The sequence below is a fragment of the Ralstonia mannitolilytica genome (assembly GCF_905397375.1).
Taxonomy (GTDB): Bacteria; Pseudomonadota; Gammaproteobacteria; order Burkholderiales; family Burkholderiaceae; genus Ralstonia; species Ralstonia mannitolilytica.
On sequence record NZ_CAJPVG010000007.1, the window covers coordinates 1 to 111,402 of the forward strand.

The 111,402-nt window shown below is 66.6% G+C and carries 106 protein-coding genes, 1 tRNA gene and 2 riboswitches; of the genes, 29 read left to right on the forward strand and 78 right to left on the reverse strand.

What is annotated here, in order from left to right:
- Window positions 1-141: 141 nt before the first annotated feature.
- The gene (locus tag KHN96_RS14050; protein ID WP_115044234.1) at window positions 142-1,098 is read left to right on the forward strand and encodes a hypothetical protein; all 957 of its coding nucleotides are present in this window, start codon (window positions 142-144) and stop codon (window positions 1,096-1,098) included.
- Window positions 1,099-1,368: 270 nt separating this feature from the next.
- Here the strand turns inward: KHN96_RS14050 and KHN96_RS14055 are convergent.
- The 14 genes from KHN96_RS14055 to KHN96_RS14120 form a co-directional block, all read right to left on the reverse strand.
- Window positions 1,369-1,444, reverse strand: a tRNA-Ala gene (locus tag KHN96_RS14055).
- A 47-nt stretch (window positions 1,445-1,491) separates the two neighbouring features.
- Window positions 1,492-3,207, reverse strand: a complete 1,716-nt coding sequence (gene soxB, locus KHN96_RS14060; RefSeq protein ID WP_045785223.1) for a thiosulfohydrolase SoxB — start codon at window positions 3,205-3,207, stop codon at window positions 1,492-1,494.
- Window positions 3,204-3,716, reverse strand: a complete 513-nt coding sequence (locus KHN96_RS14065; protein WP_045785224.1) for a TlpA family protein disulfide reductase — start codon at window positions 3,714-3,716, stop codon at window positions 3,204-3,206. The genes soxB and KHN96_RS14065 overlap by 4 nt, the downstream gene beginning before the upstream one ends.
- Before the next feature lie 12 nt (window positions 3,717-3,728).
- Complete coding sequence (gene soxX / locus KHN96_RS14070) at window positions 3,729-4,388, reverse strand: sulfur oxidation c-type cytochrome SoxX (protein WP_045785225.1); 660 nt, start codon at window positions 4,386-4,388, stop codon at window positions 3,729-3,731.
- 16 nt (window positions 4,389-4,404) lie between these two features.
- On the reverse strand, window positions 4,405-5,205 hold the full coding sequence (soxA, locus tag KHN96_RS14075) for a sulfur oxidation c-type cytochrome SoxA (protein ID WP_045785226.1): 801 nt from the start codon (window positions 5,203-5,205) through the stop codon (window positions 4,405-4,407).
- Window positions 5,206-5,245: 40 nt separating this feature from the next.
- Window positions 5,246-5,701, reverse strand: coding sequence for a DsrE family protein (locus KHN96_RS14080; RefSeq protein ID WP_045785227.1), 456 nt, complete (start codon window positions 5,699-5,701; stop codon window positions 5,246-5,248).
- Between the two features lie 23 nt (window positions 5,702-5,724).
- Entirely contained in the window at window positions 5,725-6,036 is a 312-nt protein-coding gene (gene soxZ / locus KHN96_RS14085) for a thiosulfate oxidation carrier complex protein SoxZ (protein WP_004628733.1), read from the reverse strand.
- An 18-nt stretch (window positions 6,037-6,054) separates the two neighbouring features.
- Window positions 6,055-6,525 carry a thiosulfate oxidation carrier protein SoxY gene (gene soxY, locus KHN96_RS14090; protein ID WP_045785228.1) on the reverse strand — a complete coding sequence of 157 codons (471 nt, stop codon included), beginning with the start codon at window positions 6,523-6,525 and terminating at the stop codon, window positions 6,055-6,057.
- 10 nt (window positions 6,526-6,535) lie between these two features.
- Complete coding sequence (locus KHN96_RS14095) at window positions 6,536-6,883, reverse strand: c-type cytochrome (RefSeq protein WP_045785229.1); 348 nt, start codon at window positions 6,881-6,883, stop codon at window positions 6,536-6,538.
- Between the two features lie 163 nt (window positions 6,884-7,046).
- Entirely contained in the window at window positions 7,047-7,934 is an 888-nt protein-coding gene (locus tag KHN96_RS14100) for an EamA family transporter (RefSeq protein ID WP_045785230.1), read from the reverse strand.
- Window positions 7,935-8,053: 119 nt separating this feature from the next.
- Complete coding sequence (locus KHN96_RS14105) at window positions 8,054-9,349, reverse strand: NAD(P)/FAD-dependent oxidoreductase (RefSeq protein WP_045785231.1); 1,296 nt, start codon at window positions 9,347-9,349, stop codon at window positions 8,054-8,056.
- On the reverse strand, window positions 9,346-9,684 hold the full coding sequence (locus KHN96_RS14110; RefSeq protein WP_045785232.1) for a c-type cytochrome: 339 nt from the start codon (window positions 9,682-9,684) through the stop codon (window positions 9,346-9,348). The genes KHN96_RS14105 and KHN96_RS14110 overlap by 4 nt, the downstream gene beginning before the upstream one ends.
- A gap of 142 nt (window positions 9,685-9,826) precedes the next feature.
- Window positions 9,827-10,645 carry a BON domain-containing protein gene (locus tag KHN96_RS14115; RefSeq protein ID WP_045785233.1) on the reverse strand — a complete coding sequence of 273 codons (819 nt, stop codon included), beginning with the start codon at window positions 10,643-10,645 and terminating at the stop codon, window positions 9,827-9,829.
- A 49-nt stretch (window positions 10,646-10,694) separates the two neighbouring features.
- Window positions 10,695-11,096, reverse strand: a complete 402-nt coding sequence (locus tag KHN96_RS14120) for a YraN family protein (protein ID WP_045785234.1) — start codon at window positions 11,094-11,096, stop codon at window positions 10,695-10,697.
- A gap of 35 nt (window positions 11,097-11,131) precedes the next feature.
- Between KHN96_RS14120 and rsmI the strand changes: the two genes are divergently transcribed.
- Window positions 11,132-12,034 carry a 16S rRNA (cytidine(1402)-2'-O)-methyltransferase gene (rsmI, locus tag KHN96_RS14125; RefSeq protein ID WP_045785235.1) on the forward strand — a complete coding sequence of 301 codons (903 nt, stop codon included), beginning with the start codon at window positions 11,132-11,134 and terminating at the stop codon, window positions 12,032-12,034.
- On the opposite strand, the gene KHN96_RS14130 is transcribed toward rsmI, so the two are convergent.
- Window positions 12,031-12,771, reverse strand: a complete 741-nt coding sequence (locus tag KHN96_RS14130; RefSeq protein WP_062737707.1) for a septal ring lytic transglycosylase RlpA family protein — start codon at window positions 12,769-12,771, stop codon at window positions 12,031-12,033. The two genes, rsmI and KHN96_RS14130, sit on opposite strands and share 4 nt — an antisense overlap.
- A gap of 201 nt (window positions 12,772-12,972) precedes the next feature.
- Here KHN96_RS14130 and KHN96_RS14135 point away from each other — a divergent pair, with 201 nt between their 5' ends.
- From KHN96_RS14135 to KHN96_RS14145, 3 genes are all read left to right on the forward strand, one after another.
- Window positions 12,973-13,629: an MBL fold metallo-hydrolase gene (locus KHN96_RS14135; protein WP_115044237.1), complete on the forward strand. Its 657-nt coding sequence runs from the start codon at window positions 12,973-12,975 to the stop codon at window positions 13,627-13,629.
- Entirely contained in the window at window positions 13,626-14,333 is a 708-nt protein-coding gene (locus KHN96_RS14140) for a PolC-type DNA polymerase III domain-containing protein (RefSeq protein WP_045785238.1), read from the forward strand. The genes KHN96_RS14135 and KHN96_RS14140 overlap by 4 nt, the downstream gene beginning before the upstream one ends.
- Before the next feature lie 297 nt (window positions 14,334-14,630).
- Window positions 14,631-14,894, forward strand: coding sequence for a hypothetical protein (locus KHN96_RS14145; RefSeq protein ID WP_045785239.1), 264 nt, complete (start codon window positions 14,631-14,633; stop codon window positions 14,892-14,894).
- 126 nt (window positions 14,895-15,020) lie between these two features.
- On the opposite strand, the gene KHN96_RS14150 is transcribed toward KHN96_RS14145, so the two are convergent.
- From KHN96_RS14150 to KHN96_RS14175, 6 genes are all read right to left on the reverse strand, one after another.
- Window positions 15,021-15,371, reverse strand: coding sequence for an arsenate reductase family protein (locus tag KHN96_RS14150; RefSeq protein WP_045785240.1), 351 nt, complete (start codon window positions 15,369-15,371; stop codon window positions 15,021-15,023).
- A 110-nt stretch (window positions 15,372-15,481) separates the two neighbouring features.
- Window positions 15,482-16,858: an L-serine ammonia-lyase gene (locus KHN96_RS14155; RefSeq protein ID WP_045785241.1), complete on the reverse strand. Its 1,377-nt coding sequence runs from the start codon at window positions 16,856-16,858 to the stop codon at window positions 15,482-15,484.
- A 149-nt stretch (window positions 16,859-17,007) separates the two neighbouring features.
- Window positions 17,008-19,947 (reverse strand): aminomethyl-transferring glycine dehydrogenase, encoded by a 2,940-nt coding sequence (gcvP, locus tag KHN96_RS14160; protein WP_045785242.1) that lies wholly within the window; start codon window positions 19,945-19,947, stop codon window positions 17,008-17,010.
- Window positions 19,948-20,012: 65 nt separating this feature from the next.
- Complete coding sequence (gcvH, locus tag KHN96_RS14165; protein ID WP_045785243.1) at window positions 20,013-20,393, reverse strand: glycine cleavage system protein GcvH; 381 nt, start codon at window positions 20,391-20,393, stop codon at window positions 20,013-20,015.
- Window positions 20,394-20,434: 41 nt separating this feature from the next.
- Complete coding sequence (gene gcvT, locus KHN96_RS14170; RefSeq protein ID WP_045785244.1) at window positions 20,435-21,562, reverse strand: glycine cleavage system aminomethyltransferase GcvT; 1,128 nt, start codon at window positions 21,560-21,562, stop codon at window positions 20,435-20,437.
- Window positions 21,563-21,694: 132 nt separating this feature from the next.
- Window positions 21,695-21,822, reverse strand: a riboswitch (glycine riboswitch).
- 12 nt (window positions 21,823-21,834) lie between these two features.
- Window positions 21,835-21,932, reverse strand: a riboswitch (glycine riboswitch).
- A 396-nt stretch (window positions 21,933-22,328) separates the two neighbouring features.
- Window positions 22,329-22,655 (reverse strand): hypothetical protein, encoded by a 327-nt coding sequence (locus KHN96_RS14175; protein WP_027678500.1) that lies wholly within the window; start codon window positions 22,653-22,655, stop codon window positions 22,329-22,331.
- 272 nt (window positions 22,656-22,927) lie between these two features.
- Between KHN96_RS14175 and KHN96_RS14180 the strand changes: the two genes are divergently transcribed.
- Both KHN96_RS14180 and hemN read left to right on the forward strand, forming a co-directional pair.
- Window positions 22,928-25,048 (forward strand): UvrD-helicase domain-containing protein, encoded by a 2,121-nt coding sequence (locus tag KHN96_RS14180; RefSeq protein ID WP_045785245.1) that lies wholly within the window; start codon window positions 22,928-22,930, stop codon window positions 25,046-25,048.
- Between the two features lie 719 nt (window positions 25,049-25,767).
- Entirely contained in the window at window positions 25,768-27,252 is a 1,485-nt protein-coding gene (hemN, locus tag KHN96_RS14185; RefSeq protein ID WP_045785246.1) for an oxygen-independent coproporphyrinogen III oxidase, read from the forward strand.
- A gap of 7 nt (window positions 27,253-27,259) precedes the next feature.
- Here hemN and pyk read toward each other — a convergent pair whose 3' ends face one another.
- From pyk to gcl, 5 genes are all read right to left on the reverse strand, one after another.
- Window positions 27,260-28,735: a pyruvate kinase gene (gene pyk, locus KHN96_RS14190; protein WP_045785247.1), complete on the reverse strand. Its 1,476-nt coding sequence runs from the start codon at window positions 28,733-28,735 to the stop codon at window positions 27,260-27,262.
- A gap of 614 nt (window positions 28,736-29,349) precedes the next feature.
- A complete protein-coding gene (locus tag KHN96_RS14195; protein WP_045785248.1) occupies window positions 29,350-30,669 on the reverse strand; it encodes a glycerate kinase type-2 family protein in 1,320 nt (439 codons plus the stop codon).
- A gap of 76 nt (window positions 30,670-30,745) precedes the next feature.
- Entirely contained in the window at window positions 30,746-31,657 is a 912-nt protein-coding gene (gene glxR / locus KHN96_RS14200) for a 2-hydroxy-3-oxopropionate reductase (RefSeq protein WP_045785249.1), read from the reverse strand.
- A gap of 628 nt (window positions 31,658-32,285) precedes the next feature.
- Window positions 32,286-33,068: a hydroxypyruvate isomerase gene (gene hyi, locus KHN96_RS14205; RefSeq protein WP_045785250.1), complete on the reverse strand. Its 783-nt coding sequence runs from the start codon at window positions 33,066-33,068 to the stop codon at window positions 32,286-32,288.
- A 43-nt stretch (window positions 33,069-33,111) separates the two neighbouring features.
- Window positions 33,112-34,887 carry a glyoxylate carboligase gene (gene gcl, locus KHN96_RS14210; protein ID WP_045785251.1) on the reverse strand — a complete coding sequence of 592 codons (1,776 nt, stop codon included), beginning with the start codon at window positions 34,885-34,887 and terminating at the stop codon, window positions 33,112-33,114.
- A 350-nt stretch (window positions 34,888-35,237) separates the two neighbouring features.
- Here gcl and KHN96_RS14215 point away from each other — a divergent pair, with 350 nt between their 5' ends.
- The gene (locus tag KHN96_RS14215) at window positions 35,238-36,149 is read left to right on the forward strand and encodes a LysR family transcriptional regulator (RefSeq protein WP_045785252.1); all 912 of its coding nucleotides are present in this window, start codon (window positions 35,238-35,240) and stop codon (window positions 36,147-36,149) included.
- 13 nt (window positions 36,150-36,162) lie between these two features.
- On the opposite strand, the gene KHN96_RS14220 is transcribed toward KHN96_RS14215, so the two are convergent.
- From KHN96_RS14220 to KHN96_RS14230, 3 genes are read right to left on the reverse strand one after another with little or no spacing between them, the layout of a single operon-like run.
- A complete protein-coding gene (locus tag KHN96_RS14220; protein ID WP_045785253.1) occupies window positions 36,163-36,750 on the reverse strand; it encodes an IMPACT family protein in 588 nt (195 codons plus the stop codon).
- A gap of 6 nt (window positions 36,751-36,756) precedes the next feature.
- Entirely contained in the window at window positions 36,757-37,452 is a 696-nt protein-coding gene (locus KHN96_RS14225) for a GntR family transcriptional regulator (protein WP_045787702.1), read from the reverse strand.
- A 37-nt stretch (window positions 37,453-37,489) separates the two neighbouring features.
- A complete protein-coding gene (locus KHN96_RS14230) occupies window positions 37,490-38,830 on the reverse strand; it encodes a C4-dicarboxylate transporter DctA (RefSeq protein WP_045785254.1) in 1,341 nt (446 codons plus the stop codon).
- A gap of 322 nt (window positions 38,831-39,152) precedes the next feature.
- Between KHN96_RS14230 and alc the strand changes: the two genes are divergently transcribed.
- The 5 genes from alc (at window position 39,153) to KHN96_RS14255 (ending at window position 44,815) form a co-directional block, all read left to right on the forward strand.
- The gene (gene alc, locus KHN96_RS14235) at window positions 39,153-40,163 is read left to right on the forward strand and encodes an allantoicase (RefSeq protein ID WP_045785255.1); all 1,011 of its coding nucleotides are present in this window, start codon (window positions 39,153-39,155) and stop codon (window positions 40,161-40,163) included.
- Window positions 40,160-40,687, forward strand: a complete 528-nt coding sequence (locus KHN96_RS14240; protein WP_045785256.1) for an ureidoglycolate lyase — start codon at window positions 40,160-40,162, stop codon at window positions 40,685-40,687. The genes alc and KHN96_RS14240 overlap by 4 nt, the downstream gene beginning before the upstream one ends.
- Before the next feature lie 93 nt (window positions 40,688-40,780).
- The gene (locus tag KHN96_RS14245) at window positions 40,781-42,055 is read left to right on the forward strand and encodes a M20/M25/M40 family metallo-hydrolase (protein WP_045785257.1); all 1,275 of its coding nucleotides are present in this window, start codon (window positions 40,781-40,783) and stop codon (window positions 42,053-42,055) included.
- 169 nt (window positions 42,056-42,224) lie between these two features.
- Window positions 42,225-44,279 carry an OPT family oligopeptide transporter gene (locus KHN96_RS14250; RefSeq protein ID WP_045785258.1) on the forward strand — a complete coding sequence of 685 codons (2,055 nt, stop codon included), beginning with the start codon at window positions 42,225-42,227 and terminating at the stop codon, window positions 44,277-44,279.
- 20 nt (window positions 44,280-44,299) lie between these two features.
- Entirely contained in the window at window positions 44,300-44,815 is a 516-nt protein-coding gene (locus tag KHN96_RS14255) for a GNAT family N-acetyltransferase (RefSeq protein WP_045787703.1), read from the forward strand.
- A 15-nt stretch (window positions 44,816-44,830) separates the two neighbouring features.
- Here KHN96_RS14255 and KHN96_RS14260 read toward each other — a convergent pair whose 3' ends face one another.
- From KHN96_RS14260 to hemE, 6 genes are all read right to left on the reverse strand, one after another.
- The gene (locus tag KHN96_RS14260) at window positions 44,831-45,964 is read right to left on the reverse strand and encodes a YbdK family carboxylate-amine ligase (RefSeq protein ID WP_045785259.1); all 1,134 of its coding nucleotides are present in this window, start codon (window positions 45,962-45,964) and stop codon (window positions 44,831-44,833) included.
- Between the two features lie 5 nt (window positions 45,965-45,969).
- On the reverse strand, window positions 45,970-47,193 hold the full coding sequence (locus tag KHN96_RS14265) for a cation:proton antiporter (protein ID WP_045785260.1): 1,224 nt from the start codon (window positions 47,191-47,193) through the stop codon (window positions 45,970-45,972).
- Window positions 47,194-47,390: 197 nt separating this feature from the next.
- A complete protein-coding gene (locus tag KHN96_RS14270) occupies window positions 47,391-48,524 on the reverse strand; it encodes a branched-chain amino acid ABC transporter substrate-binding protein (RefSeq protein WP_045785261.1) in 1,134 nt (377 codons plus the stop codon).
- 130 nt (window positions 48,525-48,654) lie between these two features.
- Complete coding sequence (gene putA / locus KHN96_RS14275) at window positions 48,655-52,626, reverse strand: trifunctional transcriptional regulator/proline dehydrogenase/L-glutamate gamma-semialdehyde dehydrogenase (RefSeq protein ID WP_045785262.1); 3,972 nt, start codon at window positions 52,624-52,626, stop codon at window positions 48,655-48,657.
- Window positions 52,627-52,934: 308 nt separating this feature from the next.
- The gene (locus KHN96_RS14280; protein ID WP_045787704.1) at window positions 52,935-55,232 is read right to left on the reverse strand and encodes a primosomal protein N'; all 2,298 of its coding nucleotides are present in this window, start codon (window positions 55,230-55,232) and stop codon (window positions 52,935-52,937) included.
- Window positions 55,233-55,815: 583 nt separating this feature from the next.
- The gene (gene hemE / locus KHN96_RS14285; protein ID WP_045785264.1) at window positions 55,816-56,910 is read right to left on the reverse strand and encodes a uroporphyrinogen decarboxylase; all 1,095 of its coding nucleotides are present in this window, start codon (window positions 56,908-56,910) and stop codon (window positions 55,816-55,818) included.
- Window positions 56,911-57,025: 115 nt separating this feature from the next.
- Between hemE and KHN96_RS14290 the strand changes: the two genes are divergently transcribed.
- On the forward strand, window positions 57,026-57,373 hold the full coding sequence (locus tag KHN96_RS14290) for a GFA family protein (protein ID WP_045785265.1): 348 nt from the start codon (window positions 57,026-57,028) through the stop codon (window positions 57,371-57,373).
- 11 nt (window positions 57,374-57,384) lie between these two features.
- On the opposite strand, the gene KHN96_RS14295 is transcribed toward KHN96_RS14290, so the two are convergent.
- Both KHN96_RS14295 and KHN96_RS14300 read right to left on the reverse strand, forming a co-directional pair.
- Window positions 57,385-59,187 (reverse strand): methyl-accepting chemotaxis protein, encoded by a 1,803-nt coding sequence (locus tag KHN96_RS14295; protein WP_045785266.1) that lies wholly within the window; start codon window positions 59,185-59,187, stop codon window positions 57,385-57,387.
- Window positions 59,188-59,384: 197 nt separating this feature from the next.
- The gene (locus KHN96_RS14300) at window positions 59,385-60,266 is read right to left on the reverse strand and encodes a LysR family transcriptional regulator (protein ID WP_045785267.1); all 882 of its coding nucleotides are present in this window, start codon (window positions 60,264-60,266) and stop codon (window positions 59,385-59,387) included.
- Window positions 60,267-60,380: 114 nt separating this feature from the next.
- On the opposite strand from KHN96_RS14300, the gene gstA reads away from it, so the two are divergent.
- A complete protein-coding gene (gene gstA, locus KHN96_RS14305) occupies window positions 60,381-60,986 on the forward strand; it encodes a glutathione transferase GstA (RefSeq protein ID WP_045785268.1) in 606 nt (201 codons plus the stop codon).
- Between the two features lie 11 nt (window positions 60,987-60,997).
- Here the strand turns inward: gstA and KHN96_RS14310 are convergent, their stop codons facing one another.
- From KHN96_RS14310 to KHN96_RS14320, 3 genes are read right to left on the reverse strand one after another with little or no spacing between them, the layout of a single operon-like run.
- Window positions 60,998-61,690, reverse strand: coding sequence for an aquaporin (locus tag KHN96_RS14310; protein ID WP_045785269.1), 693 nt, complete (start codon window positions 61,688-61,690; stop codon window positions 60,998-61,000).
- A gap of 5 nt (window positions 61,691-61,695) precedes the next feature.
- Window positions 61,696-62,190, reverse strand: a complete 495-nt coding sequence (locus KHN96_RS14315; protein ID WP_045785270.1) for an arsenate reductase ArsC — start codon at window positions 62,188-62,190, stop codon at window positions 61,696-61,698.
- 16 nt (window positions 62,191-62,206) lie between these two features.
- The gene (locus tag KHN96_RS14320; protein WP_045785271.1) at window positions 62,207-62,530 is read right to left on the reverse strand and encodes an ArsR/SmtB family transcription factor; all 324 of its coding nucleotides are present in this window, start codon (window positions 62,528-62,530) and stop codon (window positions 62,207-62,209) included.
- A 194-nt stretch (window positions 62,531-62,724) separates the two neighbouring features.
- Between KHN96_RS14320 and pstS the strand changes: the two genes are divergently transcribed.
- Together pstS and KHN96_RS14330 are read left to right on the forward strand one after the other, a co-directional pair.
- Complete coding sequence (pstS, locus tag KHN96_RS14325) at window positions 62,725-63,786, forward strand: phosphate ABC transporter substrate-binding protein PstS (RefSeq protein WP_045785272.1); 1,062 nt, start codon at window positions 62,725-62,727, stop codon at window positions 63,784-63,786.
- Window positions 63,787-63,936: 150 nt separating this feature from the next.
- The gene (locus KHN96_RS14330; RefSeq protein ID WP_045785273.1) at window positions 63,937-64,137 is read left to right on the forward strand and encodes a DUF3562 domain-containing protein; all 201 of its coding nucleotides are present in this window, start codon (window positions 63,937-63,939) and stop codon (window positions 64,135-64,137) included.
- Window positions 64,138-64,144: 7 nt separating this feature from the next.
- On the opposite strand, the gene KHN96_RS14335 is transcribed toward KHN96_RS14330, so the two are convergent.
- The 3 genes from KHN96_RS14335 to KHN96_RS14345 form a co-directional block, all read right to left on the reverse strand.
- Entirely contained in the window at window positions 64,145-65,104 is a 960-nt protein-coding gene (locus tag KHN96_RS14335; protein ID WP_045785274.1) for an alpha/beta hydrolase, read from the reverse strand.
- A gap of 161 nt (window positions 65,105-65,265) precedes the next feature.
- Entirely contained in the window at window positions 65,266-65,727 is a 462-nt protein-coding gene (locus KHN96_RS14340) for a CoA-binding protein (RefSeq protein WP_045787705.1), read from the reverse strand.
- Between the two features lie 14 nt (window positions 65,728-65,741).
- On the reverse strand, window positions 65,742-66,884 hold the full coding sequence (locus KHN96_RS14345; protein ID WP_045785275.1) for an RsiV family protein: 1,143 nt from the start codon (window positions 66,882-66,884) through the stop codon (window positions 65,742-65,744).
- 567 nt (window positions 66,885-67,451) lie between these two features.
- Here KHN96_RS14345 and KHN96_RS14350 point away from each other — a divergent pair.
- Complete coding sequence (locus KHN96_RS14350; protein WP_045785276.1) at window positions 67,452-69,773, forward strand: DUF6600 domain-containing protein; 2,322 nt, start codon at window positions 67,452-67,454, stop codon at window positions 69,771-69,773.
- A gap of 84 nt (window positions 69,774-69,857) precedes the next feature.
- Here KHN96_RS14350 and KHN96_RS14355 read toward each other — a convergent pair whose 3' ends face one another.
- The 14 genes from KHN96_RS14355 to KHN96_RS14420 form a co-directional block, all read right to left on the reverse strand.
- A complete protein-coding gene (locus tag KHN96_RS14355) occupies window positions 69,858-70,274 on the reverse strand; it encodes a F0F1 ATP synthase subunit epsilon (protein ID WP_045785277.1) in 417 nt (138 codons plus the stop codon).
- A 91-nt stretch (window positions 70,275-70,365) separates the two neighbouring features.
- Window positions 70,366-71,769 carry a F0F1 ATP synthase subunit beta gene (gene atpD / locus KHN96_RS14360; RefSeq protein WP_096745665.1) on the reverse strand — a complete coding sequence of 468 codons (1,404 nt, stop codon included), beginning with the start codon at window positions 71,767-71,769 and terminating at the stop codon, window positions 70,366-70,368.
- 42 nt (window positions 71,770-71,811) lie between these two features.
- Window positions 71,812-72,687 (reverse strand): F0F1 ATP synthase subunit gamma, encoded by an 876-nt coding sequence (gene atpG / locus KHN96_RS14365; RefSeq protein ID WP_045785279.1) that lies wholly within the window; start codon window positions 72,685-72,687, stop codon window positions 71,812-71,814.
- 60 nt (window positions 72,688-72,747) lie between these two features.
- Window positions 72,748-74,289, reverse strand: a complete 1,542-nt coding sequence (gene atpA, locus KHN96_RS14370; RefSeq protein ID WP_045785280.1) for a F0F1 ATP synthase subunit alpha — start codon at window positions 74,287-74,289, stop codon at window positions 72,748-72,750.
- 62 nt (window positions 74,290-74,351) lie between these two features.
- Window positions 74,352-74,888, reverse strand: a complete 537-nt coding sequence (locus tag KHN96_RS14375; RefSeq protein WP_045785281.1) for a F0F1 ATP synthase subunit delta — start codon at window positions 74,886-74,888, stop codon at window positions 74,352-74,354.
- A gap of 2 nt (window positions 74,889-74,890) precedes the next feature.
- Entirely contained in the window at window positions 74,891-75,361 is a 471-nt protein-coding gene (locus KHN96_RS14380) for a F0F1 ATP synthase subunit B (RefSeq protein ID WP_045785282.1), read from the reverse strand.
- Window positions 75,362-75,467: 106 nt separating this feature from the next.
- Window positions 75,468-75,734: a F0F1 ATP synthase subunit C gene (gene atpE / locus KHN96_RS14385; RefSeq protein WP_003262709.1), complete on the reverse strand. Its 267-nt coding sequence runs from the start codon at window positions 75,732-75,734 to the stop codon at window positions 75,468-75,470.
- Between the two features lie 80 nt (window positions 75,735-75,814).
- Window positions 75,815-76,696, reverse strand: a complete 882-nt coding sequence (gene atpB / locus KHN96_RS14390; protein WP_045785283.1) for a F0F1 ATP synthase subunit A — start codon at window positions 76,694-76,696, stop codon at window positions 75,815-75,817.
- Window positions 76,697-76,928: 232 nt separating this feature from the next.
- Window positions 76,929-77,357 (reverse strand): ATP synthase subunit I, encoded by a 429-nt coding sequence (locus KHN96_RS14395; protein ID WP_373271744.1) that lies wholly within the window; start codon window positions 77,355-77,357, stop codon window positions 76,929-76,931.
- 481 nt (window positions 77,358-77,838) lie between these two features.
- Window positions 77,839-78,753: a ParB/RepB/Spo0J family partition protein gene (locus tag KHN96_RS14400; RefSeq protein WP_045785285.1), complete on the reverse strand. Its 915-nt coding sequence runs from the start codon at window positions 78,751-78,753 to the stop codon at window positions 77,839-77,841.
- A 26-nt stretch (window positions 78,754-78,779) separates the two neighbouring features.
- Entirely contained in the window at window positions 78,780-79,565 is a 786-nt protein-coding gene (locus tag KHN96_RS14405) for a ParA family protein (RefSeq protein WP_045785286.1), read from the reverse strand.
- A gap of 39 nt (window positions 79,566-79,604) precedes the next feature.
- Window positions 79,605-80,273 (reverse strand): 16S rRNA (guanine(527)-N(7))-methyltransferase RsmG, encoded by a 669-nt coding sequence (rsmG, locus tag KHN96_RS14410; RefSeq protein WP_045785287.1) that lies wholly within the window; start codon window positions 80,271-80,273, stop codon window positions 79,605-79,607.
- Window positions 80,273-82,222 carry a tRNA uridine-5-carboxymethylaminomethyl(34) synthesis enzyme MnmG gene (gene mnmG / locus KHN96_RS14415; RefSeq protein ID WP_045785288.1) on the reverse strand — a complete coding sequence of 650 codons (1,950 nt, stop codon included), beginning with the start codon at window positions 82,220-82,222 and terminating at the stop codon, window positions 80,273-80,275. Before mnmG ends, rsmG begins: the two co-directional genes overlap by 1 nt.
- Window positions 82,223-82,379: 157 nt before the next feature.
- Window positions 82,380-83,330 (reverse strand): LysR family transcriptional regulator, encoded by a 951-nt coding sequence (locus KHN96_RS14420; protein WP_062737692.1) that lies wholly within the window; start codon window positions 83,328-83,330, stop codon window positions 82,380-82,382.
- Window positions 83,331-83,415: 85 nt separating this feature from the next.
- Between KHN96_RS14420 and KHN96_RS14425 the strand changes: the two genes are divergently transcribed.
- Window positions 83,416-84,429, forward strand: coding sequence for an aldo/keto reductase (locus tag KHN96_RS14425; protein WP_062737691.1), 1,014 nt, complete (start codon window positions 83,416-83,418; stop codon window positions 84,427-84,429).
- Window positions 84,430-84,496: 67 nt separating this feature from the next.
- Here the strand turns inward: KHN96_RS14425 and KHN96_RS14430 are convergent, their stop codons facing one another.
- On the reverse strand, window positions 84,497-85,645 hold the full coding sequence (locus KHN96_RS14430) for an ABC transporter substrate-binding protein (protein WP_062737690.1): 1,149 nt from the start codon (window positions 85,643-85,645) through the stop codon (window positions 84,497-84,499).
- Between the two features lie 155 nt (window positions 85,646-85,800).
- On the reverse strand, window positions 85,801-86,406 hold the full coding sequence (locus KHN96_RS14435) for a short chain dehydrogenase (protein ID WP_045785292.1): 606 nt from the start codon (window positions 86,404-86,406) through the stop codon (window positions 85,801-85,803).
- A 107-nt stretch (window positions 86,407-86,513) separates the two neighbouring features.
- Between KHN96_RS14435 and crgA the strand changes: the two genes are divergently transcribed.
- Together crgA and KHN96_RS14445 are read left to right on the forward strand one after the other, a co-directional pair.
- Window positions 86,514-87,422, forward strand: coding sequence for a LysR family transcriptional regulator CrgA (crgA, locus tag KHN96_RS14440; protein ID WP_062737689.1), 909 nt, complete (start codon window positions 86,514-86,516; stop codon window positions 87,420-87,422).
- A gap of 5 nt (window positions 87,423-87,427) precedes the next feature.
- Window positions 87,428-87,643 carry a DUF3820 family protein gene (locus tag KHN96_RS14445; RefSeq protein WP_027678837.1) on the forward strand — a complete coding sequence of 72 codons (216 nt, stop codon included), beginning with the start codon at window positions 87,428-87,430 and terminating at the stop codon, window positions 87,641-87,643.
- Window positions 87,644-87,655: 12 nt separating this feature from the next.
- On the opposite strand, the gene KHN96_RS14450 is transcribed toward KHN96_RS14445, so the two are convergent.
- Entirely contained in the window at window positions 87,656-88,552 is an 897-nt protein-coding gene (locus KHN96_RS14450; protein ID WP_062737688.1) for a LysR family transcriptional regulator, read from the reverse strand.
- Window positions 88,553-88,657: 105 nt separating this feature from the next.
- Between KHN96_RS14450 and KHN96_RS14455 the strand changes: the two genes are divergently transcribed.
- Window positions 88,658-89,626, forward strand: coding sequence for an SDR family oxidoreductase (locus tag KHN96_RS14455; protein ID WP_062737687.1), 969 nt, complete (start codon window positions 88,658-88,660; stop codon window positions 89,624-89,626).
- On the opposite strand, the gene KHN96_RS14460 is transcribed toward KHN96_RS14455, so the two are convergent.
- A complete protein-coding gene (locus KHN96_RS14460; protein ID WP_062737686.1) occupies window positions 89,612-90,163 on the reverse strand; it encodes a phosphonate degradation HD-domain oxygenase in 552 nt (183 codons plus the stop codon). The genes KHN96_RS14455 and KHN96_RS14460 overlap by 15 nt on opposite strands.
- A 169-nt stretch (window positions 90,164-90,332) precedes the next feature.
- Between KHN96_RS14460 and KHN96_RS14465 the strand changes: the two genes are divergently transcribed.
- Window positions 90,333-90,710 (forward strand): cupin domain-containing protein, encoded by a 378-nt coding sequence (locus KHN96_RS14465; protein ID WP_027678833.1) that lies wholly within the window; start codon window positions 90,333-90,335, stop codon window positions 90,708-90,710.
- Here KHN96_RS14465 and KHN96_RS14470 read toward each other — a convergent pair.
- Together KHN96_RS14470 and KHN96_RS14475 are read right to left on the reverse strand one after the other, a co-directional pair.
- The gene (locus KHN96_RS14470) at window positions 90,700-91,458 is read right to left on the reverse strand and encodes a sulfite exporter TauE/SafE family protein (RefSeq protein ID WP_062737706.1); all 759 of its coding nucleotides are present in this window, start codon (window positions 91,456-91,458) and stop codon (window positions 90,700-90,702) included. The two genes, KHN96_RS14465 and KHN96_RS14470, sit on opposite strands and share 11 nt — an antisense overlap.
- A 23-nt stretch (window positions 91,459-91,481) precedes the next feature.
- Window positions 91,482-91,919, reverse strand: a complete 438-nt coding sequence (locus tag KHN96_RS14475) for a hypothetical protein (RefSeq protein WP_062737685.1) — start codon at window positions 91,917-91,919, stop codon at window positions 91,482-91,484.
- Between the two features lie 121 nt (window positions 91,920-92,040).
- On the opposite strand from KHN96_RS14475, the gene KHN96_RS14480 reads away from it, so the two are divergent.
- Window positions 92,041-92,265: a hypothetical protein gene (locus KHN96_RS14480; protein WP_062737684.1), complete on the forward strand. Its 225-nt coding sequence runs from the start codon at window positions 92,041-92,043 to the stop codon at window positions 92,263-92,265.
- A gap of 235 nt (window positions 92,266-92,500) precedes the next feature.
- Here the strand turns inward: KHN96_RS14480 and KHN96_RS14485 are convergent, their stop codons facing one another.
- The 9 genes from KHN96_RS14485 to KHN96_RS14525 all read right to left on the reverse strand — a co-directional run bounded on the left by KHN96_RS14485 (window position 92,501) and on the right by KHN96_RS14525 (window position 102,900).
- Complete coding sequence (locus KHN96_RS14485; protein WP_045785301.1) at window positions 92,501-93,487, reverse strand: branched-chain amino acid ABC transporter permease; 987 nt, start codon at window positions 93,485-93,487, stop codon at window positions 92,501-92,503.
- 8 nt (window positions 93,488-93,495) lie between these two features.
- Window positions 93,496-94,380: a branched-chain amino acid ABC transporter permease gene (locus KHN96_RS14490; RefSeq protein WP_045785302.1), complete on the reverse strand. Its 885-nt coding sequence runs from the start codon at window positions 94,378-94,380 to the stop codon at window positions 93,496-93,498.
- A gap of 80 nt (window positions 94,381-94,460) precedes the next feature.
- Window positions 94,461-95,669 carry an ABC transporter substrate-binding protein gene (locus tag KHN96_RS14495; RefSeq protein ID WP_045785303.1) on the reverse strand — a complete coding sequence of 403 codons (1,209 nt, stop codon included), beginning with the start codon at window positions 95,667-95,669 and terminating at the stop codon, window positions 94,461-94,463.
- A gap of 74 nt (window positions 95,670-95,743) precedes the next feature.
- Window positions 95,744-96,484 (reverse strand): ABC transporter ATP-binding protein, encoded by a 741-nt coding sequence (locus tag KHN96_RS14500; protein WP_045785304.1) that lies wholly within the window; start codon window positions 96,482-96,484, stop codon window positions 95,744-95,746.
- 102 nt (window positions 96,485-96,586) lie between these two features.
- Complete coding sequence (locus KHN96_RS14505) at window positions 96,587-97,357, reverse strand: ABC transporter ATP-binding protein (protein WP_045785305.1); 771 nt, start codon at window positions 97,355-97,357, stop codon at window positions 96,587-96,589.
- A gap of 237 nt (window positions 97,358-97,594) precedes the next feature.
- The gene (locus KHN96_RS14510; RefSeq protein WP_045785306.1) at window positions 97,595-99,229 is read right to left on the reverse strand and encodes a GMC family oxidoreductase; all 1,635 of its coding nucleotides are present in this window, start codon (window positions 99,227-99,229) and stop codon (window positions 97,595-97,597) included.
- Window positions 99,230-99,296: 67 nt separating this feature from the next.
- Window positions 99,297-100,166, reverse strand: coding sequence for an alpha/beta hydrolase (locus KHN96_RS14515; RefSeq protein ID WP_062737683.1), 870 nt, complete (start codon window positions 100,164-100,166; stop codon window positions 99,297-99,299).
- Between the two features lie 65 nt (window positions 100,167-100,231).
- Window positions 100,232-100,693: a Cu(I)-responsive transcriptional regulator gene (cueR, locus tag KHN96_RS14520; protein ID WP_062737682.1), complete on the reverse strand. Its 462-nt coding sequence runs from the start codon at window positions 100,691-100,693 to the stop codon at window positions 100,232-100,234.
- Window positions 100,690-102,900, reverse strand: coding sequence for a heavy metal translocating P-type ATPase (locus tag KHN96_RS14525; protein ID WP_045785309.1), 2,211 nt, complete (start codon window positions 102,898-102,900; stop codon window positions 100,690-100,692). Before KHN96_RS14525 ends, cueR begins: the two co-directional genes overlap by 4 nt.
- A 146-nt stretch (window positions 102,901-103,046) precedes the next feature.
- Here KHN96_RS14525 and KHN96_RS14530 point away from each other — a divergent pair, with 146 nt between their 5' ends.
- Window positions 103,047-103,247: a heavy-metal-associated domain-containing protein gene (locus KHN96_RS14530; RefSeq protein ID WP_045785310.1), complete on the forward strand. Its 201-nt coding sequence runs from the start codon at window positions 103,047-103,049 to the stop codon at window positions 103,245-103,247.
- A 61-nt stretch (window positions 103,248-103,308) separates the two neighbouring features.
- Here KHN96_RS14530 and KHN96_RS14535 read toward each other — a convergent pair whose 3' ends face one another.
- The 4 genes from KHN96_RS14535 to KHN96_RS14550 form a co-directional block, all read right to left on the reverse strand.
- Complete coding sequence (locus KHN96_RS14535) at window positions 103,309-104,037, reverse strand: OmpW/AlkL family protein (RefSeq protein ID WP_062737680.1); 729 nt, start codon at window positions 104,035-104,037, stop codon at window positions 103,309-103,311.
- A 206-nt stretch (window positions 104,038-104,243) separates the two neighbouring features.
- Entirely contained in the window at window positions 104,244-105,245 is a 1,002-nt protein-coding gene (locus KHN96_RS14540; RefSeq protein WP_062737679.1) for a delta(1)-pyrroline-2-carboxylate reductase family protein, read from the reverse strand.
- 35 nt (window positions 105,246-105,280) lie between these two features.
- On the reverse strand, window positions 105,281-106,039 hold the full coding sequence (locus tag KHN96_RS14545) for a lysoplasmalogenase (protein ID WP_062737705.1): 759 nt from the start codon (window positions 106,037-106,039) through the stop codon (window positions 105,281-105,283).
- 93 nt (window positions 106,040-106,132) lie between these two features.
- Window positions 106,133-106,609 carry an Lrp/AsnC family transcriptional regulator gene (locus KHN96_RS14550; protein ID WP_045785313.1) on the reverse strand — a complete coding sequence of 159 codons (477 nt, stop codon included), beginning with the start codon at window positions 106,607-106,609 and terminating at the stop codon, window positions 106,133-106,135.
- A gap of 139 nt (window positions 106,610-106,748) precedes the next feature.
- Between KHN96_RS14550 and phhA the strand changes: the two genes are divergently transcribed.
- Window positions 106,749-107,693, forward strand: coding sequence for a phenylalanine 4-monooxygenase (phhA, locus tag KHN96_RS14555; RefSeq protein ID WP_062737678.1), 945 nt, complete (start codon window positions 106,749-106,751; stop codon window positions 107,691-107,693).
- Between the two features lie 107 nt (window positions 107,694-107,800).
- Window positions 107,801-108,106 (forward strand): 4a-hydroxytetrahydrobiopterin dehydratase, encoded by a 306-nt coding sequence (locus KHN96_RS14560; RefSeq protein WP_045785315.1) that lies wholly within the window; start codon window positions 107,801-107,803, stop codon window positions 108,104-108,106.
- Between the two features lie 18 nt (window positions 108,107-108,124).
- Here the strand turns inward: KHN96_RS14560 and KHN96_RS14565 are convergent, their stop codons facing one another.
- Window positions 108,125-108,352, reverse strand: coding sequence for a DUF3717 domain-containing protein (locus KHN96_RS14565; protein ID WP_045785316.1), 228 nt, complete (start codon window positions 108,350-108,352; stop codon window positions 108,125-108,127).
- A gap of 64 nt (window positions 108,353-108,416) precedes the next feature.
- On the opposite strand from KHN96_RS14565, the gene KHN96_RS14570 reads away from it, so the two are divergent.
- Both KHN96_RS14570 and KHN96_RS14575 read left to right on the forward strand, forming a co-directional pair.
- Window positions 108,417-109,127, forward strand: a complete 711-nt coding sequence (locus KHN96_RS14570) for a response regulator transcription factor (RefSeq protein ID WP_045785317.1) — start codon at window positions 108,417-108,419, stop codon at window positions 109,125-109,127.
- A gap of 9 nt (window positions 109,128-109,136) precedes the next feature.
- Entirely contained in the window at window positions 109,137-110,789 is a 1,653-nt protein-coding gene (locus KHN96_RS14575; protein WP_062737677.1) for a sensor histidine kinase, read from the forward strand.
- A gap of 7 nt (window positions 110,790-110,796) precedes the next feature.
- Here the strand turns inward: KHN96_RS14575 and KHN96_RS14580 are convergent, their stop codons facing one another.
- Window positions 110,797-111,339: an SET domain-containing protein gene (locus KHN96_RS14580; protein ID WP_082062829.1), complete on the reverse strand. Its 543-nt coding sequence runs from the start codon at window positions 111,337-111,339 to the stop codon at window positions 110,797-110,799.
- Window positions 111,340-111,402 lie beyond the last annotated feature (63 nt).

Consider the following 111,402-nt stretch of genomic DNA (forward strand, 5'->3'; position numbering starts at 1 on the left):
TTGCAGGCGCAGTTGGAGGGCTACCTGGTCTCGCTGGGCATCTTGCAGCCCGGCCAGACGCTGAACGTCCGGGAAGCGCCGCCGGAAGCGGACACGGCCAATCCTGAGCCGCATCCCTCCACGATTGGCGAGGACTAACCGGTGGCCACGCACGACGCCTGGGCCTTGGTGTGCCGCTTGTTCGCGGGCGGCACGCCCATCCTTCGAGCCGCGCTCTCTCCCCGCGAGAGCGCCGCCTTGCCGGCCCTCGGGCAGGCGGTGAAGCCCACGACCCTGGACCAGCGATTCGTGCTGTGTCCCTACTGCCACCAGCACCGGGCGCAGGTCTGGGGCGGCGGGCGCCGGGGGTGTAGTTGTCAGTGCCCCGAGTGCGGGCCGGTGGCCGTCGAGGCCGACGACATGGCCGCGTTGGCGCTGGACGAGGAGTGGCTGCGCCGAAAGCTGCGGCTGGCGCTTTCGATCGAGAGCCGCGACGGCATCGACGCCCTCGGCGATGGCGTGTGGCGCCTTGGCGATTCCCGGTGCTCGCCAGTCCTGCTGGCGCGCGATCTGATCCGGCTATGGCGCGAGCCGGCCCTGCTGGAGCGGGTGCGGGTCGCAGGCGGGCCGATCCGCGTCATCACGCCGAAGCCGCGCGAGACGCGCGGGGCGCCCTTCGGCCCGGCCGTGGAGTGGTTGGCTCTGGAGGATCGCTTCGCCTTCTACGGAGGCGGCATCTCGTTCATCGCCCCGACGGGAGAGCCGCCAGCACCGCAGGCCAGCGATCCAACGACGCCGGTGAAGGGGCCTTTCTCGGCGGATTTCCGCTGGGTCACGCTGCCCGACTGGCCGCACGGCCCGATCCGGCTGACCGAGGCTCAGGCAGCAGTGTTCGAGGCCCTGTGGTCGTTCAAGGGGGAGCCCCGCACCGCCGAACAGATCATGCGGCGCGCCGGGCTAGACAGTGACAAGCCCATCGACGTGTTCAAGGTCAAGGCGCGCGACAAGGGCAAGCCCGAGGCCGAAGGGCCGCTCTTTGCTTATCGAACGCTCGTGGTCACGCAGAAGCGCGCGGGCCTGTACGCCATGCCCTGTGCTGCAGCATCGACTCCCGCGTAGGCTTGATGCGTTGCCCATCCAAGCACGATGGACAACCGATCGCGGTGACGCACGCACAAGTCGTTGATGCGCAAGCCCGTCTGCGTGCGCTCCGGCGAAGAAGTTGGCGCGGGTTTTGAGAGAACTGAGAGCAGAAGAGAGTCGAACCGGGCGACTTCCGGCCACCCTGCCACTACCGCGTGGCACACGCGGAACGCCGCCAAACCCCGCATGGTGTCGCGGAACCCGCAAATGAAAACGCCCAACCGATGAGGGTTGGGCGTTAGGTATTGGTGGACCGAAGGAGGATCGAACTCCCGACCTCCGCATTGCGAACGCGGCGCTCTCCCAGCTGAGCTATCGGCCCGTAGCCGCAAAGTTTATCCCAAATTCCCGGGCGGCTTCAATGGCGGGTCAACCCGCCCCGGCCTCCATGCCGGGGTTGCCGTCCACGCCCACGATGCGCGGCGTATTCAGCGGCCGGGCGGTCACTTCACGCTGGTCGCGCAGCCAGTCGGCGAGGACGTCCCACACGGGGCGGCCGCCGGCCTTGCGCGCTTCGGGCGACACGGCGGCCCAGCCGGCCACCTTGTAGCGGCGGTCTGCGTCGAGCGGTTTGTCGCCCAGGCGCATGTCGGTGATGCGGCGGCCCATCGGCCGGGTCGGGTCGATGGTGTAGCGCAGGCCGCCGGTGCGCACCATGTCGCCGCCCTGCTGGTAGTACGGGTCTGGGTTGAACAGGTTGTCGGCCACGTCTTCCAGCACGGTCTTGATGGTGGCGCCCGTCATCTCGGTGAGCGTGGTGGCCGGGTAGGTGATGGCGGTCTGGGCCATCAGCGCTTCCATGGTCAGGGCTTCGCCGGGCAGCAGCGTGGTGCCCCAGCGGAAGCCGGGCGAGAAGGCAATCTCGGCGCCCTGCGCGTGCATCAGGCCGTCGACGATGAGCTGGTCGAACGTGCCGTTGAAGTTGCCGCGCCGGTACAGCAGGCCGCGGTTGGTGGCGAGCGTTTCGCCCAGCTTGTCTTTGTACGGCGCGCGCACGCGGTCAATCAGCGCCGTCATGGCGGGGTCGGCCGGCAGCAGATCGGCAAACACGGGCAGCAACGTGTAACGGATGTCGCGCACGGTGCCGCCGCGCACATCCAGATCGAGCACACCGACAAACTTGCCGTTGGCGCCCGCGTTGGTGACGAGCGTCACGCCGCCCGGGTTGCTGACCTTGACGGGCGCGGGCACGGCATCGTGCGTATGCCCGCCCAGGATGGCGTCCAACCCGCGCACGCGCGAGGCGAGCTTCAGGTCGACATCCATGCCGTTGTGCGACAGCAGCACGACCACCTTGGCGCCCTTGCCGCGCGCCTCGTCAATCATCTTCTGCAGGCGTTCTTCCCGGATGCCGAAGGTCCAGTCGGGCGTGAAATCCGCCGGGTGCGCGATCGGCGTGTACGGAAACGCCTGCCCAATGATGGCGACCGGCACGCCGTTCAGTTCGCGCAGCACATATGGGTCGAACACCGGGTCACCAAAGTCAGCGGTCTGGATGTTCTGCGCGACAAAGGCGACCTTGTTCTTGAAATCGTGATCGACCACGTGGCGCACGCGGTCGGCGCCGTAGGTCATCTCCCAGTGCGGGGTCATGACATCCACGCCCAGCGCGAGGGCCGCGTCGACCATGTCCTGGCCGTTCGTCCACAACGCGGTGGCGGAGCCCTGCCAGGTGTCGCCGCCATCCAGCAGCAGCGCATTCGGGCGCGTGGCGCGCAGCCGCTTGATGAGCGTGGCCAGGTGCGCGAAGCCGCCCATGCGGCCGTAGCGGCGGGCGGCCTCGGTAAAGTCGAGCGCGGTGAAGGCGTGCGCGGCGCGCGAGCCCGGCGCAATGCCGTAACGCTTGAGCAGCGCGTGCCCGACCAGATGCGGCGGCTGCCCGGCCCATTGCGCCACGCCCAGGTTGACGCTGGGCTCGCGGTATTCGATGGGCAGCAACTGCGCGTGGCAGTCGGTGAAGTGCAGCAGGTGGACGTTGCCGAAGCGCGGCACGTCATAGCTGAACGTATCGGCGTGCGCGTCGGTCAGGCGCAGGCCGGCGGCTGCGGCAATCGCCAGGGCTTGAACGAATTCGCGGCGGTTCATTGTTTGGGGCTGTGTGCGTAGCGTGCCAAGTCGGCCACGTCGTCTTCCAGCATCTCGCCGACTTCCTTGCGCACCACGCGGCCCTTGGCGTCGAGCACGAGCAGTTCGGGCAGGCCCTTGCGCGGGCCGGTGGCGGCGCACAGCGCGTCGGTTTCCATCGTCACCGGAAAGGTGAAGCCGCGCTTGGCGACGTAGTCCTTCGCGAGCTGCGGGTTGGCGTCGATGCTGATGGTGAGGATGCGCAGGTCAGTGCCGCGCGTGGCGTCGTAGAGCTTTTGCAGGCGCGGGTTCTGCAGCGCGCAGAACGGGCACCACGACGCCCACGTGGCGATGATGACGGGGTGCCCGCGCCATGCATCGCCCGGCAAGCGCGTGCCGTCGAGCAACTGCACGTCGGGCAGCGCCACCACATCGCCCACTTCGACGGCCTGCGCATGATTGGCAAACTGCGCGGCGGCAAACACCATCGCCGCTGCCGTCCACATCAGGAACCGTCGAAGCGTACGCATGGCGTTATCGGCTTACTGGTTCACGGGCGAGGCCGGGTCGAACAACAGCGCCATCACGTCGCGGATCTGCTGTTCGGTGAGGATGCCCTTGTGCCCGAAGCGCGGCATGTTGGAGCACGCCGCATACGCGTTGGAGTTGTAGATCTTGCCCCACGTGTAGCGCAGGATCGCTTCCGAATCCCCACGCAGCTTGCCGTACTGGTACAGCGAGGGGCCGATGGTGCCGTAGGACAGTTCGTCTTTCGACAAGCGGTGGCACGCATAGCAATTGGCGCCGTTCGCGCCGCCGGCCGGGTCGGAGAACTGCATGCCGCGGCCGCTCTGCGCGGTCTTCTCGCCTTCCTTCCAGTCGCCCAGCCAGGTGTTGTCCGCCGGGTAGCGGATGGTCTTGAATTGCGCGTCTTCCAGCTTCTTGGCAACCGCAGCGGGCACGGCATTGCGGTCGGCAAACTGGCTGCAGACCTTCTGCACGTCGTCGCGCTCGGTCACGCCTTCCACGGTGGCCGGGCCCTTGGAGACAAAGCTCTCCTGGATGACTTTGGCGAGCGCCGCGTCGGCCTTGGCTTCGGGCTTGGGCGGGGTGACGGCCTTGGGGGCGTCGGCTGCGTGCGCGGTGCCGGCAGCCAGGGCCAATGTGAGTGCCGTCAGAACGATGGGGGTCAGTCGGGTCATACGTGGCCTCATCGTGTCATCGTTTGATGGACGGCGCGTCCATCTTGCCGCCGTTGGCGTTGCGGGCGAGGAACATCTCCAGCGCGGTAATCACCTCGCTGCCGTAGAGCGGTTCCGGAAAGCGCTGCTGGCGCAGGCAGTCATACAGGCGGTGCTGCATCGTGCGTACCTCGCCCTGCGAGACGCGATAACCCGGCCAGGTGGAATACGCAAAGCGCGCGCCGTCGGCGGTCAGCAAGTCAGGCAGCTCCTGCAGGCGGATGCGCAAACCCGGCTGGGCATGGCACGTGGCGCAAGCAAAGTCGTACGCGCCGCCGCGGTAGAAGAACATGCGGCGGCCGAGTTCGTACACGCGCTTTTCTTCGGGGTGGGCGAGCGGAATGTCGATGGCCGCGCCGCGCGATTCGGACGTGATGTACGCCATCAGGCGTTCAATGTCCGACGGCTTGCCGGGCGACGAGAACGGGCGGGCCGATGCCTCTTCCTTGGTCAGCCCCTGCAGCGTCATGCGGCAATGCATGAGGCGCTGTTCGGCGTCCATCACGCGGCCGGTGTCTTTGAAGTAGCGCGGCAGCTTGGCGTAGGCGCCCTTCACCACGCCGGGGCCAAGGCCCAGGTCGCATGCTTCAAGCGAGGCCTGCCTGGGGCCGGCGGGCTTCTTCCAGAGTTCTTCGCCGGCGGCTTCCCAGAGTTCGGCCGGGTTGCCGTCGGCCAGCATCTCGCGGTACTGCGCGATGCCGGCGGCGGTGCTGTCCTTGGCGTCCTGCGCGGATGCCATGACGGCGCTGCCGGCAACCAACGCCGCAGCCAGCGCCATCGTCCATGTCTTGTGTTTCACGGTCCCCTCCGTGGGTCGCCTACGGTTTGATATAGGCGAAACCTTCTTCCTGCTGCAAGCGGGTGATTTCCACCACGCCGGCCGGCACTACCTTGGCTTCGAGCAGCAGCTTGTCTTCCGGCACCTTGAAGGCCATCAGCGAGTTGTGGCACACGCGAAACTCCACGCCCATGCTGGCCAGCGCCGCCACCGGTGCATCAAACGGGCGGCCCTGCGCATCCTTGGCGCCTTCAACGAGGAAGTCGATGCCGTGGCCCAACGCCACCACCACGATCTTCGTGCCGGGTGCGCCGTTCAGGTGGTTGCGCAGGTTGCCGATGGCGCGCACGGCCTGGTCGATGCCTTCGCTCAGCTGGTAGACCACCTTGTAGCGGGCACCGGCGCCGCCAGCGCGCGGGGCGTTCTGGGCAGCGGCCTTGCCGGCCACGCTCAAGGCCGCCAGCGCGGCGGTCACACGAAAGAAGCTGCGTCGCATGTGGGCCTCCGGGCCTTTGCTGTTTACTGAATGGACGTTTCGTCGGTGCGCTTGTCGCCGTGGTTGTCGACCCACGTGACCGTCACCTTGTCGCCCTTGGCGCCGCCCTTGAACTTGAAGTTGAGGAACGGATCTTTCGACACGGCCGGGCCGAACTGCGCGTCCAGCACCGTCTTGCCGCTGTGCTGCACCGTCACGTTGGTGATGTGCCAGGCGGGCACGACCTTGCCGGACGCGTCTTTGCGCTGGCCGGTTTCCATGTCGTGCTTCATCAGGATCTTCACGTCGGTGGTGCCGCCGTTTTCCATTGCGCGAATGCGCATCGGGTCTGCCATGGTGTGTTCTCCTGAGGTTTAACCGCCGCAGCCACCAAGGGTGACCTTCACTTCCTTGCTCGCCAGCACCCATTTGCCGTTGGCGCGCACGGCGGCGTAGACCGTTGACGTCTCGCCCATCTTCACGCGCGTGCTGACAAACGGGTCGGTGCCGGCCGGAATGGCGAACGTGGCGGCCAGCGTGTTCGGGTTCTTTTCGACCAGGATGGCGATGAGGTCGGTGCCCGGCAGCGTGCTCGTCACGACCAGCGGCACCACGGCGCCGTTTTCTGCAATGTCCGGTGCGGTGAGCTGGATGCCGGCGCCGCCCTTGTCGACCGCGCCGCCGCCCAGTTGCTTGAGCACGTCGTTTACGCCCTTGACGCTGAAGGCGGCCTTGTTCCACTCGGCCGCCTGCGCGGGCGTGGCGATGCCGGCGGAGACCAGCAGCGCCATCATCGCGCCCGCGCGCAACACGTCGCGGCGGCTCACGTTGATCGGTTCGTTCATCGCCCTGCCCTCACTTGGCCGGGGCGCCCGCGAGCACCCAGTCGATCACGGTTTTCAGGTCGGCATCGGCAATCTTCGGATTGGCCGGCATCGGGATCTGGCCCCAGTTGCCCATGCCGCCCTCGCGCACCTTCTTGATGAGCTTGGCTTCTGCGCCCGCATCGCCCTTGTATTTGGTGGCCACGTCCTTGTACGCCGGCCCGACGAGCTTGCGGTCGACGGCGTGGCAGCCCATGCAGGCGTTCTGGTTGGCGATGGATTGCGCGCGGGCCGCGTCAACGGCGGCGTGCACGGGCGCGGCGGACAGCGCGAGGCCGGCCAGCACGGCGCCGGCAGCAAGCGTGGGGGCGAACTTCATGTGGTCTCCAGACGGTGGGGCTGCCCGCATGCGTGCGCGGGCCAGATGGTGAGAATCGGACCCGGTATTGTGCCCCAAGTGTGGGCAACCGCCCTGCCGCCGCCCCAAAGCCAAACGCCGGCAACGTCGCGGCCCGGGCGCTTGGCGGCGGGTGGCATGCGCCTCAGGCCATCGCCCGCCGCGCCGCCAGCCGGCCGCCGAAAACGTTCAGAAGCAGCCCCGCCATGACGACCGCGCCGCCGAGCCATTGCGCGGGCACCAGCCGCTCGCCCAGCAGCACGGCCGCCGACACCAGCCCCACCACCGGCACCAGCAGCGTGAGCGGCGCAACCTGGCTGGCCGCGTAGCGCGCCAGCAGACGGCTCCACAGGCTGTAGCCGAAGATGGTGGCGCCGAACGACAGGTAGACGATCGCCCCGATGCTCGATGCGCCGATGTTCGCCAGGCTGTGCGCGATCTGCTCCGGGCCTTCCATCCAGAACGACAGCAGCAGGAACGGAATCGGCGGGATCAGCGCGCCCCACACCACCAGGCTGACCACATTCACCGGCCCGACGCGCTTGGTGACGATGTTGCCGCTGGCCCACGAAAACGCCGCGCACAGCGTCAGCAAGAAGCCGGCGGTGGTCATGCCCGTGACCGAGCCGCCGCCCGCCATGCCAATGACGGCCAGCCCGCCCGCGGCCACCGCCATGCCGGCCAGGTGGAACCAGCGGATCGGCTCGCGCAGCACGATGGCGGCAATCGTCAGCGTAAAGAAGGCCTGCGACTGCAGCACCAGCGAGGCCAGCCCGGCCGGCATGCCCACATACATGGCCGAGAACAGGAACGCGAACTGTCCGAAGCTGATGGTGGCGCCGTAAGCCACCAGCCACTTGAGCGCAATCTTGGGGCGCGGCACGAACAGCACGGCCGGGAACGCGACCAGCGCAAAGCGCAGCGCACCCAGCAGCATGGGCGGCACACCGTGCAGGCCCACCTTGATGACGACAAAGTTGACGCCCCATACCAGCACAACGGTCAGGGCCAGCAGCAGATCCTTGGGAGACATGATGATCGGAATGGTGTTGCGGCCGCCCGCGCGGCCATCTGACGCACTCTAGGCGCGCGCGGCACGCGCGACTTGCTCAATCTTGCGCATTGTTCGTGCCGCCGCGGGAAGCCGCGTGCTCAGCCCAGCATGTCCGACCAGATCGCGCGGCTCCAGCCTTGCGCGAGCCTGCCCTCCGCCACGGACGGCGCCTCGGAAAGCCCACCGGCGCCGGACACCGTCACCATGGTGCGCTCGGCGGGGTCATAGCGGTGGACAGTTGCCACGTGCATCGCCTCGTCCGGCGCGGTGAAGCTGTAGCAGGTGTTCGTATACAGCGGCGACGCATCGGGCGCGTGGCCGGCGAGCATCGCCACCACGGCGGCGGCGGCCACCTTGCCGTGCTGGTTCGCCATGTGGCCGGACTTGGGCATCAGCGGCGCGGTCTGGATGGCATCGCCGATCACGTGCACGCCGGTCGCCACCTTCGATTCGAACGACAGGAAGTCGACCTCGCACCAGCGTCCGTTGGCCGTCGCCAGCCCGGCCTGCACGGCAATCGCTCCGGCACGCTGCGGCGGGATCAGGTTGACCACATCGGCCTGCACGTCGTCCTGCACGTCGAACTTCAGTACGCGGCCGGTCGCATCGATGTCGACGGCGTTGTATTGCGGCCGATATTCGATATGCCGGGGGTAGCGCTCGGCCCACACGCGCTTGAACAGCGCGCCCTTGGACGTCACATCGTCATTGGCATCGAGGATGAGCACGCGCGAGTCGGGCTTGGCGCGCTGCAGCCAGTGCGCGATCAGGCAGGCACGCTCGTACGGCGCGGGCGGGCAGCGATACGGCGCGAGCGGAATGCTGATCGCCACCGTGCCGCCGTTGGGCATGGCCTCGAGCCGGTGGCGCAGCGCGAGCGTCTGCATGCCGGCCTTCCACGCGTGCGGCGCCTGTGCCGCCGTGGCGGGGTTCGCCAAGCCGGGAATCGCACCCGCAATGAAATCGATGCCGGGCGACAGGATCAGGCGGTCGTAATCCAGCGTGCCGCCGCCGGCCAGGCGCACCTGCCTTGCACCGACGTCGATGGCCGATGCGCGATCCCGCACCCAGCGCACCCCGTGGCGCCCGACCAGCGCGTCGTACGGCACGGTCACCGACGCCAGGTCGCGGTCGCCGGACACCACGAGGTTCGACAAGGGACACGAAACGAACGTCGCGTTCGGCTCGACCAGCGTCACGTCGACACGCCCTCCGGAGAACGTGCGTACGTACTTGGCCGCCGTGGCCCCGCCATAGCCGCCGCCAACCACCACGACACGCGCATTGCGCGCGCCCGACAGCGACGCACATGCCGCCAGCGGCCCGGCCAGCGCCGTCGCGCCCAGCGCGCGCAGCACGGCCCGCCGGTCCTTCGTGCAGGGAGATGCGGTCATGGTGCCTCCTGCGATTGGCGCGACAGCCAGCCGGCAATGGCGGCGATCTGCGCATCGTCATAACCACGCGCAATCTGGCCCATCACCGTGGACGGGCGTGTGCCGTTGCGGAACGCCTGCAGCGTATCGATCAGCTCGGCCTGCGAGCGGCCCGCGAGCGGGGGCAGCGTCTGTACGGCGCGCCCGGCGCCCGGCGCGGTATCGGCGTGATGGCAGCTCGCGCACGATGCCGCCCATGTGCGGGCCTGGGGGTCGGAGGGCGGACGATCGGCCGCGCGGGCCGTGGGCAGTGCCGCCAGCAGAGCCGCGGCGGCAAGACGGTGGACGACGGGCATGGGGGGCAGCGAAGTCGGGCAAGCGTCATACGCTAGCACGCACCGCCGGCCATGTGCCTGGGTGATGCGCGCAGCCAACAAAAAACGCAGCGCGATGGCTGCGTTCTTTGCAAAGCGGTGGGGGCCGAGGCTGCCGGCACCGTTACGGCAGCTGCTTGCCCGGCGGCAGCGCCGGCGAGGTGGTCGGCGACACCGTCACCCCGGGCGATGCGGAGGTCACGGGCGCGGGGGCCTGCGTGGCCGTCGGCGTGCCGCGCACCGTGGCGGGCGTGCCTTGCGACGCGTCGGGCGCCACCGAGGGGTTGGTCGACGTGGCATTCGCGTCCAGGCGCTTGCGCTCGTCTTCGCTCACGTAGTCGAACACCTTCACGACCTTGTTGACGCCGCCCACGGTGCGCACCGCTTCGGTGGCACGGTTGCCTTCGGCTTCGGTCACCACGCCCATCAGGAAGACGGTCTGCGCTTCGGTGGTCACCTTGATGGAGTTCCAGGGCACGCCTTCCGCGCCGGCCAGCACGCCCTTCACCTTGGTGGTGATGTAGGTGTCGTTGGCACGCGAGCTCATCGTGCTCGATTCAGGCGTCACGACCAGCTCGTTGACCACCTCGCGCGCATTCTCGAGCTTTTGCGCGTATTGGCCGATCTCCTGCTTGGTCTGCTCGGTGCCGGCTTCGCCCGTCAGCAGCACCTTGCGGTTGTAGACGGTGACGTTGACGTGCGCGCGGCCGTTGTAGCGCGAGATCAGCGTGTTCTCGGCCTCCATCTGCAGGCCGCGGTCGATGGTCTGCGTGGCGGTCGGGCGTCGGTCGGTGGCCAGGGCGACGCCACCGGCCACGGCGCCGGCAAACAGCGGGAAGCAGGCGGTCAGCTGCGTGGCGGTGATGCCGGCCAGGGCGGCCAGCACAACGGTGCGCTTGACCGAGTGACGCAAGCGGGCAGACGTAGGCGACGAGGGTTTCATGCTGTCCTTGAATGAAGTCCGGAAGAGAGAAGAGCGACAAGAGCGAGATTCACGCTTCGACACCAAAGGCATCGCGCATCCACTCGATGCGCGTGCCGTCGATGGCGATGACGTCAAAGCGGCAGGCGGGGACATCCTGCGCCTGCTGCGCGAGAAAATCTTCGGCCGCCGCGATCAGGCGGCGCTGCTTGGCCGGCGTCACGCTGGCGGCCGCACCGCCAAAGCGCTGCGTGGAGCGTGCCACGCGGGCACGGACTTCCACGAAGACCAGCGCGCCGGCCGCATCGCGCATCACCAGGTCGATCTCACCGGCCTTGCAGCGATAATTGCGCGTGACCACCGACAGGCCCCGCGCTTGCAGATAGCGGAGTGCGCGGTCTTCGCCGGCATCGCCGGTCGCGGCTGTGAGTGGCATCGTGGACTGCGAAGAGACGGGCTGCGGCGCGTGCATTGGCGGTTTGAACCAAGTGACGGAGAGAAGTTCTCGTGAGTGATCCTGACTGGACCCTGCTGGCGCACGACCAGCATTACCCCGCCGGCGCATTATATGTGGTGGCCACCCCCATCGGGAACGCCGCCGACGTATCGCTGCGGGCGCGGCACGTGCTCGGCCTGGTCGATGCGGTGGCCTGCGAGGACACCCGCAACACGGGGCAACTGCTCAATCGGCTGGGACTGTCGCGCCCGATGCTGGCCGCACACGAGCACAACGAGCGCGAAGCAGCCGAGCGCATCGTGGCGCGTCTGGCGCAGGGCGAGCGCATCGCCTATGTGTCGGATGCCGGCACGCCGGGCGTGTCCGACCCCGGCTCGCGCATTGTGCAGGCCGTGCGCGCGGCGGGCCATCGCGTGATTCCTCTGCCCGGCGCCAGTGCCGTGGTGACTGCGCTCTCGGCCGCTGGCGAGCTGCTCGACACGTCCGCCGGGCAATTCACCTTCGTCGGCTTCCTGCCGCCCAAGGCGGGGCAGCGCGATGCGGCCATCCGCCAATGGGCGGCGCACGGGCCGGCGTGGGTCCTGTACGAGGCGCCGCATCGCATCGACGCGACACTGGCGGCGCTGGCCGAGCATCTGCCGGCGCGGCGCGTGCTCATCGGGCGCGAACTGACCAAGCTGTTCGAGCAGATCGTCGTGCTGCCGGCGGCGGAGGCGCCCGCATGGCTGGCCGCCGATGCCTCGCATGGCAAGGGCGAATTCGTGCTGGTGGTGGAAGGTGCGGGCGCGCAGGACGCGGCGCCCACGGCCCTGGCAGCGGACCAGGTCTTGCGTCTGCTGTTGGCCGAGCTGCCGGCCAAACGCGCGGCAAAGCTGGCGGGCGCGATCACCGGTGCGCCGGTCGATGCGCTGTACCAGAGCGCGCTGGCGCTCAAGAACGACGGGAAGGATTAACGGTGCCGCGCCTTCCTGGCGCGATGCTTCACACGCTTGGCCGGCGTGGGGTCGTCGGCGCCCACATCGGCATCGCCATCGTTGCTGGCCACGTCGGTTTGCGTGAGCTCGGGGCGCAGCGCTTCGACTTCTGCGCGTGACAGGCGGCGGATCTCCACGCGGGTCGAACCGCGCTTGACGAAATCGAGCCGCTTGGCGGCGGCGTACGACATGTCGAGGATGCGCTTGCCGTAGTACGGGCCGCGATCCGTCACCTTGGCGACGACCACGCGGTCGTTGGCGAGGTTGCGCACGAGCACCCAGCTCTGCAGGGGCAGCGACGGGTGCGCCACCGTGAAGGCATTCATGTCGAAGCGCTCGCCGCTGGCGGTGCGCCGGCCGTGGAAGCCGCGGCCGTACCACGAGGCGATGCCGCGCTCTTCGAAGGTGCCCAGGTCTGCGCGCAGGCCGGGCGTGGTGTCGGTGTTCTCGTCGAGCTTGAGGCCGTTCGAATCGGGCACGCCGCGAAACGACAGCGAACCCCAGGCGTCGGGGTTGTCGCGCGGGTCGGCCGGCTTGAGGGCAGTCGCGGGTGCGGCGGGCTTGCTGGCCTGCACGCCGGTCTGTGTGCCCGCAGGCGGTTCGCCCGGGACAGCGGCACAGCCCGCCAGCACCAGCAGCGTGGTGCCGTGCGTCAGCCAGGCACGCAGCGTGCGGCCGGCCAAAAGGCTGGAGATCGGGTGGGAAAGCTTGAGCATGGGCGCGAGTCTAACACGCATGCTTTGGTCGACTATTTACATTTCCTATTAAAACGATCACATCATGCAGTCATCTCGCATCAATTTTGTAAAATTTTCTTTCTGATGTAACAGGCCGGCCCGCGAGCCCAGTGCTGGCGCGGGCTCGGGCCGATACAATCGGGTTATCCCTGCCTCGCGCAAATGCGCACAAAAAATCACATGAAAGTCGTCGTCGTCCCCGTTACGCCGTTTGAACAGAACTGCACGCTGCTGATTGGCGACGATGGCGCGGCCGCCGTCACCGACCCCGGCGGCGACGTCGAGCGCATCCTGGCGGCCGCCCAGCAGCACGGCGCGCGCATCGAAAAGATCCTGCTCACGCACGGCCACGTCGACCACTGCGCCGCCGCCGACGCCCTGCGCAGGCAGCTCGGCGTGCCCATCGAAGGTCTGCAGAAGGACGAGGCGTTCTGGATCGACCAGCTGCCGGTGCAGAGCCAGCGCTTCGGCTTTCCGCCGGCCGAGGCCTTCGTGCCCGATCGCTGGCTGGACGACGGCGACACCGTGCAGGCCGCCGGCCGCACGCTGCAGGTGTTCCACTGCCCCGGCCACACGCCCGGCCACGTGGTGTTCTTCAGTGCGGAAGACCGCGTCGCCATCGTCGGCGACGTGCTGTTCGCGGGCTCGATCGGCCGCACCGATTTTCCGCGCGGCAACCATGCGGATCTGATCCGCTCGATCCGCACAAAGCTGTGGCCGCTCGGCGACGACGTCACCTTCGTGCCGGGCCACGGCCCGGTCTCCACCTTTGGCGATGAGCGCGCGACCAATCCGTACGTCGCCGATCGGCTGTTTGCCAACGAAGGCACAACATGAGCGACGACACCAACGAGAGCGACGACACCTTCGCCGACACCGCGCCCGCCGCGGCCCAGGACAAGCCCCGCCGCAAGCGCGGCAGCCAGCCGCCCGACACGCGGCCCGAGATCTACGTCAGCACCGACGTCGAGGCCGATGGGCCCATCCCCGGGCCGCACTCGATGCTCAGTTTTGCCAGCGCGGCCTACCTGGCCGACAAGACGCTCGTCGGCACGTTCGAAGCCAACCTCGAAACGCTGCCCGGCGCGGAAGGCCATCCGGTCCAGATGCAGTGGTGGCAGACGCAGCCCGAGGCGTGGGCCGCGTGCCGCAGCAATCTCGAGGCGCCTGAGGTGGCCTTGCCGCGCTATGTGGAGTGGGTCGAGAGCCTGCCGGGCAAGCCGGTGTTCGTGGCGTTTCCGGCGGGCTTCGATTTCACGTACATGTTCTGGTACATGATGCGGTTCGCGGGGCGCTCGCCGTTCGGGTGGGCCGCGCTCGACATCAAGACGCTGGCCTTTGCGCTGACGGGCATGCCGTACCGGCGCAACGTGAAGGCGGCGTTTCCCGAGCACTGGCACGATCCGCTGCCGCACACGCACATCGCGCTGGACGACGCGAAGGAGCAAGGCGCCCTCTTCTGCAACATGCTGGCCGAGTTGCGCAAGCGCGAGGCCGAGCGCGCCGCCGAGCAAGTGTCCCACCAATCTGCTCAGGATTGAGCGCCCAGGCGCGGTGCAGTCGGGCGCAGAAACCGTCACGCATCGCGGCAAAAGCCGCATACCGTTTGCGTTTCGCGCGCGTGACGCGCGCACCATGCCGCGGCGCAACTTGCGGGGCCGCAAACCCGCGTCTACGCTGGGCTTGTGCGAGGCGACCAGACGACTGCGCCACCCGGCGCCGACAAGCAAAGCCACTCGCATACGCCATTTGCCTGTCGTATCGTCATCGGGCCGCACGTACCCCCGACGCCGGTGCGTGCCGGCGTCGGCTCCACACACACGACGGGAGGTACCGCGATGCGATTTTCCCGTGACGCGTTTGACACGCAACACTTGCGAGCGATGGCGGAGCGCTTGCACTGGCATCGCAAGCCGTCCGCGAAGGCCATGCCGCTGAGCATGCGCGTGCATCTGCATCGCGCGCACAGCAGCGAGCACGACGATGCGGAGGTCATGAAAGTCACTGCGGTATCGACCGCGGTGGCGCTGGCAGTGGTGCTCGCAGCGCTGCTGGCCATTGGTTTCGGGTCAGAAATGGCCCGATGGATGGGCCTGGAATGATCCGGTGCCCCAGCGCGTCTTGACGGACGCAGCCCCGGCCCTCGCGCAAGGCGATACGGCCACCCCTGAACGGCCTGCCCGATGGAAATCGGCAGGCCGTTCAACTGTGGGGCCCCCGATGTGGACTTACTTCAGGAACGCGTCGAGCGCTTCCGGCGTCCGGCCAATGGTGGCCTTCCCGTTGCGTACGAGCACCGGACGCTGCAGCAGCCGCGGATGCGCCGCGATGGCCTCGAGCAGCGCCTCGTCGGAGGCATCCGCCAGGTTCAGTTGCGCGTATTCGTCTTCGTTCTCGCGCACGAGGCTGCGCACGGGCGCATCGAGTTGCGCCGCCAGTGTCTTGAGCGCATCCAGCGTGGGCGGCGTGACGAGGTAATCGACGACGTCGAGCGGTTCGCCCGTCTTCTGGGCAAAGGCCTGGGCCCGCTCAAGCGCAGCGCGGGATTTGGAGCAACGCGGGTTGTGGTAGATCTGCATGATCGAAATGGCGGAATGGAAGGTGAAACGCCTTGCATGTTAACGCCCCACCGCCCGGCCGGATTTCGCGTTTGGTGGTGGGGGCATTCGCCGCCGTTCTGCGCGCAGCCTCAGCACTCCACGATGTTGACCGCCAGGCCGCCGCGGGCCGTCTCCTTGTACTTGGTCTTCATGTCCGCGCCCGTTTCACGCATGGTCTTGATGACCGAATCGAGCGAGACATAGTGCGTGCCGTCTCCGCGCAACGCCATGCGCGCCGCGTTCACGGCCTTCACCGAGGCCATCGCATTGCGCTCGATGCACGGAATCTGCACCAGCCCGCCGACTGGGTCGCATGTCAGCCCCAGGTTGTGCTCCATGCCGATCTCCGCTGCGTTTTCGACCTGCGCAGGCGTGCCGCCCAGCACCGCTGCCAGCGCACCCGCCGCCATCGAACACGCCACGCCGACCTCCCCCTGGCAGCCGACCTCCGCTCCCGAGATCGACGCGTTCATCTTGTACAGCATGCCGATCGCGCCGGCGGTGAGCAGAAAATCGACCACGCCGTTGTCGTTCGCGCCGGGCACGAAGCGGTCGTAGTAATGCAGCACGGCGGGGATGATGCCGGCGGCGCCGTTGGTCGGCGCCGTGACGACGCGCCCGCCCGCGGCGTTTTCTTCGTTCACGGCAATCGCATACAGGTTCACCCAGTCGATGACCGACAGCGGATCGGACAGCGTGCGCTCGGCCTGCACCGTGAGGCGTGAATACAGTTCGGCGGCGCGGCGACGCACGTGGAACGGGCCCGGCAGTTCGCCCTCGGTGCGGCAGCCGCGCGCCACGCACGCCTGCATCACGTGCCAGATGTTGAGCAAGCCGGCGCGCACTTCGGCTTCGGTGCGCCACGTCAGTTCGTTTTCGAGCATCAGGCGGGCGATGGACTTGCCCGTCGATTCGCACATCGCCAGCAATTCCTTGCCGCTGCGGAACGGATGCGGCAACTGGTCGTGCGCGGCCAGCACTTGCGTATTCGGCGCACCGGCCGTGACGACAAAGCCGCCGCCCACCGACAGGTAGCGCGCCTCGCGCAGCCGCTCGCCGGCCGCATCGAAGGCATGGAACTTCATGCCGTTCGGGTGCTCGGCCATCGCCTCGCGGCGATAGAAGGCGATGTGCTCCTTCTCGGTAAAGCGCACCGCGTGACGGCCCAGCAGCGACAGCGACTGCGACGCGCGCAGCGCCGCCAGCTTGTCTTCGATGGTGTCGGGGTCGATGGTGTCCGGCGCCTCGCCCATCAGGCCGAGGATGACGCCGCGATCGGTGCCGTGGCCCTTGCCGGTGGCGCCGAGCGAGCCATACAGCTCGACGCGCACGCTGGCGACTTGCGGCATCAGGCCGTCGGCTTCGAGGCCGGAGGCGAACATCAGCGCGGCGCGCATCGGCCCGACGGTGTGCGAGCTGGACGGGCCGATGCCGATCTTGAAGAGGTCGAAAACAGAAACAGCCATGGGGTCAGGCTCCGGGGGGCGTTTTGCAAAAGGGGCGAGTCGGCTTGTGGCCGCCCGCGCTCGGGTTGTTCAGATGCAAACGGCCGCCCCGTGGTGCGAGGCGGCCGCCTGAGGCGCGGCGCGATGGCAATCGCGCTGGGTCGCCGGCTTTAGTCCTGCGCGTACTCGCTCATCGGCACGCAGGCGCAGAACAGGTTGCGGTCGCCGTAGACGTTGTCGGCGCGGCCAACCGGCGGCCAGTACTTGCGTGCGCGCAGCGATGCCACCGGGTAAGCGGCCTGCTCGCGCGTGTACTTGTGCGACCAGTCATCGGCCATCACCACGGCTGCGGTGTGCGGCGCGTGCTTGAGCGGGTTGTCTTCACGGTCGAATTCGCCCGAGATGACCTTGTCGATCTCGCCGCGGATGGCAATCATCGCGTCGATGAAACGGTCGAGTTCCACCTTCGGCTCGCTTTCGGTCGGCTCGATCATCAGCGTGCCCGGCACCGGGAAGCTCATCGTCGGTGCGTGGAAGCCGAAGTCCATCAGGCGCTTGGCGATGTCTTCGTTGCTGATGCCCGATTCCTTCTGCAGCGGACGGATGTCGAGAATGCACTCGTGGGCCACCAGGCCGTGCGCGCCCGTGTACAGCACCGGGTAGTACGGCGCGAGACGCTTGGCCACGTAGTTGGCCGACAGGATGGCCGTCTCGGTGGCGGCGGTCAGGCCCGCGGCGCCCATCATCGCGATGTACATCCACGAGATCGGCAGGATCGACGCCGAGCCGAACGCCGACGCCGACACATTGCCGATGTTCTGGCTGGCATCTTCACCCGACGCCGCGCGCCCCGGGAGGAACGGCGCGAGGTGCGCACCCACGGCCACCGGGCCGACGCCCGGGCCGCCGCCGCCGTGCGGAATGCAGAACGTCTTGTGCAGGTTCAGGTGCGAGACGTCGCCGCCGAAGTGGCCCGGCGCGGCGGTGCCGACCATGGCGTTCATGTTGGCGCCGTCCACGTAGACCTGGCCGCCATGGCTGTGCACGATTTCGCAGACGCGCTTCACGCCTTCCTCGAACACGCCGTGCGTGGACGGGTAGGTGATCATGATGGCCGCGAGGTTCTTGCTGTGCTCGGCGGCCTTCTTTTCCAGATCGGCCAGATCGACGTTGCCGCGCTCATCGCAGGCCACCACGACCACCTGCATGCCGGCCATCTGCGCCGATGCGGGGTTCGTACCGTGCGCCGACGACGGGATCAGGCACACGTTGCGGTGCGCTTCGCCACGGCTGGCGTGGTAGGCGTGGATGATCAGCAGACCGGCGTATTCGCCCTGCGAGCCGGCATTCGGCTGCAGGCTCACGGCGGCGTAGCCGGTGGCGGCGCAGAGCATCTGCTCGAGCTGGTCGATCATCTCGCGGTAGCCGACGGTCTGGTCGGCCGGTGCGAACGGATGGATGTTCGAAAACTCGGGCCACGTCACCGGCAGCATTTCTGCGGTGGCGTTGAGCTTCATCGTGCACGAGCCCAGCGGGATCATCGTGCGGTCGAGCGCGAGATCCTTGTCAGCCAGGCTGCGCAGGTAGCGCAGCATTTCGTGCTCGGAGTGGTGCGCGTTGAACACCGGATGCGTCAGGTATGCGCTCTGGCGGATGAGCGAGGCCGGATACGCATCGGCGACGCCCGCTTCGGTCTGGTCGAAGTCCGGTGCGGCGGCGTGCGCGGCATGCGCGAAGATGTCCCACAGCGCCACGACATCGGCGCGCGTGACCGTCTCGTCCAGCGAGATGCCCAGTCGCGCGTCGTCGATCTGGCGCAGGTTGATGCCGTGCGCCTGCGCAGCGATGTGCAGGTTCGCGGTGCGCGGGCCGGTGGCGACGGTCAGCGTGTCGAAGAAGGCGTCGGCTTCCAGCGTGTAGCCGATCGCGCGCAGGCCGGCGGCCAGCGTGGCGGTCAGGCGGTGCACGCGCTGGGCGATGCGCTTCAGGCCTTGCGGGCCGTGGTAGACGGCGTACATCGACGCCATCACGCCCAGCAGCACCTGCGCGGTACAGATGTTCGAGGTGGCCTTCTCGCGGCGGATGTGCTGCTCGCGCGTTTGCAGCGCGAGGCGGTAGGCCGGGTTGCCTTGCGCATCGATCGTCACGCCGACCAGTCGGCCGGGCATCGAGCGCTTGAACGCATCGCGCACGGCCATGTAGCCGGCGTGCGGGCCGCCGAAACCGAACGGCACGCCAAAGCGCTGCGTGTTGCCGATCACGACGTCAGCGCCCCATTCGCCCGGCGCGGCCAGCAGCGTGAGCGCCAGCAGGTCGGCGGCGGCCACGACCAGGCCGCCGGCGGCGTGCACGGCATCGGTGAGCGCCTGGTACGTCGCCAGATCGCCCAGCAGCGCACCGTTGGCGCCCGGGTATTGCAGCAGCACACCGAACGCGTCGTGCTTGGCAGCGTCGGCGGCAGGGCCGGTCACCACCTGCACGCCGATCGGCTTGGCGCGCGTGCGCACGACTTCCAGCGTTTGCGGCAGCACGTCGTCGGCCACGAAGAACACGGTCGACTTCGACTTGCCAATCCGCTGCAGCAGCGTCATGGCTTCAGCCGCGGCGGTCGCTTCGTCCAGCATCGACGCATTGGCGATGTCCATCGCCGTAAGGTCGATCACCATCTGCTGGAAATTCAGCATCGCTTCCAGGCGCCCCTGGGAGATTTCCGGCTGATACGGCGTGTACGCCGTGTACCAGGCGGGGTTTTCGAGGATGTTGCGCAGGATGACGCCCGGCGTGTGCGTGCCGTAGTAGCCCTGGCCGATCAGGCTCTTGAACACGCGGTTCTGCCCCGCGATGCCGCGCAGCTTGGCCAGCGCCGCTTCTTCGGTCAGCGGTTGCGTGAATTCGCCCAGCGGCATCCCGTCTTTGCGGCGGATGGCGGCCGGGATCACGGCGTCGATCAGCTCGGCGCGGCTGGCGTAGCCGAGCGTGGCCAGCATCTGCGCCTGCTCTTCGGCAGACGGGCCGATGTGGCGATGCGAGAAGGCGTCGCGCGCCTCCAGTTCGGCGAGGGTAGGACGTTCAGCGGCAAGCGCCGAGGAAGCGGGGTGCGGAGCGTTCATGGCAAGGGCTCGAAATTCAGGCAAAAGCCGATGCGCGGGTCAGGCGCATCGGCTCGGGGTGCGGCTTAGGCGCGTTCGGCGGCGTACTTCTCTGCCGTCCACAGCGCGTTCACGTCATCGGCGTTGGCCGGCTTGATCTTGAAGAGCCACGCGGCGTACGCGTCGCCGTTGACGGATTCGGGCGAGCCGATCGCATCTTCGTTGCGGGCAACGATCTCGCCGGCAACCGGTGCGTAGATGTCCGAAGCGGCCTTGACCGACTCGACCACCGCAATCGCCTCGTCCTTGTTGACGCTGCGGCCGGCTTCCGGCAGATCCAGGAAGACGATGTCGCCCAGTGCGTCCTGCGCGTAGTCGGTGATGCCGATGGTCAGCGTGCCGTCGGCTTCAACGCGGATCCACTCGTCGTGTTCGGTGTACTTCAGATCGGCGGGGACGTTGCTCATGAAAAGGTTCTCCGGAAGATGGGAATGGTGGGAATTCGGGTTCAGCTGACCAGCGCCTTGCCATTGCGCACGAACGGCAGTTTAACCACTGTCGCGGTCAGCTTGCGGTCGCGGATTTCGACCTGCACGTCGGTGCCCAGGGCCACGCTCTTCGGCAGGCGCGCCAGTGCGATCGATTGCGACAGGCTCGGACTGAACGTGCCGCTGGTGATTTCGCCGTCACCGACGGGCGTGATGACCTTCTGGTGGGCGCGCAGCACGCCGCCCTTGTCGCGCAGGATCAGGCCGACGAACTGTTCGCGCTGACCGCCGGCCAGCAGTGCGGCCTTGCCAGTGAAGTCGCGTTCGCTTTGCAGGTCGACCGTCCAGGCCAGGCCGGCGTCCAGCGGCGAGACGTGCTCGTCCATGTCCTGGCCGTAGAGGTTCATGCCGGCTTCCAGGCGCAGCGTGTCGCGTGCGCCCAGGCCTGCCGGGCGCACGCCGGCCTGCAGCAGGCGCTCCCACACGCCGGCGATCTGCGCGGCGGGCACGACCAGTTCGAAGCCGTCTTCGCCGGTATAGCCGGTGCGCGCGACCATGATCTCGCCCACGTGTTCCACGGTGACGAACCCTGCGTTGAAAGGCTTGAGCGCGTCGCCCACCGCCTGCGTGCCGGGCAGTGCCGCGTATGTCCGGGCGCGGGCGTTCGGGCCCTGCACCGCCAGGATGCCCAGCGGCTCGGGGCCCGCGTTGTTGTCGGAGCGGCGCGGCGTGATCGTCACACCGGTACCGGCGGCATTGTTCTGCGCGACGATCCACTCGAGGTCGGTCGGCGCGGTGCCGGCGTTGACCACCAGGCGGAACCAGTCTTCACGGAAGAAATAGACGATCAGGTCGTCGATCACGCCGCCCTTGGCGTTCAGCATGCAGCTGTAGAGCGCCTTGCCGGGCGTCTGGAGCTTGTCGACGTTGTTGGCCAGCAGCCCACGCAGGAAGTCGCGCACGCGCGGCCCCGTGAGGTCGACCACGCACATGTGCGAAACGTCGAAGACGCCGGCGTCCTGCCGCACGGCGTGGTGTTCTTCGATCTGGGAGCCGTAGTTGACGGGCATGTCCCAGCCGCCGAAGTCGACCATGCGGGCGCCCAGCGAGCGGTGGATGGCATTGAGCGGCGTGTGTTGGAGCGTCATGGAGTCTCTCGGCTTGAGGCGCCGCCGGTGTGGCTGAGGGCGCGGCGCATGGATCGGAACCAGAAAAGCAAAAAGGCCACCCGCGCAGCCTGATGCCCCATGGTGACGCCATGAAGATCAACAAGCTGCGCAGATGGCCCCTCTGTCCTTGGTACCTGAGAGATTGCGAAGCGGTGCGCATAGCGGTGCGCGCCGTTCGTGAGCCCCTTCGGTGGGCGCCCGCAGTGGTCGTGCGGCGCCAGCTCTCCAGAGTGCGGTCGGACGCATGTCCGCCGATCCGCCCGGTCCTGGATGCCTGAGAGTTTTCGGGTGCTACCCCTTCGGCGGCGCCTTGCCGTGTACGGCGGGCACGCTCTCCCGGATGGATGGGCGGAATTTACGGAAGGGGGATGGGATTGTCAATTGGGGTGGACTTGGCGGTCTCGGGTGGTGGGGAGGGCTGGATTTTTTGTGCTTGTGGTGCATCCCTTGTTTCATCCCTGCCGGGGCTGACTCACTTTCGTTGGTCTTGCCCAAAGAAAGTAAGCAAAGAAATGCGCGCCCGAGATGGCGAAAGACTCCTTCAATTTCCGTAACCGGGCGGAGACGGGGAAAACTCGCTGCGCTCAGACAGTTCCCCGCCTTTTTTCCGCCCGCTTACGAAAATTGAAGGCGCCATCTAGGGCAGGAACGTCAAAGACGAAAGACAACGGCCACACCGTCGGGGCGCGGGCGGGAGCGCCTTGTGGTGTGGCCGGAGTGCGGGTGTGGCTGGTCTTGCTTTGACTTACTTGCCGATTTGGCGGCTGACCTGGTTTTCCTGCTGGTTCAGCGTGCGCTGTTCCTGTTTGGTGATGTGCCCACCGTTTTGGGCGGCCATGTCGCGCTCTTCCTGGCGAATCTGGCGGTCTTCCTTGTGCAGCTGGCGCGCCTGGCTCTTGGTGATTTCGCCTTCCTTCACTTCGTTGTGGATGCGCTTGTTCTGGTTGGCGAGGCGGTGGTTGACCTCGGCGCGGCGCGGGTGGTCCTTTTGCCATTGCGTCTGGGCGAAGGCGCCGGTGGTGGCAGACAGGGCGACGGCGCTGATGGCCAGGGCTTTGACGATGCGGTTCATGGTTTTTCCTCCGGTGGGCGGCCGACCGATTCAGCCGCTGTCCTGTCCATAACGGCGTGCCGCGCAGGCTCGCTTACCCCGTTCGTGTAACGGTGCGTAAGCGGTGTAACGCCCTTGCGAAAAGCGAGGGGCGCAAACGCGTGCGGTGCGGTATTGGGCACCTCCGCAGGTGCCCTGCAACAGCCCCCTCGTCGGCTCAATCGATGCAAAAGCGCCGTGCTACCATCGCCCTCCGCTGTCGTTCCCGCCTGCTTTTTCTTCCGCCTGTCCCCATGTCTTCCGGTCTTGCCCACGGGCTCAACGCAGCCCAATCCGAAGCTGTGCACTACCTCGACGGCCCCTGCCTCGTGCTGGCGGGAGCGGGTTCGGGCAAGACGCGTGTGATCACGCAGAAGATCGCGCACCTGATCCTCGACAAGGGCTTCGAGCCCAAGCACATCGCCGCCGTCACGTTTACCAACAAGGCAGCCAAGGAAATGCAGGAGCGCGTGGCCAAGCTGATGGAGGGCCAGACGCGCGCAGACGGCAAGCGCATCCCCATCAAGCAGCTGACCGTCTGTACGTTCCACTCGCTGGGCGTACAGATCCTGCGGGCGGAAGCCGAGCATGTCGGCCTCAAGCCACGTTTCTCGATCATGGATTCCGACGATTGCTTCGGCATGATCCAGGAGCAGCTCGCGACCACCGACAAGCAGTTGATCCGCCGCGTGCAGAGCACGATCTCGCTGTGGAAGAACGGTCTCGTCGATCCGGACACGGCGATTGCCGAGGCGCTCGCCAACAACAACGTCGACGACCACCAGGCCGCGCTCGTCTACCGCAACTACGTGGCGACGCTGCATGCATATCAGGCGGTGGATTTTGACGACCTGATCCGCATTCCCGCCGAGCTGTTCGCGCGCAATGAAGAGGTACGCCTGAAGTGGCAGAACCGCCTGCGCTACTTCCTCGTTGATGAATATCAGGACACCAACGCCTGCCAGTATCAGCTGCTGAAGCTGCTGGCGGGCGGCTCGCACCTGCGTGCGCCGGCCTTCACGGCGGTGGGCGACGACGACCAGGCCATCTACGGCTGGCGCGGCGCCACGCTCGACAACCTCAAGCTGCTGCAGACCGATTTTCCGAACCTGAAGGTGATCAAGCTGGAGCAGAACTACCGCTCCACGGTGCGCATCCTGAACGCCGCCAACGCGGTCATCGCGCAGAACCCGAAGCTGTTCGAGAAGACGCTGTGGAGCGAGCACGGCATGGGCGACCCCATCACCGTGACCAGCGCCAATGACGAGGAGCACGAAGCCGAGAGCGTCGTCTTCAAGCTGTCCGCCCACAAGTTCGAGCGTCGTGCGCAGTTTCGCGATTACGCGATCCTGTATCGCGGCAACTTCCAGGCGCGCCTGTTCGAGCAGATCCTGCGGCGCGAACGCATTCCGTATGTGCTCTCGGGCGGGCAGAGCTTTTTCGACAAGGCCGAGATCAAGGATCTGTGCGCCTATCTGCGGCTGATTGCCAATGCGGATGACGACCCCGCGTTCATCCGCGCCATCACCACGCCCAAGCGGGGCGTGGGCAATGCGACGCTGGAAGTGCTGGGCGCATTCGCGGGGCAGGCCAAGGTGTCGCTGTTCGAGGCGGCAATGATGGGCGGCATCGAAGCGCAACTCGCGCCGCGCCAGCTGGAGCCGCTGCGGGTGTTCTGCGAGTTCATCGTGCGGCTCTCGGACCGCGCCGCCAGGGAGCCCGCCGCCACGCTGCTCGACGAGATGATGGAAGGCATCCACTACGAGGCCTACCTGTACGACACCTACGACGAGCGCCAGGCGCAGAACAAGTGGACCAACGTGCTGGAGTTTCTCGACTGGCTCAAGCGCAAGGGCACCAAGCCGGAGAAGGATGACGACGAAGAAGCCACCGGTTTCGACAACGCCGATGGCCTGATGGACGCCGGTAAAAACCTGCTGGAACTCACGCAGACCATCGCGCTGATCAGCATGCTCGAAGGCAAGGAAGAAGACCCGGATGCGGTGCGCCTGTCCACGCTGCACGCCAGCAAGGGGCTCGAATATCCGCACGTGTTTCTGGTGGGTGTGGAGGAAGGCATCCTGCCGCATTGTCGCGAAGACGACGATCTGACGGACGAGAAGATCGAAGAAGAGCGGCGGTTGATGTATGTGGGGATCACGCGGGCGCAGCGCAGCCTGCATATCAGCTGGTGCAAGAAGCGCAAGCGGGCGCGGGAGACGGTGGTGTGCGAGCCGTCGCGCTATATCGCGGAGATGAAGCTTGGGGAGGATGCCGGGCCGACGCCGGAGGACACGATGCCAGCGATGTCGCCGAAGGATCGGTTGGGGGCGTTGAAGGGGTTGTTGGCGGCTAAGAAGACTGTGGTTTCGTGATTGGGTTTTGGGTTTTGGGTTTTGCCTTGGTGGTCCATCTGTGTTTCGTACCCTGCCGGGCACGACTCACTTTTCTTTGTCTTGCCAAAGAAAAGTAAGCAAAAGAAAGGCGCGCCCGAGATGGCGACCCATCCCTTGAATTTGCGTAACCGGGCGGAGGTGGGGGAAAACTCGCTGCGCTCAGACAGTTCCCCACCTTTTTCCCGCCCGCTTACGAAAATTCAAGGCGCCATCAAGGGCTCAACGTCAAAAGAAAAAGGCCAACCCATCGTGCGGTTGGCCTTTTCGTTCGGACTGGCGCCCAGGCGGTGTGGCTTTTGTCCTTTGACTTTCCCTGCCCTAGATGGCGCCTTGAATTTCTGTTGCAGGGAGGAAAAAGGAAGGGAAACTGTCTGAGCGAAGCGAGTTTTTCCCTTCCCCTCCCTGCGACAGAAATTCAAGGAATGGGTCGCCATCTCGGGCGCGCATTTCTTTGCTTACTTTCTTTGGGCAAGACCAAAGAAAGTGAGTCAGCCCCGGCAGGGGATGAAACAAGGGATGCACCAACAATCCAGAACTCAAAAAAAACACCCATCAACGCCCAGCCCCGTTGTGCCGCCGTGACGCCACGCGTGCAGTACACAACGCTTTGGAACCCGCATTGACCGACGTTGACACACATCAACCCGACACTCACATCGCGGTTTTAGGATGACCTATCGCCCCACTAGAACCGCCCCATGTTTCCGTTCGCCAAGCCGGCCGATCCTCCGTCCGCCGCCAACGACAGCGCTTTCCGCTGGTCGGCTCCCCAGGTGCGCGCGCTCGCGCAGCGTTTTGATACGCACGGCCCGCGCTATACCTCGTATCCGACGGCTGACCGCTTTCACAACCAGTTTGGTAACGCCGATTACCTCGACGCCTTGCACCGCCGCGCCGCGATCGCGCCTGCGCTGCACGCGCCGCTGTCGCTGTACATGCACCTGCCGTTTTGCGCGAACCTCTGCTACTACTGCGGCTGCAACAAGGTCATCACGAAGGACCGCTCGCGCAGTGCACGCTATGTTGAAACGCTCGCGCGTGAGATGGCCATGGTGGCCAACCAGATCGGCCCACTGCGCCGCGTGACGCAATTGCACTGGGGCGGCGGCACGCCCACGTTCCTCGCGCACGACGAGATGCGCGCCGTGATGGCCGCGACGCGCGAGCATTTTGCGCTGATGGGCGACGCCGAAATCTCCGTCGAACTCGACCCGCGCCACGCCGACGACGCCACGCTCGAAGTCCTGGCCGAGATCGGCTTCAATCGCGCAAGCCTGGGCATTCAAGACTTCGACCCCGAGGTGCAGCGCGCCGTGCACCGCACGCAGAGCGTGGAAGAGACGCGCCGCGTGGTCGACACCGCGCGCCGGCTCGGCTTCGAGTCGATCAGCTTCGACCTGATCTACGGCTTGCCGCATCAACGCACCGAGACCTTCAACGCCACGCTCGATCGCGTGCTGGAGATGGCGCCCGACCGGCTGTCCGTCTACAGCTACGCGCATCTGCCGCACCTGTTCAAGCCGCAGCGCCGCATCGATCTGCTCGCGCTGCCGACCGCCGACGAAAAACTCGATTTGCTGGCGATGACGGTGGAGCGCCTCGTCGCCGAGGGTTATGTCTACATCGGCATGGACCACTTCGCTCGGCCTGACGATGCGCTTGCCATCGCGCAGCGTGAAGGGCGGCTGCAGCGCAATTTCCAGGGCTATTCCACGCACGCCGATTGCGACATGCTGGCGTTTGGCGTGTCCGCCATCAGCCGCGTGGGCGATGTGTATGCGCAGAACGAAAAGGATCTCGACGCGTACTACGCGCGCATCGATGCCGGCGAACTGGCCGTGCTGCGCGGCATGTCGCTCACGCCGGACGACCACGTGCGCCGTGCGCTGATCGGCGAGCTGATGTGCGGATTTGAACTGAACATGCGCACCTTCGGCGCGCGCCACGGGCTGGACTTCAAGCGCACCTTCGCAGATGAGCTGCGGGAGCTGGCGCCGCTGGAGGAAGCCGGGCTGGTGCGGGTGGGGGACGAACGCATCGTCATCACGCCGCAAGGGCGGCTGCTCGTGCGCCGCATCGCGATGGTCTTCGATTCGCACCTGCGCCAGGCGGGCACGGAGCGTGCGGTGGAAGCCGGGGGCAAGCCCGTCGGCTTCGTTCCGCGCTACTCCAAGGTGGTCTGACGCAGCGTCAGGCCGTCGCGGCTTCGAACTGCTCGGCGCGCGTTTCCGTCGCGGCTGCCACGGTCTGCGGCCAGATTTCCGCCAGGCGCAGCAGGTTGGTCGAACCGGCCTGGCCGAACGGCATGCCCGCCGTGATGGCGATCTGGTCGCCCGACACGGCAAAGCCTTCACGTGCGGCGGCCCGGCACGCCGCGTCCACCATCTCGTCGACATTGCTCACATCGGGGCTGACCGTGCTGTGCACGCCCCACGCGATGGCCAGCCGGCGCGCCGTGTCCAGGCGCGGCGTGATGCTGACGATGGGCGCCAGTGGCCGCTCGCGTGCGGCGCGCAGGCTCGTCTTGCCGCTGGACGTGTACGTGACGGTGGCCACTGCGCCGAGGATGTGCGTCACGTCGCGCAAGGCCGCGCAGATGGCGTCCTGGCGCGTCGGCAGCGGCGGTTGATGCTGCGCGTCGATCAGGTTGCGGTAGAGCGGGTCGCGTTCGGTCTCGGCAATGATGCGGTTCATGATGCTGACCGCCGCAACCGGATGCTTGCCGCTGGCCGACTCGGCCGACAGCATCACGGCATCGGTGCCGTCGTACACGGCGCTGGCCACGTCGGAGGCCTCGGCGCGCGTCGGCACCGGCGCTTCGATCATCGATTCCAGCATCTGCGTGGCCACGACCACCGGCTTGCCATGCTGGCGCGCCATGCGCAGGATGCGCTTCTGCACGCCGGGCACGCGCTCGGGCGGCAGCTCCACACCCAGATCGCCGCGCGCCACCATCAGCGCGTCGGAGGCCTGCACGATGTCTTCGAGGTGCAGCAGCGCGGCGGGCTTTTCGATCTTCGAGAGCAGCCCAGCCCGGTCGCCGATGATCTCGCGTGCGGCGATCACGTCTTCGGCGCGCTGCACGAACGACAGCGCAATCCAGTCCACACCCAATGACAGCGCGAAGTCGAGATCGCGCAGGTCTTTCTCGGTGAGCGCGGGGATGGGGATCACAGCGTCCGGCACGTTCACGCCCTTGCGGTCCGACAGCGGGCCGCCATCGACCACGCGCGTGACGATGGCCGTCGGGTCGGCGGCTTCCACGGCCAGGCGGATCTTGCCGTCGTCCAGCAACAGCGACTGGCCCGGCGCGGTAGCAGCGTACAGCTCCGGATGCGGCAGATGCACGCGCGTGACATCGCCCGGCGTCGGGTCGCGGTCGAGCACAAAGCGATCCCCGTTCTTGAGCACGACGCGGCCGTCGGCGAACGTGCCGATGCGCAGCTTCGGACCTTGCATGTCAGCGAGGATGCCGATCGGGCGACCGGTCTCGGCCTCCACCGCGCGCACGGTGTCGTAGCGCTTGCGGTGGTCTTCGTGCGAGCCGTGGCTGAAGTTCAGGCGGAAGACGTCCGCGCCGGCGTCGAAGAGGGCGCGGATGGTGTCTTTGTCGCTGCTGGCGGGGCCTAGGGTGGCGAGGATTTTGGTGTTGCGGAAGCGGCGCATTTTGGTGTTTCCGGTGGGGGTTGTTTATTTGGGCCTTGGTGGTCCACTCCCTTTCACCCCCTGCCGGGGGCGACTCACTTTCTTTGTCTTGCCAAAGAAAGTAAGCAAAGAAAGGCGCGCCCGAGATGGCGACCCCTTCCTTGAATTTGTGTAACCGGGCGGGGAGGAGGCAAACTCGCTGCGCTCAAACAGCCTCCTCCCTTTTTCCGCCCGCTTACACAAATTCAAGGCGCCATCTAGGGCAAGGTACGGCCACACAATCTGTGTGCTGACCTAGGTGGCTCTTGTTTGTTGCTGTGTTGCTCGCTTTGCTTCGCGTTGTGCTGCTGGTTCCTGCTGCAGTCGTGGTCGATGGTTTGGCCGTTGACTTTGTTGCCCTAGATGGCGCCTTGAATTTCTGTTGCAGGGAGGAAAAAGGAAGGGAAACTGTCTGAGCGAAGCGAGTTTTTCCCTTCCCCTCCCTGCGACATAAATTCAAGGGGAAGTCGCCATCTCGGGCGCGCCTTTCTTTGCTTACTTTCTTTGGCAAGACAAAGAAAGTGAGTCAGCCCCGGCAGGGGATGAAACAAGGGATGCACCACAAAACCAAAACCCCATCCCCCTCGCCCAAAAAATTAGCCGGTAATCAAAATCGCCCGAAAATCATTCACATTAGTCCGGGTCGGCCCAGTCACAATCAAATCCCCCAGCGCATCAAAAAACCCATACCCATCGTTGTTGTCGAGCAATTGCTTAGCCCGCAACCCAAGCGCTTCAGCACGCGCCAGACTATCCGGCGTCAACATCGCGCCAGCGTTGTCTTCCGAGCCATCGATGCCATCGGTATCGCAGGCAATCGCATACACCCCCGGCAGACCATCCAACGCCACGCCCAGCGCCAGCAGGAACTCGGCATTGCGCCCTCCGCGCCCATTACCGCGCACGGTCACCGTGGTTTCACCACCCGACAGAATCACGCACGGTTTGGTGAACGGCTGATTGCGCGCCACGATCTGACGCACGATGCCGGCATGCACTTCGGCCACATCGCGCGCCTCGCCTTCAATGCTGTCCGACAGGATGTGCGCCTCGTAACCGAGCGCGCGTGCCTGCGCGGCGGCCGCTTCCAGCGCGTGCTGGGCCGTCGCGATGACGTGGCTGCGATGGCCTTTGAAACGTGCATCGCCGGGCTTGGGCGTCTCGCCCGCGCCGCTTTCCAGATGACGGCGCACCGCTTCGGGCACGTCGATGCCGTATTTATCGATCACGGCCAGCGCATCTGCGCAGGTGGTGGCGTCGGGCAGCGTCGGGCCGCTGGCGATGAGCGTCGGGTCGTCGCCGGGAATATCCGAGATCAGCAGCGTCTCGACGCGTGCCGGTGCGCACGCCAGTGCCAGGCGCCCGCCCTTGATCGACGAGAGGTGCTTGCGCACGCAGTTCATCTCGCCGATGCTCGCGCCGCTCTTGAGCAGCGCACGGTTGACGGACTGCTTGTCGGCCAGCGTCAGGCCTTCGGCGGGTGCAGCCAGCAGGGCCGAGCCGCCGCCGGAGATCAGGCACAGCACGAGGTCGTCTTCCGTCAAACCTTCGAGCAGGCCGACCATGCGTTGCGCGGCGCGTTGGCCGGCTGCATCGGGCACGGGGTGCGAGGCTTCAACCACCTCAATGCGGCCCTGCGTGCCGGGCGCACGGCCGTGCTCGTAACGCGTGACGACCAGGCCGGACAGCTCGCCCTTCCAGTGCTGCTCCACCGCCTCGGCCATCGCTGCAGCGCCCTTGCCAGCGCCGATGACGATGGTGCGGCCACGCGGCGGTTCGGGCAGGAATGCCGGCAGGCATTGCGCAGCGCTGACCGCAGCCACCGCGGTATCAAACAGGCCGTGCAACAGCGCGCGCGGCGACGGATTGGGCAAGGCGGCGCGCAGGGCGGCCTGGGCAGACTGGTCGTGGTGCATGGCAGAAAGCGGGGAAACAGCAAAAAGACTGCCGCCGCCCGAAGGCTGCGACAGTGCACACAACTTAGGCGCGCATTCAGGCGATGTCGTGGTTCGACATGATCTCGATCGCGCGGCACAGCGCCGAATGGTCCTGCTTGCCCAGGCCGTTGGCGGCGCAGGTGTTGAACAGTTCCTGCGCGGTGGCCGTGTTCGGCAGCGCCACGCCCAGCGTCTTCGCCCCTTGCAGCGCCAGGTTCAGATCCTTCTGGTGCAGCTCGATGCGGAAGCCCGGATCGAACGTACGCTTGACCATGCGCTCGCCGTGCACTTCCAGGATGCGCGAGGCCGCGAAGCCCCCCATCAGCGCCTGACGCACCTTCGCCGGGTCGGCGCCGGCCTTCGATGCGAAGAGCAGCGCTTCGGACACGGCCTGGATGTTCAGCGCCACGATGATCTGGTTGGCCACCTTGGTGGTCTGGCCGTCGCCGTTGCCGCCCACCAGCGTGATGTTCTTGCCCATCAGCTGGAAGAGCGGTGCCACGCGATCGAACGCAGCCTGCTCACCGCCCACCATGATCGTCAGCGATGCGGCCTTCGCGCCCACTTCGCCGCCCGACACCGGAGCATCCAGGTATTGCGCGCCGAGCTTGTTGATGCGGGCTGCGAAGTCCTTCGTCGCGATCGGCGAGATCGAACTCATGTCGACGACGATCTTGCTGGCAGCAGCGTCCTTGCCGGCATCCTTCAGCGCCTTGGCGACACCCTTCTCGCTGAACAGCACGGCTTCAACGTGCGGGGTGTCCGGCACCATGATGAAGATGATGTCGGCACGCTTGGCGACTTCCTCTGCGCTCGTGCAGACCGTCACGCCGGCTTCCACCAGCGCGGCGGGTGCCGGGTTGACGTCGTGCACGAAGAGCGTGTGGCCGGCGGCGCGCAGATGACCTGCCATGGGGGCGCCCATGATGCCGAGGCCGATGAAACCGAGGTTGAGATTGTTTGCCATGGTGAGGGATCTCCTTGGTTTGGATGTGTTGGTGGTTTGCTTGTTTGACCCTTGGTGGTTCATCTCCCTTTCACCCCCTGCCGGGGGCGACTCACTTTCTTTGTCTTGCCAAAGAAAGTAAGCAAAGAAAGGCGCGCCCGAGATGGCGACACCCTCCTTGAATTTGTGTAACCGGGCGGGGAAGGAGGCAAACTCGCTGCGCTCAAACAGCCTCCTTCCTTTTTCCGCCCGCTTACACAAATTCAAGGCGCCATCTAGGGCAGGGTACGGCCACACAATCTGTGTGCTGTCCTAGGTGGCTCTTGTTTGTTGCTGTGTTGCTCGCTTTGCTTCGCGTTGTGCTGCTGGTTCCTGCTGCAGTCGTGGTCGATGGTTTGGCCGTTGACTTTGTTGCCCTAGATGGCGCCTTGAATTTCTGTTGCAGGGAGGAAAAAGGAAGGGAAACTGTCTGAGCGAAGCGAGTTTTTCCCTTCCCCTCCCTGCGACATAAATTCAAGGAATCCTTCGCCATCTCGGGCGCGCCTTTCTTTGCTTACTTTCTTTGGCAAGACAAAGAAAGTGAGTCAGCCCCGGCAGGGGATGAAACAAGGGATGCACCACCGGAGCAAAACCAAACCGAACAAAAATCTCAGCCAACGTTGTGAGCAGCCCGCCAGCCGAGACCCTCAACCGTCCCAGCCTTAGGCTTGTACTCACACCCAACCCACCCCGTGTACCCAATCTCATCCAACCAACGGAACAGGAACTGATAGTTGATCTCCCCAGTCCCCGGCTCATTGCGCCCAGGGTTGTCCGCCAGCTGCACATGCTTGATCTTGTCCAGATGGCGCTTCAGCGTGCCAGCCACTTCGCCTTCCATCCGCTGCATGTGATAGATGTCGTACTGCACGTACAGGTTGGACGCGTCCACGTCGTTGATCAGGTCCAGCGCCTGCTGCGTGCGGTTCAGGTAAAAGCCCGGAATATCGAACGTGTTGATCGGCTCGATCAGCAGATCAATCTTCTCGGCCTTCAGTGCCTTCGCCGCAAACTTCAGGTTCTCCACCAGCGTCTTGCGCGCCGCGTCTTCGCTCACACCTTCGGGACGGATGCCCACCAGGCAGTTGAGCTGTTTCACGCCGAGCACCTTGGCGTACTTGATGGCTTCGCCCACGCCGTCCTGAAACTCGCTCACGCGGTCCGGCAGGATGGCGATGCCGCGCTCGCCGCCGTCCCAGTTGCCGGCCGGCAGGTTGTGCAGGACCAGGTCGAGCTGGAAGCGGTTCAGGCGATCGGCAATCTGGTCGGCATGAAACGCGTAGGGAAACAGGAACTCCACCCCGCGAAAGCCCGCACGCGCGGCGGCTTCGAAGCGGTCGAGGAAGGCCTGTTCGTTGAACAGCATGGTCAGGTTGGCTGCCAGCTTGGTCATGGTTTCTCCTTGTATCGGACGGTGAGGGAATGGCGCGCCGTCTTTATGCGGTGACGCCTTCGGCTTCCGTGAGGGTGTCTTCCAGGTCGAGCACTTCTTCAAACTCGACCACGTTGTCGATCTCCGTACCCATCGCGATGTTGGTCACGCGCTCGAGAATCACTTCCACCATCACCGGCACCGAGAACTCCGCCATCAGCTTGCGGGCCTGCGCAAAGGCGGGTTCGATGTCTTCGGGCTTGAACACGCGGATCGCCTTGCAACCCAGGCCTTCCACCACCTTCACGTGGTCGACGCCGTAGCCGTTCAGCTCGGGTGCGTTGACGTTGTCGAAGGCGAGCTGGACGCAGTAGTCCATGTCGAAGTTGCGCTGCGCCTGGCGGATCAGGCCCAGGTACGAGTTGTTCACCACCACGTGGATGTACGGCACCTTGAACTGCGCGGCCACCGCCATCTCTTCGATCATGAACTGGAAGTCGTAGTCACCCGAGATGGCCACCACGTCGCTGTTGGGCGAGGCCACCTTCACGCCGATGGCGGCGGGAATCGTCCAGCCCAGCGGGCCTGCCTGGCCGCAGTTGATCCAGTGGCGCGGCTGGTTGACCGACAGGAACTGCGCAGCGGCGATCTGCGACAGGCCGATCGTGCTCACGTAACGCACGTCGCGCGGGAAGTACTGGTTCATCTCGCGGTACACGCGCTGCGGCTTGATGGGCACGTTGTCGAAGTCGGAGCGACGCAGCATCGTGCGCTTGCGCTTCTGCACGTCGGCGTTCCAGCTCTTGCGGCACGGCAGCTTGCCGGCGGCCTTCAGCTCGCGGGCGACTTCAATGAACTTCTCCAGCGCTGCCTTGGCGTCCGAGACGATGCCCAGGTCCGGACCGAACACGCGGCCGATCTGGGTCGGTTCGATATCGACGTGCACGAACTTGCGGCCCTTGGTGTAGACGTCGACGCTGCCGGTGTGGCGGTTGGCCCAGCGGTTGCCGATGCCGAACACGAAGTCCGACGCCAGCAGCGTGGCGTTGCCGTAGCGGTGCGACGTTTGCAGGCCGACCATGCCGGCGTTGAGCGGGTGGTCATCAGCCAGCACGCCCCAGCCCATCAGGGTCGGGACGACAGGCACGTTCACCAGCTCGGCAAACTCGACCATCAGCTGGGCCGCATCGGCGTTGATCACGCCGCCGCCGCACACCAGCAGCGGGCGCTCGGCCTGGCACAGCATCTCGATGGCGCGCTCGGCCTGCGCACGCGTTGCCGCGGGCTTGTAGACCGGCAGCGGGCTGTACGTGTCGGGATCGAATTCGATCTCGGCGACTTGCACGTCGAACGGCAGGTCGATCAGCACCGGGCCCGGGCGGCCCGAGCGCATCAGGTGGAACGCCTGCTGGAACACGCGCGGCACCAGCGCCGGCTCACGCACGGTGACGGCCCACTTCGTGACCGGCTTGGCGATCGATTCGATGTCGACAGCCTGGAAGTCTTCCTTGTACAGGCGTGCGCGCGGCGCCTGGCCGGTGATGCAGAGGATGGGAATCGAATCTGCCCAGGCCGAGTACAGGCCGGTGATCATGTCGGTGCCGGCAGGGCCCGACGTGCCGATGCACACGCCGATGTTGCCGGCCTCGGCACGGGTGTAGCCCTCGGCCATGTGCGAGGCGCCTTCCACGTGGCGGGCTAGCACGTGGGCGATGTTGCCGTTCTTGCGCAGGGCCGAGTACAGCGGGTTGATGGCGGCACCCGGCACGCCGAAGGCGGTGGTGATGCCTTCTTTCTCCAGCACCGCAACGGCGGCGTCGATTGCTCTCATCTTCGGCATGGTGGTGTGTCTCCAGGAAGGGGAAGGTGGGAATACGTTGGGGCTGATCCTATTCCCGCATGCCGATACCGATAAACGCAGGTCTCGTCAGTTGATTGCTAACTTTGTATATCGAATGCTCTCGCGTGGCGCAGCAATGCCGAAGCCGTGTCACCGCCGAGGACGCCAGGATTCATGCCGCTTTCAGTTGATTTGCTGCGGCGCAAAAAGAGCGATGCAGGACCACGCCTCGCATCACTCCGCACACACCGATTTTTTCCATTCGTCACAGGTGATATGCGCTGAATAGGCGCAATCCGCGTACGGAATGCTCACTAGAATGGCGTGACATTGCGAACTGGAATGATGGAATGGACAAGCTCAAGCAGATCGAGGCGTTCATCGCCGTGGTGGAGCACGGCAGCATGGCCGCCGCCGCGCTCACGCAGGACGTGACGCCCGTCATGATCGGGCGCCGCATCAACGCGCTCGAAGCCAGGCTGGGCGTGAAGCTGCTGCACCGGTCCACGCGGCGCATTGCCGTGACCGAACAGGGCGCGGTCTTCATGGAGCAGTGCAAGAAGGCGCTGGGCGAACTGGACCGCGCAGAACTGCTCGTCGCCGAGGGCCGCCACAAGGCGACGGGGCACCTGATCGTGTCGGCGCCGGCCGCGTTTGGGCGCAAGCACGTCGCGCCGCACGCGCCGGATTTTCTGCGTGCCAACCCCGACGTGCGCATCTCGTTCAACCTGACCGACCGCGTGGTCGACCTCGTGCGCGAGGGCTACGACCTCGGCATCCGCATCGGCGGGGCCATCGATCCGAACTTCGTGGCGATCCGGCTGGCTTCGAACAAGCGCGTGGTGTGCGGCACGCCGGCGTATTTCGCCAAGCACGGCGTGCCGCGCACACTCGACGACCTGGCCAAGCACAATTGCCTCGCCTTCAACCTGCAGGGCGGCCAGCAGCGCGGCTGGTATTTCCAGCAGAACGGCAAGGCCGTCACCGTGAAGGTCAGCGGCAACCTCGACTGCAACGACGGCGAACTGCTGCACCGCTGGATGGGCGAAGGCCTGGGCCTGGGGTGGCGTTCAACGTGGGAGATCCAGCCGGAACTCGAATCCGGCGCGCTGATGACCGTGCTGGATGACTACGCGCTGCCCGACTACGACATCCTCGCCGTGTACCCGCAGCAGCGGCCGGTGCCTGCGAAGATCCGGTTCTTCATCGAACACCTGAAGGCGGTGTTTGCGCAGCCGGGGTATTGGTCGCGGGCGGGGTGAGGCGCGCTCAGCGTCACTCGGCGATGACGACGCGTCCCTGCGTCAGGTCCCGCAGCGTCGCACGCGCAGCCGCCTCATCGGTCACGGGCAAGCGCACGGTGAGCGCAACGCCGGCATCGTAAGCCGCCTCGACCAGCGCATAGCCGCCTTCGTCGACCCACCGCCGGATGCGCGCCTCATCGGCGTAATCGGTGACGAGCGTGAGCGTGGTGCTGGCGATGCGCTCCACGCGCTCGGCCTGCATGAGCGCGGTGGCGATGGCATCGGTGTAGGCGCGCACCAGGCCGCCCGCGCCGAGCTTCACGCCGCCGAAGTAGCGCACCACGGCACCGAGCGTGCCGTCCAGGTCGTGGTGGCGCAGCACTTCGAGGATGGGGCGGCCTGCGGTGCCGGAGGGCTCGCCATCATCGGACATCCCCGACTGGCCGCCGGCCAGCAGCGCCCAGCAGACATGCGTGGCAGTCGGGTGCTCGGCCCGCAGACGCGCGACGACGTCCATGGCAGCGGCGCGGTCTTCGACCGGCACAGCCCATGCGATGAAGCGGCTTTTCCTGATGTCCAGCTCGGCCGACACCGGCGCGCGCAGCGTGTACGTCGGCACGCGCGCTCAGGCCAGCAGCGCGGCAACGAGGTCCGTCGCGCGGCCACCCGGCGATTCGAACTTCAGCGACGCCTCGGTGTGCGCCATGTGCTCTTCCATCAGGGCGATGGCACCTTCCACGTCGCCGCGCTTGGCGGCTTCCAGAAAGGCGGTGTGCTCTTCGGACGAGCGCACCGCATCGTAGGTGGATTGATACAGCATCGTGATGACCGAGCTGCGGGCGGAGAGCTCGCGCAGCATTTCCTTGAGCACGCTGTTGCCGACCACGTCGGCCAGCAGCAGGTGGAAGTCGGCCATCAGGCGGTTGCGGCGCGGGACGTCCGCCAGGTTGGCGCTGGCCGCCACCCTGTGCTCTTCGGCCAAGTGCTTTTCGAGCCGCGCATAGTCGGCCGCCGTGGCCTTGGCGATGAACTCGCGCGCCAGTGCCACTTCCAGCACGCGCCGTACGGCAAAGACTTCGCGGGCCTCGGTCTCATCGGGCTTGGCGACGAACGCGCCGCGATCCGGCTCCATGCGGATCAGCTTGTCTTTGGCCAGCATCAGCAGCGCGGCACGAATCTTTGTGCGGCTGACGTGGTAGACCCGCGCCAGCGCCTCTTCGCGCAGCTTGGTGCCGGGCGGCAGCCGATGCGCGACGATCGCCTGTGCGATGTCGTCGGCAATGCCTTCGGAGGAGATGTCGGCGGCGGTGGTTTCGGTCATGGCGCCGATTTTACCGCCGTCCGACAGGCGTGCCGCGTCAGGCATGCGGCAGCGTGGGCGCACCCGGCGCCGCGATGCCATGGCCGTGGGGGATCGCCTCGCCCTCTTCGGTGATGTCGATCTTGCCGTCGAGCACGTCGTTCGCGCGCACGCGGTCGATGTCCTTTTCCCACGCGGCGATCACCACCGTGGCGACGCAGTTGCCGATCAGGTTGCCCAGGGCGCGGGCAATGCCGATGAACCAGTCGACGGAGAGCACGAGCACCAGCCCGATCGCCGGAATGGCGGGAATGACCGACAGCGTGGCCGCCAGGATCACGATGGCCGAGCCCGGAATGCCGTGCGCACCCTTGGACGTGATCAGCGCCACGGCCAGGATCAGCAGCAGGTCATGCATCGACAGCGGCGTGTTGGTCGCCTGCGCGATGAACACGGCGGCCAGCGTCAGGTAGATCGAGAACGCATCGAGGTTGAACGAGTAGCCCGTCGGGATGACCAGCCCCACCACCGAGCGCTTGATGCCCATCTTCTCCAGCTTGTTCATGATGGACGGCAGCACCGCGTCGGACGATGCCGTGCCCAGCACCACCAGCAGTTCGGCGCGCAGAAAGCGGATCAGCTTGAAGATGTTGAAGCCCGCCACGCGCAGGATGGTGCCGAGCACCACAAACACGAACAGCGCCACGGCCGCATAGAACAGCAGCACCAGGAAGCCCAGCTGCTTGAGCGAGCCGGCGCCGTACTTGCCGACGGTGAACGCCACCGCGCCGAGCACGCCCAGCGGCGCCAGGCGGATGATCACGGCCATCATGCGGAACAGCACGTGCGAGAGCTGATCGATCAGGTTGACCAGCGGCTTGGTCCGCTCACCCAGCAGCGACAGCGCGCAGCCGAACAGGATCGACACCAGCAGCACCTGCAGGATGTCGCCCTTCACAAAGCCGCTCACGAACGTATCCGGGATCAGCTTGAGGAGGAAGGCGGCCACGCCGGTCGATTCCACCTGCTTGGCGGTGTCCATGTACGACGCCATGGCGGCCGGATCGAGCGTCTTCGGGTCGACGTTCATGCCGTGGCCGGGGCCGAACACGTAGGCCAGGCCGATGCCGAGCGCCAGCGCAATCGTCGTGACGATCTCAAAGTAGATGACGGCCTTGCCGCCCACGCGCCCGACCTTCTTGAGCTCGCCCGCGCCGCAGATCCCCACCACCACGACGGAGAAGACGATCGGCGCGATCAGCATCTTGATCAGCTTCAGGAAGCCGTCACCCAGCGGCTTGAGATGCTGCGCGAAGTCGGGCGCCCAGATGCCCAGCGCGATGCCCACCGCGAGGGCGATCAAAACCTGCCCGAACAGCGGGCGCGTAAAGCGTTGCATGGTGAATCCTCCTTTGGATTTCAGGTGTCTTGGGCGCCCGTTTCGTCTATCGCGATTGTCGGGAAAGCCCTGTCGCGCTCGCTGCATCGCACAAAGTTGTCGCGCTGGATTGTTGGAGCGTTCACGGCATCATAGGCGATCCAATTTTTGTATGCAATTTTTGAATTCACATGCTAGGATGACCCGCATGCAGTCGGCAATGCCCTGCGCACCTGGCCCACATGCTGCACCGTCGGCCCGACCTCTCGTATTGCAGTTGTCCGGCAGTTCGCCGATCGGGGCCGCCGTATACCATCCAGAGACCGATCCCAAGGAGACCCCCATGGCGATGCCTACGCTCGATCCGAACGCTCCCGACTTCACGCGCCGCTATCCGAACCTGGCGGACCCTCGCCTGGGCGCTGAAGCGACGTTCGCCACCGACGAGTTCTTTGCACCGAAGAGCCGCATGCTCAATCCCGAACCGGCAGTGTTCATCCCCGGCAAATACGACGACCACGGCAAGTGGATGGACGGCTGGGAAACGCGCCGTCGCCGCAACGGCGGTTACGACTACTGCATCGTCCGGCTGGCCCGCCCGGGCGTCGTGAAGGGCGTGGACATCGACACGAGCCACTTCACCGGCAATTTCCCGCCGGCGGCGTCCATCGAGGCCGCCTACGTGGCCGACGGCGAGCCGACCGATGCCACGCAATGGACCGAGATCGTTCCCTCGACCACGCTGCAGGGCAACAGCCACGCCTACGTGGCCGTGACCGACCCGGGCGCGTACACGCACCTGCGCCTGAACATCTTCCCGGACGGCGGCATCGCGCGCCTGCGCGTGTATGGCCAGCCGCAAGTCGACTGGAAGGGCGCGGACCGGACCCAGCTGTTCGATCTCGCCGCGATGGAAAACGGCGCCTACGTGGTCGAAGCGAACAACGAACACTTCGGGCCGGCCTCGCGCATGCTCATGCCGGGCCGCGGCGTGAACATGGGCGACGGCTGGGAGACGCGCCGCCGCCGCGAGCCCGGCAACGACTGGTGCATCATCGCGCTGGCGCACCCGGGCCGCATCCGCAAGATCGAAGTCGATACGGCGCACTTCAAGGGCAACTTTGCCGACCGCGTGTCCATCCAGGCCGCGCGCGTGGTGGGCGGCACCGACAGCTCGCTCAAGACGCAAGCGATGTTCTGGCAGACGCTGTTGCCCGAGCAGAAGCTGCAGATGGACCTGCAGCACTACTACGAAGCGGAGATCGCCGACATGGGCGTCGTCACGCACGTGCGCTTCAACATGTTCCCGGACGGCGGTGTGTCGCGCCTGCGCCTGTGGGGGGTGCTGGAATGAGCCAGGACGCCATCGCGCGCATTGCGCTGACCATCGAGCCGCTCACGCGTGAAGCCTTCGCCCCGTTCGGCGATGTGATCGAACTCGAGGGCGCCAAGCAGTTCCCGATCAACCAGGGCACCACCACGCGCTTTCACGACCTCGCCAACGTGGACGTGGGGGAAGGCGGCCGGGCGCTCATCAACCTGTTCCGCGGCCAGCCGCGCACGCTGCCGTTCGAAGTGAAGATGCTGGAGCGCCATCCGCGCGGCAGCCAGGCCTTCATCCCGCTGAACGACAAGCCGTACCTGGTGGTCGTGGCGCCTGCGGGCGGGCTTGATCCGTCCAAGCTGCGCGCCTTCGTGTCGCGCGGCTGGCAGGGCGTGAACTACGCGCGCGGCGTGTGGCATCACCCGCTGCTGGCGCTGGAGCAGGTCAGCGACTTCATCGTCGTCGACCGCGGCGGCGAAGGCCACAACTGCGACGAGCAGGATCTGCCCGAATCGGTATGGCTGACCGAAGAGGCCTTGCGCGCCGCGCAGTAGCCGCCTCGCCGTCCGCACCATCCTGAGCCCCCGTACAACGGGGGCTCAGTCACTTTGAACGTCCTTCGCCAATACCGATACGGAGACATCGACATGACCCAGGCTCAACTCACCGCCACCGGCATCGACGCGGACATCCGCGCGTTTGTCGAGGCGGGGCACGCGCAGCAGATCGACTTCCTGCGCGAGCTGGTGAAGGTGCCGTCGGACAACCCGCCCGGCGACTGCGCCCCGCACGCCGCGCGCGCCAAGGCACTGCTGGAAGGCCTTGGCCTGACCGTCGAGGCGCATGCGGTGCCCGAAGCGCAGGTGCGCGCAGCCGGCATGGCCAGCGCCACCAACCTCATCGTGCGCCACACGTTCGGCAGCGGCGGCCCGACCGTCGCCATGAACGCACACGGCGATGTCGTCCCGCCCGGCCTGGGCTGGACGCATGATCCGTACGGCGGCGAGATCGTCCAGACCGACCACGGCCCGACCATGTTCGGCCGCGGCGTGGCGGTGTCCAAATCGGATTTCGCGACGTACACGTGGGCGCTGCTGGCGCTCATCGACGCCGAGCAGCGCGGGGCGAAGCTCAACGGTACGGTCGAGCTGCATTTCACCTACGACGAGGAGACCGGCGGCGATGTCGGCCCGAAATGGCTGCTGGACCAGGGCCTGAGCCAGCCCGATTACGCCATCTCGGCCGGCTTTGCATACGGCATCACGTCGGCGCACAACGGCTGCCTGCACGTGGAGGTGACCGTGCGCGGCAGGCAGGCGCATGCCGCCATGCCGCACACCGGCATCGACGCCATCGAGGCGGCCACGCACATCCTGCAGGCCGTGTATGCGTATCGCGGGGAACTGGCGACGCGCAAGTCCGCCGTGCCGGGCATCGACCACGCCACGCTGAACGTCGGCCTGATCCAGGGCGGCATCAACACGAACGTCGTGCCCGATCTGGTGACGTTCCGCATCGACCGCCGGATGATTCCGGAAGAGGCCGGGCGCGATGCCCAGGAAGAGCTGCGTGCCGTGATCGAGCGCGCCGCGGCGGATCGCCCGGGCATCGAGGTGTCGGTCGAGCGCATCATCCTGGCCGAACCGCTGGCGGAATTGCCGGGCGTGCAGACGCTCATCGGGGCGTTGCGTCGCCATGCGCAGGCGGTGTTCGGCGGCGACGTGCCGGTCCACGGCGTGCCGCTGTACACCGATGCCCGGCACTACACCGCGCGCGGCGTCCCGACCGTTCTCTACGGTGCCGGGCCGCGTACGCTGATGGAAGCGCGCGGCCATAACACCGACGAGAACCTGCGGCTGCACGACCTGCGCGGCGCGACGGTCGTGGTGGGCTGCGCGGTGGCGGAACTGCTGGGCGCGTGATCGCCGCATCGTTGCATCGCTGCGTGCGGCCGGCCTTGCCGGCCCTTTGCATTTGCGCAATCCGCCGCAGAGCAGCGGATTAGAGGTTCGCTGCAACCCCCGACGCCCTCACCCGCCTCCTGCCCCTCCTATAATCCGGGCCACAAAACCCTCATCGGAGACCCGCAGGATGCAATCCCCCCATCCTTCCAAGCACATTCCGGCCGCAACCCTGCCGGAGCTGACGCTGCGCGGCATGATCCTCGGTGCCATCATCACCGTGATCTTTACCGCATCCAATGTGTACCTTGGCCTGAAAGTGGGCCTGACGTTCTCTTCCGCGATCCCGGCCGCCGTCATCTCGATGGCGGTGCTGCGCATGCTGGGCGGCACGAACATCCTCGAGAACAACATGGTGCAGACGCAGGCGTCCGCGGCCGGGACGCTGTCTTCCATCATCTTCATCCTGCCGGGCCTCGTGATGATCGGCCACTGGCAAGGCTTCCCGTTCTGGCAGACGTTCGGCGTGTGCATGGCCGGCGGCATGCTCGGCGTGGTGTTCACAATTCCGCTGCGTCACGCGATGGTCGTGCAGAGTGACCTGCCCTACCCCGAAGGCGTGGCCGCGGCGGAAATCCTGCGGGTGGGCAGCGGCCAGCTCGCCGACGGCTCCGATGCCACGGCCGACGACGCGGTGCCCGCTGCCACCGGCATGCGCGATATCGCCACCGGCGGCATCGTGGCGGCTGTGGTCGCGTTTGCGACCAGTGGCCTGCGTGTGCTGGGCGAAGGCGCGAGCTGGTGGCTTGCCGCCGGCGCATCGGTCGTGCGGCTGCCGCTCGGGTTTTCGACCGCGCTGCTGGGTGCCGGTTACCTGATCGGCGTGGTGGCCGGGATCGCCATGCTGGTGGGCCTGGTCATCGCGTGGGGCATCGCGGTGCCGTACCTGACGTCCATCACGCCGATGCCGGCGGGCAAGACGCTCGCCGCGTTCGGCACCGACGTGTGGCGCACGCAGGTGCGCTTCATCGGCGCGGGCGTGATCGCCGTGGCCGCCGTGTGGACGCTCGGCACGCTCATCGGCCCGGTGCTGCACGGCATGAAGCGCTCATTCGGCAGCCTGCGCCCGCAAGCGGACGCCACGCAGCGCACCGAGCAGGACATGGCGCCGCGCTGGATCCTCCTGGTCACGCTGGCCATGGTGGCCGTGCTGGTGATCACCTTTGCGGCCTTCCTGGCGCCCACCATGCTGTCGGCCGGCTCGCGCTGGACGCTCATTGCATGCGCGGTCGTCTTCGCCGTGGTGTTCGGCTTCCTGGTGGCCGCGGCGTGCGGCTACATGGCCGGGCTGATCGGTTCGTCGTCGAGCCCGATCTCGGGCATCGGCATCATCGCCATCACGCTGGTGTCGCTGCTGCTGTTGGCCGTGGGCGCGGACAACGGCCTGCTGGGCTCGCCGGAAGCGAGCCGGCTCGGCATCGCGCTGGCGATCTTCACGACCTCGGCGGTGGTGGCCGTGGCGACCATCTCGAACGACAACCTGCAGGATCTGAAGACCGGCTGGCTGGTCGGCGCCACGCCATGGCGGCAACAGGTGGCGCTGCTGATCGGCTGCGTGGCGGGCGCGGCGGTCATCTCGCCCGTGCTGGAGCTGCTGTACAACGCGTACGGCTTCCCCGGCGCACTGCCGCGTGCCGGCATGGACGCGTCGCAGGCGCTGTCCGCGCCGCAGGCGACGCTCATGACCGCCATCGCCACCGGCATCTTCACGCACCAGCTGGAATGGAACATGGTGATCGCGGGCATCGCCGTCGGCGTGATCCTGATCGCCATCGACTGGGCGCTCAAGCAGCGTGGCGGTGCCGCTCGGCTGCCGGTGCTGGCAGTGGGCATCGGCATCTACCTGCCGCCGACCGTGAGCACGGTGCTGGTGACGGGCGCGGTGCTGGCGTGGATCATCGAGAAGATCCTGGCCAGGCGCGCGCAGGCCGCGGGCGTGCCGTACGAGCGCTATGCCGAAGTGCCGAACCGCCACGGCGTGCTGCTCGCCTCGGGCCTGATCGTGGGCGAAAGCCTGGTCGGCGTGCTGATGGCGGCCATCATCGGCGCCACGGGCAAGGATGCGCCGCTGGCGGTCGTGGGCGCGTCGTTCGAAGGCACGGCGCAATGGCTTGGGCTGATCGTCTTCGCGTTGGTATGCTGGGCGTTCGCGCGCCGCGTGCTGGCCGTGCGCCCGACTCACTGACTGACGCCCGACGATTCACCATGCTGCTGCGCGACGCCACCGAAGCCGACCTGCCCGCGATCCTCGCCATCTACAACGACGTGATCGCCAACTCCAACGCGGTGTACACGGAGACGCTGTCCACCCTGGAAGACCGCCGCGCGTGGCTGGCGCTGCGCGCTACGCAGGGCTATCCGGTCCTGGTGGCCGACGACGACGGGCAGGTCGCAGGCTTTGCGTCGTTCGGCGACTTCCGGCCGTATCCGGGCTTCCGCACGACGGTCGAACACTCGGTGCACATCCACCGCGACTGGCGCGGCAAGGGCTTCGGCCGCGTGCTCGTGGAGGCGCTGTGCGAGCGCGCCGCAGCGCTGGGCAAACATGTGATGGTGGGCGCCATCGACGGGGCCAATGCGGCGTCGATCCGCCTGCACGAAAAGCTCGGCTTCAAGGAGGTGGGTCGCATGCCCGAGGCCGCCATCAAGCGTGGCCAGTGGCTCGACCTCGTCTTCATGCAGCGCGCTCTGCAGGCGCCGGGCCCGGCCGGCAACGGCTGACCGTCCGCCGGTGCTTCACGCAGGCTGCGTGGCGGCCTGCGCCCATCGGCCGCAACCGCGCCGCACGGTCTCGTGCAGGTTGCGGGTTTCGCGCTGGGCCGCGCGGATCCATTCCGCATCGGCATCGCGCGCTTCCACCACCTCCCGCACCATGTCGAGCGCGCCTTCGGACGACAGCGCCTCGGCATGCTCCGACAGCAGCTTGCTGGTTTCCAGGATGTGATCGGCCAGCGCGCCACGGTTGCCGGTGGCCGGGTCGACGTATTCGCCTGCCAGCCCGAAGCGGCACGCCTGGAAGCGGTTGAAGGTGTAGACGAGGTAGTCGTCCTCCACCGGCATGAACGGGCGATCGAGCAGCAGCCAGCGGCCCAGCGCCTGGATGTAGGCCGCGACGGCGGCGGCGCGCTCGACCGTCAACGGCGTGTCCATCACGCGGACTTCGATCGTGCCGTACTCGGGCTTGGGGCGGATGTCCCAGTAGAAATCCTTCATGCTTTCGATCACGCCGGTGGCGTGCATCTTGTCGAAGTACGCAATGAAGGCATCCCATGTCAGCACGAACGGCGCGCGGCCCGAGAGCGGAAACGCGCTCACCGAGTTCATGCGCGCCGAGGCAAACCCCGTATCCACACCCTGCACGAACGGCGAGGACGCCGCCAGCGCGATGAAGTGCGGCACGTAGCGCGACATGGCGTGCAGCAGGTACAGCGCATCGTCGGGGCTCGGGCAGCCCAGGTGCACGTGCTGGCCAAACACCGTGAACTGCTTGGCCAGATAGCCGTACAGCTCCGAGATGTACTGATATCGCGGCGACTGCGAAATCTGGCGCTGGCTCCACTGCTGGAACGGGTGCGTGCCGCCGCCGCAGATGCCGATGTTCAGCGCCGTCGCCGCTTCGGCCATGCGGTCGCGCATCTCGCGCAGCTGCCACAGGGCCTCGTCGTGGCTGTGGCAGATGCCGGTGGAGATCTCGATCATCGAGTCGGTGATCTCCGGCTTGATGTCGCCGGGATACTCCTTGCCCTTGAGCATGCGCAGCAAGTCCGGCGAGGCCGAGGCCAGGTCATAGTCGTGACGATTGACGAGCTGCAGTTCCAGCTCGACGCCAAACGTCAGTGCTTCGGATTTCGAGAACGGTTCAAGCGACATGGGGCTCAGTGCCTCCCTTCTTCCTGCCGTACCTCACCCGCCCAACGCAACGAACGTGCCGTGAGGATCGGTGCGGCAATCTGCTGGATCGCCAGCGTGCACAGGATGATGGCGGCCAGCGGCCCGCCGGTTTGCGGATACAGTACCGCGGTGTCGTGCATGAGCAGCCAAGACAGTCCCGACATCGGTCCGAGTGCCAGGCCCAGCGCCACGCTCTGGCGCATCGACAGGCCCGAGAACGAACCCAGCGCGGTCGTCGCCGCCAGCTTGGCAATGAAGCGCGACAGCACCAGCGCCACTGCGGCCACACCGCCGATCACCCAGTCCGATGCCTTGAGCGGCAGACCGAGCGAGACGATCATCACCACGATCAGGATGCTGCCCGCGCTGCCGAAGTGCGACGGCCACACGCGCGGGTGATCGTCCTGGTGCTTGAACACGACGCCCGCCAGCAGCAGCGTGAGCGGCACCGAGAGCTTGAGCAGCTTGGCCATCGCCAGGGCAAACAGCACCAGGCCGACAAGCACCAGAAACGCGTAGTGATCGTCACCCGCCATGCGGTGATACAGCGCATGGCCGACCTTGCCCGCCACCCAGGCCAGCAGCACGGAACCTGCCAGCAGGTACAGCGGATGCAGCAGCGCCGCACCCCAATGCCCGTATTCGCTGTGCAGCCAGCCCGCGGTCAGCGGCACCAGCACGCTCGCGTAGATGCTGTTGAGCGCGCCGAGCGAAAGCAGCCGCTCCGTCACCTGGCCTTCGGCGCGCAGTTCGTTCTTCAATTGCAGCAGCACCGTCGGCGACGTGGCCACGGCGATGGCGCCTGCGGCCACCGCCACCGGCACCGCCACACCGAACAGCTGCAGCACCCACGTGACGAGGCCCCAGGTCAGCAGGCTCTCGAAGCCACTGGTCAGCAACAGCCAACGATTGGCGCGCAGCCACTCGAACGAGAGCCGGTGCCCGAGCTCGAACAGCGCGAGCGCCAGCGCCATCTCGATGAGGATGTGGGTCTGGTCGAGCATGTCGGCGTCGATGAGCGGGCGGCCCAGCACACCCGCCACCAATCCGGCCGCCGCATAGCCCACGATGCGCGGCAGCCGCAGCGCCACGCGCGCAAACTCGCCGCACAGGGCCGCGCCCACCAGCGCCAGCCCGATCCAGAACAGGCCGCCCGGTTCCGGCGGCCACGAGGGGAAGAGATCGTGAAGTCCTGTCATGGCCGACATGGTACCCGAAGCACCCAAATGTAAAAGTCAGCCAAGCACTGACACGCGATACCGCCTCGTTACACGATATTTAACAATAGATCGATGATTTTCGATGCAGATACCGGCAAGTCTGCGTTTTGAGCGCATTACCGCAGGCAAAGAAAAACCGCCCCGGGGGGCGGTTCTCATACTGCGGACGGCGGAAGCCGGACGGATTACTTCCCGCCCACGCTCTCCAGCGGGACCCACTTGCCGCCGGTGACCTTGTAGACGGTGATGCCGCCGTCCTTCAGGTCGCCCTTGTCGTCGTAGGCATAGTGCTTGGCGGTCACGCCCTGCATGTTGGTGGCAGCCAGGATCGGCAGGTACTTCGCCGGGTCCGACGAGCCGGCCTTGACCATGGCCTGCATCAGCGCCATCGCGCCGTCATAGGCGTACGGCGAGTACGTCTGCACCGGCGTGCCGAAGCGCTTCTCATAGCGCTGCTTGTAAGCGGCGCCGCCCGGCATCTGTTCCAGGGGCAGGCCGGCCAGCGAGCACACCACGCCTTCGGCAGCCTGCGCGCCCGCCAGCTTGATGAACTCGTCGGTCTTGGACATTTCGCCCGAGATCAGCGTCGACTTGATGCCCAGCTCGCGCATCTGCTTGACCAGCGGTGCCGACTGGCCTTCCGCGCCGCCGTAGAACACGGCGTCCGGCTTCTTGGCCTTGATCTGCGTGAGGATGGCCTTGAAGTCGGTCGCCTTGTCGTTGGTGAACTCGCGACGCACGATGGTGGCGCCGGCAGCCTTGGCGGCCTTCTCGAATTCGTCCGCCAGGCCTTGGCCATATGCGGTGCGGTCATCGATGATGGCGATGTTCTTGTAGCCAAGCTTCTTGACGGCGTACGTGCCGACCACCGAACCCTGCTGGGTGTCGGAAGTCATCATGCGGAACGTCGTCTTGTAGCCCTGCTTGGTGTATTCCGGCGCCGTGGCCATCGCGATTTCCGCAATGCCGGCATTGTTGTAGATGCGCGAAGCCGGAATGGTCGTACCCGAGTTGAAGTGGCCGAGCATGCCCTTGATGCCGCTGTCCACGAGCTTCTGCGCGACGGTCGTGCCGGTCTTCGGGTCAGCCTGGTCGTCTTCCGAGATCAGCTGGAACTTGACTTCCTTGCCGGCGATCTTCGGCTTGGTGGCGTTGAACTCCTCCACGGCCAGCGTCAGGCCGTTCTGCATGTCCTTGCCGTACTGGGCCTGGGGACCGGTCATCGGGCCGGCGTAGCCGAGCTTGATGACTTCCTGCGCCGATGCTGCACCACCCAGCGCACACAGCGCCGCCGCCACCCACAGTTGCTTCAATTTCATTTGTGCGTCTCCTAGTTCAAACGCAATTTGGATCCATAGCGCGACGGGATCACCGCCGCCCTCCTCCCGCTTCGCATCCCATCCGCACCCGTCGTACGAATCGAACCGCGAATCCTGCTCTTGCTCCCCGTCAGCCGATGGTCATCAGGCTGGCGTTACCACCCGCCGCGGCCGTATTGACCGACAGCGAACGCTCGATCAGCAGGCGCTCCAGCGCCAGCCCTTCCCCGCCATGCGGCAGACCTTGCACGCCGACGATCGGGCCGGCACGCCGCGCCAGGCCTTCGCAGATGGCGCGCAGATGGTCCGAATCGCCGTGGTGCAGCACCGCGTCGAAGGCCGCTTCTTCCAGCGTCCCCACCACGCGGACGCGCGATTGTACTGCCGCCGGCAGGGTACGCAGTACCGCTTCAATGGCAGGGTTTTCCTGCACCACAGCGACGCTGCCGACGGCCAGCACGGCCGCCAGCTGGCGCAGCCAGTCGGCCGGATCCGCCGCCACGCACAGCACCGCATCGCGCGGCAACAGCGTGTAGGTATTGCGCTCGCCGGTGGGGCCCGGCAGCGTGGCCGTGGCGCCCGTCGCCGTGGCGGCCGCCAGGCGTTCGCACAGCGCTGCCAGCGCCGGCGATTGCTTGCGGGCCCAGTCCGTCAGGGCATCGAACGGGGCCAGCAGCGCGCGACGCGCGTCGGTGTCGACTTCGGTGCCGGCGCCTGCGGTCAGCTGCAATGCGGTGCGCATGGCGTCCTGCGGGCACGTCGACAGCAGGCGCAGCAGGTACAGCGGGCCGCCCGCCTTCGGGCCGGTGCCCGACAGGCCCTCGCCGCCGAACGGCTGCACGCCGACCACGGCGCCGACGATATTGCGGTTCACATACAGGTTGCCGACGTGCGCGCGATCCACGACGTGCGCGATGGTCTCGTCGATGCGCGTGTGGATGCCCAGCGTCAGACCGTAGCCCGTGCCGTTGATCTGTTCGATGAGCTTGGTCAGGCCCGTGTTGTCGGCGGTGCGCTTCCAGCGGATCACGTGCAGCACGGGGCCGAAAATCTCGCGCGTCAGATCCGACAAGCTGTCGAGCTCGATGACCGTCGGCGGCACGAAGGTGCCGTGCGCGCAGGCATCGGGCACCGGCGTCTGGTGCACGCGGCGGCCCTTGGCGCGCATCGCCTCGATGTGGCCGACGATGTTGTCGCGCGCTTCGGCGTCGATCACCGGGCCCACATCGGTGGACAGCCGGTCGGGATTGCCCATCGCCAGTTCGGCCATGCCGCCCTTGAGCATCGCCAGCACGCGGTCGGCCACGTCATCCTGCAGGCACAGCACGCGCAGCGCCGAGCAGCGCTGCCCCGCCGAATCGAACGCAGACGACAGCACATCGGCCACCACCTGCTCGGCCAGCGCGGACGAATCGACGATCATCGCGTTCTGGCCGCCGGTCTCGGCGATCAGCGGGATCGGCGCACCGTTGGCATCCAAGCGGCCGGCCAGCGTGCGCTGCAGGATGCGCGCAACTTCGGTCGAACCGGTGAACATCACACCCTTGGTGCGCCCGTCCTTCACCAGCGCCGCGCCGACAGTCTCACCGCGGCCCGGCAGCAGTTGCACGGCACCGGCCGGCACGCCGGCTTCGCGCAGGATGCGTACGGCTTGCGCCGCGATCAGCGGAGTCTGTTCAGCGGGCTTGGCCAGCACCGGGTTGCCCGCAGCCAGCGCGGCACTGACCTGGCCGGTGAAGATCGCCAGCGGGAAGTTCCACGGGCTGATGCAGACCACCGGGCCCAGCGGGCGATGCGTGTCATTCGAGAACCCGCCGCGCACCTGCGCCGCGTAGTAGCGCAGGAAGTCGACGGCCTCGCGCACTTCGGCGATGGCGTTGGACAGCGTCTTGCCCGCCTCGCGGATGATCAGGCCCATCAGGTGCTGCATCTCGCCTTCCATCAGGTCGGCGGCGCGATCGAGCAGCGCGGCGCGCGCTTCCGGCGGCGTCGCTTGCCAGATTGGGGCGGCAGCCGTGGCGGCCGCGAGTGCGGCGTCGACGTCCGCCTCATTGGCTTCGGTCACGTGGCCGACGATGTCGCGCAGGTCTGCCGGATTGCGCACGGGCTGCGGTGTGCCGCCGGTGTACGGCGCATCGCCGATGGTCGGCTCGGCCGTCCAGACCGTGCTCGTGCCCGCCAGCAGCGCCGACGACAGCGACGCCAGGCGCTGCTCGTTGGCCAGGTCGATACCGGCCGAGTTCACGCGGACGTTGCCATACAGATTGCGCGGCAGCGGAATCTTCGGATGCGGCAGGCCGAGCGTCCCTTCCTCGGCGTGCATCTTCTCCACCACCTCCACCGGGTCGGCGACGAGGTCGTCCAGCGGGATCGACTCGTCCGCAATGCGGTTCACGAACGAGGTGTTGGCACCGTTTTCCAGCAGACGGCGCACCAGGTAGGCGAGCAGCGTTTCATGCGTGCCGACCGGCGCATAGATGCGGCACGGGCGGTTCAGCTTGCCCGGCTTGTTGCCGACGACCTGTTCGTACAGCGGCTCGCCCATGCCGTGCAGGCACTGGAATTCGTACTGGCCGGGGTAATAGTTCTGGCCGGCCATGTGGTAGATGGCCGCCAGCGTGTGCGCGTTGTGCGTGGCGAACTGCGGGAAGATCGCGTCCGGCGCGGCCAGCAGCTTGCGTGCGCACGCCAGGTACGACACGTCGGTGTAGACCTTGCGCGTGTAGACCGGATAGCCCTCCAGCCCGTCGACCTGCGCACGCTTGATCTCGCTGTCCCAGTACGCGCCCTTCACCAGGCGGATCATCAGGCGATGCTTGCTGCGGCGGGCCAGGTCGATGATGTAGTCGAGCACGAACGGGCAGCGCTTCTGGTAGCCCTGCACCACGAAGCCGATGCCGTTCCAGCCGGCCAGCTCCGGTGCAAAGCACAGGCGCTCCAGCAGGTCGAGCGACAGCTCCAGGCGGTCGGCTTCTTCCGCATCGATGTTGATGCCGATGTCGTATTCGCGGGCCAGCATCGCCAGACCCTTCACGCGCGGATACAGCTCGTTGATCGTGCGCTCGTATTGCGCGCGGCTGTAGCGCGGGTGCAGCGCCGACAGCTTGATCGAGATGCCCGGCCCTTCGTAGATGCCGCGCCCGCCCGAAGCCTGCCCGATCGCGCGGATGGCCTGCTCGTACGACGCGAGGTAGCGCTGGGCGTCTTCCTCCGTCATCGCGGCCTCGCCGAGCATGTCGTAGGAGTAGCGGAAGCCCTCGGCTTCGAACTTGCGCGCGTTGGCCAGCGCTTCGGAAATGGTTTCGCCGGTGACGAACTGCTCGCCCATCAGGCGCATCGCCATGTCCACGCCCTTGCGGATCAGCGGCTCGCCGCTCTTGCCGATGATGCGCGTGAGCGCGCGCGACAAGCCCGCTTCATTGTGCGTGGCGACCAGCTTGCCCGTCAGCAGCAGACCCCAGGTGGCCGCGTTCACGAACAGCGACGGGCTCTGGCCGAGGTGCGAATGCCAGTTGCCGTTGCTGATCTTGTCGCGGATGAGCGCGTCGCGCGTGGCCTTGTCGGGAATGCGCAGCAGCGCCTCGGCCAGGCACATCAGCGCCACGCCTTCCTGGCTCGACAGCGAGAATTCCTGGATCAGGCCCTGCACCAGACCTTCGCGGCCGGTGCCGACCTTTTGCGTGCGCAGCTTGCCGGCGAGGTTGCGGGCGAGCTGCTTCGCGTCCGAGGCGAGCGCGCCCGGCAGGCGGGCCTGCTCCAGCAGCATCGGAATGGCTTCGGTTTCCGGCCGGCGGTAGGCCGCCGTGATGGCAGCGCGCAGGACCGATTGCGGTTGCACGCTCTGCGCAAATTCGAGGAACGGTTGCACCGTGGGCTCGTCACCCTCGTGCACGTCCGAGACGGCTGCGGCGGCGGACGGGAGGCCATCCGCCGCCGGGCCGTTTGCATCAGTTGGCAGCTGCCCCCGCTCCACTTGATCCAGATACGTGAAGATCGCCTGCTTGATCAGCCAATGCGGCGTGCGGTCAATGGACTGCGCAACGCGCTTGAGGCGTTCACGCGAAGCATCGTCCAGCTTGACCCCGAGGGTGGTTGTAGCCATGTGGGTTCCTATCCAAAGCTGCCATTGCCAAGGCTTGTGGCCGGCAAATTGGGCGGATCATACGCCTGGCGAAGCCGATGGTGCAACCTAGTGAAACCCCTTGGTTCGAAATGGGTAGATTGGGGTGCAACCGGAGAGGGGGTTGGGGGCTTTTGGGGCGACTTTATTGTTTTGGTGGGTGGGTTTTTTGGCTTTTGGTGCATCCCTTGTTTCATCCCCTGCCGGGACCGACTCACTTTCTTTGGTCTTGCCCAAAGAAAAGTAAGTCGGTCCCGGCAGGGAACGAAAGGAGGGTGGACCACCAGCCCTCAAATCCTCAAAGGATCAATCTCCAACTGCCACCGCACCCCCTTCACAGTCTTGCCAATCCCCGCAAACCCCTCAGTCCAGGCCGTCAAAAGCTTCTGCAACGCCGCGCGAGAACCCGATTCCACCAGCAACTGCGCCCGCTCGCGGTTGGCCAGGCGCACCATCGTCATGGGCACCGGATCATGCAAAAACACCGGCGCGCCCAATTCAGCGGCCAAGGCTTCACCAGCCGAACGCGCGGCGCCCAAGAACTCCAGCGCGCGTGCGACTTCCTTGTGCTCTGCGGTCAACAACGCCTGATAGGCAAACGGCGGCAGCCCGGCCTGTTTGCGCTCCCGCAGCAGCTGGCGCGCAAAACCGTCATAGTCGTGCCGAACCAGCGCCTGCAGCGCCGGTGCGTCGGGATACCGCGTCTGAATCAGCACCTCGCCGGCCAAGCCCGCCCGGCCCGCGCGGCCCGCCACCTGCATCAGCGAGGCAAAGAGATGCTCCCCCGCGCGGAAGTCGTGCGAGAACAGCGAGGAATCGGGCGCGACCACGCCCACCAGCGTCACGCGCTGGAAGTCGTGCCCCTTGGCGACCATCTGCGTGCCGATCAGGATATCGACGCTGCCTTCGTGCACGGTGTCGAATAGCGCTTCGGCGCTGCCCTTGTGGCGGGTGGAATCGGCGTCGATGCGGGCGACGCGGGCCTGCGGGAACAGCTCGCCGAGCGTCTCTTCGATGCGTTGCGTGCCGCGCCCGAGCGGGGCGATATCGACGTTGCCGCAGTCGGGACAGTGATGCGGGATGCGCGATTCATGGCCGCAGTGGTGGCAGCGCAGGCGGCGCTCGGGCTTGTGCAGCACCAGGTACGCGGAGCAGCGCGGGCAGCCCGACAGCCAGCCGCACGCATCGCATGACAGCACCGGCGCGTAACCGCGGCGGTTGAGGAACAGCAGGCTCTGTTCGCCGCGCGCGAGGCGCTCCGCCATCGCGTCGACGAGCGGTTTGGACAGCCCGTCGCGGATCTCCCGCCCGGCGCGGCGCTCCAGATTGAGGTCGATGAGCGACACGCGCGGCAACACCGCCTCGGCTTGCGCGCGGTGCGATAGCGTCAGGCGCGTGGTGGCGTTCTGTTCGGCGCGCCACCAGGTTTCCAGCGACGGCGTGGCCGAACCGAGCACGACGGGAATCTGGCGCTGCTTGGCCCGCCACAGCGCCAGGTCCCGCGCCGAATAACGCAAGCCTTCCTGCTGCTTGTACGACGTGTCGTGCTCTTCGTCGACGAGGATGAGCGCGAGGTTCGGCAGCGACGCCAGCATCGCCAGCCGTGTGCCGAGCACGATGCGCGCCTCGCCGCGGTGTGCAGCCAGCCAGTTCAGCGCGCGCGGCTGCTCCGCCAGGCCGCTGTGCAGGGCGGCCATCGGCACGCCGGGAAAACGCGCGGCGATGCGCGCCTGGAGCTGCGGCGTCAGGTTGATCTCGGGCACCAGCATCAGGACCTGGGCAGCCGGGTCGCGCGCCAGGGTGTCGGCGATCGCGTGAAGGTAGACCTCCGTCTTGCCGCTGCCCGTCACGCCGTACAGCAGGAAGGGGCTGAACGTGCCCTGCGCTCCGGCCTCGGCAATGGCGCTCACGGCCGCCGCCTGTTCGGCATTCAAGGCCGGCGCGCCGGATGGCTCGGGCAGCGACGGCGGCTGCGGCAGCAGCAGCTTCGGGCGCAACTCGGCGCGCAGCCAGCCGAGCGCCGCCCAGTCGCGCAGCTTGGCAATGGCCTGCCCGTGCAGCGCGACGGCGGCGCTGGTGGAAAGCTCGCCGTCGCCGGTCAGCGCTTCGGCCAGCCGCATGGCGCCGGGGGCGCGCCTGGGAACGCTGTCCAGCAATGCCGCACGGGCCGGCTCCACCATCACGTAGACCGTTTCGGTGGCCTGCCGGGCGAGGTTGTCCCAACTGCCCGGGGTCCGCCACAGCGGCGGCAACGCGGGCAGCGTCACTTCACCGAGCGCGCGGTGGTAATAGCCCGCGGCAAATTCGGCCAGCGCACGCCATTCGGCGTCCAACGGCGGCACCCAGTCCAGCACGCGCTCGACGTCGCGCAATTTGTCTTGCGGCACGTCGGTGGTGGCGGCGGTCTCCACCACGAGCGCCACCACGCGGCGGTTGCCGAATGGCACGACCACGAGTTGCCCCGGCAGCACGGGCTGCGCGCAACGGTAGTCAAACACGGCGTCGAGCGGCGTGTCGATCACGACACGCGCGATGGCGGCCGCCACGGGGCCATCGGTAATCGCAACGTCGACGTGGGTGGTGGTCATGCGAAGCACAAGCGGTTGAAAGGCCAAGAGATTGTTGCAGCGCATCGGCGCAGCCGCACGTCAGAAAAGCGCACCCGCCATCTCACCTTGCCGCCGCAACGACCGCCCCAGCCGGCGCGATGTTCAAGTACTACTTGAGATTTGTGCCTTGACGCCCTGATCGGTGACCGGTTTTCCAGGCTATCCACACAAGCTGTGGATAACTTTGTTGAAAAGTCGCTCGCGGCGCCCGCGAAGGCCGATAAATCCAGCGCTTTTCTAGCTTGCACGATTTCCGCGCACGCCGCATTCTTCCAAAAAAATCAAACACTTATGCGATGGATGTGGCAAGCACCTCCTGTTGCGCCGCGAAAAAACCCCGCCGCGACAGCTTTGTGCATAAGTCAAGTCTTGACAGCCCGCTTGCGCACCAAAACGCGCGAAATAAATCGCTTGACAGCAGGCCAGGGCCAGATGGGGCCACCGGCGGGCGAGTAGTCACTCACCCTCGGCGCACCAAAGCGGCGACGATTCCACTCGTGCCGCCGGCTTCACGCACCGCGACGGCTCAATTCAAACGCCATCGCGCCGCAGCATGGCCCCGTTAAGCCGCCTTTGCGCGCAGCGTCCGGCTGAAGCTGTGCACCTCGTCCACCAGCACCGACACCGCCTCGGGAGGGGTGAACTGCGAGATGCCGTGGCCGAGGTTGAAGATGTGGCCATCGCTGCCACCGCCGGCTGCATAGTCTTCCAGCACGCGGCGCGCTTGCGCGCGGATCGCCTCCGGCTCGGCAAACAGCACGGTGGGGTCCAGGTTGCCTTGCAGGGCAATGCGGCCCGCCGTTCGCTGGCGGGCGCGCTGCAGGCTGACGGTCCAGTCCACACCCAGCGCGTCGGCACCGGTCTCGGCCATGGCTTCGAGCCACAGGCCGCCGCCCTTGGTGAAGAGGATGACCGGCACACGCTGGCCGTCGGCGCCAGCGCGAATGCCTTGCACCACGCGCGCCATGTAGGCCAGCGAGAACTCATGGTAGATGCCGTCGGCCAGCGCCCCGCCCCACGTATCGAAGATCTGCACGGCCTGGGCACCGGCATCGATCTGCGCATTCAGATAGTCGATCACGGCCTGCGCGTTGATCTCCAGGATGCGGTGCATCAGGTCCGGGCGCGCGTAGAGCATCGACTTGACGGTGCGGAAGTCGTCCGAACCGCCGCCTTCCACCATGTAGCAGGCGAGCGTCCACGGGCTGCCCGAGAAGCCGATGAGCGGCACGCGCTGCCGGCCGTCCTGGACGAGCGCACGGCGGATTTCCGCCACGGCGTCAAACACGTATTGCAGCGACGACATGTCCGGCACCGACAGCGCCGCCACATCGGCTTCCGTGCGCACCGGCTTGGCAAAGCGCGGCCCCTCGCCTTGCGCGAACGACAGCCCCAGGCCCATGGCGTCGGGCACGGTCAGGATGTCGGAAAACAGGATTGCCGCGTCCAACGGGTAGCGATCCAGCGGCTGCAACGTCACCTCGGTCGCATACGCCGGCGACTTGGCCAGGCCGAGGAAGCTGCCGGCTCGCGCGCGCGTGGCGTTGTACTCGGGCAGATAGCGGCCCGCCTGGCGCATCAGCCACAGCGGCGTGTAGTCGGTCGGCTGGCGGCGCAGGGCGCGCAGGAAGGTGTCGTTGGCGAGCGGTGCGGACATGGCGGATGCGGTTTTACGAAGGGGGCCATTGTAAGGGATGGTGTTTTTGGGCCATCCGCCGGTGTCGCCTATAGTGGAGCCCGCCCATTCCATCCCACCCCCCGAGGAGCCCTGCATGACACACAAGGGAAGCTGCCACTGCGGACACGTCGCCTTCGAAGTCGAAGGCCACCCGGAAAGCGCCATGGCCTGCAACTGCTCGATCTGCCGGCGCAAGGGCTCACTGCTGTGGTTCGTGCCTCGCGACAAGGTGCGCCTGCTCACACCGGAAGCCAACGCCAGCACCTACGTCTTCAACAAGCACGTGATCAATCACCGCTTCTGCCCGACGTGCGGCATCCACCCGTATGCCGAGGGCAAGATGCCCGATGGCACACCGACGATCGCGGTCAACATCCGCTGCCTGGAAGACATCGACCTGGACAGCGTGCCCGTCAAGCACTTCGACGGCCGTTCGATGTAGCCCCCGCGCGCTTAACCGGCGCGCAGCTTGAACAGGCCCACCGTGCGCGCCAGGCTGTGCGCCTGTTCGTTGAGCATTGAGGAGGCGGCCGTCGACTGTTCCACCAGCGCCGCGTTCTGCTGCGTGGCCTGATCCATCTCGGCAACGCTGCGGTCGATCTGGCTGATGCCGGCGCTCTGCTCGTGCATCGCGCCGTCGATCTCGCCGATGATGTGGGCGACGCGCTCGATGCCCTGCACGATCTCCTGCATCGTCGCGCCCGCGGCCTGCACGCGCTCGGCGCCGGTCTTCACACTGGCTTCCGATGCCTGGATCAGGTCCTTGATCTCGCGCGCGGCGGTGGCGCTGCGCTGGGCAAGCGTGCGCACCTCGCCGGCCACCACGGCAAAGCCCCGGCCGTTGTCGCCAGCGCGGGCCGCCTCGACGGCGGCATTGAGCGCGAGGATGTTGGTCTGGAACGCGATGCTGTCGATCACGCCGATGATCTCGGTGATGCGCGCCGACGACTTGGCGATCTCGTCCATCGTGCTGACCGCGCTGGAGACCACCTCGCCGCCGCGCGTGGCGGCCTGGCTGGCGTCGCTCGCCAGGCGCGTGGCCTGCATCGCGGCGTCGGCCGAGCTCTTCACGCTCGTCGTCAGCTCGGTCAGCGCCGCCGAGGTTTGCTGCAGGTTGCTGGCCGACGCTTCCGTGCGGCTGGACAGGTCGCGGTTGCCCATCTCGATCTCGCCGGTGGCCGACTTCATGTTCTCGACGCTGGCGCGCACTTCCAGCAGCACCGCGCCGATCTTGTCGATGAAAGTGTTGAACGACGCGCTGATCTGCGCGACTTCATCGTTGCCGACCACAGGCAGGCGGTGCGTGAGGTCGCCGCCGCCCGCGCCGATGGTGTCCATTGCATCGCGCACCTGCGACAGCCGGCGGAACGACTGCGACGTGAAGAACGCGGCGATGCCCACGGCCGCCAGCGTCAGCAGCACCATGGCCACGGCCAGCGCCTTGACGACATTGCGCAGGCCGGCGGTGGCCTCGGCCTTGTCCAGCGCGATCACCAGATACCAGTCGGTGCCCTGCACGGCCTGCGCCTTGAGCAGCTTGGCCGCGCCGGCCAGCTCCACTTCCAGCGGCGACGTGGCCTTGGCCAGGTTCGCCAGCGTCTCCGCCGTGAGCGATGCCGCCACGTCGGTGGCCGGCTTGAGCATCAGCTTGGCGTCGGGGTGTGCGATGACCTGGCCGTCCTTGGCCACCACAAACGCCAGGCTCGATGGCGTCGGATGCACCGCGGCCACGACTTCGCGCACGCCGTCGAGGGGCACGGCGCCCGAGAGCGCGCCGGCCGTCTCGCCGTTCTTCACGAGGGGCGCCGCAAACGACACGTACGGCACGCCGGTCGACACGTCGCCATACGGCTTGGTGACGAGCAGCTTGCCGGCTGCAATGGCCTGCTTGTACCAGGGGCGGCCGGTGGGGTCGTAGTCCTTGGGCGTGGTGCTGCTGGTGGAGATGAACGACTTGTCGGTCCAGCCGATCGTGATGATCGGGAAACCGTTGGCGTTGCCCATCTGCTTGCCGAAGCCCTGCGGGTCGCCGTGCTCGATGACCTCGGCGGTGGCCTTGACGGCCTGCGCCTTGGCCGCGACCCATTTGTCGATGGCCAGCGTGTTGCCGCTGGCGATGGCGGCGAGGTTCTGGTCGATGCTCTCCATCGTGTTGCTGCGCACGATGGAATACGTGGCGGCGCCGGACAGGGCCAATGCGCCGATCACGGTAGCCGACGAGATGATGAGAATGCGGGTGCGAAGGGAGGAGATCATGATGCTTCCGGATGGAACGTCCTGCATGAATCTGTCTGCGTACGGTGCGACCGTAGCGCCCTTCAGGATCACTGCCGGCTGTCGGGGGCCACTGAGCAAGCTACGGCAGCCCCGCCGCGAACTTGAGGCGCGGCCGTCCGCCCATGCGAGGGGGCTGCCGACCGGCTTCGGGCCCGGCCCGGTGCGTCACCTGCGGATCAGGCCAGGCGCAGCGTTTGCGCAAGGTGCCCGTACACCGTCGCGATGCGCCGCAGATGGCGCGACTCCGGATGCGTCAGCAGCCACAGCTCGGACGGGTTGGCGTCGGGCAGGTCGCGCAGCAGGACCAGGTCGCTGCGCACCCGCGCCGTGAGCACGGGCAGGATGCCGACGCCCATGCCCGCGGCCACCATCTCGGCCACGACCTGCAGGCTGTTGACGGAATACGTGGGCACCACCTTCGGAAAATGCCGCTTGCGCCAGCCCACCGAAGGGTGTTCGGGGATCGCCTCGTCAATGGCGATCCACGGCGTGCGGCCGGCCTCGACGTCGGCATAGGTCAGGCCGCTCGTCCGACCCGCGTACAGCGCCACGCGAAGGGTGCCGAGGTGCTTGCCGACCAGGTGCTGCGGCGGGCGCCGCGTGGCGCGCACGGCGATATCCGCATCGCGGCGGGTGAGGCTCGCCAGCTCGTTGCCCGCGTGCAGGTCGTAGCCGAGGTTCGGATGCTGCGCCTGCAGCGCCTTGAGCGCCGGCGCGACGAGCCCCACGAGGATGGTGTCGGTGGTGGTGATGCGCACCGTGCCCGAGACCTCTTCTGGCGCGGCATGGACGACGGCGCGGGCCGCCTCGAGGGCCGATTCCACCTGCTCCGCCTGCTCGGCCAGCAGCAGCGCCAGTTCGCCCGCCAGGTAACCGGTGCGCGAGCGGGCAAACAGCGCCTGGCCCAGTCCGCGCTCGATGCGCTGCAACGACCGGAACACCGTCGACGCGTCCACCCCGAGCCGCTCGCCCGCGGCCGCCAGGGTGCCGGCGCGCGCCAGCGCCAGGACGATCTCGAGATCCGCGGCGCTCAGGCGGTATTGCGTTTGTGCAAGCATGGTTTTCTGTCCCGCCTATTTCATTGGCATCTGCGCAATCCTACAGTGTTGCCAGCGCCGTTGCCGCCGCCCGGTGGTCACGGGTTCTCAACACGCAATCAAGACGGATCTCTCATGAAGCTCTACTACGCCGCCGGCACGTGCTCACTGGCCGTACACATCGCCCTGCGTGAAGTGGGCGCAAAGTTCGACCTGACCGCAGTGGACCTCGCCAAGCACCTCACCGCCGACGGGACGGATTTCTATACGATCTCGCCGCGCGGCTACGTGCCGCTGCTGGAGTTCTCCGACGGCTCGCGCCACACCGAAGCCGCCGCCCTGCTCCAATACGTGGCCGACCTCGATCCCGCGCATGCTTTGATCGGCAAGGCCGGCAGCGCCCATCGCCTGGCGGTGATCGAATGGCTGACCTTTATCAGCTCCGAGCTGCACAAGGGTTTCGGCCCGCTGTGGCACAAGGAGACGCCCGAGGCAACGCGCCAGAGCACCAAGGACAAGCTCGCCAAGCACTTTGCCGAGCTCGACGCCCGCCTGGCCAAGCAGCCGTATCTGGCCGAGACCTACAGCGTGGCCGACGCCTACGCCTTCACGGTGCTGAACTGGAGTAACTTCCTCGCGCTGCCGATGACGGCCTATCCGAACGTGCAGGCCTACATGGCCCGCGTGAGCGCGCGGCCCGCCGTGCACGAAGCGATGAAGGCCGAAGGGCTGGTGAAGTGAGGCGGCGCAGCTCAGTCGCCTGAGCGCTCGACGAGGTTGGGCGGGGCAGGCTGCACCGTACGCGGCTGCAGCAGCAGGTGCAGCCCCAGCCCGATCGCCGCGCCGGCGCACTCGGCCATGACAAAGCCCGGAACACTTGCCGGCGCGATGCCCGCAAAGCTGTTGCTGAACATGCGCCCGAATGCCGCCGCCGGGTTGGCAAACGACGTCGAGGCCGTGAACCAGTACGCCGCGCCAATGTACGCGGCCACGAGGGACGATGCCCTGCCCGACGGCGCGCGCAGGACCACGAGCAGCAGGCCGGCGGTCGCCACCGCCTCGGCCATCCACTGCCCTGACCCGCTGCGCAACCGGGTGGAAAACTGCAGCAGCGTCATGTCGAACATGGCCTGCGCGAGCCACGCTCCCAGCACGGCGCCGACAAACTGCGCGGCCATGTAGGGCGCCAGCGCCGCACGCGGCATCTCGCCACGCAAGGCCAGCGCCGCGCTCACCACCGGATTGAAATGCGCGCCGCTGATCGGCCCGAACAGTTCGATCAGCACGTACAGACCGCAGACCGTGGCCGCCGTATTGGCGAGCAGCGCCACTGCCGCGTTGCCGCCGGCAAGCCGCTCGGCCATGATGCCCGAGCCAATGACGATGGCCAGCAGCAACGCCGTTCCCATCGATTCGGCCAGCAGCCGGGTACGCAGGTCCGCCATGGCGTTCAGGTCTGCGCGATGCGCTCGAGCGCGGTCTGAAGCTCGGCGTTGCTCAGCGTGTCAAGCGGCAACGCCAGCAACTGCAGCATGCGGTAGCCGATCGCTTGGCGTGTCAGCTCGAAGGCCTGGCGCTTGTCCGCGTCGCCGCCCGGGGCGTTGGACGGGTCGGCATAGCCCCAATGGACCTTGACGGGGCTGCCCGGCCAATACGGACACGCCTCGGCCGCCGCGCTGTCACACACGGTGATGACGATGCGCATGTGCGGTGCACCGTCTGCCGCGAAGGCATCCCAGCTCTTGCTGTGGTAGCCGGCCACGTCGACGCCGGCATTGGCGAGCGCTTCCACGGCAAACGGGTTCAGGCGGCCGCTTGGCGCACTGCCTGCGCTGTAGGCACGCACATCCCTGGAGAGCCTGCGTGCCCAGTGGTTCAGCATGCCTTCGGCCAGCACGCTGCGCGCGGAGTTGTGCGTACACAGGATCAGGACATTCGTCGGCATACGTCAGGCAAGCGCATCAACATTGGCAGGAAACGGCGCTGACATCGAGGCACGGCGCGCCCTGGCAGCAGTTTTCAGTGAGAAAGCCGAGCAGCCCGTTCATGTGCGCGAATGCGGCCCGATAGATCAGGTGGCGGCCGTTCCGCTCCTGGGTCACGAGTTGCGCACTCATGAGCTCCTTGAGGTGGAACGACAGCGTCGCGCCGGGCACGTCCAGCTGTTCTGCGAGGGCGCCCGGCGTGAGGCCCGCGGGTCCGGCCGCCACGAGCATGCGAAACACACGCAGCCGCACGGTGTGCGCGAGCGCGGCTAAGGAACGGATGACGAGGGTTTCTTCCATATTTCCAATATATTGGAAACATTCCGGGCAGACAATCGCTTCCGGACCCGACTTCCCGTGCCGAACGTTTGCGGAATGCCTTACAACACACAGCGCGGCGAGGCCAGACGCGAACGGCTTCGCATGCCGTCCTGTCATCAATGCGTCGCTACAATCGCGAGCTTTGCTCTCCTCCGCCGGTTGCGGCGCTTTCCATGTTCAAGCACATTGTTTTCGCCCTGGCTGTTGCAGCCGCGGGCTTGCCGGTGGTCGCGGGCGCGCAGGTGCGCGGTGCAGGGTCGACGGCCGCCGCACCGGTCTATCGCGTGTGGTCGACGGGGTATGCGGCGGCGTCCGGCGTCACGCTCAGCTATGACGCGGTGGGTTCCGGCGAAGGCTTGAAGCGCATTCGCGCCGGCGACGTCGACTTCGGCGCGTCAGACGTGCCGCTTTCCGCGGCGGAGGCATCCAAGGCCGGCCTGGTCTGCGTGCCGTCGGTGGTCACGGGCGCGGTTCCCTTTGTGAACGTGCCCGGTGTGCCGCGCGGCCAGTTGAAGCTGACGGGCGAGCTGCTCGCCCAGATCTTCCTCGGCAAGGTCGAGACATGGGATGCCCCGGAGCTGCGTGCGCTGAATCCAGGCATGACGCTGCCCAAGCTGAAAATCCACCCCGTCGTGCGCGCCGATGGCTCCGGCACCACATACCACTTCACCGATTACCTGAGCGCGGTCAGCCCCGAGTGGAAGGCCACGTACGGCGCCAGGTCGACGGTGAGCTGGCCGGCAGGCTTCACCGCCGCCAAGGGCAGCACGGACGTGGTCAAGGCCGTGCAGGCGACGCCGGGAGCGATCGGGTATGTCGACTACAACTACGTCGTCGACAACGACCTGAACGGCGTGCAGCTGCGCAATGCGGCGGGACGCTTCGTGAGCGCGCAGGTCAGCGGCTTCCGTGAGGCCGTGCTGCAAAGCGCGTGGAACCGCAAGGGCGATTTCACCGCGCCGCTGGTCAATCTGCCCGGCGCGGAAACGTGGCCGATCACCATGGGCACGTTCATCATCGTGCCGGCGGTGAGCCGCTCAGGCACACGCACGCTGGCGGCCTTGAAGTTTCTGACGTGGGGTTACTTCCACGGGGACGAGCTGGCCGCGCGCGCGAAGTTCGTACCGTTGCCCGAGCGGGTGCAGGCGAGCGCCTATCGTGAGCTGTCGCGGGTGACGGACGCATCGGGCACTCCCATCGGCCTGCAGAGCATGCCGGCAAACTGGAGCAAATAGGCTGCCGAGGCAGTGTCGGCGTGACGCCGCCGCACCATCTTGACGCGAGTCAGGCGGCGCACTGAAAGCTTTGCAACAGGGCTGGATTGTTCCGGCGCGTTTCCTATAGTGGTCATTCGCCGCACAGGCCAGCCAGCACGGGAAGCAGACATGGGTACCGCCATTGCAGACCAGGATGAGCAGATCGACAAGATCGCGCAGGACACCGGCGCGCCGGCCGACCTTGTCCGCGTGCAGTACATGGAGACATTGCGCACATTGGCCGCCGATGCGCGGGTGCACGACTACCTCTCGTTGTTCGTCACGCGCCGCGTGATGGCGGCGTTCCGGCCGCGCCGCACGCCGGGCTAGCGCGCGCTCATTCCTCGCTGATCATCCCGACAAAGGCATGCGCCGCGCGGCGCATCCATTCGCGCGCCCGTTCGGCCTCGGGCTGGATGCGCGCAAAGCCGTGCGTCATGCCGGAGGCTTCAATGGTGATGACTTGCGCGCCGTGCTGCACGAGGTGGTCGGCGTACTGCAGGCCGTCATCACGCAGCACATCGTGCGCGGCCACGATGACGACCGTGTCGGGTGGCGTGTGCTGCGGCGGCTGCGCCATGGGGAAGATGCGCGCATCCTGCTCGGCGAGTGGCTTGGCCAGCTGCTGTGCACCGATGAACTGCGTCCAGTACCAGCGCATTTCGTCGCGCGTGAGGCCGGGGCCTTGTGCGAACGCGTTGTAGCTCTCGCTGCCGAAAGCGGGCGTGGTGACCGGGTAGACGAGAAACTGCGCGTTCACGAGGCCCGGGCGGACCATGACATGCACGGCCTCCGCAGCCTGCGCGGCAAGATGCCCGCCCGCGCTGTCGCCACCCACGGCCAGGAAGCCCGGATCGAAGCCAAGCCGCAAGCGCTGTTCGGCCAGATACGCCAACGCATCGCGCGCGTCGTCTGCGGGGGCGGGAAACGGGTGCTCCGGCGCCAGGCGGTAATCGACGCTGACGACTGCACAGCCGGTGTCCTGCGCAAGCAGCGCTGCCAGCATGCGATGCGTCGTACGCGCCGACCCGACCACCCAGCCGCCACCGTGGAACCACACCAGCAGGCGCGGCCGCGCCACGCGCCTGGGGCGGAACACGACGGCATCGAGCGTGCGGCCCGCAAGCGGCAGGCTCAGGTCGGACACCTCCACACCGTCGGGCAGGGGCCGATCCGACAGCTGCGCAATCGCTTCGAATTGCGCGCGGCGCGCGGCGGCATCTTCCGGTGCCGGCAAGGCGCCGAATCGTTCGGCAACGCGTTGGTAGAACTGCAGGATCTGCGGATCGACGGCCATGGCATGAGTCGGTTTCAATAACCGCCGAAGTGTAGCGCGACCGCCTCCCCTGCCGCGATACGCCGGCAAGCGGAATGACGCGCCCAGCGTCGGCACGCGCGCGCCCTGCGCCTGGATCTGCCGATGGAAAGACTGACCACTTCGTGGAAGGCGGCGCGCCGTCAGCCGCGCTGCCCGATGCCGAGCCGCCAGTGCTCGATCTTGGTACAGCGGTCCTGCACGGCCGGAATGCCCGCGGCGCGCGCCACGGCGATGGCCTCGTCGTTGACGATGCCCAGCTGCACCCAGATGCCGCCCACGCCCAGTGCCACCGCCTCCTGCACCACCGGCAAGACTTGTTCCGCGCGACGGAAGATGTCGACCAGGTCGATGCGTTGTCCCGCCGCGGCCAGCGTGGTCGCGGCTTCCGTCAGCGTGGCATGGCACGGCTCACCGAGGACATCCTCGCCCGCATGCTGCGGATTGACCGGCACGATGCGATAGCCGGCCTGCTGCAGATAGCGCGCCACGTCGTAGCTCGGCCGCGTGGGGCGCGGGGACAGTCCGACCACCGCGATGGTCTTGCCGGACAGCAGCCGGCGCATGGTGGCCTGTTCGTCTGCGTAGGAAGGTTGGGTGGACATGGTCGGCAATGCAGTCAGGTGGTCGGCCGCCTGCATGCGGCCCCAAGGTCGGGAAGCCGCACGACGGCGCGGAACGCACCCCGCGCGTACGGCCCCACTTCGTATGGCCCGTAATGCACGACGATGCGCTCGCCTTGCAGCGTAAACGGAAACGTGGCGTTGCGCAGGTCCTTCTCCTTGAGCGCGCCGCGTGGCGCCTCGGGTGCGCCTTCGCGCTTGAGGGACTCGACAATCTGCGTGTTGAAGGCTTGCAGGCAGGCGGGCGTCGGGTTCAGCACGTCGGCCAGCACAACGGGCTGGAAGCCTTCCGGACCACGCCGCCAGTTGCCGGCCGAGAAGCCGTAGTTGCCGTGCGCCCCGCCGCTGTAGGCCCACACCATGCGCAGCAGGCTCACGGTGTCACCCACGCCGACGACGCTGATGCGGACAACGCACTCGGTGTCGTACTGGTCGCAGCGGCGCAGGCGCAGCGATTGTACGAGCGCATCGACCGCCGCGTCGCCGGTGACCGGGTAGCGCTCCGTGAGCTTCGCCTGACCGGACGTCGTCGTCGCTTCGAGATACTGCGCGACGCGCTTGAGTGCAAAGGGCCGACTGCGGCCGCCGTCGCTCCAGTTGCCCGTGGCGGTGGTGCCGTCGGCCGACAGCGCGCCCGACAGCATGCCGCCCTCGCGCACGACGGACTGGCCGGACGCGTCCAGCCCCTCGGCGCGCTCGCGCCACACGAAGCGGCGCTCGGGTGCATTGCGGCCCTCGATCGTCCACAGCGCGCGGCCGTCCGGACGGTCGTCGTACGCTTCGCCGGTGAGCGTGTCGGCGGCGGCCTCCTTGTCTTTGTCCTGTCCGCCGCCTGACCGGTCGTAGACGCTGAGCCAGATGTTCCACGCGGAGCTGTCGGCGCCCTTCTCGACCATGCCCTGCCAGAACGTGCCGACGTAGCGCTCGCGCTGCTCTGTCGATTTTGCAAGAGGGGCGATTGGCGCAGAAGCAACGGATGGGGCGGCGGAGGGCGCACTGGGCGTCGCCCCAGGCGGCGTCGGCACCTTATCCGCGCCGGCATGTGCCGCGCCGGTGGCGCCGAGTGCCGCCATCAAGGTAACAAAAACGCCCGCTGCCTCGCGCTTGCGCGCCCGTTGGCGCGCACTTTCTTCTTGCATGCTTCCCCTCCGATGAGCCGGCACGACCGACCGCTCGCGTGCTGCGGGCCGGCGGTTCTTCAAGCCCGGCGCGCGATACGGCAAAACGGTGGGACTGGGCAGGTGCTGTCGGCGTTCCGTCAGCGTTGTGCTCGAGCGCACCATACGTCACATCCCGCCACTTTTGCAGCGCTTGCATTCGATTGCAATCCGACACACTTTGTTACGTCCCCTGGCGGGTTCGTCGCACACAATGCGTTCGCACCCCGGCGGTTTGTGTCCAACGGTTGTGCCCCGCCGGCGCACCGTGGCGCACACAAGTGCACGACGCACACCACGGTGCAAGGTTACCCCTCCCTTTCGAATTGACCCCTCGAAAGGATTTCCCGTCCGCGCGGTGCTCCCCGGCCCGCGCGCTTTTTTTTTGCCTGTGCAATTCGCGGGCCTGCCCCCTTCCCTCGCCGACCTTCATGCCGTGCACGTGGGCGATACACGCGCTTACAAAGGCAAGTCGGCCCTTGCCCGCCCGCCGCGTTAAATGAAGACGTACACGCGGCCGCGGCCGCCCACTGGAAGCGAGGGCTCATCATGTCCAAGGTTTTGCGTCGTTCCTCATACGCCGGCACGCGGCTGCCGCAGGTGCTGCGCGCCGTTGGCGTGGCCGCAGTGCTGCTGGTGTGCGGCGCGCAGGCCGCCATGGCGGCGGATCCGGCTGCGCGCGTCGCGCGGCTGTCGGACTTCTCCGGCGCGGTGAGCTTCGCACCGGCCGGCTCCGACGACTGGGCCGGGGCGACGCTCAACCGTCCGTTTACCAGCGGCGACCGGCTGTGGTCCGACCAAGGCAGCCGCAGCGAGCTCCACGTGGGTTCCACGGCGCTGCGGCTCGGACAGAACACCGGCGCCACGCTCGTCGACCTGGACGACCACAACACCCAGGTCAAGCTGACGCAGGGCGCGCTGTCGGTGCGCGTACGCGCGTTGCCGCCCGACCAGACCGTCGAGATCGATACGCCCAACCTCGCCTTTACGCCGCAAGCGCCGGGCGAGTACCGCCTCGATGTCGCGCCCGATGGCTCCAGCACCACCGTCACCGTCTGGCGAGGACAGGGCACAGCCTATGGCGACGACCGTTCGCTGCCACTGTCGGCCGGTCAGCAGATCCGGTTTGACGGCACCGACCTCGCGCAGGCCGGCGGCACCGACAACCCTGGCCGCGATGCCTTCGACCGATGGGCCGAATCGCGCGATGCCCGCGAGGACGCGTCGGTCTCGGCGCGCTACGTTGGCCGCGAAATGACCGGCTACGAAGCCCTCGACGACTATGGCACGTGGCGTGAAGAAGCCGGCTACGGTGCCGTATGGGTGCCGCGCGCGGTGCCGGCCGGCTGGGCGCCGTACCGCACCGGACACTGGGCATGGATCGCGCCGTGGGGCTGGACATGGGTCGACGATGCGCCCTGGGGTTTTGCCCCGTTCCACTATGGCCGCTGGGCCTACGTCGGTACCACATGGTGCTGGGTGCCGGGGCCTGTGGTGCCGCGGCCGGTGTATGCGCCGGCGCTCGTCGGCTTTGTCGGCGGCGGGGGCGGTGGTGGCGTGAGCTGGGGCATCCACATCTCGCTCGGATCCCCGGGTGTGGCGTGGTTCCCGCTCGCCCCGGGCGAGGCCTATCGCCCGGTCTACGCGGCCAGCCCGACCTATGTGACGAATATCAACCGCACGGTGGTGGTCAACAACATCACCGTCAACAAGACGATCATCCACAACAACGTGACGCGCATCACCAACGTGAACCGCGTCAGTTACGTCAACGCCAACAACCCCGCTGCGCTGACCGCCGTGCCCGCCAAGACGTTCGTCAACGGGCAGCCCGTCAACGGCGCGATGGCGAACCTGCGCCCCGAGCAGATGCGTGCACAGCTGGCACATGCCCAGTTCGTCTCGGCCCCCGCGCTGGCGCCCGTACGCGCGAGCCTGGTGGGAGCAGCGGCCAATGCGGGCCCCCGGGCGCAACCGCCGGCACAGGTGTTCGCGAAGCAGGCGATCGCCGTGCGCGCGCCCAATACGCCCGCGGGTGGGCATGACGCGCTGGCCGAGCGCTTCCGCTCGCAAGGCGGTACGTTGCCCGGTGCCGGCCCCGCGTGGACGGGCGGCAATACCGACGTGCGCGCCACGCGCCTGCATGGCCAGCCCAACGCGAAGATGCCGCCCGCCCCCCTTGTCGCGCAGGCAGCGGGCCTGCGCCTCACGCATGCCGCGCCCGCCGCACCGGCCCGCCCCGACGGCGAACCAGGCCGTGCGCCGCAGGAACATGCGCCCGCGCGCATGGGTCTGCTCGATGCGCCGAACGCCAATGCGCCGCATCCACAGAACGGTCCGCGCGATGCGCGCGCCGAGCCGGGTCCGCAGGGCTTCATGTCCGCAAGCCCGACCGGCCGGCCGGGTCCGGCGCCCGGCACCGCCGCGCCGCAGATGGCCGCCCCGGCGGGCAAGACGACACGTCCGCCACGGCATGAGGGGCCCACCGTTCCGGAAGACGCGCATCACACGTCCGAATCACGCCCGCCGGCCGCGCACGTCACGGCCCCGACACCGCACGCGCGGCTCGGAAACCCGCCGCCGGAGCGCTTGAACGGCAACGCAACCGCGCAGATGCACGAACGCCCCCACGTTGCGCCGCCACAGAGCCGCACGTTCCACGCGCCGGACCAGCAGCGCGCACCGGAAGTCCACGCCGAAGCGCCCCATCGCGCGCCGCCCCCGCAAGCAGCCGAAATCCGCGCACCGCAGCCGCAGCCGCGCACGCCCGAGTTTCGCCCGCCGCAACCGCCGCAGGAGGCGCATCACAACGCCCAGCCGCATCCGCAAGGCAACCACGGCGAGGGGCACCGCGAGACCGAACACCGCTGAGCCCGCGGCGCGCAAAAAAAAAGCAGCCCAACCGGGCTGCTTTCTTCATCCGGACCGGCCGAAGACGGCCGGCTCGACACTGCCTTAGCGCTTGCGGCGCAGGCGCGCGATCGCTGCCAGCTGCGCAGCGGCCACGGCAAGTTCGCTTTGTGCACGCGCGAGGTCCAGATCGCTGCTCTGATTCTGCAACGCCTCTTCGGCCGCGCGCTTCGCTTCGTTCGCCTTGGCTTCGTCCAGGTCGTGGCCGCGGATTGCGGTGTCGGCCAGCACGGTCACCTTCTTCGGCTGCACTTCGAGAATGCCACCGGCAACGAACACGAACTCTTCGCCGCCGTCGTCCTTCTCGATGCGCACGGCGCCCGGCTTGATGCGCGTGATCAGCGGCGTGTGGCCCGGCAGAATGCCCAGCTCGCCGGCTTCCCCGGGCAGTGCCACGAACTTGGCATTGCCCGAGAAGATCTCCTGCTCGGCGCTGACGACGTCTACATGAATGGTTGCCATCTCGATTCCTTTGCTCAGAAAAGCCGCTTCCTAAACAGATGTCAGGAAGCCAGTACTGGCCTTGGCGCGTGCACAAGGCCAGACCTCGCGCTTACTGGAGCTTCTTGGCCTTTTCGAAGGCTTCGTCGATCGAGCCGACCATGTAGAACGCCTGTTCCGGCAGGTGATCGCACTCGCCGTCCACCAGCATCTTGAAGCCGCGGATGGTTTCCTTCAGCGGCACGTACTTGCCCGGCGAACCCGTGAACACTTCAGCCACGTGGAACGGCTGCGACAGGAAACGCTGGATCTTACGCGCGCGGTTCACGGCGAGCTTGTCTTCCGGCGACAGTTCGTCCATGCCCAGAATCGCGATGATGTCGCGCAGTTCCTTGTAGCGCTGCAGCGTCTGCTGCACGCGGCGTGCGACGTCATAGTGCTCCTGGCCGACCACTTGCGGGTCGAGCTGGCGCGAGGTCGAGTCGAGCGGATCGACTGCGGGGTAGATACCCAGCGCGGCGATGTCACGCGACAGCACGACGGTCGAGTCCAGGTGCAGGAAGGTCGTTGCCGGCGACGGGTCGGTCAAGTCATCGGCAGGCACATACACGGCCTGGATCGACGTGATCGAGCCGGTCTTGGTCGACGTGATACGTTCCTGCAGCTTGCCCATTTCTTCAGCCAGCGTCGGCTGGTAGCCCACGGCGGAAGGCATACGGCCCAGCAGTGCCGACACTTCCGTACCGGCCAGCGTGTAGCGGTAGATGTTGTCGACGAAGAACAGGATGTCACGGCCTTCGTCGCGGAAGCGCTCGGCCATCGTCAGGCCGGTCAGCGCCACGCGCAGACGGTTGCCCGGCGGCTCGTTCATCTGGCCGAACACCATGGCGACCTTGTCGAGCACGTTGGAGTCCTTCATCTCGTGGTAGAAGTCGTTGCCCTCACGGGTACGCTCGCCCACGCCAGCAAACACCGACAAGCCCGAGTGCTGCTTGGCGATGTTGTTGATCAGCTCCATCATGTTCACGGTCTTGCCGACGCCGGCGCCACCGAACAGACCCACCTTACCGCCCTTGGCGAACGGGCAGACCAGGTCGATCACCTTGATGCCGGTTTCCAGCAGGTCCACCGACGGCGACAGTTCGTCGAACTTCGGGGCCTTCTGGTGGATCGAGCGGCGCTCGTCCGATGCGATCGGGCCGGCTTCGTCGATCGGGCGACCCAGCACGTCCATGATGCGGCCCAGCGTGCCGTGACCGACCGGCACCGAGATCGGTGCGCCGGTGTTGACCACGCGCATGCCGCGGCGCAGGCCGTCGGACGAACCCATGGCGATGGTACGCACCACGCCGTCGCCCAGCTGTTGTTCCACTTCGAAGGTCAGGCCCTTCTCGGCAAACGACTTCTCGTCGCTGTCTTCCAGCACGAGCGCGTCGTAGATCTTCGGCATCTTGTCGCGCGGGAACTGAATGTCCACCACGGGCCCGATGCACTGCACGATACTTCCGCTTTCGATACTCATGTGTATCTCCAATAACTCAATTTTTTGCCGTGGGCATTAGACCGCCGCCGCGCCGCCGACGATCTCGGACAGTTCCTTCGTGATCGCGGCCTGACGGGTCTTGTTGTAGACCAGCTGCAGCTCGCCGATGACGTTCTTGGCGTTGTCCGACGCCGCCTTCATCGCCACCATCCGGGCCGATTGCTCGGACGCCATGTTCTCGGCCACCGCCTGGTACACCAGCGCCTCGACGTAGCGGATGAGCAGCTCGTCGACGACCGTCTGGGCATCCGGCTCGTAGATGTAATCCCACGAGTAGGCCTGCTTCTCGGCGTCGCTCTGCGACAGCTTGTCGGCCGTCAGGGGCAGCAGCTGCTCGACCACCGGCTCCTGCTTCATCGTGTTGATGAAGCGGGTGTACGCGAGGTACACGGCGTCGATCTCGCCGGCGGCGAATGCATCGAGCTGGACCTTGATCGCACCGATCAGCTTTTCCAGATGCGGCGTATCGCCCAGGTGCACGACGTTCGACACGACCTTCGCGCCGACACGGCCCAGGAATTGCATGCCCTTGGTGCCGATGGCGGTCGCCTGCGTCTCAACGCCCTTGTTCTGCAGATCACGCAGCTGGTTGGTGACGGCACGCAGCACGTTGGTGTTCAAGCCACCGCACAGGCCCTTGTCCGTCGTCACCACGATCAGGCCGGCGCGCTTGACGTCGCGCGTGACCATGAACGGGTGCTGGTACTCCGGATTGGCCTGTGCCATGTGCGCGGCCACGTTGCGAATCTTCTCGGCGTACGGGCGGGCAGCACGCATCCGCTCCTGCGCCTTGCGCATCTTGGATGCGGCGACCATCTCCATCGCCTTGGTGATCTTGCGCGTGTTTTGCACGCTCTTGATCTTGGTGCGGATCTCTTTTGTTCCGGCCATTGCTTCCTCTCCGTTCAAAGCTGGCTGCGCAGGCTACGCGCAGCCAGTTCCGGGACGCGGTTAGAACGCGGCGGACTTCTTGAAATCCTCGATCGCGGCACGCAGCGCGGCCTCATCGTCCTTCGACAGATCCTTCGTGTCTTCGATACGGTTGATGAGGTCGGCGTACTTCGTCTTCAGATGGTCGTGCAGGCCCTTTTCGAAAGCCAGGATGTCCTTCACGTCCACGTTGTCGAGGAAGCCGTTGTTGGCGGCGTACAGCGACGCGGCCAGCTGCCACACCTGCAGCGGCTGGTATTGCGGCTGCTTGAGCAGTTCGGTCACGCGGCGGCCACGCTCAAGCTGCTTGCGGGTCGCATCGTCCAGGTCGGAAGCGAACTGCGCGAACGCAGCCAGTTCACGGTACTGGGCCAGGTCGGTACGGATACCGCCGGACAGCTTCTTGATGACCTTCGTCTGGGCGGCGCCACCCACACGCGACACCGAGATACCGGCGTTGATTGCGGGGCGGATGCCGGCGTTGAACAGATCGGTTTCCAGGAAGATCTGGCCGTCGGTAATCGAGATCACGTTGGTCGGAACGAACGCGGACACGTCGCCGGCCTGCGTTTCGATCACGGGCAGCGCGGTCAGCGAACCGGTCTTGCCCTTGACTTCACCGTTGGTGATCTTTTCGATGTGCTCGGCGTTCACACGGGCGGCACGCTCAAGCAGACGCGAGTGCAGGTAAAACACGTCACCCGGGTAGGCTTCACGGCCGGGCGGGCGGCGCAGCAGCAGCGAAATCTGGCGATACGCCCAAGCCTGCTTGGTCAGATCGTCGTAGACGATCAGGGCGTCTTCACCGCGGTCGCGGAAGTACTCGCCCATCGTGCAGCCGGCGTAGGCCGACAGGTACTGCATCGCAGCGGAGTCCGAAGCCGCAGCCGCGACCACGATCGTGTATTCCAGCGCGCCGTGCTCTTCAAGCTTGCGCACCACGTTGGCGATCGTCGAAGCCTTCTGGCCGATTGCCACGTACACGCAGAAGATGCCCTTGCCCTTCTGGTTGATGATGGCGTCGACTGCAACAGCCGTCTTGCCGGTCTGGCGGTCGCCAATGATCAGCTCACGCTGGCCACGGCCGATCGGCACCATCGAGTCGATCGACTTCAGGCCGGTCTGCACCGGCTGGCTCACCGACTGACGTGCGATCACGCCCGGCGCGACCTTCTCGATCACGTCGGTCTGCTTGGCGTTGATCGGGCCCTTGCCGTCGATCGGCTGACCCAGCGCGTTCACCACGCGGCCGAGCAGTTCACGGCCGACCGGCACTTCCAGAATGCGGCCCGTGCACTTGACTTCGTCGCCTTCGGAAATGTGCTCGTACTCACCCAGGATCACGGCGCCGACGGAGTCGCGCTCGAGGTTCAGCGCGAGGCCGAACGTGTTGCCCGGGAATTCCAGCATTTCGCCTTGCATCACGCCCGACAGGCCATGAATGCGGCAGATACCGTCCGTCACGGAGATGACCGTGCCGGTGTTCTTTGCGTCAGCGCCAGCCTTCAAGCCCTCGATACGGGTCTTGATGATGTCGCTGATCTCGGAGGGGTTCAGTTGCATCGAATGCTCCTAATTCTTCAATCTGTCCGCGGGCGATCTCATCGGCGCCACGCGGATCAGCATTACGCGGCGGTCAGCGCAGACTGCATCTGCGCCAGGCGCGCGCGCACCGAGGTGTCGAGCACTTCGTCGCCCACCTGCACGCGCACGCCGCCGATCAACGATGGATCGACCTTCACGTGTGCCTGCAGCTTCTTGCCGAACTTGCGTTCGAGCGTGGCGACCAGTTCGGTCAGGGGCGCACCCTCGAGCGGGAACGCACTGGTGATCTCGACGTCGGCGGCGCCTTCGCTGGCATTCCGCAGCACATGGAATTGCGCGGCAATTTCCGGCAGCAGCGACAGACGCTTGTTGGCGACCAGCAGACCAACGAGTTCCTTCGCCTCATGCGATACCGGAGATTTCAGCGCCGACAGGAAGATCCCCGCCACATCGGCTTTGGAGAGCTTCGGATCATCGGCGACTGCCTTCATGTCGGGCACGGAAGCGACTTGCCCCATTTCCGACACGAGCTCAGACCATGCACCCAGATTGCCGGCCTTCGCCACGCGGAACAGCGCCTCTGCGTACGGACGGGCAACGGTTGCGAGTTCTGCCATGATTACAGCTCAGCCTTGAGTTGATTGAGCAGATCGGCGTGGACCTGCGCATTGACTTCACGCTTGAGGATCTGCTCGGCGCCCTTGACGGCCAGCACAGCGACCTGGTCACGCAGCGATTCACGCGCGCGCACGGTCTGCTGCTCGGCTTCCGCCTTGGCTTGCGCGATGATGCGCGCGGCTTCGGCTTGAGCGTTCTGCTTGATCTCTTCAGCGGCCATCTGCGCACGCTTTTCGGCGTCCGCGATGCGCTGCGCGCCTTCATTGCGCGCTTCGGCCAGTGCCTGCTCGACCCGCTTGTTGGCCAGCTCCAGCTCGGCCTTGCCCTTATCGGCAGCGGCCAGGCCATCGGCAATTTTCTTCGCGCGTTCGTCGAGCGCCTTCACCAGGGGCGGCCAAATGAATTTGGCGACAACCCACCACAGGATGAAGAACACGACCATCTGCGCGACGAGTGTGGCGTTCAGGTTCATGGTGTGTTCCTTTCGGTATTGTGACTACGGATCAATGCACGAAGCGGCGAGGGCTGCGCGTTGCGCCATCCCAGGCCGCCTCCGGCATCATGCAGACCGAAAAGAATTACTTGATGACCGACAGCAGCGGGTTGGCGAACGCGAACAGCATGGCCACGCCAACGCCGATCAGGAATGCCGCGTCGATCAGGCCAGCCAGCAGGAACATCTTGGTTTGCAGCGGGTTCATCAGCTCAGGCTGACGTGCGCAGGCTTCGATGTACTTGCCACCCATCAGTGCGATGCCGAGGCAGGCGCCGATGGCACCCAGGCCGATGATGATGCCGATACCGATGGCGGTCAGACCTTGGATGTTGGCGAGAAATGCTTGCATGATGACTCCCTTTTACGTGAAAGACTAAGAACTGAGGAACTTGAAAAAACCAAACGGAACCGGAGAACCTGAACCGCTACTTAGTGATGGTCATGTGCCTGGCCGATGTACACCAGCGTCAGCATCATGAAAATGAACGCCTGCAGCAGAACGATCAGGATGTGGAAGATCGCCCAGACTGCACCGGCCACCACGTGACCCACGAAACCCAGCGCCGAGAAGTCGGCACCGAACGTCCAGATCGAGCCGAGCAGCGCGATCAGCAGGAACACCAGTTCGCCCGCGTACATGTTGCCGAACAACCGCATGCCCAGCGACACAGCCTTGGCGAGGAATTCGATGATGTTAAGGATCAGGTTGAACGGCGCAAGGTACCACTTGGCGCCGAACGGAGCGGAGAACAGCTCGTGCGCGAAGCCGCCCGCGCCCTTGATCTTGAAGCTGTAGTAGATCATCAGGATCAGCACGGCGAACGACATGCCGAAGGTGCCGTTCAGGTCGGCCGTGGCCACTGCGCGATGGTGCGGCACGTGCAGGCCGAAGCTGCCGAGCAGATGGTTGACGCCCGTGACCCAATCCACCGGGACGAGGTCAACCGCGTTCATCAGCGTGACCCACACGAAGACCATCAGCGCCAGCGGAGCAATCCAGGAACGATCGCCGTGGATGATGCCCTTGGCCTGGTCGTCGACCATCTCGACGACGAGTTCGACAAACGCCTGGAAGCGGCCGGGAACGCCCGAAGTGACACGGCGTGCGGCGATGCCCAGGAAGATCAGGCCGATCGCGCCCATCAACACGGACCAGAACATCGTGTCCCAGTTGATGACGGAGAAGTCGACCACCGACGCCTGCTTGCCGCCGATGCTGTTGAAATTCTGCAAATGCTCCGCGATATACGCGGAAGGCGTAAGAGCGTGCTCGGCGGCGTGGCCGGCGGCTTCTGCGACTTCAGTTGCCATGATGACTCAGTCCAATATTGCGAAACATTCTTCGTGATCCGTTCCAGTTCGCGCCCGATGCTCGACGGGTTGCCCCGGAGATCGCGGACTGCACGCGGCTGAAACGCGCCACCTTATTCGTTCGGAGTGTCAGGGCAATGAACCCGGGCTTCTCCTGCCACAGGTTCCTGCCGTGTTCTGACATGTTCCGTGTGCCCGCCGCATGGCCGCAGGCTTGGGTCCGTCGTCGCGGTCAGCGCAGTGCCAGACCGACCCAGTACATCTTCAGCGCCAGGATCAGGGTGATCAGCAGGGGCACCCAGTGCAGTCCCTTGAACACCACCACCACGACCACCAGCAGCGCGATGGTGCCGAGCACCTTGATCGCTTCGCCCACGACGAGGCGGGCAATGGATTCAAAACCCCTGGCCGTCGACAGCCGCATCGCGAACCACGCCGAAGGCACGACGCACACGCCGCCACCCAGCAGGGCCGACAGCGCGGCTTCGCCGGCTGACGCAGACCCCGTGCCTGCAAACCAGCTGCCGATATACCAACCGAGCGCACACAGCAGTGTGATGGCCACCTGGCCGAGCACGATGGAAAAAGGCGTGATGCGCGAAGCCTGCAGGGCGCGCTCGCCGAACAGGGCGACCGCTTCGTCATGCGACAGCACATGCACTGGCGGCTCCGCCTCACCTGCATCGTCCCAGTCGTCGCGCTTCGGATCCTGCGCCGACGATGGTCGGGCGGCTTCCAACGAAGCGTAAGAATGGGGCCGTTGCCGCTCGCTTGGCTGCATGGAAGAATGGTCTCTCATCATGCCGCACCGCTTTGGGTCAGGCGGATTTAAAACCGCACGATTCTACGGGACATGGCATTCGCCAGTCAACGCGCAAGCGTGCGCTCGTGCGGGCGCCTTCGACAGCACCCTGCGCCGGTCTGTTCCGCGCGCTGCGCGCAATGCCGTGCTGCGGCCGGGACCCGAATCCACCTGAGCACACCGCGATCCCGGCGATTCCATGATGGTGTCGACGCGACGCAGCGTCGATGATCCCGGAGGTAATTGCACCGCTACGGTGCGCGCCGCTGCCCGCAAACGGCGCGGCGGCGCGGTCCACCGACCCTGCGTCAAACTGTCGCAGTTGCGCGGTGGTTGCCGGTCAGGCCGTCGCTTCGTCGCCGCCGCCGGGACGCAGGCGCTCGAGCAGGCCATCGAACTCCTCCAGACTGCCGAACTGCACAGTCAACTGACCGCGGCCCTTGGCGGCCAACTTGATCTGCACGCTCAGGCCGAGCAGATCGGCCAGTTCTTCTTCCAGCCGCGCAACGTCGCGGCTGTTCTGATGACCGCCCTTCTGCTTGAGCGATTTGAGTTCGAACGGCTTGAGGGTCGACGCGACCAGCTTTTCCGTCTCGCGCACCGACAGGCGCTTGTTGACGATCTGGTTGGCCAGGGTGATTTGCGAGGCGCCATCGACGGCGAGCAGTGCACGGGCGTGGCCCATGTCGAGGTCGCCAGCCATCAGCATGGTCTGCACGGGCTGCGCCAGGTTTAGCAGGCGCAGCAGGTTCGACACCGCGCTGCGCGAACGCCCGACGGACTCGGCGGCCTGTTCGTGCGTGAACTGGAACTCGCGCACGAGGCGCGCAATGCCCTGGGCCTCTTCCAGCGGGTTGAGGTCTTCACGCTGGATGTTCTCGATCAGCGCCATGGCGGCGGCGGATTCGTCCGGCACCTCCTTCACGAGCACCGGCACTTCGGTCAGCCCGGCCAGGCGCGAGGCTCGGAAGCGGCGCTCGCCGGCGATGATCTCGTACTTCTGCTGCGGCCCGTCGGATTCGACCTTGCGCACCAGGATCGGCTGCATCAGGCCTTGCGCCCGAATGCTCGCGGCCAGCTCCTGCAGCGCGCCTTCGTCCATGCGCGTGCGCGGCTGGTATTTGCCCGGCTGCAGCTGGTCGAGCCTGAGCACCGTGGGCGCACCTTCCTGCTTGGCCGTCTCGACAATCTCGGCGGGACTGCCCAGCAGCGCTTCGAGGCCGCGGCCCAATCCCTTTTTCTTCATCGTGCTCATGTGGTTCCTCTTGCGCGTCTTGTGCCTCAGGCCGGCAGTTCGGCCAGGTGGCGCACTCGGGCGATCATCTCGGCGCCGAAATCCAGGTAAGCCTTGGCGCCCTTTGACGCTGGGTCGAACGCAACGCCGGGCATGCCGTACGACGGCGCCTCGGCCAGGCGCACGTTGCGCGGGATCACGGTCTTGAAAACCTTGTCGCCAAAGTGCGACTCCAGCTGCGCCGACACCTGCTGCTGCAGCGTCACGCGCGGGTCGAACATCACGCGCAGCAGGCCGATCACCTTGAGATCGCGGTTCAGGTTCGCATGCACCTGCTTGATGGTGTTGACCAGGTCGGACAGCCCCTCGAGCGCGAAATACTCGCACTGCATCGGCACGACCACGCCGTGCGCGGCGCACAGGCCGTTGAGCGTGAGCAGCGACAGCGACGGCGGGCAATCGATGAGGACGAAGTCGTACTGAGCATCCACCTCGGCCAGTGCAAGCTTGAGGCGGTTTTCGCGATGCTCGAGGTCGACCAGCTCGACTTCCGCGCCAGCCAGGTCGCGGTTGGCGGGAAGCACGTCATAGCGGCCGGCTTCCGAGCGCTGGCGCGCCTGCGGGATCGTCGCCAGGCCAACCAGCACCTGGTAGACGCTGAACTCCAGCGTGTGCTTGTCGATGCCGGAGCCCATCGAAGCGTTGCCCTGCGGATCGAGGTCGACCAGCAGCACGCGCTGCCCTTGCGCAGCCAGGCCGGCCGCGAGGTTCACCGTGGTGGTGGTCTTGCCGACCCCGCCCTTCTGGTTGGCGATCACGAAAATATTCGACATGACTCCTCTGCGGTGAATGACTCGCTAACAGCGTTCGACTCACGCCGACGGCGCGAGGATGACCAGATGACGCTCGGCCGGCAGCCCCGGCACGGCCAGACGTTCGATCGCTTCGACCGCCCAACCGGCGGGCAGGCGCTCGATCTCGGCATCCGGGCGGACACCCTTCATGGCGACCATGCGGCCGCCCGGTGCCAGCAGATGCCCAGCCAGGTTCACGAAGTCGACCAGCTCGGCAAACGCCCGCGAGGTGATGACGCCGTAGCCGGTGGCGTCTGCCAGTTTTTCCACGTGGCCCCAATGCGACTGGGCGTTGGCGAGACCAAGCTCGGCGCGGCATTGCGTGAGAAACGCCGTTTTCTTTTGCACGATGTCGACCATCGTGACGCTCACGTCCGGGCACGCGATGGCCAGCGGAATGCCGGGCAGCCCGCCGCCCGAGCCGACATCGAGGACGCGCGGCGCGTCAGGCTGCGCGCGGCGCACCAGCGCTGCGATGCGCGACACGGCCGACAGCGAATCCAGCAGATGATGCGTCAGCATGTCGCCCGCATCGCGGATGGCAGTCAGGTTGTAGACGCGGTTCCACTTGGCCAGCAGCCCCTGGTACGCCAGCAACCGATCCAGTTGCGCGGCATCCAGCGACAGGCCAAGGGCGTGCGTGCCGGCTTCGAGCTCCACCCGGGCGTCCGTCAATGCATTGGGCATCAGGCCGCCTCACCTTCCGCGGCCGGCCGCCGGCCGACCTGGCCGCGCAGCACGCCCTTCTTCAAGTGCACCAGCAGCAGCGACACCGCAGCCGGCGTGATGCCGGAGATACGCGATGCCTGGCCGATGGTCTCGGGCTTGTGCTTGGCGAGTTTCTGCTGCACTTCGATCGACAGGCCGCGCACCTGCGAGTAATCAAAATCGGCCGGCAGGCGGGTGTTCTCGTTCGCCCCGAGGCGCTCGACTTCATCCGCTTGGCGCGCGATGTAACCGTGGTACTTGATGCCGATCTCGATCTGCTCGCGAATCTGCTCCGCGAGCAACGGGTCCTCCGCCAGCGGCACTTCGGGCGCGTACTTGCCACCCTGCATGCCCATCAGCGATTCATACGTGACGTTCGGGCGACGCAGCAGGTCGGCCAGCGCATATTCGCGCTCGATCCCCTTCCCCAGGACGGGCTCGGCATGTTCCCGGGGCAGCGTGGCCGGGTTCACCCATGTCGACTTCAGGCGCTCTGTTTCACGTGAAACAGCGTCGCGCTTGCGGTTGAAGGCATCCCAACGGGCATCGTCGACCACACCGAGTTGGCGGCCGATCTCAGTCAGGCGCATGTCCGCGTTGTCTTCGCGCAGGCTCAGGCGGAATTCGGCACGGCTGGTGAACATGCGGTACGGCTCCGTCACACCACGCGTGATGAGATCGTCAACCAGCACGCCCAGATAGGCTTGGTCGCGACGCGGCGTCCAGGCCTCCTTGCCCTGCACCTGCAGACCCGCATTGATACCGGCGAGCAGCCCCTGGGCCGCCGCCTCTTCGTAACCTGTGGTGCCGTTGATCTGGCCGGCGAAGAACAGACCAGAGATCGCCTTCGATTCCAGCGACGCCTTCAGTGCACGCGGGTCGAAGTAGTCGTATTCGATGGCGTAGCCGGGGCGCAGGATGTGGGCGTTTTCCAGCCCACGCATCGAATGGATCAGGTCCAACTGCACGTCGAACGGCAGGCTCGTCGATACGCCATTCGGGTAGAACTCGTTCGTCGTGAGGCCTTCCGGCTCCAGGAAGATCTGGTGGCTGTCCTTGCTGGCGAAGCGGTGAATCTTGTCTTCGATGCTCGGGCAGTAGCGCGGCCCCACTCCTTCGATCACACCGGTATACATAGGCGAGCGGTCCAGGCCGGCGCGGATGATGTCGTGCGTGCGCTCGTTGGTGTGCGTGACCCAGCACGGCACCTGTCGTGGGTGCATGTCTGCGCGGCCCATGAACGAGAACACCGGCACCGGATCGAGGTCGCCGGGCTGCTCTTCCAGGACCGAGAAATCGATGGTCCGGCCATCGATGCGCGGCGGCGTGCCCGTCTTCAGGCGCCCTTGCGGCAGCTTCAACTCCTTCAGGCGCGCCGACAACGACACCGCCGCCGGGTCGCCCGCGCGGCCGCCGGTGTAGTTGTTCAAGCCGACGTGGATCTTGCCGTCCAGGAACGTCCCCGCGGTCAGCACAACAGCGCGCGCACGGAACTGCACGCCAACCTGCGTCACCGCGCCGACGACGCGATCGCCTTCCACCAGCAGATCTTCCACGGCCTGCTGGAACAGCATCAGGTTCGGCTGGTTTTCCAGCCGGCGACGGATGGCCGCCTTGTACAGCACACGGTCCGCCTGGGCGCGTGTCGCACGGACAGCCGGCCCCTTGCTGGAATTGAGGATGCGGAACTGGATCCCGCCCTCGTCCGTGGCGATGGCCATGGCGCCGCCGAGCGCGTCGACTTCCTTGACGAGATGACCCTTGCCAATGCCGCCGATGGACGGGTTGCAGCTCATCTGCCCCAGCGTCTCGATGTTGTGCGTCAGCAGCAGGGTCTGGCAACCCATGCGCGCGGCCGCCAGCGCGGCCTCGGTGCCGGCGTGTCCGCCGCCCACCACGATCACATCGAACTCAATTGGATACAGCATGGCTTCCTCCTCGCATGGAGGCATCGGAATTTGAAGAAGCGGAATTATAAGTCGTCCACCTACCCCGCTGTTCGACGATGCGGCAATCGGCGTGAAATTCGTGCGCGTTTTGTGTTTCACGTGAAACATGCACCGCTTCCCTGGAAGCGACTGTGTTTCACGTGAAACACTTCAACGCTGGCGTGGCTCCGGCACCGGCGCGGAGGAAATCGATGAAGGTGCGCAGCTTGCCCGGCATCTGCGGCATGCGTGGAAAATAGAGATGGAAACGGTACAAGGCCGGGCACCACGCTTCGAGCACGCGGACCAGCCTCCCAGCCACCAAGTCCTCGGCGACGAGGTCTTCCAGCACATGCGCGAGCCCGATCCCCCGTCGCGCCGCATCGACCATCGCCAGCACGTCGTTGGTCACCAGGCCGCCCGCCACATCCACCGTCTGGATTGCGCCGCCCGGTCCGGGCTCGCCAAACTCCCACGCGTACAACGCGCCGCTGCTCGGAAAGCGGTAGCGGATGCAACGGTGCTCGCGCAGCGCATCCGGGGTGTCGGGCGCGCCGTGCGCGTGCAGATAGGCGGGGCTGCCCACGACCGCAATCCGCCGGGCCGGCCCGATCGGCACGCTCACCATGTCGTGCTCCACGCGCTCTCCAAAGCGGATGCCGACATCGAAGCGGTCTGCGACGATGGCGGAGAGCCCATCGTCCACCGATACCTCCAATTCAATACGCGGATACCGCGACAGGAAGTCTGCCAGCGCCGGCTGCAGCACGGCTTGATACGCGACCCGCGAGGCCGTCACGCGCAACGTGCCGCGCGGCTCGGTCGCACGCTCGCCTACCTCCGCCATGGCGCCGTACAGCGCATCGAGACTCGGCCGCACCACCGCGAGCAGCGCCTCCCCTGCTTCGGTCACGCTCACCTGTCGCGTGGTGCGCGCGAGCAACTGCGCCCCGAGCGCCGATTCCAGCCGTCGGATCGTCTGCGACAACGCCGACGTGGACACGTCCAGCGCCGCCGCCGCGTGCGTGAAGCTGCCGGCCTCCGCCACGCGGCGCAGCGCGTCGAGCGCAGGCAGCAGGTCCGGGTCGATTGTGAATGTCCTCTTCATAGTGCATCCGATTCTATCCACTTAATTCACACGCCGGCGCTGCCTAGACTGGCGACTCCTCTTTCCACCTCAGAAGGACATCGCCATGCAAACACGACAACTCGGCCAATCGGACCTGCACATCTCGCCCTTGGGCTTCGGCACATGGGCCTCGGGCGGCGGCAACTGGGAATACGGCTGGGGCGCGCAGGATGACGGAGACACCATCCGCGCCATCGCAGCGGCCGCGCATGCCTGCATCAACTGGATCGACACGGCGGCCGCCTATGGGCTCGGCCACGCCGAAACGGTGGTCGGCCGCGCGCTGCGCGAGCTGCCCGCAGAACTCCGCCCGTACGTGTTCACCAAGGGCTCGCTGGTGTGGGATGCGCAGGGGCGGATTTCGCATTCGCTCGACCCCGCATCGCTTTCACGTGAAATCGACGAGAGCCTGCGCCGCCTGAACGTGAACGCGATCGACCTGTACCAGATCCACTGGCCGGCCTTCCCGACCGGGGCACCCGAGCAGTCGATCGAAGCAGCCATTGCGGCGCTGGACGCGGCGCGCAAGGCGGGCAAGATCCGCCACATCGGGGTGTCGAACTTCGATGCGGCGCAGTTGGAACGCGCACGCGCGGTGGCGCCCATTGCGTCCCTGCAGCCGCCCTACTCGCTGCTGATGCGCGGCATCGAGGCCTCGATCCTGCCGTACACGGCGGCCCATGGCATCGGCAACATCGTGTATTCGCCGCTGCAATCGGGGCTGCTGTCCGGGCGCATGACGCGCGAGCGCATCGCCGCGCTGCCCGCCAATGATTGGCGCGCGCAACGCAGCCCCGAGTTCCAAGAGCCCAATCTGACACGCAACCTGGCCCTCGTGGAAGTGCTGCGTGGCGTGGGCGCACGGTACGGCAGGACACCGGCGGAAGTCGCCATCGCCTGGACGCTGCGCAAGCCGATGGTCACGGGTGCGATCGTCGGCGTGCGGCGGCCGGATCAGCTCGATGGCCTGCTCGGCGCGGCAGACCTGAAGCTGAGCGACGCGGATCTCGCCGAGATTCAGGCCGCCCTGCCCGAAGGCAGCGCGGCGCCAGTCCCGCAAAGCGTGGTCGAAGCCTGAGCCCTCACAGCAAAAACGCACGGCGCGGACCGTGCGTTTTGCGTGCGGCGATGAAGGCGAAGCGCCATCAGTTCTGCAGCTTCCACTTGCCGTCCTTGATCTCGACCATCACGCGCGAGCGCTGGTCCAGGCCAAGGTGGTCCTTCGGGTTCATGTTCATCACGCCGTGCGAGATGGCGAGGTTGGTGGTCGTCTCCATCGCGTCGCGCAGGCCCTTGCGGAACGCCGGCGTGCCCGGCTGACCCTTCTTCAGCGCCTCGGGCAGCGCATGGGCGAGCAGCAGACCGGCATCCCACATGTGCCCGCCGAAGGTGGAGACCTGGCCGCCGTAGGCCTTCTCATACGCGGTCTTGTACGCCAGCGCCGGCTTCTTCACCGGGTTGCTGTCGGGCAATTGCTCGGCCACGAGGATAGGCCCGGCCGGCAGGAACGTGCCTTCGCAATCCTTGCCGCACACGCGCAGGAAATCGGCATTCGCCACACCGTGCGTCTGGTACAGCTTGCCCTTGTAGCCGCGCTCCTTCAGCGCACGCTCCGGCAACGCGGCCGGCGTACCTGAGCCTGCGATCAGCACTGCATCCGGATTGGCCGCCATGATCTTCAGCACCTGGCCCGTCACCGACGTATCGGTGCGCGCAAACCGCTCGTTGGCGACAACCTTCAGCTTGCGCAGCCCCGCCACCTTGTCGAACTCCTGCGCCCACGAATCGCCATAGGCATCGGCAAAGCCGATCAGCGCGACGGTCTTCACGCCATGGTTGGCCATGTGCTCGGCAATGGCGGTGGCCATGTGCGAATCGTTCTGCGGCGTCTTGAAGACCCACGCGCGCTTGGCGTCCACCGGCTCGACGATCCGCGCGGAGGCGGCCAGCGTGATCATCGGCGTTTCGTTCTCGGCCACCACGTCGACCATCGCCAGGGAGTTGGGCGTGACAGTCGAACCGATCACCAGGTCGACCTTGTCTTCGGTGATGAGCTTGCGTGTGTTCTTGACGGCGGTGGTCGTGTCAGACGCATCGTCGAGCACGATGTACTCGACCTTCTTGCCGGCGATTTCCTTGGGCAGCAGCGCCACGGTGTTCTTCTCGGGAATCCCCAGCGACGCCGCCGGCCCGGTGGCCGACACCGTGATGCCGACCTTCACCTGGGCGAATGCCGTACCGGCCAACAGCGCCGTCGCGGCGAGTGCAATGCGGGATGCGCGCGATACCTTCATGCCGTCTCCTGAGATAGGTCGAGCGGGTCTGCGCCCGCCCTGAATCTGCGATTGACCGACCGATGGGTCGGGGATGAACGAGTCTAGAAGGAGTCACGCCACGCGGGCAAGGGGGAGATACCCCGAAACTTAACGTGTTCACGACCTGGGCGGACTCAGCCCACGCGGTACACCCGGCCGCTCTGCACGCCCTCCACGCTGCGCCGATACGCCAACGCCGCGCGCGCTGCCGAGACCGGCTCGAAACCCGGGAAGAACGGGCCATATGCCTCCATGGATTCGGTCAGCACCGTCGGGCTCACCGCGTTGATGCGGATGCCGCGCGGCAGCTCGCACGCGGCGGCGCGCACAAAGCCCTCCACGCCCGCGTTCACCGCAGTGGCGTTGGCGCCTTGGGCGATCGGCTCCTGCCCCACGATGCCGGTCGTCAGCGTGATCGAGCCGCCGTCGTTCAGATAATGCTGACCGACCAGCGCCAGGCGCACCTGGCCCAGCAGCTTGTCCTGCAGGCCAACGTTGAAATCCGCGGCCGTCATCTTGGTCAGCGGCCCGAAGAACAGGTTGCCCGCGGTGGAGACGATGGCATCGACACGGCCGAGCCTGTCGAACAGCGCAGCCACGCTGTCGGCATTCGTGATGTCGACTTGATGCTCGCCCTGCGTGCGGCCGACGCGGATGACCTCATGCGTACCGCCCTGCTCCAGCTCCGCCACCACGGCGCGGCCCAGTGTGCCGCTGGCGCCAATCACGACGATTTTCATGCTGTGCTCCTTCGCAAATCCGGTTGGAATGGCGCCTATTCTTGGCCGAACCCCTCATGCGATAAAGCCGTGATACCTTCGGGCATTCCAAATCAATGGTTCGGAATATGGACAAGCTGCGCAGCATGGAGACCTTCGTCGCGGTGGTCGAAGGCGGCAACTTCACCGAGGCCGCGGCGCGGCTTGAAATGTCCGCGGTGATGGTCGGCAAATATGTGAGCGCTCTGGAGACGCAACTGGGCGCCCGCCTGCTCCAGCGCAGCACGCGCCGCCAAAGCCTGACCGACGCCGGCCGCGTGTTCTACGAAGATGCCAAGCGTGTGCTGGAACAGGTGCGCTGGGCAGAAACCTCCGTCGAACGGCTGCGCGCGTCGCCTTCGGGCACGCTGCGCGTGAGCGCGCCGACCACGTTCGGCGCGTGCGTGATCGCGCCACTGGCCGCGACCTTCCAGCAGGCGCATCCGCAGGTGCGCGTGGAGTTGAACCTCAGCAACAGCATGGTCGATCTCGTCGACGAAGGGTTCGATCTCGCCATCCGCATCGGCCCGCTGGGCGATGCCGATCTGGTTGCCAAGCCGCTGTGCGTGTATCGCATGGTCATCTGCGCGTCGCCGGAGTACCTGGCGCGGTACGGCCGGCCGGAAACGCCGGCCGACCTGCCGCAGCATCGCTGCCTTTCGCACATGGTTTGGAACAACCGCAATGCGTGGCAGCTTGCCGGCTGGAGCGGCGCCACGCCCTGGCGCGACGACCCGGCCTTCACCTGCAACGACGGCCATGGCTTGCGCGCGGCCGCGGTTGCCGGTGCGGGCCTGCTGCTGCAGCCCGAAGTGCTCGTCGCCGAAGACCTGGCCAGCGGCCGACTCGTGCGCGTGCTGCAAGCGTATGCGCCCGAGCCGCGGCCGATTCATGTGGTGTATCGGCAGGATCGGCGGCCGCTGCCGAAGCTCTCCGGTTTTGTGGGGCATTTGCTGGAGCAGGTGCCTAAGTTCGTCCCCGCGTCGGGGGCACAATAGCGCCCATGAACCCCGAAGACCTCCAACGCCTCGTCACCACGCAAATGCCCTTCGGCAAGTACAAGGGCCGCCTGATTGCCGACCTGCCGGGCCATTACCTCAACTGGTTTGCGCGCGAGGGCTTTCCGCCGGGGCAGATCGGCCGCTTGCTCGCGTTGATGCAGGAGCTGGATCACAACGGCCTGAAGGGTCTGCTCGACCCACTGCGCCAGGGCCGCTGACAACGCGATCGATCAATCGCCGTTGATGTAACGCAGCAGCCCCGTCGCCAACGCATCAAACACGACGCGGCAGCGCGGGCTGTCACGCAGGTCTTCGTGCATGGCGAGCCAGGTGTCGAGCGTGATGGAAACCTGATCGCTGAACAGCCGAACCAGATCTGCGTTGTGCCGCACCAGGCCGACCTGGCAGAAGCCGATGCCAAAGCCGGCGCGCAGCGCAGCAATCGCAGCCAGGTCACTGTCGGTGCGCAGTGCGAAGCGGTTGCGTTGGATCCACGGGAACTGCGCTCGCACGCTGCGCAGGAATGCGTTCTCCTTGTCGTAGCCGATCAACGTGTGGCCAGCGAGTTCTTCCACCGTAGTTGGCGTGCCGCGCTGTGCCAGATAGCGCCGGTGCGCAAACAGCCCCAATTCAATCTCCCCCAAGTGCCGCGCGACGAGCACGCCTTGGCTCGGTGGCTGCATGCGCACGGCGATGTCCGCCTCGCGGCGCAACAGGTCTTCCATCCGGTTCGAAGGCACCAGCTCGAGCGTCAGCTCCGGATAGGCGGCGTGCAGATCGGCGAGGATGGGCGGCAGCACCTCCACCGCCACGACCTCGCTGGCGGTGATGCGCACGGTGCCGCGCACGCCCTCGCCCTGGCTGGACGCGGCGCGCAGCAAGGCGGCGCTCGTGGCTTCGAGCGATTCCGCAAACGGCCGCAGCGATAGCGCCGCTTCTGTGGGGCTCAGCCCCTGCTGCGTTCGGATGAAGAGCGACATGCCCAGCGCCCGTTCGAGCGCATCGACATGCCGCCCCGCCGTGGGCTGCGTCAGCCCCAGCGCGCGGGCGGCGCCGGACAGCGATCCTTCTCGCACGACGGCAAGAAAGGTCCGATACAGCTCCCAGCCGGGCTCAGTTCCGTTCATACAAATTCGTATAGCTGCACGCTCATCATCAACAATTCCATTGAAGCACAGTCGCGCCCAGAATGCGTCCATCGCAACGCTCTCCCACACCTCAGGAGCATGGTCATGGAACAGGCAACCCAACAGGCAAAACGCATCGCATTGGTACTGGGCGCCACCGGCGGCATCGGCGGTGAAGTGGCGCGTCGGCTGGTGGCACGCGGCTGGCATGTGCGGGCGCTGCACCGCAATCCGGATGCGCTGACCAACCGCAACACCCCATTCGAATGGATTCGCGGCGACGCGATGGTGCGCGACGACGTGGTCGGCGCGGCGCAAGGCGCGGAACTGATCATCCACGCCGTCAACCCGCCGGGCTACAAGAACTGGGCCGGGCAGGTGCTTCCGATGATCGACAACACCATTGCCGCGGCCCGCGCTTCGGGCGCACGCATCGTGCTGCCCGGGACGGTGTACAACTTTGGGCCCGAGACGTTCCCGGTGCTGCGTGAAACCACGGCGCAGGCGCCGCTCACCCGCAAGGGCAAGATCCGCGTGGAGTTGGAGCGTCGCATGCAGGCCGCAAGCGCGGAGGGCGTGCGCAGCCTGATCGTGCGCGCGGGCGATTTCTTCGGGCCACACACGGGCAACACGTGGTTTGCCGGCGCGCTGGTCAAGCCGGGCAAGTCCGTCCGCACCATCACCTATCCGGGCGCGGCCGGCATCGGCCACCAGTGGGCCTATCTGCCCGACGTGGCCGAGACGATGCTGCGCCTGGTCGAGCTAGGCGACCGTCTGCCCGACTTCGCGGTCTATCACATGCGCGGCCACTGGGATGCCGACGGCACGCAGATGGCCGCGTCCATCGGGCGCGTCGTGGGCCGGCCGGTCAAGACGCGCGCGTTCCCGTGGTGCGCCCTGCCGGTGCTGTCGCCGTTTTCCGAGATGCTGCGTGAGATGCGCGAAATGCGTTACCTGTGGCAGCACCCGGTGCGCATGGACAACGCCAAGCTCGTGCAGACGCTGGGCGCCGAACCGCATACGCCGTGGGACGAAGCCGTTGGCGCGACGCTGCGCACCCTAGGCTGCCGCTGAAACCCGCGCCGCCGTCGCCAGGAAGTGCGCAAGATCAGGCGTGCGCTGCCCGGCCACCTTGGCGAGGTCGTCCCACTGGCGCAGCTGCAGCGCATCGGCAGCGTACGGACGCTGCATGAAGGCCTCGGCTTCCTGCGCCGAAAACACACCACCCTGCAATGCCAGGCTCCGTACGGAATCGGCTGAGAGGCGCGCGTAGTAATGCGCATCCATCGCGCACAGGCAGCGCTTGGCATCCACATGCAGGCGGATCGGCTCCAGCACGGCATCGGGAAACGTCGCACGCAGAAACGGCAGCGCAAAGTACTGGTGCTGATCGTCGATGCCGTGGGCGGTCGGCGTCTCGCCCTGCGGGTTCAGCAAATGACCGAGGTCGTGCAGCAGCGCCGCGGTGATCAGCGCATCCGACGCGCCGGCCGCCTGCGCCAACGCCGCCGTCTGCAGGGCATGTTCGCGTTGCGTGACGGGCTCGCCGCTGTAGGCAATGTTGCCGTGGCGGTCGAACAGCGTGCGGATGTCGTCGAGACTCAGGGCCATGATGCTGCGTGGGTAAAAACCGAACCCTGCAGCGTAGCGCGCTCGTGCGGCAACACGGTGACAACGCACCGCGCATTAGCCCGCGTGATCGGCGCGATTAGAAAGTTTGGTTGGGAATGCACGGCGCCCGCCCTTATCTTCAGTGCCTTCCCACACATCGGAGCGCATCATGCTCGCAGGACACGCCGTACAGGTCACGCAGGCCCTGGAACAGGTCACGGACTATTGGTCCCCGCGCGTCGTCGGCCAGGTCAACGACCAATACATCAAGGTCGCCAAGCTCAAAGGTGAGTTCGTCTGGCATGACCACCCGAATGAAGACGAGCTGTTCTTCGTGGTCTACGGCCACTTGAAAATCGCTTTCGAAGACCGCGCCGATGTGCACCTCGGCCCCGGCGAATTCTGCGTCGTGCCGCGCGGCGTGCGTCACTTTCCGGTGGCCGACGAAGAATGCGGAATCATGCTGATCGAAACCGTAACCACGCAGCACACGGGCGATGTCGTTACCGAGCGCAGCGTGGCGCTCGAGAAGCAACTCAACGGATGAAGGCGTCGTAAGCCGTCTTCATAATCAACGCCAGCACCACCACGATGAACACCTTGCGCACGAAGCGGCTGCCGTGCCGCAGCGCGAGGTGGCTGCCGACCTGATTGCCGGCGACGTTGGCAACCGCCATCACCAGGCCGAGCTGCCACCAGACGTGCCCCTTGGCGGCCAGCAGCAACAGCGCAGCCACGTTGGTCGCGAGGTTGACGATCTTGGTAGACGCCGACGCATGCAGGAAGTCGTACCCAAACACGCGCACGAACGCGATCATCAGGAAGCTGCCGGTGCCCGGGCCAAACACGCCGTCGTAGAAACCGATGGCCGCGCCGGCCAGCAATGCCGCGGCGCGCTCGCGCCAGCCCTTGAGGCTCGGGGCGTGATCGGCGCCCAGGTTCTTCTTGGCCACCGTGTAGACGAGCAGCACCGCCAGCACGAACGGCAGCGCACGGCGCAGCGGCTCGGCCGGAATATGCGTGAGCGCCCACGCGCCGAGCAGCGAAAACACAAACGCCGTGACCACCGCCGGCGCCGTCGCGCCCCAGTAAATGCGCACCGTGCGGCCGTAGCGCACCGCCGCCGTCGCCGTGCCCGACATCGACGCGACTTTGTTGGTGCCGATGAGCGTGGCGGGCGCGACGTTCGGATACGCCGAGAACAGCGCGGGGATCTGCACCAGGCCACCGCCACCGGCCACGGCATCGATCAGGCCAGCCAGAAAGCCGGCCACGGCGAGCAAAGCGAATTCCATCAGGGAAAGCGAAACGGGAAGGATCAGGCCAGCGATTTGGGCGCCGGACGCGCGCTGCGCCGCCAGCATCCGGAGGCATCGCGCACAAAGCCGAGCGCAGACGCCTCGTCGGCGGCAAGCGCGGCAGGCGGCAGCAGGACGTGGAGTATGCCATGTGCGCGCGCGTACTCATGGATGGCAGCCAAGGCTGCATCCCGGACGGCAGCCGCGTCCGAGAACGTCATCACCCCGACCGGCAACCATGCCACCAGGCCGCCGAGCGCAAAATGCGGCACCAGGGTGGCCGGCGCCACGCCCGCCAGCGCGTCGTCCGCCTCGACGAGAACGCACGGGTGCACGCTCGGATGCGCGAGCAGGGTATCGACGGCGTGGGCCACTTGCAGCGGGGGGGCGCCCGATGCAACGGCGGCCAGCAAGCGCGGCCGGTCATCCGGGTTGGCGAGGCGGGTAGACAGGGTCATGGGCGGTTCGGGGCGAAGGCGCCATTGTCATGCAGCGCGTGCATAGGCGTCGACACCGAATGCATTTCTCTTGCCGGCATGCCAGAACCAGAATGGGAGCCACCCCGTGATGGAGCCCGCCATGGCAGACCCGACCCGCGCCCTGACCTTGCAGCTGCTGCAATCCCTGGCCGAGCGGCCGAGGCCCCATGCGGAAGTCCTGGAGGCATGGCGGACATCGTGCCCGCGCCTGTCGATCTGGGAGGACGCGTGCATTGATGGCCTGGTGGACTGCGCGCCCGACACGCAGCTCGTGACGGTCACCACCCGGGGGCGCGCCCTCCTGTCGGCCGGCGCTACAAACTAAAAGGCCCTGCCGGGGATCACCCGGCAGGGCCTCTGTTTTATTTAGCATCTCCACCGTTTCGTGCGGTGTGTGCTGTCGTCTCCTCGCTCCCGCCTCATTTATCTCGTGCGAAAACCGTAACGCGACTGTAAAAGATGCACCGCAATGCAGCAACTAGAGCAAACCCTTACGGTGCATCAGGCACCAAGATCAGCCGTTCGGGTGAAATTTACCGGCATCTTCGCCTATTGTGGCGTCAACGCCGCAGCCACGGCACCCGGGCGGCGATCTCCCCCATGATGCCCCGGCGGAAGGTCAGCACGCAGATCACGAAGATCGCGCCCGTCACCGTCGTCACGGATTCACCGAGCACGTTGAAGCCGTCGATGCCCGTGGCGCCGGCCAGGAAGCTGCCGATGTCGCCGAGCTTGTTTTCCAGCGCGATCACCAGCGCCGCGCCAAGCAGCGGGCCCGACAGAATACCGAGGCCGCCCACCAGCGTCATCAGGATCACCGAGCCGGACATCGACCAGTGCACGTCGGTCAGCGTCTCGAAGCCCAGCACCAGCGTCTTGAGCGAGCCCGCGAGGCCCGTGAGCGCCGCCGACAGCACGAAGGCGAGCAGCTTGAAGCGATCGGTGTCGTAGCCGAGGGACGTGGCGCGCGGCTCGTTCTCCTTGATGGCCTTCAGAATCTGTCCGAACGGCGAGTGGATCGTGCGCACGATCAGCAGGAACGCCGCTGCCACGATCACCAGCACCACGTAGTACAGCGTCATGTCCGACGACAGGTCGAGCGCGCCGAACAGCTTGCCGCGCGGCACGCCTTGCAGGCCGTCTTCGCCGCCGGTGAACGGCGCCTGCAGGCAGAAGAAGTACAGCATCTGCGCCAGCGCCAGCGTGATCATCGCGAAGTAGATGCCCTGGCGCCGGATGGCGAGCAGACCCACTACCAGGCCGATGAGCGCACCCGCCGCCGTGCCGGCCAGCAGGCCGAGCTCCGGCGTGACATGCAGATCGCGCATCAGGTAGCCGGCCACGTAGCCCGCGCCGCCAAAGAACGCCGCATGCCCGAACGACAGCAGCCCCGTGTAGCCGAGCAGGAGGTTGAAGGCGGAGGCAAACAGCGCAAAGCACAGCAGCTTGGCGACGAAGACCGGATACGCCCCCACCAGCGGCGCGGCAATCAGCGCGACCAGCAGCAGGCCGTACAACACATATTTGAGGGAAGAGGTGTTTTGCATAGCGCCGCTTATTTCTCTTTACCGAACAGGCCCGCCGGCCGCACCAGCAGCACCAGCACCATGATCACGAACACCACCGTGGACGACGCCTGCGGATAGAACACCTTGGTCAGCCCCTCGATCACGCCCAGCCCGAGGCCGGTGACGATCGAGCCCATGATCGACCCCATGCCGCCGATCACCACCACCGCAAACACGGTGATGATCATGCTCTGGCCCATCAGCGGCGAGATCTGGATGACGGGTGCCGCCAGCACGCCCGCAAACGCCGCCAGCGCCACGCCGAAGCCGTAGGTGAGCGTGACCATCAGCGGCACGTTCACGCCAAACGCTTCGACGAGCTTCGGGTTCTCGGTGCCGGCACGCAGATACGCGCCGAGCTTCGTCTTCTCGATCATGAACCACGTGGCGAAGCACACCACCAGCGAGGCCAGCACCACCCAGGCCCGGTAGTTCGGCAGCACCATGAAGCCGAGGTCGGTGGCGCCCTGCAGCAGGTCGGGCGTGCTGTACGGGAGGCCCGAGACGCCGTAGATGGCGCGGAACACGCCTTCGATGACGAGCGTCACGCCCAGCGTGAGCAGCAGGCCGTACAGGTGGTCCAGCTTGTAGATGTGGCGCAGGAGCGTGCGCTCGATCACCACGCCCAGCAGCCCGATCACCAGCGGCGACAGCACGAGCATCGCCCAGTACGGCACGCCCAGGTACGAGAAGCCCATCCACGTGAGCACCGCACCCAGCATGAAGAGCGCCCCGTGCGCAAAATTGATGACGTTGAGCAGCCCGAAGATGACCGCAAGGCCCAGGCTCAACATCGCATAGAAGGAACCGTTGACCAGACCCAGCAGCAGCTGGCTGAGCATGGCCGGTAGCGGAACGCCAAAGATTTCCATCGCGGTCAGGGAAAGAACACCAACACAACGTTGAGGGCACCGCCATCCGCGCGGACGGCGGCACCCGATTGCTTACGCGCTTACTTCTTCATCAGCGAGCACTTCGACTCGGCCGGCGTGGTGAAGGCCTGGTCGCCCGGGATGGTCGCCACCACCTTCAGGTAATCCCATGGCTTCTTCGATTCGGCCGGCGTCTTCACCTGCATCAGGTACATGTCGTGCACATAGCGGCCGTCGGCGCGGATCATGCCCTTGGCGTAGAAGTCGTCCAGCTTCGTCTTCTTCAGCTGCGCGATGACCTTGTCCGGATCGTCCGTGCCGGCCGCGGCCACCGCCTTGATGTAGTTCGACACCGCCGAGTAATCCGCCGCCTGCAGGCTGCTCGGCATCTTCTTCATCTTCATGAAGTAGCGGTTGGCGAACTTGCGCGTGGCGTCGTTGGTGTCCCAGTACCAGCTGTCGGTCATCAACAGGCCTTCGGCCGTCTGCAGACCGAGGCTATGCACGTCGTTGATGAACATCAGCAGGCCGGCGATCTTCATCGACTTGGTGATGCCGAATTCCTTGGCGGCCTTGATCGAGTTGATCGTGTCGCCGCCGGCGTTGGCCAGGCCCAGGATCTGCGCCTTGGACGACTGCGCCTGCAGCAGGTACGACGAGAAGTCCGACGCCGACAGCGGGTGTTTGACTGAGCCCACCACCGTGCCGCCGTTGGCCTTGACCACGGCAGCGGTGTCGTTCTCCAGCGAGTGGCCGAAGGCGTAATCGGCGGTCAGGAAGAACCACGACTTACCACCCTGCTTGACCACCGCGCTGCCGGTGCCCTTGGCCAGGGCCACCGTGTCATACGCATAGTGAATCGTGTACGGCGTGCATTCCTCGTTGGTCAGGCGGGCCGTGCCGGCGCCGATGCCGATGAACACCTTCTTCTTCTCGGCCGCCACCTTGCTCATCGCCAGCGACGTGGCGGAGTTGGTGCCACCCAGCAGCATGTCGATACCCTGCTGGTCCATCCACTCGCGCGCCTTGGACGCCGCGATGTCAGCCTTGTTCTGGTGATCGGCCGTCACCAGTTCGATCGGCTTGCCGAGCACCTTGCCGCCCGCATCCTCGATCGCCATCTTGACCGCCTCGACACCGCCCTGCCCGTCGATGTCGGCATACAGGCCCGAGAGATCGGTGATGTAGCCGATCTTCACCTTGTCGCCGCTCACCTGCGCATGCGCGCCGAATGCAGCCGCGCCCAGCCCTACCGCCATCAATGCACCAGCCAGCTTCTTGAGTGTCATGGTCTTGTCTCCTGTGTCGTGCGCGCCGCGGATCACGCTGGCGCATGGTCTTGCAAGTCGATCGGGAAAACGTCTTACACGCCGAGCAGTTCGTGCAGCACCGGCATCTTGTCCTGCAGTTGCGCCGCCTCGAAACGCTCGACGATGCGGCCGTGTTCCATCACATAAAAGCGATCTGCCAGCGGCGCGGCAAAGCGGAAGTTCTGCTCCACCATCACCACCGTGTAGCCGCGCTTCTTGAGCATCAGGATCATGCGGGCCAGCGCCTGCACGATCACCGGCGCAAGGCCCTCGGAAATCTCGTCGAGCAGCAGCAGGTTCGCGCCCGTGCGCAGGATGCGCCCGACCGCCAGCATCTGCTGCTCGCCGCCCGACAGGCGCGTGCCCTGGCTCTGGCGGCGCTCCTTCAGGTTGGGAAACATCTCGTAGATCTCGTCGATGCTCATGCCGGCATTGCCGGACCTGGCCACCTGCCCCTTCAGCACCGGCGGCAGCATCAGGTTCTCTTCGCACGAGAGGCTGGAGAAGATGCCCCGTTCCTCGGGGCAGTAGCCGATGCCGCAGTGGGCGATCTTGTGCGTCGGCAGGTCGATCGTTTCCACGCCCTGGCCGCTTGCGTCGTGCACGACGATGGAGCCCTTGCGCGTGCCCACCAGGCCCATGATGGCGCGCAGCGTGGTGGTGCGGCCCGCGCCGTTGCGGCCGAGCAGCGTGACCACCTCGCCGCGGTTCACGGTCAGGTCGACACCATGCAGGATGTGCGATTCGCCGTACCAGGCGTGCAGGTCCTTGATCTGGAGCGCGGGCGTGCTCATGCAGTGTTCTCGTGTGTTCGGGTCTAGCGTTCGGTGATGCAGCCAGCCGCTGCATCGGTGACCGGCCTGCGCCGGCCGACTGCTTCCATGGCCTTGACGGGCTCAGTGGCCTTCCAGCGCCGCATCGGCGGTGCCCATGTAGGCCTCCATCACCTGCGGGTTCTTCGAGACGTCTTCATACGGGCCCTCGGCCAGGATCTGGCCGCGCTGCAGCACCGTGATCTTGTCGGCGATGGACGACACCACGTTCATGTTGTGTTCGACCATCAGGATCGTGCGGCCCGCGGCCACGCGCTTGATCAGCTCCGTCACGCGGTCCACGTCTTCGTGGCCCATGCCCTGCGTGGGCTCGTCGAGCAGCATCAGCTCGGGCTCCATCGCCAGCGTGGTGGCAATCTCCAGCGCGCGCTTGCGGCCGTAGGGCAGCTCCACCGTCACGGTGTGCGCGAACTGCGTCAGGCCCACCTGATCGAGCAGCTCCATCGCGCGTTCATTCAGGACATTGAGCGACTGCTCGCTGCGCCAGAACGCGTACGCCGTGCCCAGCTGGCGCTGCAGGCCGACGCGAACGTTTTCCAGCACGCTCAGATGCGGAAACACGGCGGAAATCTGGAACGAGCGGATCACGCCCCGGCGTGCAATCTGCGCCGGCTTCTCCGAGGTGATGTCGACGCCGTTGAACAGGATCGTGCCCCGCGTGGGCACCAGAAACTTGGTCAGCAGGTTGAAGCACGTCGTCTTGCCTGCCCCGTTGGGGCCGATGAGGGCGTGGATCGACCCGCGCTGCACGCGCAGGTTGACGTCGGACACGGCGGTAAAGCCCTTGAAGGCCTTGGTCAGCCCGCGCGTTTCGAGAATGATGTCCTGCGCCATGATTCCCTCTTGTCTCCCGCCTCTTTTTTTGGTGCGGATGATTGTCAACGGCTGTTGCGTTGCAAAACATCGGGGTTTGTACCGAGGCGGATTGCACATCGCTTACAGCCCAAAACCCGCACCGGCATTGGGTTTGCAGCTCGCTGATGGGGCTTACGTAGAGTTACGTATCGGAGCAATACCGATTGCCCTATTCATGGGACATGGGCGGTGTGTCACGCCCATGTCGGCCGCCCCTCAAACCGCGACCGCCTCGCCGCGCGCACGCGCCTTGCGCGCCGCCCGGATCATCTCGCTGGCCTTCTCCGCGATCATGATCGTCGGCGAGTTGGTGTTGCCGGAGGTGATGGTCGGCATGATGGACGCATCCACCACGCGCAGCCCTTCGATACCGCGCACGCGCAGCTGGGCATCGACCACCGCGTTCACGTCGTCGGCGCGCCCCATGCGGCACGTGCCGACCGGGTGGAAGATGGTCGTGCCGATCTCGCCGGCGGCGCGGGCGAGTTGTTCGTCGGTCTGGAAGGCGGCGCCGGGCAGGTACTCTTCGGGCCGGTATTGCGCCAGGGCGGGCTGGGCGACGATGCGGCGCGTGAGCCGCAAGGAATCGGCCGCGACCTTGCGGTCTTCGTCGGTCGACAGGTAGTTCGGCGCGATCGTCGGCGCGGCAAACGGGTCGGCCGAGGTGATGTGCACCGTGCCGCGCGAGGTCGGGCGCAGGTTGCACACGCTGGCGGTAAACGCGTTGAACGCGTGCAGCGGGTCGCCGAACTTGTCGAGCGAGAGCGGCTGCACGTGGTACTCCACATCGGGCCGCGACACCTGCGGATTCGAGCGCGCGAACACGCCCAACTGCGACGGCGCCATGCTCATCGGCCCGCTCTGGTTGAAGGCGTACTGCATGCCGATCATCGCCTTGCCCCACCAGTTCGAGGCCCGCGTGTTCAGCGTCGGCACGCCGTGCACCTTGACCACGCTGCGCAACTGCAGATGGTCCTGCAGGTTCTCGCCCACGCCCGGCAGCGCCTGCCGCACCGGAATGCCCAGCGCCTGCAGCCGCTCCGGCTGGCCGATCCCCGCCAGCTCGAGCAGTTGCGGCGAGTTGATCGCCCCCGCCGAGAGGATCACCTCCTCGCGCGCCGCGACCGAGTAATCGACCCCGGCCCCGCGATACGTCACGCCCGTGCAGCGCTTGCCGCTGAAGGTCAGCGCACGCACCTGCGCGCCCGTCATGATGGTCAGGTTCGGCCTCTGCGATGCGGGGCGCAGGAAGCCCTTGGCCGTGTTCCAGCGGATGCCCCGCTTCTGGTTGACCTCGAAGTATCCGACGCCGAAGTTGTCGCCGCGGTTGAAGTCGCTGGTGCGCGGAATGCCGGCCTGCACGGCGGCTTCGATGAAGGTTTCAAGAATCTGCCAGTGCAGGCGCTGCGGCTCGACCCGCCATTCGCCGTCGGCGCCGTGCCACGCGTTGGCCCCGCCGTGGTGGTTCTCGCTCGCCTTGAACAGCGGCAGCACCGCATCCCACTTCCAGGAGGCATCGCCCGTGATGTCGGCCCAGCCGTCGTAGTCTTCGCGCTGGCCGCGCATGTAGATCATGCCGTTGATCGACGAGCAGCCGCCGAGCACCCGGCCGCGCGGGTAGCCGAGCGAGCGGCCGTTCAGGCCGGGCTCTTCGCGAGTGCGGTAGAGCCAGTCCGTGCGCGGGTTGCCGATGCAATACAGATAGCCGACGGGGATGTGGATCCAGTGGTAGTCGTCCTTGCCGCCTGCCTCCAGCAGGAGCACGGACACGTCGGGATCGCGTGTGAGGCGGTTGGCCAGGACGCAGCCTGCGGAGCCTGCGCCGATGATGATGTAGTCGTACGTTTCCATGTCTCCGTGCTTCTTTTCCTTGGTGTTATTGGTTTTTATTCTTGTGGTGCGACCAATTCACTACAAATCAAATCCGCGAAGCCAGCCACTCCGTCATCTTTCCAAACACCTGACTGCGCAGCGGCTCGGCTTCGTTGAAGATCTCGTGATACCCGTTGTCGAACCACGCCAAGGTCCGCAAGTCTTCCGGCGCATTCGCATAGAAATCGCGACTGCCGGACGGATCGACAATCGAATCGGCGCCGCCTGCCATCAGCAGCATCGGCGCTTCGAGGCGCGGGGCGTCCTGTTGCGTCTGGGTGATGGCATTGAGCATGAACTCCAGCACGGAAGCACTGATCGTGCCCTGCACGAGCGGGTCAGCGCGATAGGCGGCTGCCACGCTCGGATCATGGGAAAGCTTGGCCGGATCAACGGGGTTGGGCACCGGCAGCCGCGGCGCGATGGCGGAGAGGATCCCCCGCACGATGCCCGTTCCTGGCGGCAATTTCACGCGCAGCGCGGGCGATGACAGCAGCACGCCGCGCACGGGCCGGACGCGCGCAGTGGTGAAGCGCGCGACGATCAGCCCGCCCATGCTGTGCCCAAGCACGAACGGCATCTCGTGCCATTCGGCGACGGCGGCGTCGACGATTTCCGCCAGGTCGGTCAGGTAGTTGTCCGGCGCGTCGAGCGCCATGCGCGGGCCGCCGCTGCGGCCGTGGCCGCGCAGGTCGAAAGCTCGCACGCGCAGGCCCAGGTCGGTCAGCACCTTGGCCACATGGACGTAGCGCCCACTGTGTTCGGCCATGCCGTGCACGAGGATGACGGTGCCGCGCGGTTCGCCCGCCTGGGTGTCGGGCGACCACGTGCGGACCAGCAGTTCAGTGCCGTCCTTCATGCGCTGGCGGGCCTCCTGCGCCTGATCGGGTGCGGCCTGAGCGGGGGCTTGCGTCATCGGCGTCTCCTCCTTTGGTTGCCAGATTGTGGCATAGACGCCGCGCGCTGCAACGGGCCGAACCGTCAGTGGCAGCAGCCGCCCTGGCCGCCGGTGTCTGCGCTCTCGCCGGCCACGCCCTGCAGGATGGGGCAATCGGGCCGGTCGTCGCCGTGGCACGCATTCGCCAGCGTCATGAGCGTATCGCGCATGCCTTGCAGCTCGCGGATGCGCGCTTCCAGGTCGGCCACATGGCGCAGCGTGATGGCCTTGACGTCGGCGCTGGCGCGCTCGCGGTCGTTCCAGAGCGAGAGCAGCGTGCGGATCTCTTCGAGCGAGAACCCCAGCGAGCGCGAACGATGGATGAACCGCAGCACATGCAGGGCGCGCGCGTCATACATCCGGTAGTTGCCCTCCGTGCGCGGGCTTGGCGGCAGCAGGCCGATGCTCTCGTAATAGCGGATCATCTTGGCCGATACGCCGCTGGCCTTGGCGGCCTCGCCGATGTTGACGGGGCCCTGGGTTGCATTGAGATCGGTGCGGGTCATGCGCGGTCTCCGGTGGATGGCCAGCGGCGCAGCATCAGCGCATTGGTGACGACGCTCACGCTCGAGAACGCCATGGCCGCCCCGGCAAATGTTGGGCTGAGCAGGCCGAACGCGGCCAGTGGAATGCCGACCACGTTGTAGACGAACGCCCAGAACAGGTTCTGGCGGATCTTGGCGACCGTGCGGCGCGAGAGGTCCAGCGCGTCGCTCACCAGACGCGGCTCGCCGCGCATGAGCGTGATGCCGGCGGCCTGCATCGCCACATCGGTGCCGGTGGCCATGGCGATGCCGACATCGGCCGCGGCCAGCGCGGGCGCATCGTTGATGCCGTCGCCGACCATCGCGACCACGTGGCCGGCCTTCTGCCATGCCGTGACACGCGCGGCCTTGTCTTGCGGCAACACCTGCGCGGCCACTTCGTCGATGCCGAGCGCGTGTGCCACGCTGCGTGCCGCGCCGGCGTTGTCGCCGGTCACGAGCGCGGTGCGCACGCCACGCGCCTGCAGCGCGGACACAGCCTCCTTCGCGCCGGGCTTGAGCGCATCGCCAAAGCCAATCAGGCCGCGCAACTGCAGGCCGCCTTCATCACGCTGCGCAAGCCACGAGACGGTGTTGCCTTGCGCCTCCAGCGCATCGGCGCGCGCTTGCAATGCGCGGCGATCGAGCCCCAGTTCATCCATCCACCGCGCGTTGCCGAGTTGCAGCGACGCGCCATTCACGATGCCGCGCGTGCCGCGTCCGGCCAGCACTTCGGGCGATTGCGCCGGCGTGATGGCGCGGCCTTGTTGCTCGGCGTATTCCCGCGTGGCGTGGGCCAGCGGATGCGTGTTTTCGGCCTGCAGCGCGGCGAGCTCGTCCAGCAGCGTCGCGGCATCGACGCCCGGCGCGGCTTCCACCGCCGTGACGCGCGGCCGGCCCACGGTAAGCGTGCCCGTCTTGTCGAAGACGACGAAATCGACCTGTTGCGCGCGTTCCAGCGCCTGCGCATCGGCAATGAGAATGCCGCGCCGCGCCCCCGCGCCGGTGCCGGCCATGATGGCGGACGGCGTGGCAAGGCCGAGCGCGCACGGGCAAGCGATCACCAGCACCGCCACGGCGTTGACGATGGCCGTCTCCCACCCCGCCCCAGCGATGAACCAACCGGCCAGCGTGAGCAACGCCGCCACCAGCACCGCTGGCACAAAGATCGCGCTCACACGATCGACCAGTTGCTGGATCGGCGGCTTCGCAGCCTGCGCGTCTTCTACGAGGCGGATGATGCGCGAAAGCATCGTGTCCGCGCCGATGGCCGTGGTGCGCACGAGCAGCACGCCGTCGGTGGCGATGGCACCGGCGGTCACGCGGTCGCCTTCGCGCTTGGGCACGGGCAGGCTTTCGCCGGTCAGCATGGATTCATCGACGTGGCTGTCGCCTTCCAGCACCACCGCATCCACGGGGATGCGCTCGCCGGCACGCACGGACACCACATCGCCCACTCGCACCTGGGCGACGGGGGTGTCGCGCAGCGTGCCGTCGGCAGTGCGCACGCGAGCGGTATCGGGGCGCAGCGCCTGCAGCGCGCGAATCGCCTGCGCCGTCTGCCGCTTGGCCCGCACCTCGAGCCACTTGCCCAGGCGCACCAGCGTGATGACGACGGCCCCGCTTTCAAAGTACAGATGCGGCAGGTGGTCTTCGCCCGCACGCCACCACAGCCACAGCGACAGGCCGTATGCAGCCGACGTCCCGAGCGCGACGAGCACATCCATGTTGCCCGCACCCGCGCGCACGGCCTTCCAGCCGGCCTTGTAAAAGCGCGCGCCGATCACGAACTGCACCGGCGTCGCCAGCAGCCACTGCCCCCAGGGGGGCAGCATCCACTCGCTGCCGAACCAGCCGGCGATCATCGGCAGCACCAGCGGCAGCGACAACGCAGCGGCAATCCACACGGGGCCGGCACCGTCCCAGAAATCCGGCTCGGCGGCGGCACGCGCTGCCGCTTCGTCGGATGCGACGCGCGCTTCATAGCCAGCAGCCGAAACGGCCGCCACAAGTGCATCGCTCGCCGCGGCGCCGTGCACGCGCGCGCGTTCGGTTGCGAGGTTGACGCTGGCCTCCGTCACGCCGGGCACGGCGCGCAAGGCGCGTTCGACACGGCCGGCACAGGCGGCGCAGGTCATCCCGCCGATTTCGAGATCGAGTGAAGCCGGATGGGCAAGGCTGGTGGTCATGGAAACGTGCTGTCGAAGGAAGATGGCATCAGCCTAGACCTTCCCATCTTGGCAAGGTCAAGCGGTCATTCTACGCTTGCGGTTCCCACGGTAGGAAGGTTCATACTCCGCTGCATGATTTCTTCCTTCCTTTCCAGGAGCGAACCATGACGACGTTTTCCGTTGAAGGTATGAGCTGCGGCCATTGCGTATCGGCCGTCACGCGTGCGGTACAGCAGGTGGATGCCGGCGCCAATGTGCAGGTCGATCTGTCCCGCCAGAGCGTGGCCGTCACGAGCGGCGCGAGCGTCGACGCGCTCAAGGCCGCCATCGAGCAGGCCGGCTACCCGGTCAAAGCCGTTGCCTGAGCAGCGCACAAAAAAAGGCGTGCCGCCATGGCACGCCTTCTTTGTTGAACGCGGCCGCCGCTCAGAAGCGGTAGCCCACGTTCAGGAAGGTCACGACCGGGTTGATCTTGATCTTGGCTTCGCTCTGGATATGCGTGCCGTTGATCAGCTTCGTATCGATCTTGGCCGTCGTCTTCAGCGGCAGGTACGACACCGACAGGCCCACGAACCAGTCCTTGGTGATGGCGTACGTGGCGCCCACGTTCAGCACCGGGTTCAGCGAGCTGTCGGTCGACACGCTGCTCGTGCTGCCCGGCGTGCCGCGGCCCAGCACCTGGTTCTGGAAGGCGCTGTTGGTGATCTTCTCGTCGGAGAACCACGTGTAGTTCAGGCCGGCACCGACGTACGGGCGGAACTTGCTGTCGGCGCCGAAGAAGTACCACTTGGCCAGCACGGCCGGGCTCCATTGCTTGGCCGAACCGATTTCGCCGTAGCGCGAGAAGGAACCCGTGCCTTCGATCTTGTGGCGCGGCGGGATGCCGCCCACCAGTTCCATGGCGAAGTTGTCGGTAAAGAAGTGCGTGAACGCGAGGCCAACGGTATCGGCGTCCTTGATCTTGGCGCCGGTGTTGGGCTGCGATTGGTTGACGGGAACGCCGCCCACGCTGTTGACGAACAGCGGGTCGCTCGAGCTGTTCGGCATCACGCGGAACCAGCCCAGGCTGACGATGTTGCTGCCGGCAGCCTGTGCGTGCGCGGCGGTGGCGAGGATCATCCCGGCGGCGGCCGCCAGTGCTTTTTTATAGGCCATCTGTATGTGCTCCAGTGTCAGACGCATCCGGGCAAACGTGCCGTACAGCGGCGTGTGCCGGTGCGTTCTCAGTCTCCTCCCAGGCGGAAGGGATGGTCATTATCCCGTTTGATTGCCGTGGCTAGAATGCTTTTTCTAGAGGTTTCCTGTTACAAGCGCGGGTCGAGACCTGCTGATGGCGGGCCTCCTCGGGCCGAACGCGCTTTTTAAACAGGCCTGGACTGCGACAGCGCGAGCACGCACGCCGCTAGATCCCACAAGGCGCTGCCGACGCTCTTGAACACCACGGGCGACACCGGCGCGGCCTGCGCGAGCGTGTCGGGCGTCACGTCGACGCACTGTTGTAACGGACGTACACGCGACCACGGCACACCTGCCTGCAGCAGGTCGCCCGCCTCGACTTCCAGGTCGACAAGCGTGTCGGCGTACAGCCGGTCGACCGCGGCGGCATGCACGCACAGCCGCGGCGGCAGTTCGGCCATGTCGGGCCGGAACGCACCGACTGCCGCGATGAAGTGTTGCGGCCGCCACGTCCGGCCGTGCCCGTCGCCGGGCTCCGCCCAGTCCGGCAGCACGGGTTGCGACGACGGCGTGGCCGTGACCACGAGCGACACATGCGGCAACACGGCGCGCGCGGCCTGCGCCACCCCGGCCGCATCCCCGCCGGCCAGCGCGGTGGCGTCCATCCCGAGGGCACGTGCATGCGCGGCCAAGCCCTCGGCGCTGGCGGCATTGCGGGCAATGATGGTCACGCGCCGCGTGCCAAGGCCCAGGTGGAAGGCTTCCAGATGTGCACGCGCCTGGGCCCCGGCGCCTACCAGCAGCAGGTCGCCCGCTGGCTCCGGGGCCAGCAGGCGCGCGGCCAGCAGCGAGACCGCTGCCGTGCGGTGCGCCGTGACGGTCGGCCCATCGAGCAGCAGGCGCCGCACGCCGGTCTGCGCGTCCATGACGACGACCTCACCGTGGATGGCCGGCAAACCGCGCGACGGGTTATGCGGGTGCACCGTGATCATCTTGGTGATGGCCATGTCGGCATTGGACGCGGGCATCAGCAACAAGCTGCCGGGCCCGGGCAAGGGCATCACCAGTCGGGCGGGCGCCTGGGCCCGGCCGGCGCGCGCGTCGCGCAATACCTGGGCGATGGCGTCGGCAAGCGCGGCGTACGGCAGGCACGCTGCCGTCGCGCTGGCGTCGAGGGTCTGCAGCATCGGGGCTCCCACAGCGAAGGACACGGCGATCGAGCTTATGCCCGGCGCGCGGGCGGTGTGCGGCGCGTGAGCAGGCCGCCGCTGATCAGCAGCTGCGCGGCGGCATAGCTCCACCAGATCGCCAGCTCATGGTCCGTAAAGGGAAACACGAACACGCTGATCCCGATCATGGCGTCGGAGGCGGCAAAGGCGATGGCGCCCCAGGCGGTCAGCGGCCCGGGCAGGCGCGCCAGCAGCGCGGCACACACCATTGACGAGAGCACGACCATGTAAACGATGACGGGGCCTTTCAAACCGCCCAGGCCCGGCCAGTACCACAGCAGCATGCCGATGGCCACGCCGATCATCGCGCCCACCGCCAGCAGGCGCACCGGCGACGACGCGCCTCGCAACTGCCACAGCACGCGCAGATAGCACAGATGGGCGACGAGGAAGCAGCCGAGGCCGGCAATGAACGACGGCTTCCAGTCCGGCAATGCCAGGCACAGGTCGCCCAGCGCCGAAAACAGCATCGCGCCGACGAGCCAGCGGCGCTCGCGCGGAATCTCATGCAGCGACGCCGCACGCGCCAGCAGCATCGCCATGAGCATCTTCCACAGCGGCTGCGCGACGATGCGGCCGATCAGCGGCGTACCCGGCGGCACGTCGACGGCCACCATGGTCAACATGCCGCCATAGGTGACCCCCGCCACGGCGGCCGCCACCCACCACGCACGAACGCGTGCCGGCATGCCGTAGCCGCCCGCACGACGTGCCGGCAGATGCGCCGGATGAGTGGTGTGTCCTTCAACCATCATGGTCTCCCGCCCGGGAAAGGCGATTCATTGAAACTGGGTGTGATCGGCTTGCAGCGTGACACGCCGCGCACCCTGGCGCAAGGCGCACGGTCACCCACCGAGGTGGGATAGCGGCAGCGCGCCGTCCCGCTTCAAAGCTGTCAGTACGATATTGGAACGCACATTGTCCACGCCCGGCACCCGCATCAGCTTGCGCATGACGAACTCCGATAGCGCCGGCAGGTCGGGCACCACCACGCGCAGCATGTAGTCGGCATCGCCGGCCACGGAATAGCACTCCTGCACCGCGTCGAGCAGCATGATCTCTTCACGGAAACGCTCGACGATCGCGTCGCCATGATGCGCGAGCTTGATGCTGGCGAACACCGTCACGCCGAGCCCCAGGCCGGTCGGCGACAGCACCACCCGGTAGCCTTCGATCACGCCTTCGGACTCCAGCCGCGCCAGACGCCGCCCCACCTGGCTGGCCGAGAGGTGCACCTGCTCCGAAAGCTGCTGATGCGTCGCACGGCCATCGCGCTGCAGCGCCGCCAGCAGGGCTAGATCGAAGGTATCGAGCGAAATCATGCATATCTCCTGCGTAGATGCACGCCATTCTGCACGATTTCCGCATGCCGCGGCTCAGAGGCGCCCGTTTTGCGGACAATCCGCAGGGCCGCACCCCTACACTGGCCGGACTTGAATAACACGAGAGCGAGACACCCGAATGGCCCCCGCCACCACCGCCCCCGACTCGACCCAGACCGCGGCCCCCGCCGGCTTCAACGGCACCCTGACCGACAAGCTGCGCGAACAGTTTGCGCAAGGCCTCGACGGCCAGACGCTGCGCGCCGACTTCACGATCGATCAGCCGGTACACCGCTACACCGCCGCCGACCATGCGACATGGCGCACGCTGTACGACCGCCAGGAGGCGCTGCTGCCGGGCCGCGTGTGCGATGAATTCCTGCAGGGCCTGTCGACGCTGGGCATGAGCCGCGACCGCGTGCCGTCGTTCGACGAACTCAACGAAACGCTCCTGCGCGCGACCGGCTGGCAGATCGTCGCGGTGCCGGGCCTGGTGCCGGACGAAGTCTTTTTCGATCACCTCGCCAACCGGCGCTTCCCGGCCAGCTGGTGGATGCGCCGGCCCGACCAGCTCGATTACCTGCAAGAGCCCGACTGCTTCCACGACATCTTTGGCCACGTGCCGCTGCTGATCAACCCGATCTTCGCCGACTACATGGAGGCCTACGGCAAGGGCGGCCTGAAGGCGGCGCGCCTCGGCCAGCTCGACATGCTGGCGCGCCTGTACTGGTACACGGTGGAATTCGGGCTGATCCGCACGCCGGCCGGCCTGCGCATCTACGGTGCGGGCATCGTGTCGAGCAAGAGCGAATCGGTGTATGCGCTCGATTCAGCCAGCCCGAACCGCATCGGCTTCGACGTGCGCCGCATCATGCGCACGCGCTATCGCATCGACACGTTCCAGAAGACGTACTTCGTGATCGACAGTTTCGAGCAGCTGTTTGACGCCACGCGCCCCGATTTCACGCCGCTGTATGAAGAACTCGCCGCGCTGCCGACTTTCGGCGCCGGCGATGTGGTCGACGGCGATCTCGTGCTGAACGTAGGCAACCGTGAAGGCTGGGCCGATACGGCAGACATTTAGAGCGCGTGGTGCCCGGAAGCTGGACTTCGCATGCATGCTTCAGGGCACAACCCGTTCTGGGCGCTGACTATACTGCGCGCATTCTCGACCGATTTCCGTGACCCATCATGATGCCCACGCTCAACGACGACCAACGCAAGGCCCTGTTTGCCGAGCTGCCCGGATGGCAGCTGCAGAAGGACCGCGACGCCATCCAGAAAACCTTCACCTTTGCCGACTTCAACGCCGCGTTCGGCTTCATGACGCGCGTGGCGATCAAGGCCGAGCAGATGAATCACCACCCGGAGTGGTTCAACGTGTGGAATCGCGTCGACATCACCCTGTCGACGCACGACGCAAACGGCCTAACGCACCGTGACGCCGATCTCGCCCGCTTCATCGAGCAGGCCGCCAGGACGACCGGCGCGAAGTAACGCCGCTGCTGCTGGCGCTCAGCCCTGCGTGGCCGCGCGCCACGCTTCATACGCCGCCCGCGCCTTGTCGCCCAATTGCTCCGGGGCGATGCGGGTGGCGCCTTGTACAATCATCAGCGCATACGGCTTGGCCAACGCCGACGCCTCGGCACACAGCCGCAGTTCCTCGCCCTGGGCGGGCGAACGGGCACGCCAGTAATTGATGGCGGCCTCCAGGTCGGTGATGGTGAGCAGGGCTTCGGTCATCCGCGCATTGTAGCGCTGCCAAACCGCACCGATTCCTTTTCCGCCGCGCTTTGCGGACCGCCCCATGCGCATCCTGCTGATTGAAGACGACCGCGCCATTGCCAGCGGCATCCATGCCGGACTGACGCAGGCCGGACACCGCGTGCATGCCGTGCATGACGGTGTCTTCGCCGCCGAGCAGCTGGCCCGGCAGACGCACGACCTGGTGATCCTGGATCTCGGCTTGCCGGGCATCGACGGCATGACGCTGTTGTCGCAGTTCCGCGCGCGCGACCGCGCCACGCCGGTGCTGATCCTCACCGCCCGCGACGGCCTTTCCGATAAGGTCAACGGCCTGAATGCCGGCGCCGACGATTACCTCCTCAAGCCCTTCGAAATGCCCGAGCTCGTGGCGCGTGTCGGTGCGCTGCTGCGCCGCCGCGGCGATCCTTCCGAGCCCGCGGCGCGGCCGGACATCCTGGTCGGGCGACTGCGCCTGAGCGGCGTGGAGCGGCGCATCTTTGTCGATGCCGCGCCGCTGGAGCTGTCGCCGCGAGAGTTTGCCGTGCTGGAACTGCTGATGCTGCGTCAGGGCCGCGTGGTCAGCAAGGTGCAGCTGCAGGAGCATCTGGCCAGCTTTGGTCACGCCATCGGCGAGGCGAGCCACGATGTAGTGGGCGATACGGCCATCGAAGTCTATGTGCATCGCGTGCGCCGCAAGATCGAACACTCCGAAGCCGAGATCGTCACCGTGCGCGGTTTTGGCTATCTGCTGCAGGCACGCGCTCCGGCGTAGCGCCGCATCATGTTCAAACGCCACCGGCCTGCCGCGCCTGCGCCCGCCCACGGCGCACTCAGCCTCCGGCTGCATCTGCTGCGGGCGCTGGCGACGCCGCTGTTCGGCCTCGTGGTCGGCACGGGTGCGCTCTCGTACTGGCTGGCGGCGCATTACACCGCGCAGGTATTCGATCGGGCGCTGGTGGGCGTGGCCAATACGCTGGCCGAGCAAATGCGCCTGGCCGGGCCGCACGTGCCGCCGGCCAGGCTGTACGACATCGCCCTTACCGCGCAGACGCTGGTGCAGAACAGCGGAGAAGACCGCATCTTCTGGCGCATTGCCGGCCCCGCCGGCACGCTGATCGGGCGCGACACGGCGCTCGGCTACGGCTCGGGACAGGTGCGCATTGGCGAGGCGCGCGTGTTCTACAGCTGGATCGACGGCAAGCAAGTGCGCGCCGTGCGCCTGCCCGTGCCGGGTGTGACCGCCGATGTGCCAAAGCCGGTTTCGCCGCGCCAGCCGGCGCCGCCCGATCCGGAAGACGACGTCACGCGGCCCGCGCTGGCGCCCACGCAGGCCCAGACGGCGCCCGCGTTCAATCCGTCCAAGCCGCCCGATGCGATGCAGCCCGACAACAGCATCGTCGTGGAAGTGGCCGAACTGCTGGACCACCGTGATGCGGCGGCCAAGGAAGTGCTGCTATCGGTATCGATTCCGCTGATCGTGCTGCTGGCCGTGGGCGGGCTGATCCTCTCGCTCGTGCTCAAGGAAGAACTGCAGCCGCTGCAGACGCTGGCCGATACGCTCAACCGGCAAAGCGCGCAGTCCGTCAGGCCCCTTCCCGCCGAATCGGCGGAGCGCGTGCCGGCCGAGCTGCAGCCGCTCATCAACGCCATGAATGCCTTGCTGGCGCGCCTGCGCGATGCACTCGAAGCGCAGCGCACCTTCATCGCCGATGCGGCCCATCAGTTGCGCACGCCGCTCACCGCGTTGAAGCTGCACGCCGATCACGCCGTGCAGGCCACGACGCTGGAAGACGCGCGCCCTGCCCTGCTCGAACTGCAATCGGGTGCCAACCGGGCCATCCGGCTGTCGAACCAGCTGCTGACGCTGGCACGGGCCGAGCCCGGCATGACGCTCGAGCAACTGGGGCCGCCGGTGCGCGTGGATCTCGTATCGCTTGCGTTCGATGCCGGTGCCGAGTGGGTGCCGCGCGCGCTTGCCCGCGGGCTCGACCTGGGCTTCGAGGCCTGGCCGGAGGAAGCCACGTTGCCAGGTTCATTGCAGGCCCCCGTGCTGGCCAACGCGGTGCTGCTGCGCGAAGCGATCAACAACCTCATCGACAACGCCATCAAGTACGTGCCGACCGGCGGGCGCATCACCTTGCGCGCGGGCATGGAAGCGGATGCCTCCTCGCACTGGTGGGGTGTGGTCAGCGTGGAAGACAACGGGCCGGGCATTCCGCCGGAGCGGCGCGGCGAGGTGTTCCAGCGCTTCTTCCGTGGCGACGCGGATCACCGCCCCGGGCAGCCACACGGCAGCGGCCTGGGCCTGGCCATCGTGCACGACATCGTGCGCCTGCACGGCGGCCATGTTGCCATTGAAGACGCCGCAGCCCGCGACGGCTCCCGCGTGATGCGCATCGTGTTGCGCGTGCCGCTGGCCGGCGAACCGGGCTAGGCGCGGCTCACTTCTTCTTTTTCTTCTTCTCGGGCGGCGCCAGCATCGTGCCGCGGCAGTTCTTGGCGCCGCAGCGGCAGGCGAACTGTTCCTTCAGCGCCTTGGTCTGGCGGCCTTCGATGACGAGGCCGTAGTCGTAGAACAGCTCCTCGCCGGGTTCGATGTCGCGCAGCGCATGAATGAACACGCGGCCGTCCTTCTCGCGCGCCTCGCAGTTCGGCTTGCACGCGTGGTTGATCCAGCGTGCGCGGTTGCCGCCGTACTTGGCGTCGATCACGCTGCCGTCTTCGAGGCTGAAGTAGAACGTGTGGTTCGGGTCGGACGGGTCATGCGGATGGCGGCGCAGCGCCTCTTTCCACGAGATGTGCTCGCCCTTGTATTCGATGATCTTCTTGCCCTTGGCGATGGGCGCCACGGCATAGACGCCGCGCCCGTGCACGCCCGATTGGCGCACCTCGATGCGGTCGCGGCGGCGCAGTTTGGCCGGGGCTTGCGGCGCGGACGGAGACTCAGCCGGAGCCGGCATGGCATCAGCAGACGTGCGTGTCATGGAGGTGCGGGGAAGAACGGAAACGTCGATCAACGAAGCCGAGAGCCTACACCAAAAGCATGG

What these genes read in the sequence shown, in the direction of transcription:
- KHN96_RS14345 (WP_045785275.1), bottom strand. Translation starts at nt 66,884, where the DNA reads ATGCAAGAAGAAAGTGCGCGCCAACGGGCGCGCAAGCGCGAGGCAGCG.
- putA (WP_045785262.1), bottom strand. Translation starts at nt 52,626, where the DNA reads ATGGCTACAACCACCCTCGGGGTCAAGCTGGACGATGCTTCGCGTGAA.
- KHN96_RS14320 (WP_045785271.1), bottom strand. Translation starts at nt 62,530, where the DNA reads ATGGAAGAAACCCTCGTCATCCGTTCCTTAGCCGCGCTCGCGCACACC.
- KHN96_RS14350 (WP_045785276.1), top strand. Translation starts at nt 67,452, where the DNA reads ATGTCCAAGGTTTTGCGTCGTTCCTCATACGCCGGCACGCGGCTGCCG.
- KHN96_RS14510 (WP_045785306.1), bottom strand. Translation starts at nt 99,229, where the DNA reads ATGGAAACGTACGACTACATCATCATCGGCGCAGGCTCCGCAGGCTGC.
- KHN96_RS14225 (WP_045787702.1), bottom strand. Translation starts at nt 37,452, where the DNA reads ATGACCGAAACCACCGCCGCCGACATCTCCTCCGAAGGCATTGCCGAC.
- KHN96_RS14570 (WP_045785317.1), top strand. Translation starts at nt 108,417, where the DNA reads ATGCGCATCCTGCTGATTGAAGACGACCGCGCCATTGCCAGCGGCATC.
- hemN (WP_045785246.1), top strand. Translation starts at nt 25,768, where the DNA reads ATGTTTCCGTTCGCCAAGCCGGCCGATCCTCCGTCCGCCGCCAACGAC.
- gstA (WP_045785268.1), top strand. Translation starts at nt 60,381, where the DNA reads ATGAAGCTCTACTACGCCGCCGGCACGTGCTCACTGGCCGTACACATC.
- hemE (WP_045785264.1), bottom strand. Translation starts at nt 56,910, where the DNA reads ATGTCCGCACCGCTCGCCAACGACACCTTCCTGCGCGCCCTGCGCCGC.
- atpG (WP_045785279.1), bottom strand. Translation starts at nt 72,687, where the DNA reads ATGGCCGGAACAAAAGAGATCCGCACCAAGATCAAGAGCGTGCAAAAC.
- phhA (WP_062737678.1), top strand. Translation starts at nt 106,749, where the DNA reads ATGGCCCCCGCCACCACCGCCCCCGACTCGACCCAGACCGCGGCCCCC.
- KHN96_RS14100 (WP_045785230.1), bottom strand. Translation starts at nt 7,934, where the DNA reads ATGTCTCCCAAGGATCTGCTGCTGGCCCTGACCGTTGTGCTGGTATGG.
- KHN96_RS14245 (WP_045785257.1), top strand. Translation starts at nt 40,781, where the DNA reads ATGACCCAGGCTCAACTCACCGCCACCGGCATCGACGCGGACATCCGC.
- soxB (WP_045785223.1), bottom strand. Translation starts at nt 3,207, where the DNA reads ATGAACCGCCGCGAATTCGTTCAAGCCCTGGCGATTGCCGCAGCCGCC.
- soxA (WP_045785226.1), bottom strand. Translation starts at nt 5,205, where the DNA reads ATGGCGCTGGCTGCGGCGTTGGTTGCCGGCAGCGCCGTCATGGCATCC.
- KHN96_RS14255 (WP_045787703.1), top strand. Translation starts at nt 44,300, where the DNA reads ATGCTGCTGCGCGACGCCACCGAAGCCGACCTGCCCGCGATCCTCGCC.
- KHN96_RS14475 (WP_062737685.1), bottom strand. Translation starts at nt 91,919, where the DNA reads ATGACCCTGTCTACCCGCCTCGCCAACCCGGATGACCGGCCGCGCTTG.
- KHN96_RS14505 (WP_045785305.1), bottom strand. Translation starts at nt 97,357, where the DNA reads ATGGCGCAGGACATCATTCTCGAAACGCGCGGGCTGACCAAGGCCTTC.
- KHN96_RS14455 (WP_062737687.1), top strand. Translation starts at nt 88,658, where the DNA reads ATGGAACAGGCAACCCAACAGGCAAAACGCATCGCATTGGTACTGGGC.
- KHN96_RS14115 (WP_045785233.1), bottom strand. Translation starts at nt 10,645, where the DNA reads ATGAAACCCTCGTCGCCTACGTCTGCCCGCTTGCGTCACTCGGTCAAG.
- KHN96_RS14495 (WP_045785303.1), bottom strand. Translation starts at nt 95,669, where the DNA reads ATGACACTCAAGAAGCTGGCTGGTGCATTGATGGCGGTAGGGCTGGGC.
- crgA (WP_062737689.1), top strand. Translation starts at nt 86,514, where the DNA reads ATGGACAAGCTGCGCAGCATGGAGACCTTCGTCGCGGTGGTCGAAGGC.
- KHN96_RS14485 (WP_045785301.1), bottom strand. Translation starts at nt 93,487, where the DNA reads ATGCAAAACACCTCTTCCCTCAAATATGTGTTGTACGGCCTGCTGCTG.
- KHN96_RS14445 (WP_027678837.1), top strand. Translation starts at nt 87,428, where the DNA reads ATGAACCCCGAAGACCTCCAACGCCTCGTCACCACGCAAATGCCCTTC.
- KHN96_RS14145 (WP_045785239.1), top strand. Translation starts at nt 14,631, where the DNA reads ATGCGATTTTCCCGTGACGCGTTTGACACGCAACACTTGCGAGCGATG.
- KHN96_RS14195 (WP_045785248.1), bottom strand. Translation starts at nt 30,669, where the DNA reads ATGCACCACGACCAGTCTGCCCAGGCCGCCCTGCGCGCCGCCTTGCCC.
- KHN96_RS14065 (WP_045785224.1), bottom strand. Translation starts at nt 3,716, where the DNA reads ATGCGTACGCTTCGACGGTTCCTGATGTGGACGGCAGCGGCGATGGTG.
- atpA (WP_045785280.1), bottom strand. Translation starts at nt 74,289, where the DNA reads ATGCAACTGAACCCCTCCGAGATCAGCGACATCATCAAGACCCGTATC.
- soxZ (WP_004628733.1), bottom strand. Translation starts at nt 6,036, where the DNA reads ATGGCAGACCCGATGCGCATTCGCGCAATGGAAAACGGCGGCACCACC.
- KHN96_RS14265 (WP_045785260.1), bottom strand. Translation starts at nt 47,193, where the DNA reads ATGTCGGCCATGACAGGACTTCACGATCTCTTCCCCTCGTGGCCGCCG.
- gcvH (WP_045785243.1), bottom strand. Translation starts at nt 20,393, where the DNA reads ATGAGCAACGTCCCCGCCGATCTGAAGTACACCGAACACGACGAGTGG.
- atpB (WP_045785283.1), bottom strand. Translation starts at nt 76,696, where the DNA reads ATGGCAACTGAAGTCGCAGAAGCCGCCGGCCACGCCGCCGAGCACGCT.
- KHN96_RS14540 (WP_062737679.1), bottom strand. Translation starts at nt 105,245, where the DNA reads ATGCTGCAGACCCTCGACGCCAGCGCGACGGCAGCGTGCCTGCCGTAC.
- KHN96_RS14310 (WP_045785269.1), bottom strand. Translation starts at nt 61,690, where the DNA reads ATGGCGGACCTGCGTACCCGGCTGCTGGCCGAATCGATGGGAACGGCG.
- atpE (WP_003262709.1), bottom strand. Translation starts at nt 75,734, where the DNA reads ATGCAAGCATTTCTCGCCAACATCCAAGGTCTGACCGCCATCGGTATC.
- hyi (WP_045785250.1), bottom strand. Translation starts at nt 33,068, where the DNA reads ATGACCAAGCTGGCAGCCAACCTGACCATGCTGTTCAACGAACAGGCC.
- KHN96_RS14340 (WP_045787705.1), bottom strand. Translation starts at nt 65,727, where the DNA reads ATGTCCACCCAACCTTCCTACGCAGACGAACAGGCCACCATGCGCCGG.
- gcl (WP_045785251.1), bottom strand. Translation starts at nt 34,887, where the DNA reads ATGCCGAAGATGAGAGCAATCGACGCCGCCGTTGCGGTGCTGGAGAAA.
- KHN96_RS14535 (WP_062737680.1), bottom strand. Translation starts at nt 104,037, where the DNA reads ATGGCCTATAAAAAAGCACTGGCGGCCGCCGCCGGGATGATCCTCGCC.
- KHN96_RS14260 (WP_045785259.1), bottom strand. Translation starts at nt 45,964, where the DNA reads ATGTCGCTTGAACCGTTCTCGAAATCCGAAGCACTGACGTTTGGCGTC.
- KHN96_RS14435 (WP_045785292.1), bottom strand. Translation starts at nt 86,406, where the DNA reads ATGAAAATCGTCGTGATTGGCGCCAGCGGCACACTGGGCCGCGCCGTG.
- KHN96_RS14240 (WP_045785256.1), top strand. Translation starts at nt 40,160, where the DNA reads ATGAGCCAGGACGCCATCGCGCGCATTGCGCTGACCATCGAGCCGCTC.
- KHN96_RS14315 (WP_045785270.1), bottom strand. Translation starts at nt 62,190, where the DNA reads ATGCCGACGAATGTCCTGATCCTGTGTACGCACAACTCCGCGCGCAGC.
- KHN96_RS14140 (WP_045785238.1), top strand. Translation starts at nt 13,626, where the DNA reads ATGAGCGACGACACCAACGAGAGCGACGACACCTTCGCCGACACCGCG.
- KHN96_RS14120 (WP_045785234.1), bottom strand. Translation starts at nt 11,096, where the DNA reads ATGCACGCGCCGCAGCCCGTCTCTTCGCAGTCCACGATGCCACTCACA.
- KHN96_RS14465 (WP_027678833.1), top strand. Translation starts at nt 90,333, where the DNA reads ATGCTCGCAGGACACGCCGTACAGGTCACGCAGGCCCTGGAACAGGTC.
- KHN96_RS14335 (WP_045785274.1), bottom strand. Translation starts at nt 65,104, where the DNA reads ATGGCCGTCGATCCGCAGATCCTGCAGTTCTACCAACGCGTTGCCGAA.
- KHN96_RS14175 (WP_027678500.1), bottom strand. Translation starts at nt 22,655, where the DNA reads ATGAACCGCATCGTCAAAGCCCTGGCCATCAGCGCCGTCGCCCTGTCT.
- KHN96_RS14295 (WP_045785266.1), bottom strand. Translation starts at nt 59,187, where the DNA reads ATGATCTCCTCCCTTCGCACCCGCATTCTCATCATCTCGTCGGCTACC.
- cueR (WP_062737682.1), bottom strand. Translation starts at nt 100,693, where the DNA reads ATGACCCGCACCGATCTCAATGCAACCCAGGGCCCCGTCAACATCGGC.
- KHN96_RS14375 (WP_045785281.1), bottom strand. Translation starts at nt 74,888, where the DNA reads ATGGCAGAACTCGCAACCGTTGCCCGTCCGTACGCAGAGGCGCTGTTC.
- mnmG (WP_045785288.1), bottom strand. Translation starts at nt 82,222, where the DNA reads ATGCTGTATCCAATTGAGTTCGATGTGATCGTGGTGGGCGGCGGACAC.
- KHN96_RS14110 (WP_045785232.1), bottom strand. Translation starts at nt 9,684, where the DNA reads ATGCCCGTCGTCCACCGTCTTGCCGCCGCGGCTCTGCTGGCGGCACTG.
- rsmG (WP_045785287.1), bottom strand. Translation starts at nt 80,273, where the DNA reads ATGCCCAATGCATTGACGGACGCCCGGGTGGAGCTCGAAGCCGGCACG.
- KHN96_RS14480 (WP_062737684.1), top strand. Translation starts at nt 92,041, where the DNA reads ATGGCAGACCCGACCCGCGCCCTGACCTTGCAGCTGCTGCAATCCCTG.
- gcvT (WP_045785244.1), bottom strand. Translation starts at nt 21,562, where the DNA reads ATGACGCTCCAACACACGCCGCTCAATGCCATCCACCGCTCGCTGGGC.
- KHN96_RS14130 (WP_062737707.1), bottom strand. Translation starts at nt 12,771, where the DNA reads ATGCTCAAGCTTTCCCACCCGATCTCCAGCCTTTTGGCCGGCCGCACG.
- KHN96_RS14280 (WP_045787704.1), bottom strand. Translation starts at nt 55,232, where the DNA reads ATGACCACCACCCACGTCGACGTTGCGATTACCGATGGCCCCGTGGCG.
- KHN96_RS14560 (WP_045785315.1), top strand. Translation starts at nt 107,801, where the DNA reads ATGATGCCCACGCTCAACGACGACCAACGCAAGGCCCTGTTTGCCGAG.
- KHN96_RS14400 (WP_045785285.1), bottom strand. Translation starts at nt 78,753, where the DNA reads ATGAGCACGATGAAGAAAAAGGGATTGGGCCGCGGCCTCGAAGCGCTG.
- KHN96_RS14525 (WP_045785309.1), bottom strand. Translation starts at nt 102,900, where the DNA reads ATGACCACCAGCCTTGCCCATCCGGCTTCACTCGATCTCGAAATCGGC.
- pstS (WP_045785272.1), top strand. Translation starts at nt 62,725, where the DNA reads ATGTTCAAGCACATTGTTTTCGCCCTGGCTGTTGCAGCCGCGGGCTTG.
- KHN96_RS14135 (WP_115044237.1), top strand. Translation starts at nt 12,973, where the DNA reads ATGAAAGTCGTCGTCGTCCCCGTTACGCCGTTTGAACAGAACTGCACG.
- KHN96_RS14250 (WP_045785258.1), top strand. Translation starts at nt 42,225, where the DNA reads ATGCAATCCCCCCATCCTTCCAAGCACATTCCGGCCGCAACCCTGCCG.
- KHN96_RS14530 (WP_045785310.1), top strand. Translation starts at nt 103,047, where the DNA reads ATGACGACGTTTTCCGTTGAAGGTATGAGCTGCGGCCATTGCGTATCG.
- KHN96_RS14420 (WP_062737692.1), bottom strand. Translation starts at nt 83,330, where the DNA reads ATGAAGAGGACATTCACAATCGACCCGGACCTGCTGCCTGCGCTCGAC.
- KHN96_RS14575 (WP_062737677.1), top strand. Translation starts at nt 109,137, where the DNA reads ATGTTCAAACGCCACCGGCCTGCCGCGCCTGCGCCCGCCCACGGCGCA.
- KHN96_RS14565 (WP_045785316.1), bottom strand. Translation starts at nt 108,352, where the DNA reads ATGACCGAAGCCCTGCTCACCATCACCGACCTGGAGGCCGCCATCAAT.
- KHN96_RS14095 (WP_045785229.1), bottom strand. Translation starts at nt 6,883, where the DNA reads ATGAAGTTCGCCCCCACGCTTGCTGCCGGCGCCGTGCTGGCCGGCCTC.
- KHN96_RS14450 (WP_062737688.1), bottom strand. Translation starts at nt 88,552, where the DNA reads ATGAACGGAACTGAGCCCGGCTGGGAGCTGTATCGGACCTTTCTTGCC.
- KHN96_RS14215 (WP_045785252.1), top strand. Translation starts at nt 35,238, where the DNA reads ATGGACAAGCTCAAGCAGATCGAGGCGTTCATCGCCGTGGTGGAGCAC.
- KHN96_RS14355 (WP_045785277.1), bottom strand. Translation starts at nt 70,274, where the DNA reads ATGGCAACCATTCATGTAGACGTCGTCAGCGCCGAGCAGGAGATCTTC.
- KHN96_RS14105 (WP_045785231.1), bottom strand. Translation starts at nt 9,349, where the DNA reads ATGACCGCATCTCCCTGCACGAAGGACCGGCGGGCCGTGCTGCGCGCG.
- KHN96_RS14500 (WP_045785304.1), bottom strand. Translation starts at nt 96,484, where the DNA reads ATGAGCACGCCCGCGCTCCAGATCAAGGACCTGCACGCCTGGTACGGC.
- KHN96_RS14405 (WP_045785286.1), bottom strand. Translation starts at nt 79,565, where the DNA reads ATGTCGAATATTTTCGTGATCGCCAACCAGAAGGGCGGGGTCGGCAAG.
- KHN96_RS14580 (WP_082062829.1), bottom strand. Translation starts at nt 111,339, where the DNA reads ATGACACGCACGTCTGCTGATGCCATGCCGGCTCCGGCTGAGTCTCCG.
- KHN96_RS14470 (WP_062737706.1), bottom strand. Translation starts at nt 91,458, where the DNA reads ATGGAATTCGCTTTGCTCGCCGTGGCCGGCTTTCTGGCTGGCCTGATC.
- KHN96_RS14550 (WP_045785313.1), bottom strand. Translation starts at nt 106,609, where the DNA reads ATGATTTCGCTCGATACCTTCGATCTAGCCCTGCTGGCGGCGCTGCAG.
- KHN96_RS14300 (WP_045785267.1), bottom strand. Translation starts at nt 60,266, where the DNA reads ATGCTTGCACAAACGCAATACCGCCTGAGCGCCGCGGATCTCGAGATC.
- KHN96_RS14155 (WP_045785241.1), bottom strand. Translation starts at nt 16,858, where the DNA reads ATGGCTGTTTCTGTTTTCGACCTCTTCAAGATCGGCATCGGCCCGTCC.
- KHN96_RS14330 (WP_045785273.1), top strand. Translation starts at nt 63,937, where the DNA reads ATGGGTACCGCCATTGCAGACCAGGATGAGCAGATCGACAAGATCGCG.
- soxX (WP_045785225.1), bottom strand. Translation starts at nt 4,388, where the DNA reads ATGACCCGACTGACCCCCATCGTTCTGACGGCACTCACATTGGCCCTG.
- KHN96_RS14180 (WP_045785245.1), top strand. Translation starts at nt 22,928, where the DNA reads ATGTCTTCCGGTCTTGCCCACGGGCTCAACGCAGCCCAATCCGAAGCT.
- KHN96_RS14080 (WP_045785227.1), bottom strand. Translation starts at nt 5,701, where the DNA reads ATGCGACGCAGCTTCTTTCGTGTGACCGCCGCGCTGGCGGCCTTGAGC.
- KHN96_RS14380 (WP_045785282.1), bottom strand. Translation starts at nt 75,361, where the DNA reads ATGAACCTGAACGCCACACTCGTCGCGCAGATGGTCGTGTTCTTCATC.
- pyk (WP_045785247.1), bottom strand. Translation starts at nt 28,735, where the DNA reads ATGCGCCGCTTCCGCAACACCAAAATCCTCGCCACCCTAGGCCCCGCC.
- KHN96_RS14425 (WP_062737691.1), top strand. Translation starts at nt 83,416, where the DNA reads ATGCAAACACGACAACTCGGCCAATCGGACCTGCACATCTCGCCCTTG.
- gcvP (WP_045785242.1), bottom strand. Translation starts at nt 19,947, where the DNA reads ATGAACGCTCCGCACCCCGCTTCCTCGGCGCTTGCCGCTGAACGTCCT.
- KHN96_RS14515 (WP_062737683.1), bottom strand. Translation starts at nt 100,166, where the DNA reads ATGACGCAAGCCCCCGCTCAGGCCGCACCCGATCAGGCGCAGGAGGCC.
- KHN96_RS14150 (WP_045785240.1), bottom strand. Translation starts at nt 15,371, where the DNA reads ATGCAGATCTACCACAACCCGCGTTGCTCCAAATCCCGCGCTGCGCTT.
- KHN96_RS14545 (WP_062737705.1), bottom strand. Translation starts at nt 106,039, where the DNA reads ATGGTTGAAGGACACACCACTCATCCGGCGCATCTGCCGGCACGTCGT.
- KHN96_RS14290 (WP_045785265.1), top strand. Translation starts at nt 57,026, where the DNA reads ATGACACACAAGGGAAGCTGCCACTGCGGACACGTCGCCTTCGAAGTC.
- KHN96_RS14270 (WP_045785261.1), bottom strand. Translation starts at nt 48,524, where the DNA reads ATGAAATTGAAGCAACTGTGGGTGGCGGCGGCGCTGTGTGCGCTGGGT.
- alc (WP_045785255.1), top strand. Translation starts at nt 39,153, where the DNA reads ATGGCGATGCCTACGCTCGATCCGAACGCTCCCGACTTCACGCGCCGC.
- KHN96_RS14430 (WP_062737690.1), bottom strand. Translation starts at nt 85,645, where the DNA reads ATGAAGGTATCGCGCGCATCCCGCATTGCACTCGCCGCGACGGCGCTG.
- soxY (WP_045785228.1), bottom strand. Translation starts at nt 6,525, where the DNA reads ATGAACGAACCGATCAACGTGAGCCGCCGCGACGTGTTGCGCGCGGGC.
- KHN96_RS14490 (WP_045785302.1), bottom strand. Translation starts at nt 94,380, where the DNA reads ATGGAAATCTTTGGCGTTCCGCTACCGGCCATGCTCAGCCAGCTGCTG.
- glxR (WP_045785249.1), bottom strand. Translation starts at nt 31,657, where the DNA reads ATGGCAAACAATCTCAACCTCGGTTTCATCGGCCTCGGCATCATGGGC.
- KHN96_RS14460 (WP_062737686.1), bottom strand. Translation starts at nt 90,163, where the DNA reads ATGGCCCTGAGTCTCGACGACATCCGCACGCTGTTCGACCGCCACGGC.
- KHN96_RS14230 (WP_045785254.1), bottom strand. Translation starts at nt 38,830, where the DNA reads ATGCAACGCTTTACGCGCCCGCTGTTCGGGCAGGTTTTGATCGCCCTC.